This window comes from Marinobacter nauticus (assembly GCF_003634635.1).
Lineage (GTDB): Bacteria > Pseudomonadota > Gammaproteobacteria > Pseudomonadales > Oleiphilaceae > Marinobacter > Marinobacter nauticus.
In genome coordinates, this window is record NZ_RBJB01000003.1 from 1 (window position 1) to 115,343 (window position 115,343).

At 53.7% G+C, this 115,343-nt stretch carries 100 protein-coding genes (1 of these 100 running past the window's edge); 20 read left to right on the forward strand and 80 right to left on the reverse strand.

Translation table 11 applies throughout. The features are described 5' to 3' along the window. Positions 1–150: 150 nt before the first annotated feature. From C7436_RS05905 to C7436_RS05915, 3 genes are read right to left on the reverse strand one after another with little or no spacing between them, the layout of a single operon-like run. Positions 151–1,887, reverse strand: coding sequence for an alpha-amylase family glycosyl hydrolase (locus C7436_RS05905; protein ID WP_014422018.1), 1,737 nt, complete (start codon positions 1,885–1,887; stop codon positions 151–153). Continuing rightward, positions 1,884–3,107 carry a glycosyltransferase family protein gene (locus tag C7436_RS05910; protein WP_022992716.1) on the reverse strand — a complete coding sequence of 408 codons (1,224 nt, stop codon included), beginning with the start codon at positions 3,105–3,107 and terminating at the stop codon, positions 1,884–1,886. Before C7436_RS05910 ends, C7436_RS05905 begins: the two co-directional genes overlap by 4 nt. A gap of 36 nt (positions 3,108–3,143) precedes the next feature. Further along, positions 3,144–3,944, reverse strand: a complete 801-nt coding sequence (locus C7436_RS05915; protein ID WP_121207049.1) for an HAD-IIB family hydrolase — start codon at positions 3,942–3,944, stop codon at positions 3,144–3,146. A gap of 80 nt (positions 3,945–4,024) precedes the next feature. On the opposite strand from C7436_RS05915, the gene C7436_RS05920 reads away from it, so the two are divergent. After that, the gene (locus tag C7436_RS05920; RefSeq protein WP_121207050.1) at positions 4,025–5,479 is read left to right on the forward strand and encodes a protein adenylyltransferase SelO; all 1,455 of its coding nucleotides are present in this window, start codon (positions 4,025–4,027) and stop codon (positions 5,477–5,479) included. Positions 5,480–5,486: 7 nt separating this feature from the next. Here C7436_RS05920 and C7436_RS05925 read toward each other — a convergent pair whose 3' ends face one another. Next, positions 5,487–6,815, reverse strand: a complete 1,329-nt coding sequence (locus tag C7436_RS05925) for an AmpG family muropeptide MFS transporter (RefSeq protein ID WP_211329857.1) — start codon at positions 6,813–6,815, stop codon at positions 5,487–5,489. Positions 6,816–6,896: 81 nt separating this feature from the next. Beyond that, entirely contained in the window at positions 6,897–7,379 is a 483-nt protein-coding gene (locus C7436_RS05930; RefSeq protein WP_121207052.1) for a YajQ family cyclic di-GMP-binding protein, read from the reverse strand. Between the two features lie 134 nt (positions 7,380–7,513). Between C7436_RS05930 and C7436_RS05935 the strand changes: the two genes are divergently transcribed. After that, complete coding sequence (locus tag C7436_RS05935) at positions 7,514–8,485, forward strand: response regulator (RefSeq protein WP_023009000.1); 972 nt, start codon at positions 7,514–7,516, stop codon at positions 8,483–8,485. 226 nt (positions 8,486–8,711) lie between these two features. On the opposite strand, the gene C7436_RS05940 is transcribed toward C7436_RS05935, so the two are convergent. From C7436_RS05940 to C7436_RS06000, 13 genes are all read right to left on the reverse strand, one after another. After that, on the reverse strand, positions 8,712–9,725 hold the full coding sequence (locus tag C7436_RS05940; RefSeq protein ID WP_121207053.1) for an AraC family transcriptional regulator: 1,014 nt from the start codon (positions 9,723–9,725) through the stop codon (positions 8,712–8,714). A 90-nt stretch (positions 9,726–9,815) separates the two neighbouring features. Next, a complete protein-coding gene (locus C7436_RS05945) occupies positions 9,816–11,027 on the reverse strand; it encodes an argininosuccinate synthase (RefSeq protein WP_011786034.1) in 1,212 nt (403 codons plus the stop codon). Positions 11,028–11,160: 133 nt separating this feature from the next. Then, positions 11,161–11,565 carry a flagellar export chaperone FliS gene (fliS, locus tag C7436_RS05950; protein WP_011786035.1) on the reverse strand — a complete coding sequence of 135 codons (405 nt, stop codon included), beginning with the start codon at positions 11,563–11,565 and terminating at the stop codon, positions 11,161–11,163. A 33-nt stretch (positions 11,566–11,598) separates the two neighbouring features. Beyond that, positions 11,599–13,572: a flagellar filament capping protein FliD gene (gene fliD / locus C7436_RS05955; RefSeq protein WP_121207890.1), complete on the reverse strand. Its 1,974-nt coding sequence runs from the start codon at positions 13,570–13,572 to the stop codon at positions 11,599–11,601. Between the two features lie 216 nt (positions 13,573–13,788). Then, on the reverse strand, positions 13,789–14,223 hold the full coding sequence (locus tag C7436_RS05960) for a flagellar protein FlaG (protein ID WP_014422025.1): 435 nt from the start codon (positions 14,221–14,223) through the stop codon (positions 13,789–13,791). A 71-nt stretch (positions 14,224–14,294) separates the two neighbouring features. Next, on the reverse strand, positions 14,295–15,782 hold the full coding sequence (locus C7436_RS05965) for a flagellin N-terminal helical domain-containing protein (RefSeq protein WP_121207054.1): 1,488 nt from the start codon (positions 15,780–15,782) through the stop codon (positions 14,295–14,297). 150 nt (positions 15,783–15,932) lie between these two features. Beyond that, positions 15,933–19,556 (reverse strand): glycosyltransferase, encoded by a 3,624-nt coding sequence (locus tag C7436_RS05970; protein ID WP_121207055.1) that lies wholly within the window; start codon positions 19,554–19,556, stop codon positions 15,933–15,935. Further along, complete coding sequence (locus tag C7436_RS05975; RefSeq protein ID WP_121207056.1) at positions 19,553–20,608, reverse strand: class I SAM-dependent methyltransferase; 1,056 nt, start codon at positions 20,606–20,608, stop codon at positions 19,553–19,555. Before C7436_RS05975 ends, C7436_RS05970 begins: the two co-directional genes overlap by 4 nt. A gap of 28 nt (positions 20,609–20,636) precedes the next feature. Continuing rightward, positions 20,637–21,290 carry a DegT/DnrJ/EryC1/StrS family aminotransferase gene (locus C7436_RS05980; protein ID WP_121207057.1) on the reverse strand — a complete coding sequence of 218 codons (654 nt, stop codon included), beginning with the start codon at positions 21,288–21,290 and terminating at the stop codon, positions 20,637–20,639. Further along, positions 21,283–22,425 (reverse strand): DegT/DnrJ/EryC1/StrS family aminotransferase, encoded by a 1,143-nt coding sequence (locus C7436_RS05985; protein WP_121207058.1) that lies wholly within the window; start codon positions 22,423–22,425, stop codon positions 21,283–21,285. Before C7436_RS05985 ends, C7436_RS05980 begins: the two co-directional genes overlap by 8 nt. After that, entirely contained in the window at positions 22,425–23,117 is a 693-nt protein-coding gene (locus tag C7436_RS05990; RefSeq protein ID WP_121207059.1) for a class I SAM-dependent methyltransferase, read from the reverse strand. Before C7436_RS05990 ends, C7436_RS05985 begins: the two co-directional genes overlap by 1 nt. 9 nt (positions 23,118–23,126) lie before the next feature. Beyond that, a complete protein-coding gene (locus C7436_RS05995; RefSeq protein WP_014422032.1) occupies positions 23,127–23,846 on the reverse strand; it encodes a WbqC family protein in 720 nt (239 codons plus the stop codon). Further along, positions 23,843–24,976 (reverse strand): DegT/DnrJ/EryC1/StrS family aminotransferase, encoded by a 1,134-nt coding sequence (locus C7436_RS06000; protein ID WP_014422033.1) that lies wholly within the window; start codon positions 24,974–24,976, stop codon positions 23,843–23,845. Before C7436_RS06000 ends, C7436_RS05995 begins: the two co-directional genes overlap by 4 nt. A 327-nt stretch (positions 24,977–25,303) precedes the next feature. Here C7436_RS06000 and C7436_RS06005 point away from each other — a divergent pair, with 327 nt between their 5' ends. Further along, entirely contained in the window at positions 25,304–26,797 is a 1,494-nt protein-coding gene (locus C7436_RS06005) for a flagellin N-terminal helical domain-containing protein (RefSeq protein WP_121207060.1), read from the forward strand. Between the two features lie 66 nt (positions 26,798–26,863). Here the strand turns inward: C7436_RS06005 and rfbC are convergent, their stop codons facing one another. From rfbC to rfbB, 4 genes are read right to left on the reverse strand one after another with little or no spacing between them, the layout of a single operon-like run. Beyond that, positions 26,864–27,406 carry a dTDP-4-dehydrorhamnose 3,5-epimerase gene (gene rfbC, locus C7436_RS06010; RefSeq protein ID WP_121207061.1) on the reverse strand — a complete coding sequence of 181 codons (543 nt, stop codon included), beginning with the start codon at positions 27,404–27,406 and terminating at the stop codon, positions 26,864–26,866. A 17-nt stretch (positions 27,407–27,423) separates the two neighbouring features. Then, on the reverse strand, positions 27,424–28,287 hold the full coding sequence (gene rfbA, locus C7436_RS06015) for a glucose-1-phosphate thymidylyltransferase RfbA (RefSeq protein ID WP_121207062.1): 864 nt from the start codon (positions 28,285–28,287) through the stop codon (positions 27,424–27,426). Further along, positions 28,284–29,195: a dTDP-4-dehydrorhamnose reductase gene (gene rfbD / locus C7436_RS06020; protein ID WP_170155419.1), complete on the reverse strand. Its 912-nt coding sequence runs from the start codon at positions 29,193–29,195 to the stop codon at positions 28,284–28,286. The genes rfbA and rfbD overlap by 4 nt, the downstream gene beginning before the upstream one ends. Next, positions 29,195–30,262: a dTDP-glucose 4,6-dehydratase gene (gene rfbB, locus C7436_RS06025; RefSeq protein WP_121207891.1), complete on the reverse strand. Its 1,068-nt coding sequence runs from the start codon at positions 30,260–30,262 to the stop codon at positions 29,195–29,197. The genes rfbD and rfbB overlap by 1 nt, the downstream gene beginning before the upstream one ends. A gap of 215 nt (positions 30,263–30,477) precedes the next feature. Between rfbB and C7436_RS06030 the strand changes: the two genes are divergently transcribed. After that, positions 30,478–32,481, forward strand: a complete 2,004-nt coding sequence (locus tag C7436_RS06030; protein WP_121207064.1) for a tetratricopeptide repeat protein — start codon at positions 30,478–30,480, stop codon at positions 32,479–32,481. Positions 32,482–32,541: 60 nt separating this feature from the next. Here the strand turns inward: C7436_RS06030 and sbcB are convergent, their stop codons facing one another. Next, positions 32,542–33,990 (reverse strand): exodeoxyribonuclease I, encoded by a 1,449-nt coding sequence (sbcB, locus tag C7436_RS06035; protein WP_121207065.1) that lies wholly within the window; start codon positions 33,988–33,990, stop codon positions 32,542–32,544. Positions 33,991–34,035: 45 nt separating this feature from the next. Continuing rightward, positions 34,036–34,914, reverse strand: coding sequence for a DUF6160 family protein (locus C7436_RS06040; protein WP_228198071.1), 879 nt, complete (start codon positions 34,912–34,914; stop codon positions 34,036–34,038). Positions 34,915–35,266: 352 nt separating this feature from the next. On the opposite strand from C7436_RS06040, the gene C7436_RS06045 reads away from it, so the two are divergent. Then, positions 35,267–36,295, forward strand: coding sequence for a response regulator (locus tag C7436_RS06045; RefSeq protein ID WP_113880621.1), 1,029 nt, complete (start codon positions 35,267–35,269; stop codon positions 36,293–36,295). A gap of 2 nt (positions 36,296–36,297) precedes the next feature. Further along, positions 36,298–37,248, forward strand: a complete 951-nt coding sequence (locus tag C7436_RS06050) for a GGDEF domain-containing protein (RefSeq protein WP_121207067.1) — start codon at positions 36,298–36,300, stop codon at positions 37,246–37,248. 39 nt (positions 37,249–37,287) lie between these two features. On the opposite strand, the gene C7436_RS06055 is transcribed toward C7436_RS06050, so the two are convergent. From C7436_RS06055 to sodC, 38 genes are all read right to left on the reverse strand, one after another. Then, a complete protein-coding gene (locus C7436_RS06055) occupies positions 37,288–37,656 on the reverse strand; it encodes a histone-like nucleoid-structuring protein, MvaT/MvaU family (protein WP_113880620.1) in 369 nt (122 codons plus the stop codon). Between the two features lie 161 nt (positions 37,657–37,817). Beyond that, complete coding sequence (gene tviB / locus C7436_RS06060) at positions 37,818–39,080, reverse strand: Vi polysaccharide biosynthesis UDP-N-acetylglucosamine C-6 dehydrogenase TviB (RefSeq protein WP_121207068.1); 1,263 nt, start codon at positions 39,078–39,080, stop codon at positions 37,818–37,820. A 71-nt stretch (positions 39,081–39,151) separates the two neighbouring features. Beyond that, positions 39,152–40,573 carry an MBL fold metallo-hydrolase gene (locus tag C7436_RS06065; protein WP_121207069.1) on the reverse strand — a complete coding sequence of 474 codons (1,422 nt, stop codon included), beginning with the start codon at positions 40,571–40,573 and terminating at the stop codon, positions 39,152–39,154. A 44-nt stretch (positions 40,574–40,617) separates the two neighbouring features. Continuing rightward, a complete protein-coding gene (locus tag C7436_RS06070) occupies positions 40,618–42,567 on the reverse strand; it encodes a nucleoside-diphosphate sugar epimerase/dehydratase (protein WP_121207070.1) in 1,950 nt (649 codons plus the stop codon). Between the two features lie 3 nt (positions 42,568–42,570). Then, the gene (locus C7436_RS06075) at positions 42,571–43,128 is read right to left on the reverse strand and encodes a sugar transferase (RefSeq protein ID WP_121207071.1); all 558 of its coding nucleotides are present in this window, start codon (positions 43,126–43,128) and stop codon (positions 42,571–42,573) included. Beyond that, complete coding sequence (locus C7436_RS06080; RefSeq protein WP_121207072.1) at positions 43,125–44,081, reverse strand: NAD-dependent epimerase/dehydratase family protein; 957 nt, start codon at positions 44,079–44,081, stop codon at positions 43,125–43,127. The genes C7436_RS06075 and C7436_RS06080 overlap by 4 nt, the downstream gene beginning before the upstream one ends. A gap of 3 nt (positions 44,082–44,084) precedes the next feature. Then, entirely contained in the window at positions 44,085–45,032 is a 948-nt protein-coding gene (locus C7436_RS06085) for a UDP-glucuronic acid decarboxylase family protein (protein ID WP_121207073.1), read from the reverse strand. 1 nt (position 45,033) lies between these two features. Continuing rightward, a complete protein-coding gene (locus C7436_RS06090; protein WP_121207074.1) occupies positions 45,034–45,825 on the reverse strand; it encodes a glycosyltransferase family 2 protein in 792 nt (263 codons plus the stop codon). Continuing rightward, positions 45,822–47,378 carry a capsule biosynthesis protein gene (locus C7436_RS06095; RefSeq protein ID WP_121207075.1) on the reverse strand — a complete coding sequence of 519 codons (1,557 nt, stop codon included), beginning with the start codon at positions 47,376–47,378 and terminating at the stop codon, positions 45,822–45,824. The genes C7436_RS06090 and C7436_RS06095 overlap by 4 nt, the downstream gene beginning before the upstream one ends. After that, positions 47,375–48,637 (reverse strand): hypothetical protein, encoded by a 1,263-nt coding sequence (locus C7436_RS06100; RefSeq protein WP_121207076.1) that lies wholly within the window; start codon positions 48,635–48,637, stop codon positions 47,375–47,377. Before C7436_RS06100 ends, C7436_RS06095 begins: the two co-directional genes overlap by 4 nt. Before the next feature lie 24 nt (positions 48,638–48,661). Further along, a complete protein-coding gene (locus C7436_RS06105) occupies positions 48,662–49,399 on the reverse strand; it encodes a Wzz/FepE/Etk N-terminal domain-containing protein (RefSeq protein ID WP_121207077.1) in 738 nt (245 codons plus the stop codon). Between the two features lie 182 nt (positions 49,400–49,581). Beyond that, positions 49,582–50,640: a pseudaminic acid synthase gene (pseI, locus tag C7436_RS06110; RefSeq protein WP_014422057.1), complete on the reverse strand. Its 1,059-nt coding sequence runs from the start codon at positions 50,638–50,640 to the stop codon at positions 49,582–49,584. A gap of 11 nt (positions 50,641–50,651) precedes the next feature. Then, complete coding sequence (pseH, locus tag C7436_RS06115) at positions 50,652–51,158, reverse strand: UDP-4-amino-4,6-dideoxy-N-acetyl-beta-L-altrosamine N-acetyltransferase (RefSeq protein WP_322934337.1); 507 nt, start codon at positions 51,156–51,158, stop codon at positions 50,652–50,654. After that, on the reverse strand, positions 51,158–52,264 hold the full coding sequence (gene pseG / locus C7436_RS06120) for a UDP-2,4-diacetamido-2,4,6-trideoxy-beta-L-altropyranose hydrolase (RefSeq protein ID WP_211329858.1): 1,107 nt from the start codon (positions 52,262–52,264) through the stop codon (positions 51,158–51,160). Before pseG ends, pseH begins: the two co-directional genes overlap by 1 nt. Further along, entirely contained in the window at positions 52,264–52,965 is a 702-nt protein-coding gene (gene pseF, locus C7436_RS06125; protein WP_121207079.1) for a pseudaminic acid cytidylyltransferase, read from the reverse strand. Before pseF ends, pseG begins: the two co-directional genes overlap by 1 nt. A 2-nt stretch (positions 52,966–52,967) precedes the next feature. Further along, a complete protein-coding gene (gene pseC / locus C7436_RS06130; RefSeq protein WP_121207080.1) occupies positions 52,968–54,131 on the reverse strand; it encodes a UDP-4-amino-4,6-dideoxy-N-acetyl-beta-L-altrosamine transaminase in 1,164 nt (387 codons plus the stop codon). Between the two features lie 2 nt (positions 54,132–54,133). Continuing rightward, positions 54,134–55,132, reverse strand: coding sequence for a UDP-N-acetylglucosamine 4,6-dehydratase (inverting) (pseB, locus tag C7436_RS06135; protein WP_121207081.1), 999 nt, complete (start codon positions 55,130–55,132; stop codon positions 54,134–54,136). Positions 55,133–55,155: 23 nt separating this feature from the next. Continuing rightward, positions 55,156–56,427 (reverse strand): lipopolysaccharide biosynthesis protein, encoded by a 1,272-nt coding sequence (locus C7436_RS06140; protein WP_121207082.1) that lies wholly within the window; start codon positions 56,425–56,427, stop codon positions 55,156–55,158. A 33-nt stretch (positions 56,428–56,460) separates the two neighbouring features. Continuing rightward, positions 56,461–58,230 (reverse strand): SLC13 family permease, encoded by a 1,770-nt coding sequence (locus C7436_RS06145; RefSeq protein WP_121207083.1) that lies wholly within the window; start codon positions 58,228–58,230, stop codon positions 56,461–56,463. 14 nt (positions 58,231–58,244) lie between these two features. Further along, positions 58,245–58,844: an adenylyl-sulfate kinase gene (gene cysC / locus C7436_RS19105; RefSeq protein WP_011786068.1), complete on the reverse strand. Its 600-nt coding sequence runs from the start codon at positions 58,842–58,844 to the stop codon at positions 58,245–58,247. Next, positions 58,841–60,253 (reverse strand): sulfate adenylyltransferase subunit CysN, encoded by a 1,413-nt coding sequence (gene cysN / locus C7436_RS06155; RefSeq protein ID WP_121207084.1) that lies wholly within the window; start codon positions 60,251–60,253, stop codon positions 58,841–58,843. The genes cysC and cysN overlap by 4 nt, the downstream gene beginning before the upstream one ends. Continuing rightward, complete coding sequence (gene cysD, locus C7436_RS06160; protein ID WP_121207085.1) at positions 60,253–61,167, reverse strand: sulfate adenylyltransferase subunit CysD; 915 nt, start codon at positions 61,165–61,167, stop codon at positions 60,253–60,255. The genes cysN and cysD overlap by 1 nt, the downstream gene beginning before the upstream one ends. A gap of 165 nt (positions 61,168–61,332) precedes the next feature. Next, a complete protein-coding gene (locus C7436_RS06165) occupies positions 61,333–62,301 on the reverse strand; it encodes a hypothetical protein (protein ID WP_121207086.1) in 969 nt (322 codons plus the stop codon). Positions 62,302–62,352: 51 nt separating this feature from the next. Next, positions 62,353–64,341 carry a capsular polysaccharide biosynthesis protein gene (locus C7436_RS06170; protein ID WP_121207087.1) on the reverse strand — a complete coding sequence of 663 codons (1,989 nt, stop codon included), beginning with the start codon at positions 64,339–64,341 and terminating at the stop codon, positions 62,353–62,355. Between the two features lie 82 nt (positions 64,342–64,423). Next, the gene (locus tag C7436_RS18685) at positions 64,424–65,374 is read right to left on the reverse strand and encodes a hypothetical protein (RefSeq protein ID WP_147423429.1); all 951 of its coding nucleotides are present in this window, start codon (positions 65,372–65,374) and stop codon (positions 64,424–64,426) included. A 105-nt stretch (positions 65,375–65,479) separates the two neighbouring features. Beyond that, on the reverse strand, positions 65,480–68,989 hold the full coding sequence (locus tag C7436_RS06180) for a capsular polysaccharide export protein, LipB/KpsS family (RefSeq protein WP_121207089.1): 3,510 nt from the start codon (positions 68,987–68,989) through the stop codon (positions 65,480–65,482). 3 nt (positions 68,990–68,992) lie between these two features. Beyond that, positions 68,993–70,279, reverse strand: coding sequence for a glycosyltransferase family 4 protein (locus C7436_RS06185; protein WP_121207090.1), 1,287 nt, complete (start codon positions 70,277–70,279; stop codon positions 68,993–68,995). Then, positions 70,204–71,286, reverse strand: a complete 1,083-nt coding sequence (locus tag C7436_RS06190) for a capsular polysaccharide export protein, LipB/KpsS family (RefSeq protein WP_121207091.1) — start codon at positions 71,284–71,286, stop codon at positions 70,204–70,206. Before C7436_RS06190 ends, C7436_RS06185 begins: the two co-directional genes overlap by 76 nt. Next, on the reverse strand, positions 71,286–72,371 hold the full coding sequence (locus C7436_RS06195; protein ID WP_121207092.1) for a chain-length determining protein: 1,086 nt from the start codon (positions 72,369–72,371) through the stop codon (positions 71,286–71,288). Before C7436_RS06195 ends, C7436_RS06190 begins: the two co-directional genes overlap by 1 nt. Beyond that, entirely contained in the window at positions 72,368–73,030 is a 663-nt protein-coding gene (locus C7436_RS06200) for an ABC transporter ATP-binding protein (protein ID WP_121207093.1), read from the reverse strand. The genes C7436_RS06195 and C7436_RS06200 overlap by 4 nt, the downstream gene beginning before the upstream one ends. Continuing rightward, entirely contained in the window at positions 73,027–73,821 is a 795-nt protein-coding gene (locus tag C7436_RS06205; protein ID WP_121207094.1) for an ABC transporter permease, read from the reverse strand. The genes C7436_RS06200 and C7436_RS06205 overlap by 4 nt, the downstream gene beginning before the upstream one ends. Next, the gene (locus tag C7436_RS06210; RefSeq protein ID WP_121207095.1) at positions 73,821–75,566 is read right to left on the reverse strand and encodes a polysaccharide biosynthesis/export family protein; all 1,746 of its coding nucleotides are present in this window, start codon (positions 75,564–75,566) and stop codon (positions 73,821–73,823) included. The genes C7436_RS06205 and C7436_RS06210 overlap by 1 nt, the downstream gene beginning before the upstream one ends. Continuing rightward, the gene (locus tag C7436_RS06215; protein ID WP_121207096.1) at positions 75,563–75,994 is read right to left on the reverse strand and encodes a DVU3141 family protein; all 432 of its coding nucleotides are present in this window, start codon (positions 75,992–75,994) and stop codon (positions 75,563–75,565) included. The genes C7436_RS06210 and C7436_RS06215 overlap by 4 nt, the downstream gene beginning before the upstream one ends. Before the next feature lie 18 nt (positions 75,995–76,012). After that, entirely contained in the window at positions 76,013–77,230 is a 1,218-nt protein-coding gene (locus C7436_RS06220; protein WP_158595260.1) for a capsule assembly Wzi family protein, read from the reverse strand. 424 nt (positions 77,231–77,654) lie between these two features. Next, complete coding sequence (gene rfaH, locus C7436_RS06225) at positions 77,655–78,134, reverse strand: transcription/translation regulatory transformer protein RfaH (protein ID WP_014422074.1); 480 nt, start codon at positions 78,132–78,134, stop codon at positions 77,655–77,657. 3 nt (positions 78,135–78,137) lie between these two features. Continuing rightward, the gene (gene cysQ, locus C7436_RS06230; protein ID WP_121207098.1) at positions 78,138–78,905 is read right to left on the reverse strand and encodes a 3'(2'),5'-bisphosphate nucleotidase CysQ; all 768 of its coding nucleotides are present in this window, start codon (positions 78,903–78,905) and stop codon (positions 78,138–78,140) included. Further along, positions 78,905–80,266: an MBL fold metallo-hydrolase gene (locus C7436_RS06235; RefSeq protein WP_023009043.1), complete on the reverse strand. Its 1,362-nt coding sequence runs from the start codon at positions 80,264–80,266 to the stop codon at positions 78,905–78,907. Before C7436_RS06235 ends, cysQ begins: the two co-directional genes overlap by 1 nt. Before the next feature lie 124 nt (positions 80,267–80,390). Then, a complete protein-coding gene (sodC, locus tag C7436_RS06240; protein ID WP_121207099.1) occupies positions 80,391–80,939 on the reverse strand; it encodes a superoxide dismutase family protein in 549 nt (182 codons plus the stop codon). 231 nt (positions 80,940–81,170) lie between these two features. Between sodC and C7436_RS06245 the strand changes: the two genes are divergently transcribed. Continuing rightward, on the forward strand, positions 81,171–81,782 hold the full coding sequence (locus C7436_RS06245; protein ID WP_228198072.1) for a c-type cytochrome: 612 nt from the start codon (positions 81,171–81,173) through the stop codon (positions 81,780–81,782). 9 nt (positions 81,783–81,791) lie between these two features. Here C7436_RS06245 and C7436_RS06250 read toward each other — a convergent pair whose 3' ends face one another. The 3 genes from C7436_RS06250 to C7436_RS06260 form a co-directional block, all read right to left on the reverse strand. Further along, complete coding sequence (locus tag C7436_RS06250) at positions 81,792–82,241, reverse strand: pilin (protein WP_121207101.1); 450 nt, start codon at positions 82,239–82,241, stop codon at positions 81,792–81,794. A 75-nt stretch (positions 82,242–82,316) separates the two neighbouring features. Continuing rightward, positions 82,317–83,819, reverse strand: coding sequence for an O-antigen ligase family protein (locus tag C7436_RS06255; protein ID WP_121207102.1), 1,503 nt, complete (start codon positions 83,817–83,819; stop codon positions 82,317–82,319). Positions 83,820–83,922: 103 nt separating this feature from the next. Continuing rightward, on the reverse strand, positions 83,923–84,411 hold the full coding sequence (locus tag C7436_RS06260; protein WP_158595265.1) for a pilin: 489 nt from the start codon (positions 84,409–84,411) through the stop codon (positions 83,923–83,925). A 396-nt stretch (positions 84,412–84,807) separates the two neighbouring features. On the opposite strand from C7436_RS06260, the gene pilB reads away from it, so the two are divergent. The 12 genes from pilB (at position 84,808) to C7436_RS06320 (ending at position 98,754) form a co-directional block, all read left to right on the forward strand. Next, positions 84,808–86,526, forward strand: coding sequence for a type IV-A pilus assembly ATPase PilB (pilB, locus tag C7436_RS06265; RefSeq protein WP_121207104.1), 1,719 nt, complete (start codon positions 84,808–84,810; stop codon positions 86,524–86,526). 2 nt (positions 86,527–86,528) lie between these two features. Beyond that, complete coding sequence (locus C7436_RS06270; RefSeq protein ID WP_121207105.1) at positions 86,529–87,749, forward strand: type II secretion system F family protein; 1,221 nt, start codon at positions 86,529–86,531, stop codon at positions 87,747–87,749. A gap of 68 nt (positions 87,750–87,817) precedes the next feature. Continuing rightward, the gene (locus C7436_RS06275; RefSeq protein WP_121207106.1) at positions 87,818–88,693 is read left to right on the forward strand and encodes a prepilin peptidase; all 876 of its coding nucleotides are present in this window, start codon (positions 87,818–87,820) and stop codon (positions 88,691–88,693) included. After that, the gene (gene coaE / locus C7436_RS06280; RefSeq protein ID WP_121207107.1) at positions 88,694–89,311 is read left to right on the forward strand and encodes a dephospho-CoA kinase; all 618 of its coding nucleotides are present in this window, start codon (positions 88,694–88,696) and stop codon (positions 89,309–89,311) included. It begins immediately after the preceding gene. Between the two features lie 88 nt (positions 89,312–89,399). Continuing rightward, positions 89,400–90,389 carry a hypothetical protein gene (locus C7436_RS06285; protein ID WP_121207108.1) on the forward strand — a complete coding sequence of 330 codons (990 nt, stop codon included), beginning with the start codon at positions 89,400–89,402 and terminating at the stop codon, positions 90,387–90,389. Positions 90,390–90,397: 8 nt separating this feature from the next. After that, the gene (tsaA, locus tag C7436_RS06290) at positions 90,398–91,147 is read left to right on the forward strand and encodes a tRNA (N6-threonylcarbamoyladenosine(37)-N6)-methyltransferase TrmO (protein WP_121207109.1); all 750 of its coding nucleotides are present in this window, start codon (positions 90,398–90,400) and stop codon (positions 91,145–91,147) included. 44 nt (positions 91,148–91,191) lie between these two features. Further along, entirely contained in the window at positions 91,192–93,546 is a 2,355-nt protein-coding gene (locus tag C7436_RS06295) for a hybrid sensor histidine kinase/response regulator (RefSeq protein ID WP_121207110.1), read from the forward strand. Between the two features lie 33 nt (positions 93,547–93,579). After that, a complete protein-coding gene (yacG, locus tag C7436_RS06300; RefSeq protein WP_011786133.1) occupies positions 93,580–93,768 on the forward strand; it encodes a DNA gyrase inhibitor YacG in 189 nt (62 codons plus the stop codon). A gap of 142 nt (positions 93,769–93,910) precedes the next feature. Further along, entirely contained in the window at positions 93,911–94,471 is a 561-nt protein-coding gene (locus C7436_RS06305) for a YfaZ family outer membrane protein (protein ID WP_023009053.1), read from the forward strand. Positions 94,472–94,589: 118 nt separating this feature from the next. Next, on the forward strand, positions 94,590–96,821 hold the full coding sequence (locus tag C7436_RS06310) for a hypothetical protein (RefSeq protein ID WP_121207111.1): 2,232 nt from the start codon (positions 94,590–94,592) through the stop codon (positions 96,819–96,821). Positions 96,822–96,890: 69 nt separating this feature from the next. Continuing rightward, the gene (locus C7436_RS06315; protein WP_121207112.1) at positions 96,891–97,823 is read left to right on the forward strand and encodes a glucosaminidase domain-containing protein; all 933 of its coding nucleotides are present in this window, start codon (positions 96,891–96,893) and stop codon (positions 97,821–97,823) included. A 31-nt stretch (positions 97,824–97,854) separates the two neighbouring features. Next, entirely contained in the window at positions 97,855–98,754 is a 900-nt protein-coding gene (locus C7436_RS06320) for an acyltransferase (RefSeq protein WP_113880028.1), read from the forward strand. A gap of 26 nt (positions 98,755–98,780) precedes the next feature. On the opposite strand, the gene C7436_RS06325 is transcribed toward C7436_RS06320, so the two are convergent. The 5 genes from C7436_RS06325 to zapE all read right to left on the reverse strand — a co-directional run bounded on the left by C7436_RS06325 (position 98,781) and on the right by zapE (position 107,508). After that, positions 98,781–101,456 carry a LuxR C-terminal-related transcriptional regulator gene (locus C7436_RS06325; RefSeq protein ID WP_121207113.1) on the reverse strand — a complete coding sequence of 892 codons (2,676 nt, stop codon included), beginning with the start codon at positions 101,454–101,456 and terminating at the stop codon, positions 98,781–98,783. 270 nt (positions 101,457–101,726) lie between these two features. After that, on the reverse strand, positions 101,727–103,088 hold the full coding sequence (locus C7436_RS06330) for a DUF1329 domain-containing protein (RefSeq protein WP_121207114.1): 1,362 nt from the start codon (positions 103,086–103,088) through the stop codon (positions 101,727–101,729). A 33-nt stretch (positions 103,089–103,121) separates the two neighbouring features. Beyond that, positions 103,122–104,972: a DUF1302 domain-containing protein gene (locus tag C7436_RS06335; protein ID WP_121207115.1), complete on the reverse strand. Its 1,851-nt coding sequence runs from the start codon at positions 104,970–104,972 to the stop codon at positions 103,122–103,124. A gap of 218 nt (positions 104,973–105,190) precedes the next feature. Continuing rightward, positions 105,191–106,375, reverse strand: a complete 1,185-nt coding sequence (locus tag C7436_RS06340) for a thiolase family protein (RefSeq protein ID WP_014422096.1) — start codon at positions 106,373–106,375, stop codon at positions 105,191–105,193. A 35-nt stretch (positions 106,376–106,410) separates the two neighbouring features. After that, on the reverse strand, positions 106,411–107,508 hold the full coding sequence (gene zapE / locus C7436_RS06345; protein WP_031210185.1) for a cell division protein ZapE: 1,098 nt from the start codon (positions 107,506–107,508) through the stop codon (positions 106,411–106,413). Positions 107,509–107,744: 236 nt separating this feature from the next. Here zapE and C7436_RS06350 point away from each other — a divergent pair, with 236 nt between their 5' ends. Next, positions 107,745–108,182 carry a Z-ring associated ZapG family protein gene (locus tag C7436_RS06350; protein ID WP_011786143.1) on the forward strand — a complete coding sequence of 146 codons (438 nt, stop codon included), beginning with the start codon at positions 107,745–107,747 and terminating at the stop codon, positions 108,180–108,182. Positions 108,183–108,225: 43 nt separating this feature from the next. On the opposite strand, the gene C7436_RS06355 is transcribed toward C7436_RS06350, so the two are convergent. From C7436_RS06355 to mlaE, 10 genes are all read right to left on the reverse strand, one after another. Beyond that, entirely contained in the window at positions 108,226–108,969 is a 744-nt protein-coding gene (locus C7436_RS06355) for a Nif3-like dinuclear metal center hexameric protein (RefSeq protein WP_121207116.1), read from the reverse strand. 238 nt (positions 108,970–109,207) lie between these two features. Further along, entirely contained in the window at positions 109,208–110,269 is a 1,062-nt protein-coding gene (gene hisC / locus C7436_RS06360; RefSeq protein WP_121207117.1) for a histidinol-phosphate transaminase, read from the reverse strand. Then, positions 110,262–111,566 carry a histidinol dehydrogenase gene (gene hisD, locus C7436_RS06365; RefSeq protein ID WP_023011326.1) on the reverse strand — a complete coding sequence of 435 codons (1,305 nt, stop codon included), beginning with the start codon at positions 111,564–111,566 and terminating at the stop codon, positions 110,262–110,264. The genes hisC and hisD overlap by 8 nt, the downstream gene beginning before the upstream one ends. A gap of 26 nt (positions 111,567–111,592) precedes the next feature. Next, the gene (gene hisG, locus C7436_RS06370; RefSeq protein WP_011786147.1) at positions 111,593–112,237 is read right to left on the reverse strand and encodes an ATP phosphoribosyltransferase; all 645 of its coding nucleotides are present in this window, start codon (positions 112,235–112,237) and stop codon (positions 111,593–111,595) included. A gap of 29 nt (positions 112,238–112,266) precedes the next feature. Beyond that, positions 112,267–113,529 carry a UDP-N-acetylglucosamine 1-carboxyvinyltransferase gene (gene murA, locus C7436_RS06375; protein ID WP_011786148.1) on the reverse strand — a complete coding sequence of 421 codons (1,263 nt, stop codon included), beginning with the start codon at positions 113,527–113,529 and terminating at the stop codon, positions 112,267–112,269. Between the two features lie 19 nt (positions 113,530–113,548). Next, positions 113,549–113,797: a BolA family protein gene (locus C7436_RS06380; RefSeq protein ID WP_014422100.1), complete on the reverse strand. Its 249-nt coding sequence runs from the start codon at positions 113,795–113,797 to the stop codon at positions 113,549–113,551. Between the two features lie 60 nt (positions 113,798–113,857). Further along, positions 113,858–114,175, reverse strand: coding sequence for an STAS domain-containing protein (locus C7436_RS06385; RefSeq protein ID WP_121207118.1), 318 nt, complete (start codon positions 114,173–114,175; stop codon positions 113,858–113,860). Beyond that, a complete protein-coding gene (locus C7436_RS06390) occupies positions 114,172–114,825 on the reverse strand; it encodes an MlaC/ttg2D family ABC transporter substrate-binding protein (RefSeq protein ID WP_121207119.1) in 654 nt (217 codons plus the stop codon). The genes C7436_RS06385 and C7436_RS06390 overlap by 4 nt, the downstream gene beginning before the upstream one ends. A gap of 26 nt (positions 114,826–114,851) precedes the next feature. Then, positions 114,852–115,301, reverse strand: coding sequence for an outer membrane lipid asymmetry maintenance protein MlaD (gene mlaD, locus C7436_RS06395; protein ID WP_011786152.1), 450 nt, complete (start codon positions 115,299–115,301; stop codon positions 114,852–114,854). Between the two features lie 20 nt (positions 115,302–115,321). Then, positions 115,322–115,343, reverse strand: the 3' portion of a protein-coding gene (gene mlaE / locus C7436_RS06400) for a lipid asymmetry maintenance ABC transporter permease subunit MlaE (RefSeq protein WP_011786153.1). 761 nt of this gene lie beyond the right edge of the window; 22 of the gene's 783 nt are visible here — the last part of the coding sequence; its start codon lies beyond the right edge, outside the window; its stop codon occupies positions 115,322–115,324.

Genomic DNA, 115,343 nt, shown 5'->3' on the forward strand with positions numbered 1-115,343 from the left:
GCGGTGAACTGCAATCCGCTTGCCTGGGGCATGACTTCGATCCCTGAAGATTATGTTGAACTGACTCATCCTGAGCAGTCCCGATTATAACCACCGACTTGCAGAATACAAACCAACCATGCCTCATTCCTGAGGCATTGGCCTTAACGCTCAGCGTCTCTGCTGGTTGGACAACCACACACTCTGATACGGCTTCAGGGTGATTGACCCAGCCAGATCATCCACCTCCATTCCGGAGATCAAGTCTACCCAACGATCCGTTCCAATCAGATTAATATCACTGAGCGCCACCTGCTGCACCTCGGGACTGATGTTATGGATACAGAACACCGACTGCTCCCGGCGCATGCTCTGGCGCCAGAACCCGAACAACTGCAACCCCAGGTGTAAGGTGAACTGCGTGGCGTTCGGATGGAAAGCAGGTTGAGCACGGCGTATGGCAATCAAGCGCTTCAGCTCCCGGAATGCCTTGCTGTGGTGGGTCAGTGGATCTGCGAGGGTTTCCTCCAGTTGCGACAACTGCCATTGACTGCGGTTAATGGAGCGCAGGCGCCCGGTATGCTCCACCCGCGCCTGATCGTTCTCCGTGGCCAGCAAGCTGTGAATATAAAAGGCGGGAATGCCCTCGAGGGCCAGCATAATGGTATGCGCACACAGGAATCGCGCGAGCTGCCAGTGGTCAGCACCGCCTTCTGCGGTTCCTTTGAGGGCATCCCAGAGCGCAATGTTCATCTCATAGGGCTGATCCCGCCCGTCGGCCGTCCGGCGGTAGGACACCTTACCCCCAAACGACTCCATGGTGTTGATCAGGCGTTGCTTTTCATCTTCGGTCAGCAGGCCATCTGTGGGCCGCAGACCAACGCCGTCGTGGGAAGCGATAAAGTTCAGATAGGTGGTGCCCAGCTGCGCCGGGGGCATACTCATCAGCCAGGTTTTCAGATGTCGGCAATTGCCGGTCACCAGCGTGTTGATCAGCAGAGGCGGCAACGAAAAGTTATAGATGGCATGGGCTTCGTTGGCATTGCCAAAATAAGTCAGGTTCTCTCGATTGGGTACATTGGTTTCGGTGATCACTACCGCGTCCGGCGTGTGATGTTCAATCAGCAAGCGCAGGATCTTGATCAGCTCGTGGGTTTGCTGCAGATGAATACACGGCGTGCCCGGCTCTTTCCAGAGAAAGGCCACGGCATCCATACGGAAAATCATCACACCTCGTTCCAGGTATTGGCGGATGATACCCGCAAACTCCAACAGTACCTGCGGGTTGGCAAAGTTCAGGTCTACCTGATCTTCACTGAAGGTGCACCACACATAGCGCTCGCCGTCGTCGGTCTGCACCGGATTGAGCAGGGGCGACGTACGTGGCCTCACTACCTGGCTGAGGTCGTCTTTCGGGTTGCCTTCAAAGAAATAGTCCTTACCCGGGTCGATGCGCTTCTTATAGTTTTCGAACCACCGGCTGCGGGCCGACATGTGGTTGATCACAAGATCGGACATCAACTTGTAGTCCCGGGCAATGGCCTCAATCTCCGGCCAGCCACCGTGACTCTCATTCACCGCCAGGTAATCCATCACCGAAAAGCCATCATCAGAGCTGAAGGGAAAAAACGGCAGTATGTGCACCGCGGAAATGGAGTCCTTAAGGCTGTCATCCAGGAAGCGCTTGAGCGTCACCAGCGGCTTCTCGTCCGGTTGCTGAAGCGTGTCCGCGTAGGTAATCAGCAACACATCGGTTTCGTCCCAATGGTTCTGGTGGGCCGGTGGGGCGTCGGCATTGGGCGCCAGCCCCATGGTGGCCAGTAACTGCTCCGCCAGAAAGTCGCAATCTACCGAGGGATAGACGACCTCGAGCATACCTTGCAGCTTGCTCTTCAGTGGCTGAGTCATGGCCGATATTCCTGATTGTCCAGCTCAACAGCCTCCAGCAGTTGCTCACGAATGTCCGGAATGGCGCTGGTCACCCGGTTCCAGCTGGGGATAAAGGGGGTGTCCATGGGGTTGTCCAGGAAGTAGGCGCCGGCGCGCATCACATTCTGGGCAAACAATTCCACCGCCTTTTCTTCCTTGTGCCGATCAAAGCCGAGCCCGTTGATCACGGCGTCGTTCTGATAGGTTTCCACAAAATCCAGAGCAATACGGAAATAGGTCGCCTTGATGGTGCGGAACTTCTCATTGGAGAACACCTCGCCATTGGTGGCCAGCTTTCGGAACAGGGCCTTGGCGATGTCTACACTCATTTTGGACAGCCCTCGGCTGGCGTCCTCCGGCGAGAGATCCTGATGCTTGTGATCGTAGACATCAGCAATATCCACCTGGCACAGGCGATTAGTGGCGTAGTTTCGTTTCATCTCCGAGAGCACACCAATCTCCAGCCCCCAGTCACTGGGAATGCGCAGGTCATTGATGACATCCGTGCGGAACGAGAATTCTCCGGCCAGGGGATAACGGTAGCTGTCGAGGTAGTCGAGAAAATCGTTCGGGCCGCAGACTTTTTTCAGGGCACGGATCAGCGGGGTGACCAGCAGACGACTGACCCGGCCATTCATCTTGCTGTCGGCAACACGGGCGTAATAGCCCTTACAGAACATGTAGTTGAATCCAGGGTTGGCCACCGGGTAAATCAACCGTGCCAACAGGTCCCGCGAGTAGGTCAGGATATCGCAATCATGCAACGCCACCGATTTGCTCACCCCGGAGGCCAGCACATAACCGAAGCAATACCAGACATTCCGCCCCTTACCCATTTCAGTTGGGGCGAGGCCCTGCTCGCGAAGTTTGAGGTCGATGGCCCGCAAACGCGGCCCATCGTTCCACAGTACCTTGAACGGCTGAGGCAGCTCGGAGAAGTACTCCAATGCGTGCCGGTATTGTGCTTCATCGGCACGATCGAGCCCGATCACGATTTCTTCCAGGTAAGGCACCTTTGCCAGCTCCTGGACAATGTGTTTCAGGGCGGGGCCTTCCAGCTCTGAATACAGCGACGGCAACACCAGTGACATGGGCCGCGCTTTACGGAACTGAAGCAGATCGGCCTCGATGTCTTCTACCGGTCGTCGCACAAGATTGTGCAGGGTCGTTACTATGCCATTCTGGTAAAAGTCGCCCATGGCGCCTCTCCTATGCTTTTGGCCACGCCTGGCGGCCTAGTAGCCGTACTCGAAAAGAAGATTGAGTACGCATTCGTTCCAACCCTCCGGGCCGGGCTTCAGGGAGCGCATGGGGTGCTTCTGCGATGGCAACTGGACCTGATCGCTGTTTACCCCGCGAATCACCACCGGGATATCCGCAGCCTCCAGCATGCGCTGGTCGTTCGGGCTGTCGCCCAATGCGATGGTGACTATCGGCTCGCCCTGATAGTGCTCCCGGTATTGCTCCAGCAAAAAGCGGGCCCCCTCGGCTTTGTCGAACCGCCCCATGGCGTGCCAGAAGCGCCCACCCTGCACCAGACGGAGCCCCTCACGCTCCAGCGCCGCACTGAATTGGTCCAGCTCCGGGTCACTGCCTTGCCAGATCAGCGGCTCCGTACCCAGGCGCTGCCGGGCCCGAGAGGCCTCCACCTCATCCAGGCCCGCAACCTCCGCCAGTTCCGCATCCGCCATATCCGAAAAGCCCCGAAACTGTGCACCCGCCCTCCTCTGCACCATAAGCGTGCGAAGGACCTGCTGATGATCTGCTCCAAAATTCATCACCTGTTCTTCGGTGCGGTCCAGACAGCCCGCCGGGATAACCGCCGCCGCGCCGTTCTCGACGATAAAGGGGGCCCGTATGCCCATCGCGTTTTGCAGATGGCGCATCTCGGCGGCGGTTTTACTGGAGTTAAAAATCAAGGGGATACCGTTAGTGGCCAACTTTGCCATGGCCGGCGATGCGGCCCGCCAGCTGTAGCTGTGATGGTCCAGCAAGGTGCCGTCCAGGTCGGTGAAAACTATCAGGTGTGGTTGCATTTGGTTCACCTGCTCTGCAATCTGTTGTTAGGCTTCAACCCTATACATACGCAGTATTCATACCAAAGCCAGGTCGTTTTATGAGCAACAACAGCTTTCAGGTGGAACATCGCTACCTGGAATTACCGGACAGCTTCTACAGCCGGGTACAGCCATCCCCCCTTTCTGAACCGCGCATGGTTTGCTTTAACCAGGCCCTGGCCAGCGATATGGGATTTCTGGTGCGGGATGAAAATGACTGGGCGGCCATTGGTGCCGGCGCCGAACTCCTGGAGGGGATGGACCCGGTCGCCATGAAGTACACCGGGCATCAGTTCGGCATGTACAACCCGGAACTGGGCGATGGCCGCGGCCTCTTACTTTGGGAAACCGTGGGACCGGACGGTACACGTTGGGACTGGCACCTGAAAGGGGCAGGCACCACGCCCTACTCCCGCTTCGGCGATGGCCGGGCAGTACTCCGGTCAACCATTCGTGAGTATCTGTGCAGTGAGGCCATGCATGGCCTGCGAATTCCCACCACCCGGGCGTTGTTCATGATCAGCGCCAAAAACCCGGTGCGCCGGGAGTCCATCGAAACCGCCGCCGCTTTGATGCGGGCAGCGAAAAGCCACATCCGGTTTGGCCACTTCGAGTTTGCAGCCCACCATGAAGGGCCGGACGCCCTGAAAACCTTGCTAGAGCATGTAATTGCCCTGCACTTCCCTCACCTGATCAGCTTGCCGGAGGACCAACGCTACGCCCGCTGGTTTGAGGAAGTGGTGGAACGCACCGCCAGGCTAATCGCGAAATGGCAGGCCGTTGGTTTCTGCCATGGGGTGATGAACAGCGACAATATGTCGATTATCGGTGACACTTTTGACTATGGCCCCTTCGCGTTCCTGGACGATTTCGACGCCGGCTTCGTTTGCAATCACTCCGATCACGAAGGCCGCTATGCCTACAACCGCCAGCCCCAGGTAGGCTTTATCAACTGTCAGTACCTGGCCAATGCGTTGTTGCCGATCATGGAAGAGGATACCGTTCGCCGGGGACTTCGACGCTATGAAACCGCCTACAACGAGCATTTCAAACACCAGATGCTCGCCAAACTGGGGCTGGAGGAAGCGGATGGGGCAGATATGGGCCTGATCATGGACACCTTCAGCATGCTCCACGAACACCGCGTGGACTACACCCGGTTTTTCCGCGGCCTGTCCAACCTGCACGACCATGGTACCGCGCCGGTTCGTGATCTGTTCGCAGACCGCAGCGTGGCTGACGAATGGCTGGAACGTTACGAAGCCAGACTACAGAAGGAAACCCGTGGCCACGATGAACGGGAATACGCCATGCGCCGGGTAAACCCGAAGTACATTCTGCGCAACTACCTGGCCCAGCAAGTCATCCTGGAGGCGCAGAACGGCGACTATGAGCCAATGAAGGAACTGCTCAAGGTGTTGGAAAAGCCCTTTGATGAGCAACCCGAGTATGAGAAATACGCTGCCCTGCCGCCGGATTGGGGGAAACATCTGAACATCAGCTGCTCTTCCTGAACGGCCGCTATTTCACCAGGGCATCTTCCTCATGTTTGACTGGCGCCAGCGCATCCAGCCTGGCGCCGTGTCGCATCATAAACAGCACCAGAAGAATCGCAGGCACGCCCATCAACCCCGCAATCAGGAAGAACTCGGCGTAGCCAAAGTTCGCCACCACAATCCCGGAAAAGCCCCCCAGGAACTTGCCCGGCAGCGTCATCAGCGAGCTGAACAAGGCATACTGGGTGGCGGTGAACGAGGCACTGGTCATGCTGGACAGCCAGGCAATCAGCGCCACGTTGGCAATACCGCCACTGAGGTTATCGGCACTCACCACCAAGGCCAGCGCCGCGATATCCGGTGGTTGCTGGGCTAGCAGCACGAATAGAAGATTGGTTGCCGCCGTCATGACGGCACCTGCCAGCAGTATCCGGCGCACGCCATAGCGCACCACCAGCACCCCACCGACCATGGAGCCAACAATGGTCATGAAAAACCCGAACACCTTGGTGACATCGGCCACCTGGGTTTTACTGAAACCCATAAAATCCAGATAGAACGGATTGGCCATCACCCCCATGGCAATATCCGAAATGCGATACACCGCCACCAGCACCAGAATGGCCACCGCCAGCTCCCGATACCGACGGAAGAAGTCCAGAAACGGACCAGCCACGGCGGCATAGAACCAGCCAGTTAACCTGGCCAGGCGTTCCGGCAGGTGGCTTCGTTTCTCCACCTCTTCCTCAATTCGATGGGCAATGTCCTGCGCAGCCGCAAAATGATTTACTTCCGGCTCTTTCACAATCAGCACCGTCAGCGCACCCACACCCACCAGCGCTGCCATCACCTGGTACGACACTTCCCAGGACCAGAACTCCGCCACATACAGTGCACCGGCGCCAGCCACCAGCAACGCCAGCCGATAACCAAAGATGTATGTGGCCGCTAACGCCGCCTGCAGACGCTCCTGAGCAATCTCAATGCGATAGGCATCAATGGCGACATCCTGCGTGGCGGAGGAAAAAGCCACCAACAATCCGAACAGCGCCAGTGTCTCCGGAGCCGCCAGGGCGTCCGTCTGGGACATCAGGTACAACCCGGTGGCAATGCCCGCCTGAGCCAGCAGAATCCAGCTGCGGCGCTTGCCAAACAAGCGATCCAGCACCGGCAGTTTCAGCCGATCCACCACCGGTGCCCAGAACACCTTGATGGAATAGGTAATGCCAAGCCAGCTGAAAAAACCGATGGTGGCGGTCTCCACCCCAACGTCTGCCAGGCGGGCATTAAGGGTGGAAAACACCAGCAGAAAGGGCAGCCCCGCCGAGAACCCGAGAAACAACATGGCAATCACTTGCCAGCGGGTGTAGGTGTAGGCGGTATCCCGAATCAGGGCTGCAACGTTGGGAGGAAGATAAATAGGAGCCTCTCCGAATCAGTCGCGAAAGTTGTTGAACTGCAGCGGGATGTCCAGTTCTGCCTCACGCAACATGGCAATGGCTTCCTGCAGGTCGTCCCGTTTCTTGCCGGTAACCCGTACCTTGTCGCCCTGAATGCTGGCCTGCACTTTCATCTTCTGCTCTTTGATCAACTTCACGATCTTCTTGGCCATGTCCGTTTCAATACCCTGCTTCAGGGTGAAATGCTGCTTCACCAGCTTGCCCGCTTTGCTTTCACCATCTTCGGACAGGGCGCGGGTGTCGATGTTGCGCTTGGCAAAGGCCATTCGCATCATGTCCACCAACTGCTCCAGCTGGAACTCCTGCTCGGCGCTCAGCGTCAGGCGCTTGTCTTCCAGTTCGATGTCCGCCTCAACATTCTTGAAATCCCAGCGGTTACCCAGTTCACGCTTGGCCTGATCCACCGCGTTGGTGACTTCGTGCATCTCGATTTCTGAAACAATGTCAAAAGAAGGCATAGTCGTTATTCTCCAAAGGCCACGGAGGGGTATACTGTGGCGACAATTTGATTACGGATGTTCGAAACCGCCAAGAATACCAAGAGCTGTGGCGAACCGCATCTGACAATGGACTGGTAAGAAGTAGATAAATAATGCCAAACCTCGATCTTCCCATTCTCGTAGTAGACGACGCCAAATTCAGCAGTATGGTGGTGGGCCGTACGCTGCGAAATGCCGGATACCGCGACATACGCATCGCCAACAACGCACCGGCTGCCCTGAAACTCATGGAACAACGCCCGGTCAGCGTACTGATTGCAGACTGGCTGATGCCGGAAATGGACGGCCTGCAGCTGACCGACCAGGTTCGCCAGCAAGACGAGCAGAACAACCACTACACCTATGTGATTCTGCTCACCGCCCGCGAGAGCGTGGAAGCCTTGTCGGAAGCATTCGACCGGGGTGTGGATGACTTCATCTACAAATCAGACATGACCAAACAGCTCATCCCTCGCATCTTTGCGGCGGACCGCATGGCAGACCGGCAGAACACCCTGCTGCGCGCCAACGCGCTGCTGGTGGAGAACAACCGGGAACTGGAATCCAGCAACATCATTGATCTGGAAACCGGCCTGACCAACAATAAATACGCGCGCCAGCGCTTGCAGAAAACCCTGCGCCACGCCGAATCCCGGGGCGGGTCAACCGCCTACGTCATGTGCGGCATCCGTAACTGGCAAGAGCTGAAGCGCAAACATCCGCCCAGCGTGATGAGCGAACTGTCGATCGGCATCGCCCGGCGCCTGAGCACATTGATTCGCCCGATTGATGCCCTGTGTCGGGTGGGTGATAACCAGTTTGCGATTGTCTCCTACTTTCCCAACAGTGATCACTGCACCACCACCGCGTTCCGGCGCATTTTTGACGGCATCAACCACAAAGCCCTGAAAACCACCGCCGGCTTCATCTCTGTGGAGGCCGGTATGGCCCTGTGCAAAGCCGATGCCCAGGACGGCACGCCAACAGTGCAGGATTTGGAGCGCGCAGCCGTGCAAGGATTGGTAGATGCCTATGAAACCCGTCGTTTCACCGAAACCACCCCGGAGATACGGGAAGGTGTGTAGCGATCACAAACAGTAACACTGGGACACACTTCACAAACAGACAGGAAAGGCGATCAGGCTTATTCTGACATTGTGGAATCAAGCAGTATCCACCCATGGCGGAGGAGCCGAGTAGTACCTCCGCCGCCATATGGGTACCGCAGGTGGATTCCTCAGGATCAACGAATTTTTCAGGCACTTTCGTTCTTTCCGAATTTCTTAAGCCAGCTTTTATAAGCTGGCTTTTTTATTGCCTGCGAAAATCCCCCGGCGTCTTACCCGTCGCTGCCTTGAACTTTCGATGAAACGACGTGGTTTCGCTGTAGCCCAGGCGCAAGGCAATATCCGGAATACTCATGTCGGTATTCTGCAAATAGTCCTCCGCCATCTGCTGGCGCACCTCATCCAGCAACTTCTGATACGACACCCCTTCCTGGCTCAGCTTTCGCTGTAAGGTACGGCTGGTCATCCCCAGATCCTCGGCGACCATATCCTGACGGGTAATGCCCTCGGCGAGCTGTTTCTGGATGCTTTGCTTTACCTTGCTGGTCAGATCCGTGTCGGTGTCGAGCAACGCCAACTGAGACAATGCATGGGCTTCCAGGGTTTTTCGCAATAGCGGGTCTGGCTGACGCAGGCGGGTTGCGAGCAGTGCCTGAGCAAAGGTGACACTGTCCTCCTCTGCATCAAACTGTACAGGGCATTGCCAGCGCAAAGCATAGGCCTTCTCATGCTCCGGGCCGGGAGAAGGCCGCCTCAGGCGAACTTCCAGCGGCGTGGCGTCCGTGCTGTCTGCCAGCCATCGCGCATAGTTGATCCAGGAGGCAAAGACATTGTCCACCACCTGGGGCCACACCACAGAATCGGTAAAATTGCAGGTCCAGATCAGTGTCGCGCAATCGCCCTTCATCTTGAGGCGGGTGGTACCCATATCCCCCACCAGCTTCTCATAGGGCGCAATACGTGTAACCGCTTCCCCCAACGTGGCGCAGCTCATGGTGATGTAACCCAGTACACTGTAGGAACCGGGTTGCACATAGTCGCCGGTCTCCAATCCCAATACCGGGTTACCGGTATGTTCGGCCAGCAAGTGAATAAATGCCTGGAGCTGTTCGCCGTCGATTCGGCCCTCATCGGAATCCAGGATCTCGGGCTTCAAACCCGCCTTTTCAAACAGCGGATCAACCGCGATACCTTTGGCATCGGCGTAGCGAACATACTGCCGCAAAGCGGCGACGGAAGCTGTGCCCAACGCATTCATGGTGATGACTTTCGTTGTTGGAATTGTTTGAAAAGTATAAACAAAAACGCCCGGTTATGAACCGGGCGTTTTCAGGGCATCAACAAACCATCAAAGCTTGCGGCCTTTGCCAGCGGCAATCCGCAGGCGCAGCGCGTTCAGCTTGATAAAGCCTTCCGCATCTTTCTGATCGTAAGCACCCTGGTCTTCTTCAAAGGTGGCGATCTTCTCATCGAACAGAGAATCGTCAGACTTGCGGCCGACCACGTCTACATTGCCCTTGTACAGCTTCAGGCGAACGGTGCCGTTCACGTAATTCTGGGTCTGGTCGATCAGCGCCTGAAGAGCCTCACGCTCCGGAGACCACCAGTAACCGTTGTAGATCACCTCGGCATAGCGCGGCATCAGGCTGTCCTTCAGGTGTGCCACTTCACGGTCCAGAGTAATGGACTCGATGGCGCGGTGGGCGCGCAGCATGATGGTACCACCCGGAGTTTCGTAACAGCCGCGGGACTTCATGCCCACGTAGCGGTTCTCGACGATGTCCAGGCGGCCAATACCATTTTCACCGGCCAGCTTGTTCAGGGTTTCCAGCACCACGTGGGGCTTCATTTCCTGACCATCAACGGCAACGATGTCGCCTTTCCTGTAGGTGAGCTCCACGTAAGTGGGCTTGTCCGGCGCGGCTTCCGGAGATACGCTCCAACGCCACATGTCTTCCTCGGCTTCCGCCCAGGGGTCTTCCAGGTTGATGCCTTCGTAGGAGATGTGCAGCAGGTTGGCGTCCATGGAATACGGGCTCTTGCCCTTCTTCATTTCCACGGGGATGTTGCGCTCTTCACAATACTTGAGCAGCTTTTCGCGGGAGTTCAGATCCCACTCACGCCAGGGAGCGATCACCTTCACGCCCGGCTTCAGGGCATAGGCGCCAAGCTCAAAACGAACCTGGTCGTTACCTTTACCGGTAGCACCGTGAGAGATGGCGTCTGCACCCGTCTCGTTGGCAATGTCGATCAGGCGCTTGGCAATCAGCGGGCGGGCGATAGAGGTACCCAGCAGGTACTCGCCTTCGTAGATGGTATTGGCGCGGAACATCGGGAACACGTAATCGCGCACAAACTCCTCGCGCAGGTCCTCGATGTAGATTTCCTTAACGCCCAGCGCTTCGGCTTTCGCACGCGCCGGCTCCACTTCCTCGCCCTGGCCAATGTCGGCGGTAAAGGTTACCACCTCACAGTTATAGGTATCCTGCAACCACCGAACGATGACGGAAGTATCCAGGCCACCGGAATAGGCCAGCACCACCTTTTTAATATCAGACATGCCCTTGCTCCAGACTGAACAGAATGGATGTGTTGAAAAGAAGGGCAACATTGTACGGGATGGCGGGGGGAATGGCTATAAAGCCCCTACCCTGCCAAAGGATAGGGGCGCCATGGACGACAAAAGTACTGGTTTAGCCAGCGGCCTGGGAGTGCTGGGTTACCACTTCTTCGCGAATGCCATCCCAACCTTCTTTGATTGAACGCAAGAGCTCAGCGACCTCATCCAGTTTGGCGGGATCGTTTTTCACATTCGCCTCGAATAGAGTCCGCTCCATATAGTCGTATAGACCTTCCAGACGCTCTGCAAGATCGCCACCCTTCTCGAAATCAAGGAAGCTGCGCAAGCCGCCGATGATTTCAATGGCTTTGCTGATGAGCCGGCCTTTACCCTCAATGTCATTGGCCTGCATCCGGGCCTTGGCCATATTGATCCTTTCCAGGGCACCGCTGTATAGCAGTTGGATCAGCTTGTGAGGGTCAGCGTCAGTGATGCTGGTTTGAGCGTTTACCCGCTGATATGCCTGTAAACCGTTCATAATAAACCTCTTCGTTACCGGGACTTGCCCCGCTTATCGATTACTGTTGTTCTGCGGAGCCAGTGCCGCAAGCTGCTGTGTCAGGTAATCGCCTGTACTGTTGAGCTGGGAAATCAGGGAATCCGCCGCCGTGAACTGGCTGACCAGCCGCTCACGGTAGGAGGCAATCCTGTCTTCCAGCCGGATCCGTTCCTCCTGAATCCGCTCAAGATCACGGCTCAGGCTATCCGTTTTTGCGTCGAGAATGCCGTCGGCACCCACAATGTCGGTGACAAGATTAACGGCCTGTTCACCAATACCTTCGATGAAATTTACCCGCCCGAGATCGCCGTCCTTATAGCCGGCAACCTGAAGCTGCATGCCTTTGGCACCGCCCGCGCCAGTGACGGTCAGTACCCGGCCATCACCGGTCGCCTCCTGGCCATTGACCGTACCGGCAACGTCTTTGCCTAAGGTTCCGGTTTTGGCGGAAAGCCCGAGCGCCGCACCATTTTCCACGGACAGGATGCTGACATTTGAACTACTGCCGAATGCTCCAGAGGTAAACTGGAGTACGCCATTGCTGTCGAGCCCGACCCGCACAGACTGGCCGGCTGCATTCAAGGCCGAGTTGCTGTCGATCTGGCTCTGGATTTCGGCCACCAGGTCGGCCGCACTTGCGTAGGTTTGCTGGCTGAGCTGAATAGTAAAGTTGGTGGAACCGTCAACGGTGAACTCGATCTCGTCATTGGTACCATCAATCACCACGCCGTCGGCCAATGCCGAATCACCCAGCACGCCACCCTGAGTGGCAGCCTGGGTGATATTGATGGCGTAGTTTCCACGGGTTGTCCCGCTGCCAGAGCCAAGGAACTCAACGTCTGCGCTCGAGGTACGGCCCTGCTCGGCGAACAGCGCAGTCACGTCGTCCGGGTTCTTTTTCAGCTGCTCTTCAAACTTGGCACGATCAAAGCTCAAACCGCCGGTTTCATAGTCTGTGGTAATGCCGACATCAGCCAGGGTCCGAATACTGGCATTCTCAAGCCCTGGCACCACGCGGCCCAGAACATTGCGCAACTGCGCCTGGATTGAGCGGATGGTGGTATCACCCGAAAGAATACCGCCTTGCCCCGTCTCGGCATTAAAGCCGGACAACCCTTTGATGGTTGTCTGGAGGGCATTGAACTTTTCAACAAACGCTCCGACACGATCTGCTACCGCACCGAAATCCTGCTCGACTTTGATGGTGGAGGTCACACCTTCTGCTTTTGCCTCAAAACTCAGGCCATCAATAACATCCGTGAAGGAGTTGGTCGAACGGGTAATCTCAATACCGTTGATCTCGACCCTCGCGTCTTTGGCAGCGATGGTCTCCTGCATGTTCTGGGTGGTGTCGTTAAACACAAACTGGGACAGACCGGCAGCGTCGTCATTGTTACCATCATCATCGGTAACCGAAACGGAAATGGCATTTGCCTCGCCGGTTTCTTCGGACGACAGCACCAGCCGGAAGCCGCTACCCGTGTCGATAACGCCAGCCGATACGCCAATGCCCGCTTCGTTGATTTCGTCCGCCAGCCCCTGCAAGGTGTTGTTAGAACCATCGATGGTGAGCGTCGCCGATTTATCACCGGAAGAAATGGTGAACGATCCGGTACCGACCGACGTAGAGTCACGATCAGCAAACGTGGAAGACGCCAGGGACTGCGACTGCGCAAGGCTCAACACATTGACGTTGTAGGTGCCACGGCTGGCCTTGGTGCTGTCTACCGTAACCGATACATCCTCATTTGAAGACGTTGCCGAAAAGGCTTTCAGATTGTCGGGCGCGCTCAGCTGACGCATCGGCAGCCGAAGCTCCGTGATAGCGCTCTTCAAGGTGCCATAGGCAGAAATGAGCAACTCTGCCTTCTGGGTTCGGGTGTCGAGCCGATTCTCTTTAGGCGCACGCTCAGCTTCAACGAGCTGATCAACCAGATCAGAGTTCAGAACTCCCGAGCCGATACCTAATGCTGAAATATTTGCCATAACCATGCCTCCTCAAGGGGGCGCTTCGCTTACTTAGTCCTTTATCGGCTGCCAGCGGCAAAACTTTGCCTATATTTCGGCTAACCACTACACCAATTTGTAACACCCTGTAACGGACAGTCTAGCACCGTATAAAGCAGAACACCGCCGGACCCTGTCAGGGTGCGGCGGTGCTGAAATACCGTTGTCTGCCATCCGCGTAAAAGCGGCAAGCTTTCACACTTTGATGTTAAACAACGTCAGCGGTTCATCCTGCTGCAATTTTTCTGCCAACCTCATTGCCACTTCGTCCGGGATCTGACGGATGACTTCCTGGGTGCTCTGATCAACCACTTTAACAATGGTCTGCCCCATCTCGTTATCCACCTCAAACTGAAGATCCCGCTGCACATTCTGCACGAAATCATTCAATTGGCTCACCGCATCATTCAATTCATCCCGCTGCGCTTCCGAACGAGCCTGAAGCTTCTCGGCTCTGGATGTCTCAGTCGCGGCCTGCGGGCTCTGAATGGCTGAGCCACTCGAACCTGAAGCAGCAAGGTCAGGGGCTTTTCCGCCCTCGGCCTGAGATGACGACAGTGCCTTCCCCGGAGCCTGGGCGTTGGAACGCACCAGCTTGAGATCCGGGTTATTCAGGTTAACGTCATTCATAGCTTTACCTCGCTATTCCTCTAACGGCGTAAAGCCGGAACCCGAAGGTTCCGGCCGTTACCGCCAAGCCCTTACTGCAGCAGAGACAGAACCTGCTGAGGACGGGCGTTCGCCTGAGCCAGGACGGAGATACCGGCCTGCTGCAGCACCTGGGCCTTGGACAGCTTGGCTGTCTCAGCCGCGAAGTCCGCGTCCAGAATCCGGCTCTGAGCGGCGCTCAGGTTGGTGCTGGTGGACTCCAGGTTGGAGATGGTGCTTTCGAAGCGGCTCTGGATCGCACCAAACTTCGCACGCTGGGAGTTAATGGTGTTCAGCGCCGCGTCTACGGTCTTCAGGGCCTGGGTCGCGCTCTCGAAAGAGGAGATGTCCAGATCAGACACCTTGCGCAACTCAGAACCAGTGTCCGCGAAGGCATTAGAGCTTGTGACATCAACCGCGAAGGAGCGATCAGAATCCAGCTGCAGATAGCCACTGGTTGCCACATCTTCAGCGGTGGTGTCCGCAGTCAGGGTTGCCGCACCACCTGCATCCTGGAGCGCACCCTCGTCATCGCGGAACTGCTTGGTAATAGTCACGTTACCGGCGTTCTGTACCCCAGTGTCGCCAACCACGATATCCGCACCCGTTTCGTTGGTCAGGACGATGGAGGCACCATCCTCGGCAACTTCTGCGGTGATACCGGTCTTGGAAGACTGGTCATTGATCGCCGCTACCGCAGCAGACAGTGAATCCTGGCCACTGGTTGCGTCAATGGTGAAGGACACAGACTGAGCTTCGCTGTTGTCCGCAGTCAGATTCAGGGTATAGCTACCAGAAGCTGCAAAGGCCAGATCCACTTCGGTACGGGCCGTGGCGGTTACGCCAGTGTCTGCAGTCTTGGAGTTAATATCGGCCGCGATATCCTTGGATGTCGCGTTGGCCGCAACGCTGATGGTTTCTGAACCCAGGTAGCCGTTGATGGCCACAGAGCCGGAAGACACACCATTCACCGCGCCACCACCAGAAGCGGCTGTGCCAGCTGCTGCACCGCTCGCGATCACCTGGTTGTTACCGTACTTGTCGGTACGCAGGTTGGAGGTAGAGGCAGAAATAGTTTCGTTGGCGTTGGCACCAACCTGGAACTGGGCGGAGCCGAAAGTACCGTCGAAGAGCTTCTGGCCGTTGAAGTTGGTAGTTGTTGCAATACGATCCAACTCAGAAACCAACTGGTTTACTTCGTCCTGCAGAGCCTGACGATCAGAGGAAGAGTTGGAAGCGTTAGCAGACTGAACCGCCAGCTCACGAACACGCTGCAGGATGTTACCTGCCTCGCCCAAGGCACCTTCTGCGGTCTGCGCCAGAGAGATACCGTCGTTGGCGTTACGGGTTGCCTGGTTCAGACCACGGATCTGAGCTTCGAAGCGGTTGGAAATCGCCAGACCGGCCGCGTCGTCTTTGGCAGAGTTAATGCGCAGACCTGAGGACAAACGCTCCAGAGCCTGATTGGACTGGTTCTGGGATTTGTTCAGCTGGTTCTGAGCGGACAATGAAGCAACGTTAGTGTTAATACCGAGAGCCATAATGCTTCTCCTTCGACTGATGTCGTTTTCTCTTGAAACGGTCTGGCGCCCGATTCAAGTTTGGAGCGCCGCCCTGTTATTCCACTTAACGGCACGCTCAGACTCTCCTTTAGAAAAAATTTCGCTTCTTTTGTAAAAAAATGTAAGACATCAGAATTTAGTCCAGGCATTCAGCCAGAGCGTCAGATTGTCGCCTGACAGCATCCACTTTTCACGCACACTCTGCTTGAGCTTGTCACCCGCCCGGGCGGTCGCTTTCATATCCGAAAGATGCATTCGAATAGCATCGACCCAATCCTTGAAGCGGTTCTTTACGAGCGTGACCGGCAATCCGTGTGCCCGATACGGTTCGACATCGCTGCACACCACAGGATAACCACAGGCCCCGTACTCCAGCAGTCTCAGGTTACTCTTGCAACGATTGAACAGGTTGTCTTCCAGCGGCGCTATAGCCAGGTCCAGATTCAAACTGGCCAGCTTTCGCGGATACCGCGAAATCTCGATCCCCTCATGAACCTCTGCGACAAATGGACGAAGCTTGTCCGGGCACATGCCAAAGAACACCCACTCGACCTCATCAGCCAGTTCCTGCACAACCGCTTCAACCAGTTCGAGGTCACCGGTATGCCCCATACCGCCTGCCCAGCCCACCCTGGGCTTTTCGGACTGGCGCCTCAGGCTTTCCAGGTCTCCCCACCACGCCACTGGCAAACGGTTTTCAACCACCTGGATATCCGGGTGCAATCCGGAAAATGCCTCTGCCAGCGGGTAAGTTGAAACAACAAACCGATCCACATGCTTCAAGGAACGACGCAAGGACTTCAATATATCCTTTGGCATGTTTTCCCGGTACGCACTTTTGATCGGCAAATTCGGTAAATAGTCGTCGAGTTCGAAGACTGTCGGCTTCTTCAGTATCCGACGGGCTGATTGCATGTGCTCCACAGCCTGATCGGTGATCTGTCGCTGATACACCAGGACATCGGGATCCAACCGGGCCATTTCAGCAATGTTAAGCCAGTCAAAGTCCGCCATGCCGCCCGCGACGGCTTCTTCTTTCATGGCCCGTAACGGCTGCATGATCCGGTAGTGACCACAGCCCCAGGGATCCGCAGGGTGAGCAAGAATGGTGGAGAGTCCAAGGGCCTTCTGGGGCTGCCAGTTCAGCTCCACACGATGATCCACCTCAAATCCATTCGCTCTCAACGACAGGTTTCTGTTGAAAGCAGGGTCGTTGCCCATGTAGGGCAACCAGCGTTGAAACATCGCTTCCTGCTCTTTCTGGAAGCGACGAACCTTGTTCTCGTCGGCTGTTTTATCGACCGAGGTCTGACTGGCATTGGCAACATGCATCACCAGCGCATGGGGGGTCCAAACGCTCAGATAACCCGCCTGAGCCACCTTCAGACAGAAATCGATATCGTTGTAGGAGACGGCAAAGGCCTCCTCGTCCAATCCACCGACCTGCTCGTAAACTGATTTTCTGACCAGCATGCAGGCGCCAGTCACAGCCGAGTAATTCTGGTCGACCATGAGTCGGTTCATATAACCGGGGTCATTGGCCTCTGCATCAATACAAATGTGCTCAGCCGGCCCCCGCATGCCCACGACAACGCCAGCGTGTTGAACCTTGCCGTTGGGGAACAACAACTTGGCGCCAACAATGCCCACTTCCGGTCTTTGAGCATGGTTCATCAAGGCGTCGAGCCAGTCCTCTTTTATGATTCCTGTGTCGTTATTGAGCAGCAGAACGTAGTCTCCCTGGCTTTGCGTTACCGCAAAATTGTTGATTGCCGAGAAATTAAAGGGCTTCGGGTAACGAAGCACGCGAAGGTTGGGCAGTCCCATACTGTTGAGGCCATCAAGCCATGTGCGCGCTTCAGGCGTTTCGCTGTTGTTGTCCACCACCAGAATTTCGTAATTCGGGTAGGCGGTCTTTTCGAGAATAGATTCCACACAGGTTTGCAGCAGATGTAGCTGGTCCTTGGTAGGAATAATAATCGAGACAGGGGGCGCGCCGGCATGGGGATAGCGAACCCGCAGACTGCTTGAGGTCAAGCCCGGCTCAATTCCGGCACCAGCATACCCTCGGCGTTCCAGATGACTTCGGATCACTGGTACGTATGCAGCCAGGTCGAACGTCTGCGTACCCGCGTGCAGCAGAAACAGGGGCTCGTCGGTACGACCGATACAACCGAATCCCCGCTCTTCTATAAGGCGCAGGATGTAACCCAGCTCAAAAGCACTGTCATCGTTTTTGCTGAACCCACCAAGCTCGACCAGCGTTTCCCGGCGAAACAGCCAATGCCTGGACATATCGGCCGGTGAACTGAGCAACATATCGAGGTTCAGGCCTGGTCGGAAATAGCCGCTTTCGGTCTTGCCATTGTTTTCGACCAGTTCGTCACCATAAGCGGCATCCAGCGCTGCACCAGAAGACTCAAGCTCAGCCAACAACAACACCAGGCCCGCCGGGGTCAACTCGGAAGGCGTTCTGGCCACCACCAACCAGTCACTCTTGAGATCAGAGGCAGCCGCTCCGTTAAGCACCGAGATCAGGTCTGAACGGTCGTATTCGGCAAAGGAAACGTCCTGAAACAGCTCCTTCCGGTAGAACGACTCATCCGGGGTGAGCACCAGACACGACAGTGAGGGGCAGTAGTAGCGTGCGATCCTGAATGCCAGTACAGAAATATTAAGGTTGTAATTCTCCGGCTTTTCATCGATCAGAACCAGGCACAGGGATTGTCGTGCCGCGGTTGTCTCCAGACGTTTGGCCAGAGGAATGGACAACTCACGCTGCCCGTACCAGTTATCGAGACTTATCACGCCGCCTGGGCGACCACACTCTTCGGTACGTCGCTCGAGGTCGGAAAAGGACATCAAACCAGCGTCATCAATACCTCCGGCTTTTTGGTAAAAGCCCTTGAAATCGACTTTCTGGAAGTTGCTGTTTTGATCCCAAAGAGGTTTGGCCTGAACCTGCCCTTCCGGTTTGATCTCCCCGCCCAGCATTGCGTCCAACTGGGCCAGGAAGGCTTTGCGGCCATTTTCACCGAGTGTCTGAGCGCTTGCGTGGCGTTGATTCTGACCAGCGTGAATACGGAAACAGGATAAATGCTCCTGCACGTACCCAAGATCACCCACCATCAACAACCGGGCATAAACAGCCAGGTCGTTGACCGATGTGATCAGGCGATTGTTCAGGGCGCTCAAATGGGGATACGCGCCCAGCAGGTCTCTTCGGCGAACCATGATAGTGCTGGGCTCACCAATGAAATTGATTGGAAACACCCGGAAAAACTCGAGCACGTCTTTGCCAAGTAACCGTGCGTCTTCGCGGACCGGCATAAGGTTAAAGAGCCGATCCTGAAGCGCATTGCCGGAGTCATCAATCAGCTTCCGCCGTGAGGTGGCCAGAATAACGCCCGGCTGCTCCAGCGCCGACCTGAGTCTGACCACGCAGTTTTCCGCCAGCACGTCATCGTCGTTGAGGAACTTGATGTAGTGCCCACGGCTGAGGCGAACGCCGTAATCCATTCCGACAAGGCCACCCAACTGTGTTGCGGACTTGATGTAGCGGATGCGAGCGTCATCATAACCAGTGACGACATCAGCCACCGAGTTATCAGCACAGTCATCCATCACCAGGATTTCGAAGTCCTCAACGTCTTTCTGAGCGTAGATGGAATCAATGGCCTCTCGCAGAAACCTGGCCTTGAAAGCCGTGATGATAAAACTTACGGCCAGGGTTTCGTTTTGCTGATCTGTCATTGGTCACTCTTTTCGGGTTTGGTTACAACGTAAAGAACGCTTTCTTTTTTCAGGCCAAGCGACTGGTAAACGGCAGCACCAAAATACCCGACATCCAGCAGTTGCAACCTGAACCCCGCGTTCTGTACCCGGGAGACATAGCCCGCCCGGTTATACAGACGAACATGATCGCCCTGACCAAAGCGCCGCCACCTCTCGGCTTCCCGCTCCTCAGCCGGGTCCTCATCAATCTCGTCAAGGTCACAGATAATCGGCACCATCAACAGCGCACTGCAACCCGGCCTCAGAACGCGAAACAACTCTGACAATGCTTTGGCATCGTCCTGAACATGCTCCAGAACATGACTGCACACGAAAAAGTCCAGGCTGTTCGCATCAAAAGGCAGGTCCATCAGATCCACCCTGTGATCCACTCCCTGCATGGCGAAATCGGCCGTCTGGTAATCGGCGAAGCCAATCTGTTTTAACCAGCGAGAGAAACCCGGTTCCGGCGCGAAATGCATGACACTGGCATCACGGGACAATTCGCCTCGACATAAAAGGGCAGACAGCCAGTACGCATAAAGACGCTCCCGGTCCGACGCACCGCAAGACGCACAGGTATAGGAATCGTGGGCTGTCATTTCGCCCTGACCAAAATATTTGAAGCCATTGTCCTCGGCATGCTTCCGGTAGAACTCCGGAAGCGCACGGAAACCCTGGTTAACGGCATTACACAGGGGGCAATAGGTTTGAGATAGGTGACGCGCAATCACCTGCTCCGGCGGAATCACCGGTGCTTTAGCTCCGCCACGCTCCTTCATGACTTCAACCAGGTTGTCGAGGATCAGGCGAGACGTGTTTGCCTGCAACTCTGACGCTTCTCGGAACCTATTGATGGCTGATTCGAAGTCACCATGTTTGAACTGCGCCACCGCGATGTCATTTGACAACGCATCGTAGCTTCCGATGACCGACTCAACCTGCAAAAGAAGTTCTGCAGCGCGCTTATAGTTGCCAGCTCCGAACTCGCTGTAGGCGCTGGCCTTCAATTGTTCTATTTCAGCGCTCATGTCTTACCTCTAGTAATCTTTGGGGCGGCTATGACCAGCCAAGGGAATTTGCCAGATAATCCAGAACCGTTCCGGCCTGTGCTTCCGAATACCGACCGTTGCAAGTGACAAACACCGGTACCTGTTTGCGAACACCGTAACTGCTACGAACGTTGCGGGCTCTCTCCGCGAGCTCGTCAGAGTTAAACAGTAACACCGCGCCACCGTGCCTTGTTGGTAACTCCAGCAGGACTGGCTCAGGAAAGCCATCGGAAATCCCCTGTTCCGGGCGGGCGCTCGACCAGTCCGGATAATGGACGACAAGCTGTTGCTGGCCCTGACCAACCGATGCACAGTTCAAGCCGCGTTCCTCCCTGAGTGTCCGATACAGGACATCGGTGTCCTGAACAACACTGTCGGTAGTATCCAGAGCATGAACCGAAAGACCACTGAACGCCCCTACGTGTACCAGGCACGGATCTTCATCCCCGGGGTAATAGACCAGGCGTGAATGCTGCCTTGTTCGCAACGCAATCAGGGCCACCAGAAGTCCCAGCTCCAGGCTTCCGACCAACACCGCGTGTCGGGCTCCCATGTGTTCTTCCAGTGTCTGCTCCAGTGCACGGGCAAGAGGCCCATGGTTCGTAAAATAGCGGTTGGCCAGAATATCGGAAACCACTTTACGGGCATTGTATTCAGCCATCACAACTCCCGGGGACATCCGATAGTAGAGACTTGATCATGGCGACGACATGCGTCACATCCGCTTCAGAGACTCTGAAGCCACAGGGTAGATTGAGCAATGCCCGGGCAGCACGTTCGGTTGCGGGAAGGGGCTCCGGGCACAAAACCGGGTACTCATGGCTTTTGATATGGAGCGGCGGTGAATAGTGGGCCCGGGCCAGAACGCCAGCCTGATTCAGATTCCGCACAATGCGGTCTCTCTCTTCCCCGCTCACGCCTGGAACCTCAACAACAATATTTTTGAATGACGTTTGCTGAGCCTCATCAAACGCGACAAGCCGAATACCGCCAACCCCTTTGAGCTCTCTTTGATACGCCCGGTAAATCTTGCGGTTGTGGCGGACGTTTTCTTCTATTTCGTCCAGTCCGGCAAGGGCAAAAGCAGCATGGATATCGGGCATGTCCGAAGCGAGCCAGTGCCCGGGTTTCAGACGTCGGGCGTTACTGCTGTCGCGGGATCTGAAATCACGAAGCCTGCCTGCATAGGCGCTGTCGTTCACACACACGTAGCCCCCCTCCAGTCCATTGATCAGCTTGCTCGCGTGCAACGAGAACACCTCGGGCACATCAAAAGACCCTACGCGTTTTCCCTGCCAGGTTTCGTGAACGGACTCCACGGCATCGATGACCATTGGCACGGCATATTTCGCTGCAATCTCTGTCAGTCGCGAAACATCGCAACAATTCACGATGGGATGAACCGCAAGGATGGCTGCGGTGTTTGACCCAATAGCCCGCTCAACTGACTCGGGAGAGATAGCCAGCGTGGACTCATCAATGTCCACGAAACGGGGAACCTTACCGGCCCAGAACACAACATCGGCCAGCCGGCGGTAGGTAAACGACGGGATAATGACCTCTGGAGCATCAAGGGCACTTAACCGCAAGCTCGCCACCAATGACCAGAAACCCGTGGACATGGCCACGCAGTGTTCAGCCTGATGGTACTCACAGAGACGTTTCTCAAGTAACGACACTAACCAACCCGGACGACTCTCCCCACCGTTTTCAAGCCACTGATCTATATACCTTAGAATGCGCTCTTTCTCAGGCTCGTAAAGGTTGGATGTTGAGAGAAAGCCTGTCGAAGACATCAGACTGGCCTCGTCATAAGCACATCAAATCGGTAGCCGGCGCCGTAGAAATCATTCGGCATCGTCATGATGTCTACGTTAAAACCGCATGCTTCGCCCAGGGCAACGAACTCGTCCGCGCTCCACCAGACCCCAATCGGCGACTTCGGGTCGTCCAACCGGTAATCCGCGACATTGCGCCGCTGGAAGAAATCGGCCGCCTTCGTTTTATCCGGTACATTGCCGATAAAGATTCGCTCACAGGCGCTGTACTGACTCCAGATGGTCTTCAACAGCGTGCTCACTGAGTCAGCGGAAAGATAAGAGATCACGCCGTAGACGAGCACCCGCGTAATTCGGGAAGCCTCAGTAAACTCAAGGGTCGCCTCTACCGCATCCCCACAATAGAAATGCGTTTTGCCCGGTATCGAAAAAAACTCCCGGGCCACACCAACCAGGTACTCCGAAAAATCTACGCCATGGTATTCTGATATCGAATCAAACAGATAGCTGGCCAGCGCGGCGTTTCCACATCCCAGGTCCAGGAGAACCTCGCCTGGCCGAAACTGTAGTGCCCCCGATATCTGATCCACGATCATCCGAATATCCTGCTCACTGACAGGCTTGCCATTCACCGTCCGCTTGATCTGTTGCCAGAACGCGTCGCGATCAAACTGTTTCGGGTATTCCTTGTGCAGATAATCGTCACTCATCACTGACACTCAGGCTGGGTGGAGGGTGAAGTCGTTCAGCAATATGTCTTGCAGCGTCCCCTCATCACACCACATCAAGGCGTCGAGGATGGACAGGTTCGGAACGTAATCGTAGCCATTCTGAACGTACGGGCGAATAGTCGATTCCATAAAGGAGAGACCAATGCCCGCCTCACGGAACTGTGCAGGGTCAAACAGAGCCTGCCCCCCCATTGGGTTAATGTAGTGCTCCGCCCCCATGGCCTTGGCGATCTTGAGCGCCCACTCCCCGGAATGGGCGACCTGATCGATCCCCAGGTCCAGCTCAGAATACACCAGGATCTTTGTATTGATGCCAAGATGATCAGCCAGTACCCGGAGACTGTGGGTCAGAAATCTGGACAGGACAGCGTTGGGCGCCCCGATGGCTGATTCAAAAACCGACATGGTTTTCCGATAGTTCGGCGCGCGACGATAATGAACCAGCTTACCTGTGAGGCTTTTACGCCAGTCACTGCTGTCGTCAATCTCAATGTCATCAATGAAATCGAAACGCCCCCTTTTGCTCAGGGGTACGGTGATGTACTGCCACCCTTTCTCCGGATTGGGGTGCAAAACACGATTGCGATTGACCCACCCCTTGTTCACAAACTGGCAATGATCAAACACAACCCAGGTGTCCGCGTGCGCCATCAACTGAAAATAGCCCGGATACGGAAAGAAATAGGGTTGCATAACCGCCAGTTTCATTGCCCGCGTCCTGAAGCCCCATGATGGCCATTGGCGGCTTCACGGAGACAGCTTATGATTCGGCCAAAATCCTCATCATTGAGGTCGCTATAGATTGGCAGACAAAGAATTCGCTGGGCGGTATCTGCGGCATTTTCGAACACCGCCGAAGGGTCAAAGTACATTGGAAAATCGGAGACCAGCGGATAGAAATAGCGGCGTACCAGAATCCCCTGCTTTCGGAATTCAGAATAAAGGTCATCCCTGGACAGTGGGAAGCTCTCATTTACCAGAACCGGACAGTAGGAGTAATTCCACTCAGTGTCGACCGGCTCTTCCATCAGTTGCAGGCCTTCAATACCCATGAGTTCCTCACGATATTTCCGGTACACACTCTGCCGGGCCCGAATGTCGGAATCAATTTTCTCAAGCTGTAACAAGCCCAACGCTGCCTGGAACTCGTTCATCTTGCCGTTAATACCCGGGGCGACCACCGTGGTCTCGTTGGCAAAACCGAAGTTCTTCAGGTAATCGACCCGCTGCTTCGTTTTCTTGTCCTTGAGTATCAGCGCCCCACCCTCGAAGGTGTTGAACACCTTGGTGGCGTGAAAGCTGAGCACGGAAATATCACCAGCCTCCAGTAGGCTCCGGCCCCTGTATCTGACTGCAAACGCATGGGCCGCATCATAGATAACGTGCAACCCGTAGAGATCGGCGATTCGCTGGATTTCATCAATATTTGCAGGAGTCCCATAGCAGTGTACGGGGAGTATGGCTGTGGTCTCCGGGGTTATCGCGGCTTCAATTTTTGAGGCGTCGAGGTTAAAGCTATCCGGCTCGATATCCACGAAAACAGGCTTGAGCTTGTTCCATAACAAAGCATGGGGCGTCGCCGCGAAGGTATAGGGCGTGGTAATCACCTCCCCGGTAACGCGCATCGCCTGCAAAGCAGTAACCAGAGCAATCGTGCCGTTAGTGAACAGGGACAGATGTTCGACCCCCAGATACTCGCAAAGGCGGGCTTCCAGTTCCTCATGAAAGCGCCCACCGTTGGTTAACCGCCCGCTTTTCCAGATTTCCTCCAAAAGAGGCTGCAGCTTTTCAAGATCAGGAAGGCTGGGCCGGGTAACGGTAATCAGGTCATCAGCCACGTAGGCGTCCTCAAAAAGTCGTTATTGTTCATCTACTTCAATCCTAGCAGTAAACAGAACCCGGGCTCCAATGAGTTTCTTGTTCACCCATACCGGCAAATCCTTACCTCTCGGCCGGTCATTTTATTGACAACGCGGCAAGAAAACGAAACCGGGTCAGCACCATCCTTCCTTAAAATTATGTTATTAAAGTATTTTTTTAAACATGGCACGCGCCTGGCTTTGATCCCTGCAAACGGCAAATTAACGAATTCCAGCCGGCAAAGGTTCACCTTCTCGTTTTTCGACGAACCAGCCCCCGGCAAAAGCTGAGCAGGGAGAACAGACATGCCTCAGATCATCAACACCAACATCGCGTCGCTGAACGCTCAACGCAACCTGAACGCCTCTCAGCAGGACGCAAACACAACACTTCAGCGCTTGTCCTCAGGTTTGCGAATTAATTCAGCAAAAGACGATGCGGCCGGGCTGGCAATTGCGGAACGCTTTACCTCGCAAGTAAAAGGCCTGAACCAGGCGGTACGAAACTCCAATGACGGTGTCTCGCTCGCTCAAGTAGCTGAGGGCGCGCTGGGGGAATCTGGCAACATCCTTCAACGGATGAGAGAACTGGCCGTGCAGGCTGCGAACGCCACCAACTCTGCGTCAGACAGAAAAGCTCTGCAGGCCGAGGTGAATCAGCTCAAACAGGAGCTTGAGCGGATTGCAACCACCACAGAGTTCAACGGCCTTAAACTTCTCGACGGAACGTTCCAGGCTCAGAAATTCCAGGCCGGTGCCAACGAAAACCAGACCATTTCTGTGTCGATCACCGGTACCAGAATCGACACTTTGGCAAACAACACGGTCGAGACCATCGCCAGCGGTAGCTCCACGGGCTCTATCACCGTAGCCTCAGGTGGCACGGCACCCGCACTGAATGCGATACAGCCTCAGGATATTACGATTTCCAGTTCGCTTGATGAGCAGACGGTAAACATCACAGCGTCTGGTGCGACAGCAGAATCTATTGCAGCGGAAATCAACAAAGCCGCCGAAACAACCGGTGTCTCCGCGAGCGCCCGCACCAGCGTTGAGCTATCCAACCTGAGCGCAAGCGGCACCGTGACAATGAGCCTGTCGACTGGCGACGGCAACGATGCAACTATCTCCGCCCAGATATCCGACGTCAACGACCTTGAGCCATTAGCCCGCGAGATCAACGCCAGCAGTGGCAAAACCGGCATTACGGCCGAAGTGGATGGCGGAACCATCAAGCTCATCCAGGAAAGCGGTAAAGACGTTGTCATTGAAGGCTTTACCAGCAATGGAGCTGGCTCGCCGACCATGGATCTGACCGGCTCCTCCCAGGCGACAGCCCAGTTGGCCACAGGCGGTAACGACAGCGCCCGGATAGCTGGTGAGATAAACTTTGACTCCGCTTCCAGCTTTGCCGTTTCCTCTACGGTGGCCGGTGGTGCAGGCGGCATTTTCGCAACCACAGACACCTTTGGCTCCGACCCGGAAAAAGTAGCCGACATCGACATCAGTACTTTCGAGGGCGCCAGCAGTGCGATGAGAGTGCTCGACTCTGCATTGGAAACCATTAACGGAATCCGCGCAGACCTGGGTGCAGTGCAGAACCGGCTGGAATCGACCATCGCCAACCTGAGCACCACGTCAGAGAATCTCTCTGCAGCTCGCTCCCGGATCCAGGATGCCGACTTCGCGGCGGAGTCTGCGAACCTTGCCAGAACCCAGGTTCTCCAGCAGGCCGGCCTCTCAGTTCTGGCTCAGGCCAACGCCCGCCCCCAGCAGGTACTTCAGCTGCTGCAGGGCTAACACACCAAAACAAATGTCCCAACAAAAAAGCCAGGGCAACCTGGCTTTTTTGTTTCTGCTACAACACTAGGGAAATAATTCCCGGAAAGGCCGGCCCGCAGCGTCTTTCTCAGAAATGATCAACCGACTGGTTTCGACACTCCCCCAGTCGATACCCAGGTTTTCATCATCCCACCGAATACAGCGCTCATACTCCGGGGCGTAGAAGTCCGTGCACTTGTACTGGAAGTCCGCCTGCTCGCTCCTGACCAGAAAACCATGCGCAAACCCAGGAGGGATCCACATCATCCGATGATTGGTATCGGACAGCACTTCGGATACCCATTGCCCGAACGTCGTGGAATCCGGGCGAATATCCACGGCCACATCCAGCACCTCTCCCTGGCTCACCCAGACAAGCTTGCCTTGTGGTCGTTCGCACTGATAGTGCAGGCCCCGCAACGTGTTCCGGCAGGAGCGGCTGAAATTGTCCTGTACGAAGGACAGGTTCAGTCCCAGCTTTTCCAGCTGTCGCTGATTCCAGGTTTCCTTGAAGAACCCCCTGCTGTCCCCGAACACCCGGGGTACCAGCACTTTTACATCGGGTATCTTGGTTTCAATGATATCCATGGTCGCCTTGTTGTCTTCTATTGCGCGAGTCGTCTGAGGTAGTGGCCATAACTGTTTTTATCAAGCTTATCCGCCTGAGCCAGCAACTGATCACGGTCTATGTAACCCATTCGAAAAGCAACCTCCTCAAGACAGGCAATCTTCAGTCCCTGCCGCTTCTCAAGCGTTTCAATAAAACCGGACGCTTCATAAAGAGAGTCAAACGTTCCCGTATCTAACCAGGCAAAACCACGACCAAGGAGCTCCACGTTCAATTTCCCGGAAGCCAGATACGCCTGGTTTACCGCAGTGATCTCAAGCTCTCCACGCGCCGAAGGCGAAATGCTCCTGGCAATCGAAACCACATCGTTATCGTAAAAATACAGACCCGTGACCGCATAGTCGGACTTTGGCACCGCGGGCTTTTCCTCAATGGAAACCGCTCGCCCCTCCTCGTCGAATTCAACAACTCCAAACCGCTCGGGATCCTTCACCTGATAGCCGAAAATCGTAGCACCGGAGTCAAGCGAGGCCGCCCGCTGAAGTTTCTGGCTCAAGCCCTGGCCGTAATAGATGTTGTCCCCTAACACCAGGCACACGCTCTCCGCACCAATAAACGACGCACCAATAAGAAATGCCTGGGCGATACCCTCTGGCCTGGGTTGAACCGCGTACTCGATCTCGATGCCAAACTGGCTGCCATCGCCCAGCAGCCTTCGGAATGTGGAACTATCTTCAGGTGTGGTGATAATCAGGATTTCCCGAATACCCGCCAGCATCAGTATCGACAGCGGGTAATAGACCATGGGTTTGTCGTAAACCGGCAACAGTTGTTTAGACACGCCCTGAGTAATGGGGTACAGCCGGGTTCCGGATCCACCAGCCAACACGATACCTTTCACAGCTGCCTCCGTTTCTCGAAATAAAGCCCTTCGTCGACAACCCGAATCACGCCCGTGGTCCAATCCGGAAGCTCCAGATCAAAAGCCTTTTCAAGCCGGGATGTATTCAGGCAGGAATTCTTCGGTCGCAAAACCTCTGAGCCATAGACCGCAGCCGTTACCGGGACAATGGCCGCATCGTCAATCACCTGCCCGGCCGATCGCTCCCTTAACAGTTCTGCAATCAGACAGCTATAGCCGTACCAAGACGTTGCCCCACTCGCAGTCAAGTGATAAAGCCCACATAACGCACGATCTGGGTAGGTGCGGGCAACAGCATGAGCAGTCACGTCCGCCAGCAGCTCTGCCGAGGTCGGCGCACCCCGCTGATCATCAACCACCGTTAGCCGATCTCTCTCACGCAAGAGCTTCAGCATCGTTGTCAGGAAATTCTTGCCACGGACGGAGTAGACCCAACTGGTCCGGAAAATAAGGTAGTCGCAACCTGACGCCATAACTCGACGGTCACCGTCGAACTTGCTCTCACCATAGACATTCAAGGGCTGTGCAACGTCCGTCTCGGAATAGGCGTCATCAGACTGGCCGTCGTAAACGTAATCGGTTGAATAGTGAACCATCAAGGCACCACAGCGCGCCGCCTCCTGCGCCATGGCTTCAGGCGCCAGAGCATTGATGGCAAAAGCCCGCGCCCGTTCGTGCTCCGCTGCCGGCACATCGGTGTAAGCGGCGGCATTCACCACCACATCCGGACAATGGCGCCGAATGGTTTGCCTCAGGCCCTCCAGGTCACCTAAATCACCACCCTCTCCCGGCTTTCTGGCAGGTACCACTAGCTGCCCGAGAACCGACAACGCACGCCTCAACTCCCAGCCAACCTGGCCCTCACCACCAAACAGAAGAATGCGCATCAAACGCTCCCCGACCGATAACTGCCGTCGGCAATTCGCTCGCACCAGTTCTGGTTATCCAGATACCAATACACTGTTTTCCGAAGCCCGGATGTGAGGGTTTGTTTTGGTTCCCACTCCAGGTCACGGCGGATCCTGGAAGCATCGATAGCATAGTGCAAGTCGTGCCCGGGCCTGTCCTCAACGAAGGCGATCAGGTCTTCAAAACGCTGAACTCCTTGCGGTTTCTCGGGAACAACTTCCTCCAGTACATCACACAAAGCACGAACCAGATCAATATTCCTCATCTCGGCATTACCGCCAATGTTGTAGGCCTCGTTCGCACTGGCTTTCGTGAGCACTCGATAGAGAGCCTCAGCATGATCCTCAACGTAGAGCCAGTCCCGGATCTGACGCCCGTCACCGTATACCGGCAAAGGTTTACCTGCCAGCGCGTTGGTAATCATCAGCGGTATGATTTTTTCTGGAAACTGAAACGGCCCGTAATTGTTGGAGCAATTGGTAATAAGAATCGGCAAACCATAGGTTCGACTCCAGGCCCGGACCAGGTGATCCGAACTGGCCTTGCTTGCACTGTAGGGGCTGCTCGGGGAGTAAGGCGTTTGCTCGGTGAAGGCGGTTTGTCCTGTCCGTGAATCCGCCAGATCACCAAACACCTCATCGGTGCTGACATGATGGAACCGAAACATCTGGCGCTCACCTTCCTCGAGCCGGCCCCAGTATGCGCGGGCAGCCTCGAGCAGGGTATAGGTTCCAATGATGTTGGTCTCAATGAAAACCGCAGGCCCCTCAATAGATCTGTCTACATGGCTCTCGGCAGCCAGGTGCAGCACAGCAGAAGGCCGGTACCGTTCCAACAGACGATCCACCAGCTCACGGTCACAGATATCGCCCTTTTCAAACACAAAACGAGGATGGCCCTGGAGCCCGGCCAGATTGTCCAGATTGCCGCAATAGGTGAGCTTGTCCAGCACCACAACGCTATCGTCAGTACGCTCAATAATGAACCGTGCAACGGCTGAGCCAATAAACCCTGCCCCACCTGTTACGAGAATTGTTCTCGTCATGCTATTGCTTCCCGTCATAAGTTCCCGGCGTCTCTTTTCCTGGCATCGAGGCCCGAGTATAACCAAAACCTTCAACTCGTCGCTGTAAACAGACACGACTATGGACAAAACTGAAACTGGCACACCTTTCGCTACACCTCCCCCAGACCCCGGCAAACCGTCAAAAAACTGCAGACCTTTGCCGCATCGGATATTGGCTGGTAACGAGGTGTTCCATGCAAGTACAACATCATAACGCGCATCTTTCCCGCTCCGTTCAGGCTCAGGTCGCGCGCCTGGTGCTCCAGGCAAACCTGGCGTACGGCGAGTCCAACAGCAACGGGCTCTCCTACATTCAGCGGCTGAAAGCGCGCAATGAATGCCGGGAATACCTGAATCAGGCGCTGGCGCTGGAGGCCGATCACGCAGCGGCCCTTGGTCTGCTCGGGCGAGTGGAGATGGACGACGGCCAGCTTGAAAAGGCCCATGCCCTGTTCAATGCCAGTCTCAATCGGCAACCGGCGCAGGCCCAGCAATACTGCAACCTGGGCTATTGGGCACTGAAGAGCGAGCGCCCCGCCCTGGCGGAGGAGTATTTCCTGCAGGCACTGGAATGCGACCGGCAATCTGCCGCCGCTTTCTGCGGCGTTGCTCATGCCAAACGGCTGCAAGGCCAGTTTGATGTTGCCTATCTGCACTATCGCAAGCTACTCCAAAGCGGATCGGAATGGGATTCTGTCTATTCCGGCATGCTCTCCTGCGCGCAGCACCTTCAGGTTCACAAAGCCGACAGCGATCTGGCGCTGGACGCCATTGCCCTGCTTCGGCAAGAAGGTCTGCCACACCAGGAAATCGGCCACTTTGTCGGCGCAATCATCCAGCAGCAATACGACCTGGATAACCCTAACGCCGAAATCTTCCTGGATGCCGCGGCAGAAGATGAATTGCTGATCCTGGCGCTCCAGAAAACTCTGATGCCCAATGCCGCTGTGGAAGAACTGGTGGTGCTACTGCGCCGCGCCATCATGTCGGAGGTCGCTCAAACGGCCAGCCTGAGGGACGAACTGCAGCCCCTCTGCCTGGCCATCGCCGAATACGCCGACCGCACCGGCTTCGCGCTGGCCGCGGAAGACGATGAGGAACGCCTGGCGGCCACCATCAATGAAAGCATCATGGCGCAATTTGCCGTGGGCGAACCTCAAGAGGCCCTGATTGGCTCGCTGATGATCAGTGCAATGTATGGTGCGCTTTTCCACCAGAACTTTGCAGTTCAACTCGGCCAATGGAATCTGGTGGACTGGCCACTGGCCATGCAACCCATTATGGCAGCCAGCTACTACAACCGGGCAGAAGAAGAGGCCATCAAGCAGAATTTTGACGAAAAAGCCGAGGAACTCTGCCTGGAGAAAACCGATGTGCCCCAGGCATGGCCGGCCTGGAGCCAGTTGGCCTATCGGACGGAGACCAGCCTGAAAGCCGTGATGGCGCAGGAACTTGGCCTGAACACCGACAACCTCCCCGCCGCGTTGAGGATTATGGTGTGCGGCGCTCAGTCTGGCCAGCGAGCCATGGAGCTGGCGCAATACCTGAACGATGTCGAAGTGATTGCAGTTGATGAATCCCTGGCCAATATCGCCAAAGGCACCCGCATGGCCCAGAGCCTGAACATGGACAACATCGTGTTCTGGCCCTGGTCCATCGCACAGCGTTTTGTGGCCGATGGTCACAAGGTCCATTGGGTGGAAGTGGGCCGTGTGCCCTCACCGGCCATGACCGAGCTTTCTCTGGCCGCACTCATCAATACTGCCTCCAACACCGGTGCCATTGTGCACATGCACACGGCGCTGGCCGAGCAAACCCAGGGCGACAAACAGATTCGCCGCTTGGTCGCGGAGCACAATCTGCAGCCCACTCGTACCGCCTTGCGTCAACTTCGCAGGATGGTATTGGCCAACCGGCAAGATACCCTCTGGACAGAGCTGCTGAAGGACGAGGACTTCTACAGCCTGGGCGGCTGCCGCGATCGATGGTTCCGGCCGCAGGACGCCAACCAGCTCAAAGAGCTGCTGGCCCTGGTGAGCAATGAAGTAGAGTGGAAGCTGATTAAAGCCCGGGATGAAGATGGCCACAGCCTGGCCACCGGCCCGGTACAGCGCCAGATCCAGGCGGAAGCCCTGGGTAGTGAAGTTCAAAGCCTGATGGGGCAGAACCTGAGCGTGTATTTCCAGCGTCGGCGCTAATCGGCGCCACCCAGATACCGGGACAATCCTCACGCGAGGATGCCCGGGGTCTGCAATTCGCTACAGGTAGGGAATCAAAGATTCACCGTAAAGATGTAGATCTTCCAGAACCTGTTGCTTTTTGGGCGTCAGTTCAGGATCAGAGGCCAATCGCTGAAGTTCCCGACCGTAAGCCTCCAATGAACGCCACCCCTTTTTCGGCTGCATCAACCGTTCGGTACGAAACTGCTCCCAGCGCTCCATTTCCTCGCCAATCAGGGTATCCGGATAGTTGCGGGCACGGTAACGGAACAGCATCTCCGGCAGGCGCGCGTCTTCAAACCTCACTTCCTGCTCGGCCAGGGTATCCACGGGTTGGGTCAGCAACCAGTTGAGTTTCTCCCGGTCGGTTTTGCTGATAAATCTGCCCGCGTACAGTTGCTCGTCGGGATCGGTCAGGTCGCTGCCCTGAAAATCCTGTTCGAATGCCTGGGCAATACGAGCAGGAAGATCCGGAGCTTTGCGCAACTTGGCCAGATTTGCCCGAAGCACATCACCATCTAACTCCAGCTCGGCCAACCGCTCCTGTGACAGCGTGGAGAGCATGGTCGCTGGCGCCAGCACAGGGCACTTGTTCAATTGCACGCCTTTCAGTGGAAAGCGGCTAACACCCTCCCCCAGTTCCGCCTGAGACGTAAATACCCGCTCACGTATCTCCTCGACCGAGGCATTGATCAGCGCCTCCGGGTCTTCCCGAAGATCGTAAACGATCACCTGGTTTTTGTTGCTCAGGCTCTCTGCCAACGGTGCCACCAACGCACAACAACCTCTTGTAGCCGGATATTTGGCGGAAATATGAAACACCGGCTTCATGCTCGCCGTGTCCAGCATTTGCCGTGCAGAGTGTTTGTCTTTGTTGTTCAGAACGAAATCAAACAGTTTGGGCTGCTTTTCCTTGATCAGCTTTGCCACGGCAATGGTGGCCAGCACATCCGACATGGCATCGTGGGCAGCCTCATGAGCAATGCCATTGGCCACCGTCAGCTCTTCCAGCCTGAAACTCGGGCTGCCATCCTCTTTGCGGGGCCAATGGATACCCTCCGGCCGCAAAGCGTAGGTCAGCCGCACCATATCAATGATGTCCCAGCGAGAGTTCCCGTTCTGCCATTCCCTGGCGTAGGGATCCCGGAGATTGCGGTACAACGTGTGCCGGGTCACTTCATCATCAAACCGCAGGCTGTTGTAGCCCACGGCACAGGTACCGGGCTGGCTGAAAGCCTCATTAATCCGGGCGATAAACTCGGCTTCCGGAAATCCGTCCTCCAGCGCTTTCTGGGGAGTAATACCAGTAATCAGGCAGGCTTCGGGGGATGGCAGGTAATCGTCGGCTGGCTTGCAATAGATCACCAGCGGGTCTTCGATGATATTCAGATCCGCATCGGTGCGCACACCCGCAAACTGGGAGGGCCGGTCATGAACCGGGTCTACGCCAAAGGTTTCGTAATCGTGCCAGTAGAAAGAGCGGATCAAAGGAAGACTCCTGCGTGTTGGTTCAGAGGCAGGAGTCTAGCAAAATCAAAACAGCTTGGTACCCATATCCGTCTGATGGGTGCGCAGGCGGTCAATGCCATCCGGGCCAACAAGTTGGCTCAGATCCACGGTCATGTTGGTAGGCAGGTTAATAAATACCCCTTTCCCAACGCTGATGGTGTTGGCACCGTCCAGCGTTTGCCAGGCTACGCCATCATCGCGCTGAAAACCGACGAAAAACGCATCTGTAAACCCGATGGTGCCATCGGCACTGCCGTTATCCTCACCTACGGTCAGTGATTGCAGGTGGGTAAGTGGCGTGCAGTTAGCTCCGGAAACACAGGAGTTGGGATCAATACCAATGTGAGAGGCACGGTAGTTGGTGGCCGCGCCACCATCGCCATCAAACAGATAGGTATCGTAAACGGCACCGGTTGAATCCTGTACTTTCAGGCCGATGTCGCCGCTGAAGCTGGTGGTATGGGACGACACCGAGCCCCTTGCCTGCCCGAAACCCATGCGGAATCCGGCAAGGCCCGCGGCATCTTCCGCCAGTTCGATATAGGGCATGCGCGCTTCGAAAGGAATTTCATCCCCGGCATTGTAGGTCTTACCATTGAAGACCTCGCCGTCGTTACGGGCGATATGACCAAGGGCCAGGTGGGTGGCAGAGAAGTCCGTGCCGCCATTGATCTGACCGGCCTGAATATCGTCAATATTCACACGGGTCTCTACATCCATGGTCAGCGTCATGCGCGTGAACTCATGGTTCTGGCCGGGGATGTTTTCAATCTGCATAAAGGCCTGCCCGGTTACCTTGCCCATCGCATTATCTGAAATGGGCTCCAGTTCTGCCTGGGAAACGGGCGAAATACCCAGGCAGAGCATGGCAAGGGCAGCGCATCCGTACGCTTGCGTTGTCATAGATTGTGTCTCTGATTGTTTTAGTGAGTCAGTTTCGACACCCGACTCCATGCCTGCCCGCTGGTTTTATTATTTCGGTGCTGGCATGCGGCCCGTTATTCTTTGTAACAAACTGTTTCTTTTTGACCGCAACACGACTATATCCGACCGAGCCTCGTACATTGAGTGAGGTACATCACATTCATTCATTACCTGGCCGTCATTTGTTGTTCAAGCTTGATGTTCGTCACAGGACTAAACTAACTTAGGAACGAATATGTAGCTTAGCGAACTTGTAATGTAGCCCGCATATACACAACGCCTGAGATTGGTATACTTACGCCCTTTCGTTAAAGGCCCCAAACGGCACTCCATGACCACCAGAATATTGATCTGCGACGACTCTGCTCTGGCGCGCAAACAAATGGCCAAAGCTCTGCCACCCGGCCTGGCAGACGACATCCTCTTCGCCGGAGATGGCAAGGAGGCGCTAACCATACTGCGCGATCAGAAAGCCGAGCTGTTATTTCTGGACCTGAACATGCCGGAACTCGACGGCTACCAGGTGCTGGAACACATCCGCTCAGAGGATCTTCCGGTTCTGACCATCGTGGTCTCGGGCGACATTCAGCCGGAAGCCCGGGAACGTGTGCGCAAACTGGGTGCCATCGACTTCATCAAAAAGCCAACCGACACCGGCGTTGTTTCCCGACTGCTCGAAGAGTACGGTTTCTATCGCCCTTCCGAACTCGAAGACACTGCCCTTAACGACGCCAGCCTTCATACCCGGGAGGCAGCCAGTCCGGAAATATCGGTAAGCCTGAGTGATTACCTGCAGGAGATATCCAACGTCGCCATGGGGCGCTCCTCCGACTTGCTGGCCCGGCTGCTGAAGGTATTTGTCAAACAACCTATCCCCAAAGTTGCGTTTATCGCCAACTCCGAGCTGCACATGGCAATATCGGCTGCGCAGCGAGCAGAAGACTACTCAGCCGTTTGCCAGGGCTTTACCGGCGCCGGTATCGCAGGCGAGGCCCTCCTGCTGTTTGAAGACGCCAGTTTCCGGGAAATGGCCGAACTGCTTCACTATGACGTGCTGGAAGGCGAGTCCGTGAACGTGGAAGTGCTCATGGATATGTCGAGTATCTTGTTTGGCGCGTTTATCAACGGTATTGGCGATCAACTCGACCTGAAGCTGGGCCTGGGCCATCCGACCGTTCTCGGCCAGCACCGCCCGGTTAACGAACTGTTGGATCATCACAGCAAGCGGGAAGAACAGCTGCTGTGTATTGAGATCAGCTATGCTCTGGAAAACCGGGATATCCGCTGCAACATGCTGATCTTGCTAACCGAGGACTCCATCCCATTCCTTGAAAAACGCCTCGCGTATCTGGTGGATTGACTATGGCCTTTAATCAGGGCGCCAACGAATTCCATTGGCTGATGGACATGCTCGAATCCGTCGAGGTGGGGCTGGTCGTGCTGGACCTGGATTTCCACGTCCAGGCATGGAACGGCTTCATGGAACACCACAGTGGCATTACCGCCAGCCAGATTCAGGACAAGGTTTTGTTCGAAACCTTTCCGGACATCCCGGAAGCCTGGCTTACCCGAAAGGTAGACGCCGTCGCCATGCTGAACACCCGGGCTTTTACTTCCTGGGAACAGCGCCCTTACCTGTTCAAGTTCCGGAATACACGCCCGATCACAGGCACTGAAGAATACATGTTCCAGAACCTGACCATCAGCCCGATCACCGCTCCGAACGGTGAGGTGGAGAAGGTGTGCCTGCTGATCTACGACGTAACCGAATTCGCCAGCAGCAAACGGGCCCTGGAACGTGCAAACGAACAGCTGGCGAAACTCAGCATGACAGATCGGCTAACGGGGCTGCTGAACCGGGGCACCTGGGAAAACCTGGTGGATGCCGAATATGAACGTTTCCGGCGCTATGGCCAGGCCACAAGCCTGGTGATGTTCGATATCGACCACTTCAAACCGGTGAATGACACATACGGCCACCTGGCCGGAGACGAGGTGATTCGCCATACCGCCGAAGTCACTCGCAATAACATCCGGCAATCGGACAGCGCCGGCCGTTATGGCGGTGAAGAATTCGGCATTATTTTGCCAGAAACCGATGCCGAGAATGCCCGGGTCATTTGCGAGCGCATTCGTGAGGCGATTGAGAACAGCACGGTTAGCACAACCGCAGGCGATATTCGCTACACAGTGAGCATGGGCATCGCGCAATTAACTGAAACGCCAGAGAACTATATGCAGTGGATGCAAAAGGCAGATGAGGCTTTGTATAAAGCCAAGGAAAGCGGGCGGAACAAAGTCGTAGTCAGTTAATATCCCCCTCCCTCTATTGAGAGAGAGGGGAATGGGCAGTTAATCCTGCTGCCAGCTCTGTACCGCTTCCTTACCGTGCTTTTCACGCCACTCATTCAGAGTCTTGTGATTACCACCGCGGGTTTTTACCACTTCACCGGTGTGCGGGTTTTTATAGGTTTTCAGCGGACGCTTGGCACGGGTACCGGTTGAAGTCTCGGCCTTGGCGCCAGCGATAGAAGGATCAATAGCAGACAGAATCTGCAGAACGTCCTTCGGTGATTTGTCATACTCTTTCATCAAATCACGAACTTTGTTTTCGAATTCCAGTTCGCTTTTCAGTGCCTGGTCCTTTTCGAGCTTCTCCAGCTCGGCGGCCAGCTTTTCCATCAGCTGCTTCTTCTGGTAATAATCATTAATCTTTGCCATGGAAATAAAACCTTTTATCGTGGGGTTTTAAATACTGATTGAATATGACCGAAAGTCGAAACAAATAATAATAGAGAAACCGAAATGAGGCAAAATAAATTACTTAAATCCACTTAACAAAAAAGCCGGCACAATGGCCGGCTTTGTATTTCACCTAAAGATCAAAGGCGTAAATCCGCCTGCCCTAACGGCAACACACCCTTCAAATCAAATAAAACGCCGTTGCTATTGGTATAAGCACGCAATTGCTCCGCTGAAAGACCGGCATATTCGCGGTGCGGTACCGCAAGAAATACCGCATCATATTCACCGGCTTTCGGTTCGGGGACCAGAGAAATACCATACTCATGTTCGGCTTCTTCATTATTGGCCCAGCAATCGGTGACATCCACCTGACAACCAAAATCCTTTAACTCATTAACCACATCAATAACGCGGGTATTACGCAAATCCGGGCAGTTCTCCTTGAACGTTAGCCCCATGACCAATACACGCGAATTGGCAATGGTATGCCCCCTCTTGATCATCGCTTTGACCAGTTCAGCGGCTGCGTATGGCCCCATATTGTCGTTCACACGGCGGCCAGCAAGAATAATCTCAGGATGATAACCAATGGCCTGGGCCTTATGGGTGAGGTAATACGGATCAACACCAATACAATGCCCGCCAACCAATCCGGGTTTGAACGGCAGGAAATTCCATTTAGTACCAGCAGCGGCCAACACTTCATGGGTATCGATCCCAATGCGGGCAAAAATCATCGACAGCTCATTCATCAGCGCAATATTCAAATCCCGCTGAGTGTTTTCAATAACCTTTGCCGCTTCCGCTACCTTGATGGAACTGGCCTTATGGGTTCCCGCAGTAATGATGCCGGCGTAAAGATCATTTACCTCATCGGCAATCTCGGGCGTTGAGCCGGAGGTCACCTTCATAATGGTGGTAACGCGGTGTTCCTTATCGCCCGGGTTGATACGCTCCGGACTGTAACCGGCAAAGAAATCCTGATTGAACTTGAGGCCGGACATCTTTTCCAGAACCGGCACACAGACCTCTTCAGTCGCACCGGGGAACACCGTCGATTCATAAACAACGATATCACCCTTCTTGAGGACTTTACCCACACTCTCACTGGCCTTTACCAACGGGGTAAGGTCTGGCGATTTGTATTCGTCAATCGGGGTTGGCACGGTCACGATGTAGACCTGGCAATCGGCAATGCCATCCAGAGAATCCGTAAACGACAGTTTCGACGACGCCACCAGTTCATCCCGGCTCACCTCGCGCGTGAAATCAATGCCATCCTTCAGCTCGGCAATCCGTTTGGGGTTGATATCAAAGCCAACCACCTCGCGCTTTTCGCCGAATGCAGCCGCCAATGGTAAGCCCACGTAACCAAGGCCGATTACCGCAATCCTTTTCATATATTCTCCTGCCTTAAATAAGGTCTAAGCGCTTGGGCGAACGGTCGCACGATCAGCGCATGCTCACCCCGTTATCCTACTGGAATCAGAATATCAGAATCCGGCGCCATTGCCTCCAACGCCAGCTTAAAAGCGCGCTTGGCACCCGAATCGCCATGGACAACGCGAATCTCGGCGGGCGTCTCAGGAATACCTGCAATGAACCGAAGCAAATCATCCTGCCCGGCGTGAGCAGAATAACCACCGACTGAGTGAACACGAGCCGAAATGCCATATCGTTCTCCGTCCAGCTCCACCCATCCACCACGCGGCCCGTAAGTCAGAATATCCCGCCCTGGCGTTCCAGCCGCCTGATACCCCACAAAAACCACATCATTTCGGGCATCGCCCAGCATCGCCTTGAGGTAATTCACCACCCTTCCACCAGCGCACATACCAGACCCCGCAATAACCACGCAGGGACGATGAGTACGAGCCAAATACTCAACCGCATTCAAATGGTCCTCGTGGGAATTGATTACCGTGAGCTGCTCAAACGACAGAGGATGCCGGCCGGCACTGACAAGTTCCCGGGCCTCGTCATCCCAAAATGGCTTGAGATCCCGATAGATTCGGGTGAATTCAGCGGCCAGCGGCGAATCCACAACAATTTCCAGGTTCTGCCATCGGAGTGGTCCAGAGGAGCCTTCTGCACTCGACTGCGAAATCTCAGTCTCCCCAAACTCGGCAATCAGTGCTTCGATCTCATAAAGCAGATCCTGAGTGCGCCCGATACTGAATGCCGGAATCAGCACCGTACCGCCGTCTTCCAGGGCATGCTCAAGAACCGATTTCAATCGATAGCGGCGGCTCTCCCGGTCTTCGTGGTTCTTATCGCCGTATGTGCTTTCGATGATCAGGCGATCAGCCTTCTCAGGTGATAACGGCTCGGGCAGGAGTGGCGCGTGACTCGCGCCAAGATCCCCGCTGAAAACGATACGTTCGTTGCGATGGCCATCGTGGAGCTCGCATTCCACATAGGCAGAACCGAGAATATGCCCGGCCCTCTGCAACCTGATTCTCAGCGCAGCATCGCCCTCAGAGACCAGCTCATGCCACTGGCCATAGGGCAGCGGCACCAGTTGGCTGCGTATACGGTCCAAAACCCGGGTAATCAAAGCCCGATCCCGCGTAAAGCCGATCTTCAGCGCGTCTTCGAGGATTTCCGGCAGCATAATGGCTGAGGGTTCAGAGCAGACAATGGGCCCCTCAAATCCGGCTGCCAGAAGATAGGGAATCCGCCCGACATGATCAATATGGACGTGAGTGACCACAAGGGCGCGGATATGATCAATGGGGAAGTCTATCGCCAGCTCCGTGGCGGAAGAGGCCGCACCTTTCTCCTGCCCCTGGAAAAGACCGCAATCAATCAGAATACCAAAGTCCGAGACCTGGAGCTCATGGCAGGAGCCAGTGACGCCATTCACAGCACCGTGGTGCTTTATCTCAATCATTCAACATTCCTTGTTGATGTCCCTGGCGGAACGCTTCCAGGCAGTCAGCTCAAGCGAAGGACTTTGCCATCTCTATCGTGATGTTCAGGACTTGCCGCCCCGGTTTTACACCAAACCAGATCAGCCACATCACCGTTAGGCGCATAGGCCGTTCGGGCCTCTATCAAAATATTCAATGCGGCTTTACAGTCAAAGCTCTGGCTCGCTCTTGTGAGTCGCCCCAGATACTCCTCAACTTCATCCCATGTCAATGACACTTCGCGCGCCATCAATATTCTTGGGTGAGCCGTACCCTGGGGGTTATCGCCTATCAGCAATTCCTCGAAAAGCTTTTCCCCCGGCCGTAACCCGGTATAGACAATTTCGATATCGCCGCCCGGGGATTCTGAAGTTTTCTCTTCAAGCCCCATCAAGTGGATCATCTTACGGGCAAGGTCGGCTATTCTTACGGGCTCTCCCATATCCAACACGTAAACCTCTCCCCCCTGTCCCATGCTGCCGGCCTGCAGCACCAACTGGCTGGCTTCCGGAATCGTCATGAAGTAGCGGATGATATCCGGATGCGTAACGGTGACAGGCCCACCATCACGAATCTGGTCTCGAAAAAGAGGTACCACAGACCCAGAAGACCCCAGCACGTTCCCGAAACGAACCATAGAAAAAACAGTCTGGCTCTGGCGTTGCGACAAGCCCTGCAGCACAAGCTCTGCCATACGCTTGGTCGCACCCATCACATTGGTTGGGCGAACGGCCTTATCTGTTGAGATCAACACAAATCGCTCGACACCTGCTGCTATGGCCGCTTCGGCCGTATGCCAGGTACCAAACACATTATTCTGTATGCCTTCGATGACGTTATGCTCTACCAAAGGCACGTGCTTGTATGCAGCCGCATGATAGACCGCTTGCACACCAAACGCCTTCAAAACGGCCTCACACCGCCTTCTATGGGTCACACTACCGAGAACTGCATGTACAGTGACATCCAGGCTTTCAACCTGGCTAATGGAGCGAAGTTCTCGTTCGATCGAGTACAGGGAAAATTCGGACTGCTCAAACAACACCAACACCTTGGGCTTGTGTCGAATGATCTGCCGGCATAGTTCAGAGCCGATGGACCCGCCAGCTCCGGTAACCATGACGGACTTTCCATAGAGACTTTCAGAGACAGTCGCGGCATCGGGCCGAACGGGATCACGCCCCAACAAATCCTCAATCTCCAGATCCCGGATATCATTAATGCGAGCCTGGCCCGCCACAAGCTCAGACATCGACGGCACAGTCTGGACCGGAATGGAGAGCTTCTCCAGGGACGAGAGCAGCTGCTTTCTGTTCACCGGTACCGCATCTTCCAACGCCAGCAACGCCCGGGAAGCATCCAGCTCTCTCACCGCTTTTTCCAGATGCTCAACCGAGTAGACCGGCAAGCCACCAATAACCGAACGATGATTGCTGCTTAACAGCGAGACAAAACCTACCGGGCGATACTCAACGCCTTGTGACAGGGCCGATGCCAATTGCAGACCTTTGGGGCCAGCCCCAACAATAAGCACGCTATTTTTGGCCTTCTCCCTGGGCCGTTGGACAATAGCGCGAACCGTAAAGCGTGTTCCGGCAACGAGAAGAAACGCAAAGGCGCCGTAAATGACTGGCACGGAACGCGGTACCAGGGCCTGAAACAGAAAACCGAAAACGATAAGAGCAACGCTCGAAAACGCCACCCCCACAATAATGGCCAGAAACGCATGCTCACTGAGATAGCGTATAACAGCTCGATACAGACCTAGCTTGATGAATGCGCCAATCGTCACTAGAACCGCCGCCAAACAAACAATCAATTGCTTGCTGTCCGGCATCCAGCTGACGGTTTCGAACCTTAACGCAAACGCCCCCCAAACCGCGACGGAAAGCAGCAGAAAGTCTGCAAGTACCGAGATGAATCGTTTTAGAGGCCTGGACCATCCCAGAATAGAATTGATAACGCTGGCTACCATCGTCTACTCCCGCGATTTAACGCGATCCCCCGCCCCTTTGCCTGTCACCGTCTGCAGGATATATCGGAAATAATGCTTCAAATCCAAGGAACTAAGCATCACCGCATCGGTTTCTGCAAGCAGTTGAGGGGTGGACATATCAATATCATTCACTTGCGCCAGCCCGGTAATACCTGGCCGGGCATCGAGTACTCCGCGACTCTCCCGTTCCTGAATGAGCTCGACCTGGTTAAACAAACACGGCCGGGGGCCCACCAGGCTCATATCGCCCTTGAGCACATTCCAGAGTTGCGGCAGTTCATCCAGCTTGGTTCGCCGGAGAAATCGGCCAAAACGAGTTATGTCATCAACATTAGCCAAATGCGTAGCAACAGAAGTGGCCGTCTTTCTCATAGTCCGAAACTTAACGAGCCTAAAGGGCTTTCCGTGCCGTCCGACCCGCTCCTGAACAAAAATTGGGGACCCGGTATCAAACAAGCTTACCAAATACAAAAGCACCATGACTGGAAAGCCAACAATTAGCCCGACGAAAGCGATCCAAATATCCAAAAGCCTTATCACAAGAACCCCTCCTCACGCCCAAGCTTTTTTACCTCGTCAAGTGTATTTGACACATTTCGCCACCCTAATTCTCGAACGGCTTTACCAGCGTCTACAACAAGATCGCCAAAAAGTTGTTGATATAATGAGCGCTTTCCTAATAAAAAAAACGTTGATCGTGCTAGAGTCCTTGGAAAAGGGAAAACCCCCGGCCTTTTATTCATCCCCGATCTGATGGATACAATCAGATCCTTTGTAGAAACAGGGTATTTATCGGCCGCAACATATACTTGGTTCTTGGCCGCCTTTTGTTCCATACAAAGAACAATAAGATCAATGAGGCTGTTAACGGAGACAAAACTTCTACGATTAGTTGCCATTCCCAACGGCAACATAACTGGACTGCGACATGCCTTGATCAATCGCGCAAAGTTACCTGGAGCATTCACTCCATATACCAAGGTCGGCCTAATGATTGCGTAGCTCGTTTCCTGGTCCGCCAAAGCATCTTGAAGTACCTGCTCGGCCAATACCTTAGACTCAGCGTAATTGGCGTGTGGCTTCAGCTCTCTGTCCTCTCTAAGAGGCTGTCCTTCGCTTTTGTCTCCATGCACCCCGATAGAACTCAACAGCACAAACCGACAAGCTTTTGCCGTCGCCGCAGCCTCAGCCAAAGCGCGTGTCGGATCAACATTACTTTTCACAAATGACTGAAGGGTCTGCTCAGCTTTGCCACCTTTGCCATGAGCTCGACCAGCAAGATGAACCACGTAGCAAACATCCCGAACCAAGTCTTGTACATCTGTCCGTCTTTCCAGATCTAGTGCCACATAGGACACGCCTTGCACTGGCTCATCGCCACCTGGACGAATGACAGCACGAACTGAAAACCCTTGATCCACTAGTCGCTTACACAACGCTCGACCAATAAACCCTGATGCACCAGTGACCAAGACTCTTTTTGGCGCCCCCATATATCAGTCAAGGTCCGCTATTTTTAAAAGCTCATCAAAATAAGATATGGTTTTGGTAAGTCCTTCGTCCAACTCAATAGTCGGGGACCACTTGAGCCGATCTTTTGCCAAGGAAATATCAGGTTGCCTCTGCTTGGGGTCGTCCTCTGGCAGGGGCTTAAAAATGAGCGTCGAGGAAGACCCTGTTAACTCTATGACTCGCTCTGCAAGTTCCCGTATCGTAAACTCATTCGGATTTCCAAGATTAACCGGCCCAGTCAAATCTTCCGGCGCATTCATGAGCCTGACAAATCCCTCAATCAAGTCGTCAACATAGCAGAAACTACGGGTTTGCTGACCTTCACCATAGATCGTTATGTTTTCTCCACGCAATGCTTGAACAACAAAGTTGCTGACAACCCGGCCATCGTTCGGATGCATTCGCGGACCATACGTATTAAATATGCGAGCAACTTTGATTGAGAGGTTGTGCTGACGGTAGTAGTCGAAGAACAACGTTTCAGCACAGCGCTTCCCCTCGTCATAACAAGAACGGATTCCTATCGGGTTTACCTTACCCCAGTACCCTTCCGATTGCGGATGTACCTCAGGATCCCCGTAAACTTCGCTTGTAGAGGCCTGAAAAATTCTCGCACCCAACCGCTTGGCAAGACCAAGCATGTTGATGGCCCCATGGACGCTCGTTTTCGTGGTCTGAACCGGATCATGCTGGTAGTGAACGGGAGAAGCTGGGCACGCAAGGTTGTAGATCTGATCAACCTCAACGTACAACGGAAAGGTGACGTCGTGGCGCATCACCTCAAAATACGGATTGCTCATCAAATGAGCGATATTGCGTTTTCGTCCTGTGAAAAAATTGTCAACACACAAGACATCATGCCCTTCGGAGAGCAGCCGCTCGCAAAGGTGGGAGCCGAGGAAACCCGCACCACCAGTTACCAGAATCCGCATATTACATACCCTTCTTTAAAAAACGGAAGTAAAGACCACCCAGAACGTGCGTAAAAGTGAAGACCAACGCAGCAATGTGAGAGCGCCCAGGGTACTCTCGATGAACCATCAAAACCTTTTTCATCATCATCAGCTTGGAGCCAGAAATCTGACCCTCGCTCCTTCGGTAATAGAGCAATGGAGCCTGAAGTTTTACGCAGGAACCTACCATTTGCAGCAGCTGTAACCAACAATGATAGTCCTCAACCGCTTTGTAATCCGGGTCTTCCCTGAACGGAGCTCGCATCAACAACGCTTTAGACGCAATTACACTCGAAGTGGGAATCTGAGCTCTGACAGTCTGTCTCCAATAGGTCACCTTGGTCTGCTCAACATTATCGATGGAGGCAAATGAAAGACGACCCTCATCAACAAAATCTGTCATTGCCGTGCAGACAAATGCGGCCTCAGTATTATTGATCACCTCAAGCTGAAGCCTTAGTTTTTCTGGATGCCAAATATCATCTGAGTCCAGAAATGCGACTAGCTCAGCACGAGCCGCCTTGACCCCGACATTCCGTGGTCCTGCCGGGCCACCGAAGTTCTTATCCAGAGCAATCAGTCGAATACGAGAGTCTTCGTTAGATAGGGCCGTCACAACCTCTCGGGTGCTATCTGTTGAGCAATCATCAACAACAATCAACTCCCAATCTTCAACGGATTGTCCCAACACTGATTGAATCGTCTCGGCAATGAAAGCACTGGCGTTATAGGCCGGCATCACGACAGACACTCGTGGTTGAATACTAATCATTGCGCTCGGTCTCCTCTGGCGAACTTTGCCCTCAAGCTGTCAATCCAGCGAAAACCCGGGCGTCTTTTAATAGATAGCGGTTCCCCCGGCTCAACTGGAACCGGGTAATCAGCCAGCTTTCCCCAATCTGCCTGTTCCATTGCCTGAACTACCTCATTCTCACCAACATCCGATTCGGCAAACTGCGGATCGTCTGGTTCGATTCTTCCCCGCTTGAACATTTCGATGATCACAGACGCATCCGCACCCTTGAAATATCGGTATTTAGTGGTTTCAATGGCCTTAACAAATGGCACGAACTGCGGAAACCTATGAGATCGAACATATAAAAATCTCAATGTCTTACGACGAATCAACTCGGGATCCAGATCAAGCTGGGAGTTGCCGTTGAACAGCTCGTTTCTCGAGCGAAAAACGTGAACGAAACCGGCATCCTGATATGTTGATGGCCCGAGACAAACCACCTGTTTGCCACAAGCACCGGCCTCGACAGAAGAGCTTCCACCATTTAGAACAACGATGTCTGCCTGTTGAATCAAGTCGTAGGTATTTGCCTTCTCCTCACTTCGAATACAATAGATCCCTCTTTTTTTGGCCCATCGGGTATAAAGACTGAGAGATCGATCACCATCCACATTGCCGATCTTTTCTCCCCAGTTGGGATGGCAACGGAGAACAACTTGACCAGCCCGTATCCCGAAAGCATCAAAGAAATCGTCCAGTGCCTCGGTATTATCTTTCCACTCGGTAAGCCACTCATCATGACCAGCAAACTCATTCTTGCTACTTGGGAGCACCAACACCCTTTTGCCGTCAGACCTCAATGGCCAAGGGGCCGGCTCAGGGTTCTTATTGTAAAGTCTCCACTCAAGCGAGTTTCTCTGTAAGAATCTGGAACCGATGAGTTTTCCGGCGTAAGCCGCCTGAGAAGCAGTCAGCGGCTTATCGTCAAATTCCCTTACCAATTCTCCGAGTGCTCTTAACGACAAGCAGTTCCCATTGGGAATCAACTGAATCCCATCCCCAAACCAGGTCCTTTCATGCGTAATAAAAGGCACGCCCATACTTTCGCAGGCATAGGTCACCGCGCGGGGCAGGTCCATTCTGCCGTTAAAACAAATAACCCCTTCGATCTGTTCGTCCTTGATCCATTTTCTCGCGCTCTGGTAGACCTGCTTGATGGGGCCTGCCAGCCTCGCCCGAATTTCGCGAACCTCCGGCTCGCCCCATTCCAGCTCGGACTCTGTTCTCGTCAGAGTTGCCGAACTGGACAAGGCCAGGCGGTCAACTTCAGAATCCGTCAATACACCCTGACCTTTGCCCACCGAAGTCACACCTGCTGCACGGTAACTGCGGACACCACCGGCAATACACTGCGCGCATTCCCGGAGGCGGGATCGATTGCGGAGCTCTCGGATATAACAGGTTTCAACCGCAGAGTCGCAAGTAAAGAAGACGACCTCATGACCAGCCTCCTCCAGCAATTGGGCCAAGAACTCCAAATGCTCAACATGCGGCCTGAACGAGAAAAGATTGGTAAGACCTATTTTCATGAAAACCTTGTAGTAACCAATTGTTTCAGCGTACCTGCCACCAGAAAGACTCCGCCTAAAAACAAGCCAAGTAAGACCGCCAGAAGAAGGCCCGGCAAGTTTAGCGGGAGAATCAAGAATGATAACAGCCAGAGTGCAATCAGGAACACGGTAGAATACACCGCGAATCCCATACTCCCCACCCTTAAATGCTGGACACTACCCGCAGACAGCGCTCCCAAAGCAGCAGAAACGCTCAACATGCCGAGAATGCCAAAATCACTCGTCAGAGTTCCTGCTGCAGGAATCCAGTATCCCTCAAAGGCAGACTGCGGGGCATCGAATCCAAGGCGTGAGAAAAAGACAGCAAAAAGCCCTTGCGGTGTGACCACGCTTTCAGGGTAGTATGACGAGATAACCGATTCACTGAACCATACACCATGCGTTCCGTATAGCATGATGAGATGGAAATAATTTGAGATTTCTTTCCAGGGCCCAGAAGCAACACCAAAATCACAGACAAGCTCCGTACCCTTCGTAAGATGCCCACATATATTCAGATAATATGAATAGGAGTCTCCACTCCCAAATGCGACACTTCGGAACCAAAAAAACACCCCGAACGTCAATAGCGCTACGCCGCCAACAACAAGTAGCCTCAGAGGAGTGAAGAAGGAAGGTCGATAACTCTTACCCAGGAAATGCCGTGTAACGAAGCTCGCCAAACCCACCATGAGGGTTAACAGGATTGCGGTTCGCCCGCCCATTAAATAAGAAACCGCCGCTAATTCAAAAAACACCAATAAAAAAATGAAAAACAGGGTTTTAGGCTGTCGTTCTTCCCATTGAATAATTGAGCGGATTAAGGGGAAAAGATAGGAATAAAGAAAGAAGTTGCCAAACACACTATAAACTGTGCTGGCGTGATTTCCTTCGTTCAGCAAAGACCGACTTTTCGCAATACCAACCGAAAAGTAATCAATTCCTCTTAAATAGTAGCGATCGTAAAACAAAGCGGCAATTGCAAGGACCCCCAACAAGAGGGTGAACAAGTCCCACCTGATACTTACAGGCGTTGGCCAACGAGTCTCGCGATGCGGATAATGTGGCAAGACCTGCACGGTAAAGCCGAAACCCACAATAAAGGCCATCCCCCAGGCCAACATGAGACCGAGATAGCCCCAATGATAATCTTCAAACACCCAACCCGTGTATCCGAAAGCGCCCCAAACGGCAACCATCGGGAACACTAGCCAAGCCAGCCCGTACCGGAACGTCATGCCACACACCCAACGGACTGGAGGTTAAGGATTATTCTCATCCTTAACTAACTCAGCAACTTGGCGCACGAAATAGTACGCAAGCACAACCATCACGGATGCGACCAGTGAGAAAAACACCACCAGTCCTAATCTAACCCGCAACCCGAGTCCCAGCGGCTCATCTTTCCGCTGCGCTATCACCCTGACGTCTGCAGCGCGCAAGCCAGCGAGTTTCCCCTCAAGTGAGATCAGAGTCTCAATAAGATCAGTACCGGGCGACGATGCGGACTCCGGTGCCTCTGGCGCCTCGAGCGCCCTTTTTGCAAGGGTAATCTGCGATTCGAGTTTTGTTCGGGCTCTTAGCTCCAGCTCAGCCTGACGTTCAGTTAACTTGCTTGTAACATTTGAGTGGAACCACTTTACCTCTTCTTCGGTGCGCTCTTTACCATACGAAGAGAGCAACACGTACCCCCCATCAATAACATCCACACTTAAACCAAAGCCCGGAGGGTGGCCCCATTCATTCCGAAATTCTCTACGGATTTCGGGGAGCCACTCATTGTCCATGAAAGATACAATTGCCGGACCGGGCTGAAGCAAAGTACCCTCGCCGTCTTGCGCTACCTCCACAAGGGTGACGAATTTATATGTCGGCGCAGAAAAGAGTTGATACCCGCCTCCCAAGCCAAGCAGCGCTAACAGGCTAATGCAGAATATTCTTCTTTTCCTGACTAAAGCCGCAGTCAGCTCTACGAGGAAAAATCGCTCAGAAGTTGACATCAAAATCCCTAGTTAGGATGTAATTACCGCCGAGATTGCAAAAACACGCTAACTTCGGCAGAGATCGATCGACGGGAGATCATTTTACGGCAAGATGTCGTGGTTTTCAGTAACGAAAATGTAAGAACCCCCGAAGGAGCTCGGGGGTTCTTACACGACAACCGCACATCCCTACCAGTGCGTCAGGTATCCGAAAGCAGCTCAAACGAAACTGGCGAATTACAGGTCACATCCACCTTCAAGCGCTTTCCAATAACCTCATCCATATACTTCGGCGCAACGCCGTAGCCAGGTCTTACGCTTCTGATTGCGGCAACGTCGACAACATCTCCTGCCTTCAGATCTTTTACAAAATACAGTGAACGTCGAAACTGCGCATTACCCTGCTCACTGGATTTCCGGCCATAATCTACCTCACCAAGAGCTTTCCAGGCAGTTTTGCTATCTCGACATAATGCAGTCAAATCCTCAGGTTCGAGGGAGAAGCTATCATCCGGCCCTCCGCCATTCCGATCGAGTGTGAAGTGCTTTTCAATAATCGAGGCACCCAAAACGACACTTGCAATCGCAGTAGTATTGTCCAGCGTATGATCCGATAACCCTGTTACCAACCCGAAGCGCTCGATCATGTCTGGAATCGTACGCAGATTATAGTCCTCGGCTGGCGCAGGATAGCCGCTCACGCAGTGGAGAATCGCTAATTCCTTGCACCCACCCTCTCGAGCCGCTTCGATAGCCTCCTGAATTTCCTCTGCATCGGCCATGCCGGTCGAGATGATCATGGGTTTACCGGTACTGGCGACATACCGAATGAGCGGAAGATCTACAGCCTCAAACGATGCAATCTTGTAGGCCGGCGCATTGAGATTTTCCAGCAAATCCACCGCTGAAGTATCAAAAGGGGAACTGAAAATAGGGATACCGAGTTCTCTGGCGCGCTTGAACAGAGGTTCATGCCACTCCCAGGGCATGTGGGCTTCCTCATATAACTCATAAAGAGTGCGGCCATCCCACAATCCACCCTTAATTCGAAAATCTTCAGCAGTGGAATCCAGAGTAATAGTGTCTGGACGGTATGTTTGCAGCTTCACCGCATCAGCTCCGGCTCGAGCCGCTTCCTCAATAATCTGCAAAGCCGTTTCGAGCCGTCCGTTATGGTTCGCCGAGAGTTCCGCAATGATATAGGGCGAATGATTACGTGAAATCTGTCGACCTGCGATCGAGATTACCGGATTACTCATCTTTGAATTCCTTAAATGTTTGCCTGCCACTCGTGCTCCAGCAACCCGAAGCACACGACATCATGATAAACGGCACCGTCATAATGCTGCTCTCTCAGCACACCTTCCTGCCTGAAGCCCAGCCGACGGTGGAAGGCAATCGATTTTTCGTTAAACGAAAGCGCCTGACCGCAGAGCTTATGCAGACGCAAATCACCAAACGCAAACGATAATGCTGCGCTCCCCAGCAATTTCCCCATACCTTTGGGAGCGTCCGGAGACATATAAAATCCCCAATCGGCTACTGAATCACACCGACCTTGAGTGATGTTTACGAACCCAAGATCTCGCCCATCATGCTCATAGATCATCAGGTGCACGGCCGGGTTTTCTCTCGCTTTGGCATACCATGCAGAATGCTCCTTGAGCTCAATCTCATGAGTCGTATACATGTAGCGGCGGACGCTGGGGTGATTTCTCCATGCAAGCACCAACTCGAGATCTGAGGCCTGCATTTTTCTGAGCCTATCGCTCTCCACTAGTGTTCCTCCGAGCAGAGCATCATTTTTTCAAGCACCGATTCAACGCCGTTGCCTTCTGTGACTGACGAGGCCATTTGCCCAATCTCAGAAAGCTCATGAGAACCCAAAAGCCGGTCAACGACGCTCCCCAACGCGTCAAGGCTTTCACCTTCGCGCCGGACCACAATTGCCGCACCCACATCGCCGAGAGCCTTGGCTCCCCCCTCCTGATTCTCTGCCAAAACCAGCAGGACTGTCGGTAAACCAAGACAACAGCGCTCCCAAGACGTGCCTCCAGCAGCTCCTATACAAAGGTCCGCCAGACACATACGTTCGGCCATGTCGCTCACGTTCACGCTCACCGTCGCCCTGAACGGGAGTTTGCTTGCCTGAACTCGAACAGAGTCCAGACCGGGAGCAGATGCGCCCATCACAATGTCCAACTCGGTTTCCGGAGGCAAACGGCTGCGAGACAGTACTCTCAGTACTTCACCAGTAACGTTCTCCCGATCTACCCCCCCAAGAGTAATCAGGATTCGCCTTACTTCTGGCGATCTCCTTCTCTCAAGACTGAGCTTCCGCATAGCCGCGAACTCGGGCCGCAGAAGCGCATAGCGTGGGCCACAGAGCCGGATACAGTCAGGCTTGGTCAGACCATCATAATCTTCTGGTTGCCGACCAAGATTCTGATCCAGCAATAAACGGCAGTGGTGGTTTCTGTCGGCCAGATCATCAATAACCATAACCTTCGGTCCCACCCGGGATACTTCCTGTTCCCAGCGAGCATCGAGAGCATAGTGATCTACAACGACCCAATCAACCTGCCTTCCGCCCACAATATTCCGGGTTTGGTCTGCATCAAAATGCCAGGGAACGCCCAGCCAATCCGAATGAGCCGGCACGCTTTCCTGCTCGGGGATTAGCGCATCGGAGCGTCCTGGCGCCAACAAGTGAACTTCAAATCCCTTCTGCCGAATCAATGCTTCAAGGTTACCGGGGTGATCGCGACCGATGAACAGACACTCATGCCCCCTGGTGCGCAGAGCTTCCGCCAGCGTCAGACAACGCATAACGTGACCGGTACCAATATCAATTGAAGCATCCGCACGAAACGCAATACGCATCAACTTGCACCTTGCTCCCGCATAGCGCGGAACAACCATTCTGCTCGATCCCAGTCTTCCGGCGTATCAATATCCTGAACCCGATGCCTGGGTAAGATGACCGGTACAGCGTCTTCTGAAAAAATCGGCCGACCATCCCTCCATGCCTCAGCCGTACCCCAATAGAACTGGCCCGCATCATGCCAGGCCTCTTCCAAATCCTGAGATCGAGTTTGAAAGTGCTCGGGGCTGAACATCGCTATTCGACCATCATCCTTGATTCGAATGGCCCGCTGGATAGGAAATGCGTAACTGGTTACCGAGAACGCATAGCTGCAACCCTCACCAACCAGTAACTCCTGCCCCCGTATGAGATCATCTGAGCTCACAAATGGAGCCGTAGCGTACAGGCAGCAAACCCGAGACACCGGAACTCCAGTGGACGCCAGCCATGCGACAGCATGCTGAATCACCGGGATCGTGCCGGTATAGTCATCGGAAAGATCTGCTGGACGCATGAAAGGCGTTTCTGCACCGTATTCCCTTGCAACCGCAGCGATTTCTTCGTCATCGGTTGAAACGATGATTCGTTCGAAACACCCGCTCTTCAGCGCAGCCTCAATCGACCAGGCAATCATTGGCTTACCGAAGAAAGCTTTGACGTTTTTCCGGGGTATACGTTTGCTGCCACCTCGGGCGGGTATGATCGCTACTGACGTCATGATCACTCTCCCGCCAGAGCCACTCGGAGTGCCTCAACTACTTCGTCTTGCTGATCATCGGTTAATCCCTGAAACATAGGGAGGCTGATCGCTTCGCGGTAGTAAGCCATTGATTGAGGAAACGCTTCAGCCTCAAAGCCCATGGACTCATAAAATGGCTGCGTATGTACCGGAATGTAGTGCAGATTGACCCCAATTCCCTGTTCCCGCAAAGACTCGAACACCTCCCGGTGAGTTCGGGAAATGACATCCAGCTTTAGGCGGACAACGTAGAGGTGAAGTCCAGAATAGCTGTCTGGATGCTGCCAGGGCAATACAACAGGCAAATCGCTCAACAGTCTATCGTATCTTTTTGCCAACTGATGCCGGCGGGCCACAAAAGCATCAAGCCGGTCCATTTGGCTAACGCCGAGCGCCGCCTGTAGCTCGGTCATCCGGTAGTTGAAACCCAAGTCCACCTGCTGGTAGTACCAGGGGCCGTCTGGCTCACGCGTCATCAAGGCGGGGTCTCGGGTAACACCATGACTACGGAGCAGGTTCATTTTTTCCGCCAGCTCTGCGCTATTGGTTATGGCCATACCACCTTCAGCCGTAGTCACGATCTTCACCGGATGGAAACTGAAGACGGTTATATCGCTATACCGACAACTGCCAATGAATTCGCCCTGATACTTACCGCCAATTGCATGGGAGGCGTCTTCGATCAGCTTGAAACCATACTCTTTCGCCAAGCCGTCGATCGCTTGCATATCGCAAGGTTGGCCGCACAAATGAACGGCCACTACCACTTTGGGCAATCGGTTTGACTGCTTTGCCGACTCAAGCTTCGCCTTCAACGCCTCTGGACAAAGGTTGTAGGTTTTGGGATCGATGTCGACAAAATCCACATTTGCGCCGCAATACAAACCGCAGTTAGCAGACGCCACGAAAGTCACGGGGGTCGTCCATAGCCAGTCGCCTTTACCAAGGCCCAATGCCAGGCAGGCGATGTGCAACGCGGACGTCGCACTATTCACCGCCAGAGCGTGGCTGGCGCCGACGTGGCTTGCCACGGCCTGCTCAAACCTGGGTACCATTGGGCCCTGAGTCAGAAAGTCTGACTCCAAAACGCCCAAAACCGCATCAATATCGGCTTGGCTAATATCCTGTTTTCCGTAGGGAATCATGATCAAATCTTGCCAATTTCGCTGTTATGACGGTCGATCCAAGCTTGCAGCTCAGCATCACTCATCCACTCATCATTATTGTCACTGGCGTAGACAAACCCTTCCGGAACACGCTTACCGTCTTTAATCCGGTCTTTGCAGTTTCCCCAATCATTAATGTTGGGCAGAATTTTGAAGTGTTCGGGATACTCGTAAGTAAAATAAGAGTCTTCCGCGCCAATCATCTGCTCATGCAGTTTTTCACCCGGCCGAATACCTACCACTTCCTGCTTGGCTTCTGGTGCAACAACGCGAGCCAGGTCGGTCACCTTCATGGAAGGAATCTTCTTCACATAAATCTCGCCACCAACCATATCTTCAAAGGCATGCCAAACCAGCTCAACGCCCTGCTCCAAGCTGATCATGAAACGCGTCATACGTGGGTCTGTAATCGGCAGAACCCCTTTATCTTTGATGGACATAAAGAACGGGATAACCGATCCCCGCGAGCCCATAACATTACCGTAGCGCACGACTGAGAACTTGGTTTGATGGCCACCAGCGTATGAATTCCCCGCCACAAACAATTTGTCTGAGGCCAGCTTGGTGGCACCATACAGGTTGATCGGGCTGCTTGCCTTATCCGTCGAGAGCGCCACAACGCCTTTGATACCCTTATCAATGGCAGCATCAATCAAATTCATGGCGCCATGGATATTGGTCTTTACACACTCGAACGGATTGTACTCTGCGGTGGGAACAATCTTCGTGGCGGCCGCATGCACTACGTAATCGACTCCATCCAAAGCCCTGTAAAGACGATCTCTGTCACGGACATCACCAATAAAGAACCGAAGACGATCGTCACCCTGGAACAGCTTGGCCATCTCCCACTGTTTCATCTCGTCTCGGGAGAAGACAATGATTTTCTTCGGGTTATACTTTTCCAGAGTCATCGGAATGAACTTGTGGCCAAATGACCCAGTGCCGCCAGTGACCAGAATAGTTTTACCTTGCAACATAAGCTTTCAATATCCTCAATTGATCAACTTAGAGTATGAGTGATTCCCATCGCTCGGAATACCCGGGCGCATGAAACCTGTTTAATTATCCCAATTGCCAGCGATGCGCCTCCGAACGCCAGGATCACAGCCCATTCCGGACTTGTCTGGCCAAGAACCAACACCAGCAAAACAAACACCAAGAGCCCAATAAGATGGGCTGCAATGATGGGTTTATCGCGGGAAACCGCGTAGAGGCCGTAATGAGGGATCATCCCCACTACAAAAAGCCCCATGGAGACCAAAACCCCGACGAACATTGGCCAATGGTCAAAATAGATTGCGTTGGGCAGAAAACTAAACAGAACGGGCCCTGCCACTGACCCGCCGAGCACCAAAACCATCGACCAGACCAACGTGTGTTTCTTCAGAGTCGCCCTCGCTGACAGAAACCCAGACCGGTCTTCGCTATTGTGAGCTGTGATCATACGTGGATAGAGGAACGCGAATACGCCGGCATCCATAAACGCCAACACGGCCCCCGCCATGCCCATGAACAGGCTGTATACGCCAAGAAGATCCGGCCCATTCAATGCCTCAAAGGCAAATCGATCTACCGTCATGATGCCTCGCAAGGCAAGCGTGGCAATCAGCAACGGCAACGCAACGAGCACGCCTTTTTTCAACCACGCCCACTCAACGCCGAGATTGCGCCAGTTGATAGAACGCAACAGCAGCCCACCCATCAGCACACTCAACACCGAACCTGCAGCCCAAAAGGGCATTAAAACAGCCAAAGATCGATAGGATTCGGAGTAAACCAGGCAGACCATAAACAGCAAAGCCCAGATACCCTGCCTGAAAAACACCATGAGTGAAGCAAATACTGGACGCCCCATGGCAATGGCCAGGCGCGATACTTCCTGAGCCAGATGCTCGGAGACAATCAGCAGCATTACCCACCCCGCCAGCCACCAGGGAAGCAAGCCAAAAACGAATAAGAGAAGAGATACCGGCAGCATCAGGGCGTACAGTCCACCAAAAAACACACCCTGTGAAAACAACAACCGCCCCCACTGATCGGCTGGTCGATTCAGCAGATCTCGCGTACTGAAGGTGTAGAAATCAAAACCAACAAAATACAGGGCATAGCTGACCGTGACCACGATCAAACCGTACAAGCCAACTTCAGACGGCGGGAGATAGATCGCGAGAATAAAGATCAAGCCAAACCGTATGGCCAGCGTGACCGCGCGGATTGCGACGTTCAATAGTTTAGGATTGGAGAACACAGAAATCCCGGTAACAAATGCCAACTAGGTTTATCTTCTGAGCTACCAAAAACAGGATCAAGTAAATGGCCAAATCATTGGAATGATAGTATTCGCAACTAGACCTACCATAAAGCTCAGTGGAACACCAACCCGGACGTAGTCGGTAAATCGATACCGACCCGGACCATAAACCATCAGGTTTGTCTGATAACCAAGTGGGGTAATAAAAGATGCAGACGCAGAAAACATAACGGCCACTATTAAGGGGAGGGGGCTAACTCCTAGTTGCTCCGATACCGCCAAGGCTATCGGAAACATCAAGACTGCAGCGGCGTTGTTTGTAATCACCTCTGTAAACATGGCCGTCAAGACGTACACCATCACCAACGCCAACCAAGGCGTCAGAGGTGCCCACCCCAAAAGCAACCCAGCGACCCATTGTGCAGCACCGGTATCTGTCATCGCAGCGCCCAAGGCAAACGACGCCGAAATCACCACCAATACCGGTAAATCTACGCTGCGCCTCGCACGGCTAGCCGTAAGGCAGCCACTCACAATCATCGCGCCGGCCGCGATAAACGCCGCCTCCAGAATCGACAACAATCCAGACGCACTCAACAGCACCATCAAGGCCAGGATACCCAGTGCCCTGGGCGCCTTGCGAAAATCCGGTGGTGTCGAATCGTTCAGAGCGCTTACCAGCAGAAAGTCCCGCCGGAACCGGTACTGCTCAACAAACTGGTGGCTGGCCTCAAGTAATAGGGTGTCACCCATCCGGAAAGTAATGTCCCCAAGCTTGCCAGGCACCCGTTTGCCCTCCCGGGATACGGATAGAATCACTGCATTGAAGCGTGTCCGGAAGCGGCTATCCCGAATGGTCTTGTTCAGTGCAGGAAACTCCGGCCCCAAAACCACTTCCACCAGACAGCGCTGATGGTTTTCCATTTCCAGTTTGTGAACGCTACCGTGTGCTGGCTTCAAGCCCTGGATTCGACGAAGCTCACTGGCACATTCCGGCGCGCCCACGAAATAGAGCTTATCGCCGGCCAGCAACGTCCGGTCCGGCTCTACTGCCGTTATCAGCCGGCCATCCCGATCAATTTCGGTGAGGTAACCGTAGGTCAGCGCTCGTAGCCCTGCCTGAGCGATGGTTTTTCCCACCAGGGGGCCTGGGCTCTCCACCTCTACCTCTACCCCATACTCACGAACCTGATCCAGCTCTTCGCTGAGCCCGCCTCGGTCTGGCAACAAACGGTGACCAACCAACACCAGAAAAGCACCGCCCACCACCAAAAGCGGAACGCCCACCCAGGCCAACTCAAACAACCCAAGGTTAATACCCAGCCGGCTCTGGAGCATGCCGTCCACCACCAGATTGGTACTGGTGCCGATCAGCGTACAAGTGCCGCCCAGAATGGCCGCATAACTCAATGGAAGCAGTAGCTTAGAGGCGGGAATCCCCAAGCGCTGAGCCCAGTCCTGAATGGCGGGAATAAACATGGCCACCACCGCCGTATTGTTCATAAAACCGCTCAGCACCCCGGTTGGCGCAATCATCCGAAGTTGCGCACCACGCTGGGTTTTGGGGTGGCCCAGCAACAGGCGGGCAATCCACTGCACCGCCCCGGTCTCTTTCAACCCGGCAGCCACAACATACAGGGTTGCGATAGTAATAACCCCCGGGTTTGCAAAACCGGCCAGCGCCTCGATGGGTGCCAAAACGCCAAACACCAGCAGCAGAGCCAGCGCAGACATCAGCACCAGGTCTGCAGAAACACGCGTGAGTGCCAGCGTGCCCAGCACCCCAGCCAGCGTCATCAGTGTAAAAACCGCCTGCCACTCCATGCGCCCAGTAATCCTCAGTTGCTTTTGATTAGCTCACGCTCTTGCAGGTAAGCAATCAAAGAATCCACACACTCATCCACGGTGCTTTGTGAGGTGTCCAGGCGAATCTCAGGGTGTGAGGGTACTTCGTAGGGCGAATCAATGCCGGTGAAATGCTTAATCTCGCCAGCACGGGCTTTCTTGTAAAGGCCTTTCGGATCTCGGGATTCGCAGGTTTCCAGCGGAGCATCCATGAACACCTCAATGAATTCTCCTGCCGGAAACAGCTTACGCACCATACGGCGATCACTGGTGAACGGAGAGATAAAGGCACTCATCACGATGAGGCCTGCATCCGCAAAGAGTTTGCACACCTCACCAACCCGGCGAATATTCTCCACCCGGTCGTCATCGGAAAAGCCCAGATCGCTACACAAGCCATGGCGTACGTTGTCGCCGTCCAGAAGGAAGGTATGGTAACCCCGCTCGTGCAAGGCCACGTCCAACGCATTGGCAATAGTGGATTTACCGCTGCCACTCAGCCCGGTAAACCAGAGCAGGCAAGGCTTCTGGTTCTTGTTGGCGGAACGCTCGGCGCGGGTAACTTTATGATCGTGCCATACTATGTTGCTCATACCGCTTTACAGCCCCATTCCGGATAATTCTCGCGGATAAACCGGTTCAGGTTCCGCTCGGCTTCAGTATATTCCCGCTTAGGTGCCTCACCAGCCCCATCCAATGCCTGCGCCACCATACCTGCAGCCACCGTCACGTTCGTCAGGCGGTCAATCAGAATGAAGGCACCTGTCCCCGGATGCGCCTGGTAATCCTCAACCACCACAGGCTCAGACAGTTCTACATCGCACAGACCAATGGCGTTCAATTCCAGGCCGCTGGCTACGTTGGTATTCCGCGCCAAGGTGTTCACATCCACCTCTTCCAGCACCTTATTCACAAAGCAGCCAGTCACTTTGGTGCCGATTTTAATGCCGTATTCGCGGCCAGGTACCAACGCCTTCTCATTCATCCAAACCACATGGGCAGCAAACCGCTGGCCCATCTCCGGTTTCTGGTTGGCGTGCACCAGCAGGTCGCCCCGGGAAATATCGATTTCGTCTTCCAAGGTAAGGGTCACCGCATCACCAGGCCATGCGCGGGGAATCTCGCCCTCATAAGTGTGGATACCCTTCACCCGAGACGTTTTGCCAGACGGCAGCACCGCCAGCTCGTCACCCTTGTGCACCACACCACTGGCGACCGTGCCACAGTACCCACGAAAATCCAGGTTCGGGCGGTTTACAAACTGCACGGGGAAACGAAAGTCTTCCACATTCTGGTCTTTGCGTAGCTCGACCTGCTCCAGAATGGTCATCAGAGTCTCGCCGTGGTACCAGGGTGTGCGCTCACTTCGGTTCACCACGTTATCGCCATTCAGGGCGGAAATCGGCACATAGTAAACGTCTTGCAGCCCCAGCTGATCGGCCAGCTTCTGGTATTCGGCGCGGATCTCGTTAAATCGCTCTTCGCTGAATTCCACCAAATCCATCTTGTTAATCGCCACGACGACATGCTTCAGGCCCAGCAAGCTGACAATAAAGCTGTGACGGCGGGACTGGGTGAGCACGCCTTTACGAGCGTCGATCATCACCACGGCGAGATCACAGGTAGACGCCCCGGTGGCCATGTTGCGGGTGTACTGCTCATGGCCCGGGCAATCCGCGATGATGAACTTGCGTTTGTCGGTACTGAAGTACCGGTACGCCACATCAATGGTAATGCCCTGCTCTCGCTCCGAAGCCAGGCCATCAACCAGCAGCGCCAAATCCAGAGCTTCTCCCGCATTGCCCTGACGCTCATTATCCTTATGCAACGCCGCCAGGTGGTCCTCAAAAATCAGCTTGGAATCGAACAGCAAGCGGCCAATCAGGGTGGATTTTCCGTCGTCCACACTGCCACAGGTTAAAAACCGCAAAAGGTCTTTGTTTTCGTGCTGATCCAGGTACGCGAGGATGTCTTTCTCAATCAAAACCGATGCGTGCGACATTAGAAATACCCCTCCCGCTTCTTCTGCTCCATGGATGCTGCACCGTCGTGATCAATCACGCGGCCCTGGCGTTCCGAGGTAGTGGTCAACAGCATTTCCTGAATAATGTCCGGCAAGGTCGCCGCCTCAGATTCCACCGCACCGGTCAGCGGGTAGCAGCCTAGAGTACGGAAACGCACCATCTTCATCATCGGCTGCTCGCCCGGCTCCAGCGGCATGCGGTCGTCATCGACCATGATCAATGTGCCATCACGTTCCACCACCGGGCGCTCCGCCGCATAGTACAGAGGCACAATGTCAATATTTTCCAGATAGATGTACTGCCAGATATCCAGTTCCGTCCAGTTGGAGAGCGGGAACACGCGAATGCTTTCCCCCTTGTTCACCTTGCCGTTATACAAATTCCACAATTCCGGACGCTGATTCTTCGGATCCCAGCGGTGGAACTTGTCGCGGAAGGAATACACCCGTTCCTTCGCCCTGGACTTCTCCTCATCCCGGCGGGCACCGCCAAAAGCAGCATCAAAACCGAATTTGTCTAACGCCTGCTTCAACGCTTGGGTCTTCATTACATCGGTGTGCTTGGCACTGCCATGGGTAAACGGCCCGATGCCCTGCTCCACACCTTCCTGGTTGGTATGGACAACCAGCTTCATACCTAATCTCTCGGCCACCTTGTCCCGGAAATCGATCATCTCTTTGAACTTCCAGGTGGTATCGACATGCATTAGCGGGAACGGCGGCTTGCCAGGGGCAAAGGCCTTCATCGCTAAATGCAGCATCACCGCAGAATCTTTACCAATGGAATACAGCATAACCGGGTTATCGAATTCCGCTGCGACTTCTCGAATGATGTGAATAGATTCCTCCTCAAGCTGCTTGAGGTGGGTTTTCTTCGGAGGTGTCAGAGTCATGGTCGCCTTCTGTTACGAACGCCAATGGAGAAAAATTCCAAGACAAAAATAAAAAAGCCGAGAAAAACTAACTGAAGTCACGATCAGGGCAAAATGGACTTCGATCCTGGAAATGTCGATAAAAAGTGATTAGATTAAGAAATCCCAAAAAAGGCAGCGCTTAAATCAAAATCCAATATCGCGAACATAATAACCTAAACAGCTTGAGCCGAAGCAGTCGTCATGATCCAGATCACTTAAAATATAACGATTAAATAGAGTCACATTATCATCCCGGCAATACTTCAACATCAATCTTTTATTAAAACTATCAAAATACCGCGCGCGACCATATTTTGAGCTAGAGAATGTTGAAAAAACAAATCGAATAAAACTTTTTTTTTCAGAAGGATCCGCAATCAGCGGCAGAGCCTTAAGCGCAATGTCTACACCTTCAGCTGAAATACTATGGTTAGAGCTCTCTTTACAGATAAAATCCGAACCCACATTTCCACCACCCAACAATAGATTCAAACATTTCTCAATAAACTTCTTCGTTCCTAACGTTTTAATAGCCTCAAATGGAATCACAGAAAAATTATCGCGACCAACGGAATTCGACAATATTTCAGCAATATAAAGCCAGGATATTTTAGAGGGCTTTATCTCATCAACAAAACTCACAAAATCTATAGACCTTTGCTCTTTGACCTGCTGAAGATAGCATGACTCTATAAAGTCGTCTTGCCTTCTAACCACCAAAAGAATCCGAAAAAAATAATCACCAAATATATACTTGATAGACTTGGAAACCACGTCAATCTTAGTGTAAAAGCCATTGTAAAGATCTAATCCCGAATGGCCCAAAAACCCCTCCCAAGAAAATACAACGTTAGGTTCTTGGTGCTGCGAAAGCAGCTTAATCATGGATTCTCTAGCCGCCGATAGTGACCGAAGATAAGAGTCCTCCTGATCAAGCTCACCGATGGAAATCGATCTAAAGTGGCGCCCCAACGCAGACTTCGCAATTTCCGACGGAGATATATATGCCACACCAGAGTCTTTAAGCTTATCTTTATTAAAAGCTAAATTCTGCTGGATCGTCGTCGAAGCACTTTTATGCGCCCCAATATGAACATAGATTTTTTTACTCATAGATAATCCAACAAACGCAAGCAAACAATAGATTTAAAATGGTGTCGATCATCAAAATTTCCAAAATCGCCTTAAATATCTAGAGACCAACTTTAATATGGACACTTCTGCCCTTTTACTTAATCTCCGCATTTCTATTTCACGAATAACGGTCTCTACGGTTGTAAACCTTCGAGTAGCGACACTGATATACGTCGGATAAAAGATCAGCGCCGCCGCAACTAATTCTTCCAGACTCCTACGACGAGTTCGCCTAGAGCAGGGGTGGACATCATTTGTTAACCCCCACCCACCATAAAAAGGCTGACCATAGCACGTTACTTTTACGCCTCGAAGAAGTGCCTCAAACCCGGTGAGCGAGGTAATAGTATGTACCTCATCGACTCTTTCCAAAAGATACGACATGTCTTGATCAAAAACTAACTCATCACAAAATTTTTCTAATTCGTGATAATCGTTTCCATTTTTTCTAAGCCCTGCCACCACGTCCGGATGAGGTTTATAAAGTATATAAGCACCGGGGCAGTTTCTTCGAACCGCCTTTAACAAATCCAAATTTCTCTTAACTACGGGCGATCCATATCTAATAGAGGCGTCACTTTCAACTTGTCCTGGAACCAACACCACATTCGAGCAGCCAAGAGGAGCCTGCCACGTCCTAAGCCCTGTGTTATATTTAGTGATTCCCTTTGACTTAATGGTGTCTATTAATTTATCTGCGCGCTTTAAGGTTTGGGGAACAAATACTCCAAACTGCAACATCAGCTCAAGCCTAGATGGACGGGAAGAGTCATAATACATGCCGGAACTGTCTATAATCCAAGACTGAGGCTGAACCAGATCCGCCCCCAAGCCAACCGAACGAATGAATCCATCCTCTACACAAATCGTCCCATCATCCGCTGCGGACCTTCCCCATACGACCCGTTTAACGCCCGATGGAGCTTCCTTCTTCCCTTTCTCAACGAGGCTGCTCCCCGCAAAAAAAGCATTGAACGAGCTCCGCTTCCATCGAGGAATATGCTCGATGTAGAGTGTGCCGGGAAAGCGTTCGATCTGCTCACGCTGAAAACCAAGCCAGGATATAGCACGCTCAGCAGTGCACCGATCCGCTGTTTCAGGGTCAACGTAGCGGGGGTAATCAACAAGTGAGCGGTACACCAAAGAAAAGAGGCTTATGGGCTTACGGAAGGAGGGAGGAGCCGTATAGTCATTCGTCAGCCCCCTACCCGCGTAAAATGGCATACCGAACACGTGGACTTCCTTTCCCCATATTAGCGCTTCAAAACCTATTTGCGACGTTACACAAAAAACCGCATCAGCTTTCTCTATTAAAGATGGAGGATGAACAGGTTCTGAAATCAACTTGATTCTTGGAGACTCACCCAACCGCGGATTAGTCAAATAGCCGGACTTTCTACCGTGAATTACATCAGGGTGTGTCTTAATCACCACTTGATGGTCTGGAAAACGCTCCAATGCGCAATCCAACATCCGCTGGAAACTATGCGAGTTGGCGCCACCAAAAGTTACCGAGGCATCACCGTAGGTCTGATCTATCACCAGCACAAAAGGCTTAAGGTATGAAAAGTCGCTTTCCCGACCATTGTTATATTTAGAAATCCTTGCATCGCGCCATAGCTTTATAATATTAGAGGCCCGCGAAACCTCAATATCGTCAAGGTCTCTATCCAATAACAAATCAAGTCTAGACGGTTTACTCGCGTCATAGTAAATACCTACATCATCCCGGACTAACGAAAGTGGTGAATCAGATCCTGACGAAACTGACCTAATAAAACCATCTTCCAGACGAAGTACGGGAATTCCAAGTTCGGCTGCTTTCCGATCGGCCTTCAGAGAAGAGGCCTTTCTACCCCACGCTAACATGGCTTCGGCACGTGAAGCAGATACTGCCTTACAATATCGTTTTACATTTGCCCCCAAAAAGACTTCAAGATTTGGCAATGAATAGAGCGCGCGAGATGTTGTAATATAATACATACTTTTCTTTTCCCGAGACATCTCAAACTCACGCACCAACGCACCCCCATTCTCCACGTTGACGACAATGAAGATAGTTTAACAAAGCAAAATTCCTGAAACTAACTATGACGACGCATTAATCAAACCAATACATTCTCAAATCTTCCAACTCAAAGCCGCATAGATCAGATGATCTTCTAAGATACGTATCAAATAAATCAGCATTGTGGGAGCGAAGATATTTCAAAATCAATGCGCGCTCAAACTGACCGAAAAAACGAGCTTTTCCATACTTTTCCGACGGAAATTCGCTTGCAAATATATTTCTCAATGTATTCCTAGATTTAACCGAAACCTTCGAAACCACTTCTTTATGAAGTCCTACTGCATAAGCAGACATACTCGCATTAGCCTTCTCGACAACCGTCATTTTCGAGACTTCAATTTCATTAAGGTTTAACCCGCGAAAAAAGAAATCCAAAAAATCCTTAGATTTACCATAAATTTTAAGCAACTCGAACGGCATAACACAAAAGTCATCATCAAAAATTTCAGAAAAACTATCGAGCATCGGATTCCATCTTAGCTTTTCCGGATCTATCGCGTTCTTAAAATCCGAAAACTCTAATACACGCCCTTCCTTTATCTGCTGTAGATAACACGATTCAACAAATTCGTCCTGACGCCGTAATACGAATATAATCCTAATATTGCTACCCGAGAAAATTTCTTTAACTGATTCCGCTATCCTTCTTGGATTTCTATATATCCCTCCATATACATCGAGCGAGCTTCCGCCACAGAAACCCTCGTAAGAAATCAATATTTTTGGTTCGTCAATCGATGCACATAAATCAAGCCAGAACCGTTTTGCTCTGCCAAGTGACTCTAAATACTCAGATTCTGAAAGAGAGTCTCTTCTTGCCAGATTTCTGAAGTGCTCCCCTATCGGCTCTTTATGGAGATCAGCACTACCCAAAAAGCGAATACCAGAGGATACGAGATACTGCTGACTTCTTCTTAAGCTTCTTTGAATGGTAGTTGAAGCAGATTTATGAGCACCAAAATGTAGATAGACGTCTTTCACTTAACACCAACCTTAAGTCGTCCCTGTTGCAACGGAAGAGAGCTACAAAGCAAGCAATCACTTCCACAAGAACCAACGGCTACCCAATGAAATAATTCAACGCCATTATTCTTCGCAAACATGTTGAACACCGATTCTACTATCAACAAAAGAGGCAAGCCTCGCGGATATTTCTTCCACCAAGAGCAATTTATTACCCTTCTGTTCAACGTCAACTATAGTCACTGAACTGTGCCAAACATCTTTTCCTTTAGAGTCTTTCTTTCTCCAATCAATCTCCGAAGAGTTAGAAAACAGCCAAGTATTTATACCCAGTGCGCCGGCTAACTCTACAACTGTCGTCGCTGGGCTAATCACAAGATCAAGACAAGACATTAATGCTGAAACGCCGTCAAAATCATTATACTGGTCCAAATCATCAAAATTCAGAAGACGACCTGGACAATGCTTTTCTGCCCACGCTAACTCTTCGTCGCAATCATCATATTGCAAGTTAACAAACTGAACATTCTCGATGCTAAAGAGCTTCGATATTTCCTCAATACTCAAATAGTGTTCGTTTCGCCCAGTCGTAGATAAGCTACTGCGCCAACTAACCCCAACCAACATTTTTTCGGCAGGCAAACGCTCTCTAAATCTAGAAGTAGAGTCTCTATCAGCAATTAAATAGCTATTTCCAGGGAAATCATCATACGATTTTCTGTAGCTAGCCAAGAAGTCCGTTAGCATTGATACACGATCACTTCGCGAAATTTCACTCACGGCCAAATCATTGATGAATCCTACCAGATCGGAACCCGGAACATCTTTATATTCGCTGTAGTCGATAGGATCACTAAAGCGAGGTCGCGGTGTCTCTATGAATCGGATATTTGGAAATGAACGCTCAAACAAAGGCCTAAGTCTAGGAGTTACAGTCAAAGACAGCCTTCTTTCCGCCCCCATAGACTGAAGAAGATCGTTATATATGGATGCAAATCTGATTTCATCACCGGGGCCAAAAATCGCGACTAGCAACAAGCTATTGATATCGTCGGGAATAATGGCTTTCATTGAGCCAGGCTCATAGTATTTTGAGCTATAATACTTAACGAGTGTTTCTTTTACTCTAATTTCTCGGAAGGTTAGAAACGCCTCCTCAATCATTCTATTTCCGAAATACAACTTCCTCTTATGCATATCGCCCACGGAGACACCTTTGGATAATGCATAATTAAAGACCTGCATACTTCGCTTGTAGTTGCAGTTCAGGATATATAACCGAAGAACCTCAGAAACATTGCTCTTAGTTGGATAATCCATTACAACTGGAAGCATCAAGTCTAGGGCTTCCGCTACTCGTCCTTGATATGAAAGTATCTGCGAAGCCAGAATCCTTGTATTCTCAGAATGGTCACCTGAAAGTACTAATAAGCTAACTAGCTTATTTGCTTTATCAAACAACCCAAGCTCAACATAATGTTTAACCTTACGAAAACTGAGTTCATAGTCAAGCCTACAAATAGACACCAAATATGAAAAATAGGTTTCCACTTCGGCTTGATTTAGAACACTACTTGCCGCAAATTTTGCACTCACAATTTGATCGGGCTTTAGGACGACAAGCCTGCTAAGCCAGTCAATTCCCAAAAGATCAGGGTCTGCAATCGCTTTACGAGCTTTTAGTTCTGCCTGTATCGAAAACCGATTAGCATAATATGGATCAATACCAAACAATAGTTGAGAGATAAGTAGTACTGAACGAAACTGAAAATTAAGCTCACATATAGTAGAAAGATTTCTTAGGATGCCTGGTGCGTTAACGCCTTCAAGAAGAAGAAGTTCAGCCTGCCTTTGGGCTTCTGGCAAATCGCGTAGCTGGATTAGCAGGTCGAGCCTTTCTTCCAAGATTGAAATATTAGGTCGATCTGATTCTTCATTATCGTTAACGGCAGTGCTTTTTGCGTTATCCGGGCTCCACCTACCTTCAAAAAATTTTTTGTTAAAGGCGACCGTATCCACGTTAACGATAAGCCAATCTATGTGTCGGTCAATGATTTCTGAAGGGAGCCAATTCTTACAGGTTAAAATAATTCGGTTAAAGACAAAAGGATCAATTTGGTCTCGCAGCTTTTTAAGAAACACATCGCACAGAACTTCGTTACGCAGCTGGCCTAAGCAAAAAAACGCAAAAACTCTAATACCAGCTTCTTCGATATTCTTTGGCAAAACACCCGCTATGTTGAGACCTTTGAGGAACTTGTTACCAAATACCAAGTTTCCTTGACCTTTGCATAGTGCTCTTGGCCATAAAGGAGTTTCCACTAGCTCTATAAGATCATCCTCTTTCCCAGCTTTGTTGTTTTCGAACAGCAGCAGCTCTTGGTCAACACGTATTCTGTGACAGGCCGCGATAAAGCCGTTAAATGGATCGCTGAGATCAGCAAGGTATTTAGGGTAAAGAAGATAGGCGCCTGCGAACAGCTCATCAATACTTAGCGTTCGTTTACGGTTTGGCGTATCTACTCGATCGTCCGTCAATCCCCATCCAGCATAGAAGGGCACACCAACTAGCGTAACTTTTTTTCCACGAATAAGCGCTTCAAAACCGCTTAAAGACGAAATCGTGTAGCAATGATCTATCGTTTCAATAAAGTCAACAAATGAGGTTGTCGGGTCAGAAATAGTTGCGATTTTTTCGAACGATTTTCTTTTTAGTTTGCTTTTTTGAAAACCACGGAATACTTCAGGGTGTGGTCTATAAACTATTTCGGCTCCTGGATTTTCTGAGTACGCAAGTTTAATAAGGTCTAAGAAAGACCAACCTCTTGGGTTCCCATACTTTATAGACGCATCCGAGTCCACCTGACCTAAAATAGCAACCCTCTTTCGGATTTTTATATTATGGGATCGCTTGACTCTCGGCGGGTTATATTTTGAAAGTTTGTTTTCAATTATAATACTACGTGCAACAGAAGATCTTTCTAAAAGTTCAACATTCTCTCCAAACTCATAATCATTAAGAATCTTTTCTAAATCAGAATTCGACGCTGGATCATAATATATTCCAGATCTATCAATAGCTAAAGAGTACGGAGTCGAATGCGCAGCACCGAGCTCTGCCGAACGTATGAATCCATCTTCAATTCTCCAAATTGATATACTATTTCGTTTTAGATATCGTCGAAATATATTATTCTCTGTGTAACCCCATATCGCTACTGCGTCAACCTTTTTCCTAAACTTTGCTATCATTCGTATGGCAGTGAAACTTCCAATTTTTCTTGGCGCAAACGCCACTCTGTACTCGGGAAAGTACTCTGCCAGAAAGCCGTACTTCCAGTCATTACAGCCGAAAATCGGCAAGATTGGCGCTTCTGGGTTATTCTCCCAGTTATCTCCGATCAAATATAAATCATCTAGATAGCCGGCATCTGGAGCAACTAAATCTCTAATTTCTTCCACATATGGATATGAATGCTTAAGAGAAGAAGAGTATCGTTTCTTTTCTCTACTTTCGACATTATTAGCATTTTTCAATTCGGGAGTTCTTAGGTGGTTGACCGCACGTTTCAACCGTTCCCGCGTTCTCTTCCCTCTGAATCGAGTCAGCTTTTTAAAAAAGTTCAAACTCATTATCTACACACCTGTAAACTTAGTCTCTTCATGACTCATATTTCTTGATTCTTTTGAAGAATTAATATTGATACTACCAATAATCTTTTGATTCACTTTAACTACATCGAATTCAGCTTCCGCCAACGCCCTGCTACATTCGCCAAACTCGAGTATTGCTTTTGGATTTTTCAGAAACCACTCCATTGACTGACTCAGGGCTTTAGCACTGTGCGGTTTTACTAATATACCATTTAGGCCCTGCCTCACGGTTGCCCTGCACCCAGGTGTATCGGTTGTAATAATCGCCCGCCCCATAGCCAGTGCCTCCTGAGTGCTTCTAGGAACGCCCTCTCGATAGTAGCTTGGTAAAACAAACACGCTACTTCTCGCGAGCCAAGGCCTCACATCTTTAACCGGCCCGGGGTAGGTGACAACTCCCTCGTTAACAAGCTGCTGAATATCCTGCTTAGTTATCGCGCCGCGATTATTATCAACCGCTCCTAAAATGACAAACTCAGTACTAGGGTACAGTGGCTTTATTAACTTGGCGGCGTCAACAAAGTACTCAATTCCTTTTTCTTTGAGCAATCGACCAACAAAGATAAATCGTACGGGGTCACAACTAGGCTTCGTATAACGGTAAAGGTTTAGGTCCACACCTATACCATTTATAACTAAAGGCTCGGGTTTTCGGACGCCAAAACTAATCAAAGAACGTTTGTCGTCCTCATTTAGTACTATAATGTGGTTCGCTAAAGGTAGGGCCAGCCTAAACAGGTTCTTCATTACCCAAGCAATAATCTTTTTCTTCAAGCTTTGTCCATTGGGGCCAATGGTAAAAACACGGCCTAGCCCCTCAATTTTTGCTACCCTTGTAGGGACCTTAGCAATAAAGGCTGCAATTGTTCCGTAGACAGCAGGCTTGGAAAAATAGCAATAGCTCAGATCGATGCGGTGGGCTTGAAGCAATCGATACAGCTGGTAAATGGAAGCTAGTTCCCGGAACGGATTAAGGCTGAATTGCCCCATGCGGTATGCGACTGGCGTCGCACCGATCTCCCTGATCTGTTGGGCAGTCTGTTCAGTGTAGTCTGTTGAAAAGGCAAAAACTTGATGACCTTGTTTAACAAAGTCTTTGATGAGTTCGCCCCGAAACCCAAGCATTGTATCTGCCAGTGTACCGACGATCGCAATACGTTTAGACTTTGGCGCCGCCCTGAATTGTGCAATGCCTATGGGGCTCTCCTTATTATTCCAATAGCCCGTCTCGCGTTCCGCTTCAACAACCGTCTCCAGCCTTGCACCCATGATCGTTCCCTCACCTTCTGTCGCTGAATTTCATTCAACACTTGCTCAGGTGTTATGGGCATACCTGATTCCAGGCTTACGTAGAATGGATACTGAATCAGGACTGCGTGCGCCAATTCTGATAAATGTAGTTCGCGATTTCGCCGGCTGCTTACCTTATCCTCAGTAAGCCCCCAGCCTGCATAAAAGGGTAAACCGTAACAGGTTACCGGTTTGTGTCTGATTAACGCTTCGAAGCCGGCCAACGAGGTGAGGGTGTGCACTTCATCAACCTGTTCCAACATTGGTCCGATGGCGGCGCTTATGACAATCTCATTGGCGTAATCAGACGCTGCCGCTTCGCCTTCTCCAACACGTCTGGCACCGGCCACGACATCCGGGTGGGGTTTATAAACAATCCAAGCAGTTGGATTTTGTTTCCGTACTTGCTGCAGAAGGCCGAGGTTAGTTCGAATTTCCCCGCAACCATATTCAATTGAGGCGTCTGTCTCTACCTGACCCGGCACGAGGATAACCTTCTCTTTTCCCACTGGCGCTCGCCAATCGTCCCCGTTGAGATTATATTTGCTAATGTTCCTGTTTCGGATGTCCAGTAGCAGCCGTTCGGCACGAGCTCTTTCACTATCCGTAAATTGATGGGAGGCAAGGAGTGTTTCCAGCCTTGATTCGCCTCGTGCACTGAAGTAAAGGTGCTCAAAGTCGGCGACCCAGGACAAAGGCTGCTGAAACTCCGCGCCGAGCCCTACGGATCTAAGAAACCCGTCTTCCAACCGCACCAACGTGATGTTCTGGCCCTCGCCAGGCCTCAGACGCTGCCCCCAAACAACGGCGACCTGGCGGTCTGGGACTTTCTCTACCCGATTAACGTGGGTGATACTGGCCCCTTGCAGGAACCGGTGAAGCGCCGGCCGCCAGTGCCAATTAAAACCCACCGCGTAGACGTGGTTCGGGATATTGTATGCTTGGCAGAAATCTTTCCAGGTAAATGGAGTTTGTTCAGGGGGCATCAATCTCGGTGGTCCCTGATCACCGCAATCACAAGCTGCCCTATCGCAGCAAATAGAAGGGCAAAAATCGTTACCACAGTTATGTTGTATATTCGTTCGGGCTTTTCAGGATACTGAGCCAGGGTCGGGTACTCTAGAATTGAGACCTGCTTGAGTTTACGGGCCGCTTCCACCCTCGTGCTTTCTAGGGAGGTTAGTGCGGTTGAATAGAGATCCAGGGCAAATTTTGCTTTCAACTGAAGAGTTTCATACTCTGCAGAAACCCGGTTAAGAGCGTTTCCTCCAGTCGTAGCCAGCTTTGCTTTTTCGATTTCAATCTGTTGTGCCAGGGCGTCCGCCTCGGACTGCATTCGCCTAACGGTAGGTGATTGAATACTTTGGTAGGTTTTCTGTGACTTGATTTGTGCCCTCAACACCGCCAACTCGGCTTCCAAGCGCGAAACCGTTGAGAATATAGCTTCAACCGTCTGGGTGGGGGCTACCAGTCCTTTTTCATTCTGATAGTGCAGCAAAGCTTCCCTTGCGGAAAGCAAACGTTCTTCAAGAGTCTGCACTTGTTTATCAATGAAGGCGACCTGCTCCTGCGCCAATCGCTGGCCCATCAGGTTCATGTGTCGCTCCCCCTCGTCAAGAAGGGCCTGTGTTATTGCTTGGGCAGTTTCTGGATCGTAAGCCTGAACCTCAATCCGCAACACTTTCGAATAATCATCGAACGTGATAGCCACGCGCTTATTCATATAGTCGTGAAAAGCTTCAATTGGCACATCCGCAGACTCCAACCGGGACCAACGATCAATCTCAGGATTCGAGTAATGCTCTCTTAGATTCAGACTTCCTTGCAGTTTTTGTAGCATCGAGACCGACTGCAAATGCTCCCTCAGAAGCAATAAATCCCCCGATCCCGATGTTCCAGACAAAATGGAAGATACATTAAGGCCGCTGGGAATAATCTCAGGGCTCTGCAACACGATGTGGGCTCTTGATACATAGCGGTCTGAGGCCAGGAACCCCCAATAGACAACGACAGTAAGAATAACCAAACCAGCAACAATCCAAGTCGGATTGCGTTTCAGGAATCGACTCATTTACCAATGCTCTTGTGATAGCTTTTGATGGCATCATGTACGTCGTCAAACCAGACGGCTTCACCATCATTAATCCATATCCCGGCCTGACAAAGGTCTTTTAAAATACCGGTTTGATGAGAGACCATGATAAGGCTGGACTGACCTACCCGATCGCGGAAAGCTTTCTTGGCTTTTGCCTTGAAGGAAGCATCACCAACTGCCGTCGCCTCATCAGATATGTAAACATCAAAATCGAAGGCGAAGGATAGCCCAAACGCTAACCGACTTCTCATGCCTGAAGAGTAAGTCTTAACCGGTTGATCAAAAGCCTTTCCAATCTCAGCAAAATCTTGCACCAATTGAATTATCTCCGGTATACGGTGCCCCCCTCCCTGTATACGCGCCACAAACTTCACGTTTTGGCGGCCAGTCATCGAGCCCTGAAGACCTCCACCAAGACCTATCGGCCACGATACCCTGCAGTCTTTTCTCACCAAACCTCTGTCCGGAACATCCATCCCACCTATGATACGCAGCAGCGTTGATTTTCCGGCACCGTTCTTTCCTACGAGACCTACGCTCACATTTCGCGGAATGGTAAAATTAACGTTCCGAAGAACCCAATCTCCTCCAAACGGACCATGGTATCTCTTGTAAAGATTCTGAACTTCAATCATTTCGCTACTAAGCGTGTGCTAAAGCGCATCTGCAAAAGAAAGCCTAGAGTCAGACTAACGGTCGTCCACAAAAGCAGATAGGTATAGCTGATACCATCCACAACCCGATAGTACTCAAAATAACCAAGCCTAATTAGCTCAACTCCATGTAATACGGGGTTATATAGTAAGTATTCTTGCAGCTCACGAGGAAAGTATTTAACCGGAATCATAATGCCAGAGAGGAAATACAATGGAAACATTGCCATCCTTATAAACTTGGATAGCTCCTGAGCTATGGTTACAGCTGTAGACAAGATCAGAGCAACACCAAGTCCGAAGCACAGCACAGTTACCCAGATCAGTAGAGATCCAAGAGGTCTGTGGGGAGTCATATCATAGCCGACCGCACTAAAACCAAACAGCATTAAAACAACAACCACTGAACTTAAAAGGCCCTCCAATCCACACCGTATTAACACAGTGTCTACCGGCAGAACCTGGCGATAAGCAAATAGTGACTTGTTTGCATTAATTGCCTCCATACCGCGGTTCAATTGGTTGCGAAACATGATAAATAGGGTTATGCCAACGACGAGCCACGGAATGAAATCAGCTCCCGGAATTATTTTTATTCGTCCCATGATAGTTCTGAGCCATACCAACAAGGCTACATGAGCAATTGGCTCTGCAACTAACCAAATCCAGGCAATACGGTCTGCACTCAATCGGGCCACTGCTTCTCTCAGGAACAGCCCTTCCCACACATTCCACGTAACTTGTAATGGTGTTCGAGTACCAAGGGTCTTCATTACAGATCCAGCGCCACTTTTGTTGCTACAGCAATCTGATAAAGAATTTGCGTAACGGTGGTGGCAATCTGAAGACTCTTGGTCTCTACCTTTGGTAGAACCAGTATCTGATCCCCCGGCAGGAGCTGCACCTCACCCGCGTCCCTTACTTCACCATTCTGGCGGGCAATCAGAATATGGTCCGGGTTGGCATGCTGGCTGAAGCCGCCAGCTGCATCAATGTAATCGCGAGCGCTGCGGCCCGGGATATACACCAGGGATTGCGGAATATAAACCTCACCGGACACGAGGATGGCATCCGTGCGCTGTGGTAGCGTGATGGTGTCGCCATCCTGCAGCCGCACATCTACCAGCTTCCCTTGGTGGGCCACCACCAGGCGCCCATTGGGCTCTACCTTGCGGGCTTCTTCCACGAAGCGAGAGATCAATTCCGCCTCCTGTACCCGGATGGCAGATTCTTCTGCAGTGGATGATGAGGCACCAAGGTAGGTGGTCTCCAGCCGGCGCAGGCTGTCGTTCAGAGCTTCCTTCTGGCGTTCAGCCACGGTTTCCCGGCGCAGCGAGATGCTTTCCCAGGCGGTTTCTTCCGGGTTGATGGCAATTTCGTTCAGCAATTCGTGAAGCGATGTGCCTTTGGGTACCACATAGTAAGATTTGCCCAGGTAGGCGCCCTCTAACTGAACCACAAGTTTCTGGGAGCGCTGATCAGCCAGAAACAGGACTTCATCGCCGTTGGCGAGTTCAGCAGATTCAAAACGCTCAAGAGGTAAATATTCGGAATAAGGCGCAGTACCACGCTTTCCACGAATCAGGGCGTGGGAAACGCCGGGGCGCAATGGCGCGAGCTCACTAAGCATGGAGCCTATGAGAGGGCCTGGGGATAGTTCGAAAAGATAGGGTTTGCTGACATCCCCCAACGCGGTGATGGCGGGGCCGCGCTTTTCAACCAGCAGGGTGTCGCCTTCCTGCAACTGAGGGTGGTTCAGCGTGCCTTGAAGTAGAAAATCGTATAGATCGATCCGGGCGATAACTTCGCCATTTCTGCTCAGTTTGATGTCCCGATAGCTACCCAGCTCCTCATCTATACCAGAGGCCTGATCCAGCAGGTAGAGGATAGAATCACTAGGCACCCCCACATACCGACCCGGTTTGTTGACGTAGCCAGTCACGAATACCGAGACGGGCTGAACGCCCTGCAAGTTGGTGTAAACATTCACATTGTCCGGATAGACACGGCGCACAGCACTTTTCACGACGGAATCCAGCTGGCTATGGCTGACTCCCTCGACCTGAACGGGGCCGACCGCAGGAATGAATATGTTGCCTTGTGCGTCTACCGGGAGCACTCGATCCATCTCGACAGCGCCCCAAAGGCGAAGCGTTACCTGGTCGCCCGGCAGAACGCGGTAGTCTGGATTGAGCCCGTCTGAACGTAAGCCACGAAAGCCACCGGCGAACAGCTCCGCACCGAAAGGCTGGAGCTCCTCTTGCTGTTGTTCCGTCAGTATCGGGCCGTAAGTACCCGTAGACCTCAGGGTTCTAGCCTGGCGTTCCTGGTCTGCGGTATCTGCTTCGGAAGGGCCACTGCCCGCGTTTTCCGTTGCCGCCTGGATTTGAGGCATCAGGCGCTCACGCTGACTTGCGGGTATATCACCGATGCTTTGAGCGCTCACACCCACACTCACTATGGAAGTGACTACAAATAACAACGCCGTCACCACGGAGGCAAAATGACGAGTGATCATTGCACACCTCCGATTTCCTGGTCTTGAACCGCCTTTTGTTCTGCAGTGTAAGATCGGGTTACCCCCCAGTTGCCTTCAGGGTACTCGCATACCGTTGCGGGCAGATTCCCTTCCGAACCTACGATGCTGGTAATAAAGCAGGATTTACCCGTAGCAGAGAAGTACCGCTCGCCGACCCGTAGCTGTGCATTCTCGCCCCACGGCGAAGCTCCCAGCTTTACGGTCTCTCCGGTTCTGGCGTTATCGATCTGCTGAGAATGCTGGTCTGAAAGGAAGGTTACAGTGTTTTTGGTGTTTAACCACTGCGGAACTGGAATCGTTTTAGCCGTGTTGATCTGCCCACTGCTCGCACAACCGGCTAATACAGCAACGAAGGCCATCAGCGGAGCGGTCTTCACTGCGGCTTTCGCTTGGTGATGTCTATTCATTCAATCTTGCCTGAATTATCAGAATCCATAAGACCACCGCGCAGAGAGAGACCACTGGTCCAACTCTCGCGAGCGTACTGCAATTTTATCTTCCGCGATCTGGCCAGAGAGCCTGACCTTACCGTATTCCGTCCCAAACTCCCAAAAACCGCCGAACAACATGACAGCCTGATCTCTTGAGGAATAGAAGTACGTTACGTCCGAATCTGGCACAGTAACTCTGGACGGAGGGTTGCCAGTAAAATCAACATAACTGACAGAAGCGCCGATGGTATTGCCATCCGACAGAAAATCGAAATAGCCCAGAGTGAGAATCTGGCTGTCGGCGTCTATGCTTGCGGCGAGGTTACGACCCTTGTAGCGGTAGCCCGTGCGATAAACCCGGTGTTCGTACGCTATGTCCTCCATCGGCGTACCAAACAAGTTATCAGCCAGCGTGTCTGCTCCCTCCAGGTACCAACGCTGCTCCCTGCCCCACAAGCTGGTGGTTGCATCTGCGCCTAATAGCCAGGATTTCCGGGACGGAAAGCCGCCCGCCTCGTCTTCGCCCATCATCTGGCCGTAAATCGAGGCGGTTTGCTCGCCTATTTCAAAGCCGTATCTAACGTCCACTGCCCCGAGCTGATTGCTCGGGTCCTCGGCCGCATCCCTTGGGTTGTCATTACCAGCAAAGGCATCCCAGAACGTAGAGAAAGAGGCAGACCGGCCATCCCCGCCAAAAATAAATGTGCGTGTAAGACCGATATCCAGCCCTTCGATCGGTCTGAATGTTCCGCGAAATCCAACCAGGAGTGGATCGGCCACTTCACGCTCACCTTCAAGCTGGCTCACGGTGGCGGTGATTTGCCAGGGACCGAGCCAGGATAGCCAGGGCGTTTCAAATGGCGTTTCCCGATGGCGGCTTAACCAAACGCCAGGTGCAGGCCGAGCATTATTCGAAAGAATCAGACTGTTCTGCCAACCTGGTCCCCACCATCTTTCCACGGCGCCTGCCCCCAGGACCCAGTTGCCCGGAAACAGAGCCAGGTAACTGCCATCGAGGCGTGCTGCATCGTCGTCGCTTGGATTGGCAACCAGTTGCGCATTGATTCCTGCAGCCCACCAGTTACCATCATACTCCGCCCTGGCTGCAAGCATGCCTTCCTGAGACTCCGCGCTGGCGTAGTCGGTAATAAACTCGTTCTCTGTGCTGCCCGAGATCGCCAAACCAGCAGACAGGCCGTTATTGCGAGCCATGCCAACAGAGCCTTTCATAACTGGCCAGGTCGTAACGGTATGGTTCAAAGAACCTGAATCCGCTCGTTTCTGGAGTTGATGGCGCTCATAAGCATCGCCAACGGTGGTCCACGGTGCAGCATCGACTGTGCTAACGCTAAGGCACGCTACCGCCCCACCGACCAGAGCCCAGTGTTTTGAGGTCATAGGATTTGATTTTCTGAGGACAAGGATAGAACGGCTACAACGGGAGAGACGTTCCCAACAGCTTCCTTGTCAGGGAATGAATGAAGTATTTCAAAAGCGTGACGATTCTACGGCATGGGGTATGACACGCAAGTGACAAAAAGTCTGACACTTCAACAATCAGGGCGTTATGGCAGTAAACATTTGTTAAATATTAGAAAGTGCAGCTAATCAGGTCACATTTTCGCCATCAGGCTTTTCAGGATCTGATGACGGAAACAGGCACCTTTACTTGCTGCTGCTTCTGCATAAACGAAATCAGCACAATCGCGCGCTCTTCACCATCATAGGCCTGAAAAATTGCGCTAATACCTTTAAACGGCCCATCATCCAGCTCTATGGGCTGGCCCGGCTTGATGCCGCCCTGCTCTGCCACCTTATCCATACTGCTTTTAATGTGGGCGATCACTTCATCGTCAATCGGTGCTGGCCGGTTGGCAAAGCTGACAATGCGCAACACTCCCCGGGTGGACCGGAGCTTTGCCCACATCGGGTCGGTTTGCTCCAGGTTCACAAATACGTACCCCGGAAACAGGGGCTCCAGTTTTCTGGTGCGTTTACCTGCCTTGATCTTCTCCACCTCGATTTTCGGGTAGAAGCAGGCGATATCCTGATTCTGCAGGTGCTGGACCGCCCGGTCGCCCTGGGCCGGCTTGTGTTGTAGTGCGTACCAGGTCATGGGTTAGAAATACCAGTTTCCCGCGGCAATGAAATTAGGGTTCAGGATGTTTTCTTTTCCGTAAACCAAGGGCTGGCCCTCCGGCGTTTGCACCTTCCCCCCTGCGGCGACGAGCACCGCGTGGGCGGCTGCGGTATCCCACTCGCTGGTCGGGCCCATTCGCGGATAAATATCAGCATGACCCTCGGCAATTCGGCAGAATTTCAGGGAGCTGCCAGCCTGGACGGTTTCGTGCGATCCCAGGGCCTCAATAAAGGCACGGGTTTCTTCATTCAGGTGGTTTTTGCTGGCGACCACCCGCAACGTGTCTTTGGGTTCTGCCACCCGTATGCGGTGCACCCGGCCGGTGCGGTCCCGCATGTGAGCGCCTTCACCCTTGATGCCCCAGAAAGCTTCTTTCAAGGCTGGAGCGGTGACCACGCCCATCACGGGCTCGCCATCTTCAATCATGGCGATGTTGACGGTGAATTCCCCCGTGCGCTGGGTAAAATCCTTGGTGCCGTCGATGGGGTCAATCAGCCAGAACCGGCGCCATTTTTTCCGCTCTTCCCAGGGAATCTCCGCGCCCTCTTCCGAGAGTATGGGAATGTCCCGGCTGATTTGGCGCAGGCCCTTGACAATGATGTCGTGGCTGGCGATGTCCGCAGCGGTGATGGGTGAGTGATCTTCCTTATAATTCACTTTGAAATCAGACTGGTAGATATGCAGCACTTTTTCGCTGGCTTCATCAGCGATTTTGATCACATCTGGCAGTATGGAACTGTAGTGCATCAGATCTCTACCTCTTCAAACAAATCCGGTACCTCGGCATCCCATCCGAACTTTTCCGAGATGCGCTTGCGCATGGTATCACTGGCTACCGCTTCGCCGTGAGTCACATACACCTTTTCGGGCTTCAGAGTACCTTGCTCCAGCCAGTGCAGGATTTCCCGATAGTCGCCATGAGCACTCATGGAATCCATGTTATGGATCTCTGCCTTCACCGGCCAGTACTCACCGTGAATCTTGACCGACTCGGCACCATGCACCAAGACATCGCCGCGTGTACCAGGTGCCTGGAAGCCGGCAAAGACAACGCTGTTTCTGGGATTTGGCAGCAGGGTTTTAAGGTGGTGCAACACCCGGCCGCCCGAGGCCATTCCACTGGCCGAGATGATCACGCAGGGATACCTCACGGCGTCCAGCTCAATGGATTCCTCGACGGTGCGAACGAACTCTGTTTTGTCGTCGATCAGCTCGCACTGGGCGCCGTTAAGCTTGTGCTCTTTGTGATGTTTGCAGAAAATTTCCGTGGCTTTGATGGCCATGGGGCTGTTGAGATACACCGGCAGTTTGGGAATTCGCCCCTGCCCCATCAGTTTGTGCACAACGTACAACAACATCTGGGCCCGACCAACGGCGAAAGCGGGCATCAATACGATCCCGCCGCGGCCCGCAGTTTTGGTTATGATCTCCTCCAGGTCCTTTTCTGGATCGGTTTCACCATGGGTACGGTCGCCGTAAGTGGATTCACACACCAAAACATCGGCATGACTGATCGGCTCTGGTGGGCGCATGATGATGTCGTCCTGGCGCCCGACATCGCCACTGAACACCACGGTGCGGGATGAACTCTTGTGCGTAACGTGCACGCAGGAGGAGCCCAGGATATGCCCGGCCGGGGTGAACTGAACCTCAAAACCCTTCACCGGCTCGAACTTCTCGTGGTAGTGCAACGATTCAAAGTGTTTCAGAGCTTCCCAGGCGTCTTTCTCGGTAAACAGTGGTTCCGGTTTTTCGTGCTTTGAGAACTTTTTCCGGAAGGCGTACTTGGCATCCTCTTCCTGCAGGAACCCGGCATCGGGCAGCAGCACTTTGCAGAGCTCATGAGTGGCTTTGGTGCAGTAGATCTTGCCTTTAAACCCGTTCTTGACCAACGCAGGAAGGTAGCCGGAATGGTCAATGTGCGCGTGGGTAAGCACCACCGCATCGATGGTGGAAGGATCTACCGGAAATTTGGCCCAGTTTCGGCGGCGCAGGGTTTTCACGCCCTGGTACATGCCACAATCCACCAGCATGCGGTGATTGTCGTCGGAAAGCAGATAACGGGAGCCGGTGACGGTGCCCGTGCCACCGAGGAAGCGGAGTTTCATAGGCGCGTAAGTCCTTGTCTGGTTGGCGATAGACAAAGCTTAACGTAATTTTCCGGTGAAGGGAGTGCTGTGGAGAGAGGAATTGACCCCGGTCAGCGGTAATCACCGGGGCCTGATGAAGGTTTTAACCCGCAACAACACCACAGGCTACTCGGGCACCGCCACCCCCAAGAGGCTGGGGTGAATCCGAGTAATTATCTCCCCCACCGTGAATCACCAGGGCCCGGCCTTTAAAATCGTTCAGCTGCAGTCGCGGCGCAATATTGGTCTGGGCATTTTTACCCTCCTGGCCAACGTGCAACCTCGGCAGGTCACCAAGATGCCCGGATTTATCAAACGGGCCTTTGTGCTTCCCGGTGTTTTTTGGATCGTAATGCCCACCTGCGGCCCCTGCAGGCGTTGTTTTTCCGTCTTTTTCTACTGGGCTGCAGTCCGCGCTTTCATGAAGGTGAAAGCCGTGAACTCCGGGCGAGAGACCAGTGAGATCAGACTCAATAAGTACGCCCTGATCGTAAGCGGTGAGTGTAACCGTGCCTATGGAATCCCCGCGGCCTTCCACGCCGGCTTCAAACATTTCCACCTCAAGCTTTGACTCTGCGACTACCTGTGAAGCCGCCAGAATCAAAGCAGCGGACGTTGTGACAAGGGATAATCCCTGTTTTTTGCTATGCATACTGTTCTCCTTATCCATTGCTGTTTAAGAAGATAGCGATGCTCCGCATGGTGAGCGCCTGCCAAAAAGCGTAGTCACGATCTCGCTTGTTTTAAACATTTGACGATGCGAATGCCCTGAATTCCGAATTTTTGATCTTTGGCAAGACCACCACCCGAGCAGCCGACTATTCTTTGGCCTTTCCGAAGAAGTAGGTGGCTTATGTTGGGTAGTTCGCATTTGAGGAAACTGATGATCGTCGTCGGCCTGGCGGCCTCTCCCATGGTTTCAGCCAGCTCTGCCGACGATGCAATGTCACGACTGAACACCATCATGGCCGATGACGCCAAGCGCCAGGCGAGCTACGAAGCCGGTCACGAACGCATCCGCTTCTGCGGCTATTGCCACGGCGAGGACGGCAACAGCAAGCGCGAATACATACCCAACCTGGCCGCCCAACACCCGCTCTACCTGTTCAACCAGTTCGAGAGATTCCGCGACGGTACCCGCGAGGACTATGTGATGTCCAAGCTGGCGAAAACACTGTCATTGGAGGAGCGGATTAATATTGCGGTTTATTACAGCCAGCAAACGGCTAAGCCCCGCACCGGCAGCGACCCCACCAAGGCTGAGGCTGGCGAGAAGCTGTTTGCTGTGCGCTGTGCCGGTTGCCACGGTGACAAAGCACAAGGTTTCAGGGATATGCCCCGCCTGGCCGGGCAACCGACTGAATACCTTGGGATTGCGTTAAAACGGTTCAAGGAGATGGACCCCACCAAACACAGTACGCCGATGATTGGGGTGGCTGGGGTTTTGTCGGAGGGGCAGATCGAGGCATTAATCTCTTACCTGACCCGCCAATAAGCCGCTCTATCAGATTTCGGTGCATCCGGGCGGCAGCAGGCGAGACTGCCAGTTTGGCGCGGCGGTTCTGTCTATAAAGCAAGTCCAGGCACCACCAATGCTCCGCTCGTATCGAATCACGATGCCCGCCAAATTTGGGTGAGCATTGCCGCCCATGGTCACCTCGATATGCCCAGAACCGTCAGGGTTGACCGTTGCAATCTCAATCGCGGAGCTTCCAACCGTCATAGCGGATGGAGAGTAACCCAAGGTTTCATTGTTGATCGGCGTGGAAGCAGAGAGGTTCGCCTCAAACGCTGATCGGTACGACGCAAGCTCCGCCGCAGCACGATTGATTTGGGATTTCATGGTGTTAGCCTGAAGAAAAGGCAGCGACACAGCCGCAAGAATGCCAATAACGGCTACAACAATCATCAATTCTATCAGGGTAAAACCGTCGCTATTCCGAACCATGACCATGCCTCACTCTATGCATTTTGGCATTTAGTAAGGCAAAAAACAGGCCATCAGCGTCAACTCCACAGGGCGACAATTTCAACTTCCCATGTCATTGCGCGGGAAATAGCCATGCAACCAGAATCGGGGAAGAGCTCGCTCCCTCAAGACTTGGTAATAATAGGACTCGTCCTCTCTCATATCGAGATAATACTTCCTCACTTCACCCCCCCAGGCGCCCCAGAGCAAAAAGACAAGCGTGGCGATTACGGCCCCCTGAAGAGCTTTTCTCACGGGGCGCGAGGCATTGTTCTTACATCTCTCCCCCTTAAGGATATTCGGAACGATAAACCCAAAGAAAACGGGCAGAATCAACAGCCCCACTAGCATCGAGCCTGGCGCGATAAATACCGCTGATACGCCCGCATGAATTAAGGCCCCGACAATAGAAGCCAACAGAGCCGCAAGAACAATCGCCTCGGTTGAACTCTCACTCACCTTTATGACTTTGCAGCGAGCATAGAGAAACGAAGCAACCTGAAAAGCCACCCAGAGCAATGTCAGAACAAGCAGCCACCCATACTCAGCCGCCCACATGAGGTACATGTTGTGTGGGTGCCCAAACTTGTTACTCTCAGCATAAGACGTCGTCAATAAATCGTGGGTTAACCATGACTGGGGGCCCATTCCGAGAGGAAACCTCTGGAGGCTCATCTCCCACGCTTCGATAAACAACGGCGCTCTGCCCGAGCTCCCCTGACTAATGGTACGCAATTCCAGCTCCCCGAAAACCAGAATTGGCACAAGCAGCGACAAGACAAACCAAAAGAAGCCACCAAGCACAAGGTAGGCCAGGAATTGCTTCAACCATGGCCAACACTGGCGACCAATGATTACGCTCGCGACAACGACACCCACGGCCACACCCAGCACAGATCCACGAGATGCCGACAGGAAGACAATCCACCACCATAGCCCCGCACCAACGGCAACAAGCACTCGCCAAAGCCGATGATTTGCAAAAGGCCCCATCAACACAGCTAAGGGCAAGACAGGAAGAAGCCACGTCGCCACATGGCTCCAATAGCGAATATTGACAAACCCCCAGGGAATCAGATCAGAGAGCTCGGAATGACCGCCCTCCAGGGCAAACAGGTAAACATTCAGCGACATTGCGCCGTAGAGAAAACAGGCAGCAGCCGTTATAACGACAAGTACCTCAAGGCACTTCATGGTGATATCTGATTTGGCCAGAGCGATACCGCCCAGAATGACGGCGGCAAAATAGAATGAATATAGGCCTGGCTCGACATAGGCGTAGGGCTGTCGGATATATGCCAGCGAAAGCACTGGAAACCCAACAACAAGCAAAATAAACGGCAAGGCCTGCACAACGGCTCGCCTGGACAAGACACCTCTTGAGATCAAAAAATAGGTAGAGACAACCGTAATGCCCCCCAGCCAGGCCACCAAAAGAAATCTCTGGTCCGCGTAGGACCCTGCCGAGGTTGGTAGAAAATCCGCAAAAAGAACCGCCAGTAAGGTGATCGCGACGAAGGAAGCTGCGGTGGCTATCCCCACCCGGCTTGTTTTCAATATCATCTGGCCTCCCAACAAAAAAGCCCAAAGCGTCTGCTTTGGGCTTTCAGTCTACCGCGTTGACAACTGTTGATCGTCGCGGCGTCTCAGCTATGCGATTTTCGCATTAGGAAGCCGGGCAACCTGCAGGTGCGTAGCTGTCTTTCCAACCGTTGTTGGTGGTCGGAGGAGTGATTTCGCAAGTGTACGCGCCGTTAGCAGTGCGGGACACAGTGATGGTGGCACCACGAACCGCTGCAGAAGCGTCAGTGCCCATTTCAACGTTCCAGGACATAGTTGCCAGAGCGCCATCAACAATGTTCAGACCGAAGTTCGGACCAGTGTTTGCACCAACAACCAGGTTGGAACCAGTCCAGCCAATACCGATAGTGCGAGGGTTGGTTGTCAGGTCGTCTTCATTGCCAATCTGGCCACCGTTGTTGAAGATGCTCTCAGCGTTGGATTTCAGAGCATTTACTTCACCAACTACACGAGAAACCTGGGTACGAGCGGTGTAGTCCTGGTACTGGGGAATAGCAACAGCTGCCAGGATACCGATGATCGCTACAACGATCATCAGTTCGATCAGGGTAAAACCCTTCTGAGCGTGATTCATTTTGATTTCTTGCATGTTATCGACCTCTAGAGTTGTCGTTTTGCGTGTTACAGCTCCGGGGGCTGTGGAGCAAGGCCCCGCATCCGCTTTGAGCTGATTCTGGAAAAGCATACGGCGTGCCAATTGTCATATAATGCAAAAAAGTCACTCTCGCTCAGCGTGTTATGAGCTTATGTGAACCAGGTCACGCACTCGCAGGTGCGCCGCGCTCAGTCCAGGTGTGACGTTTTTTGTCACCCGAAAGCAAATTCTAGACACGCACCCTATTACTACATGTCCTCCCCCCTGTTGCGCCTACTCTTCTGACGGAACCTTTCCAAACCATTCCGGTACATCTAAACTCTCCATCGATGAATACGACATTCAGTCACTTAGACGATTCTTCTCAGAGCATTTATGGCGACCAATAACAGAAACGTGACACTGACAGGACTTGCACGCCGCTTCGTAGACGACGGCCTGCTGGATGAAGAAACAGCAAAGGACGCATTTCTCCAGGCCTCCCAGAACCGCATTCCACTGATCACCTATCTGACACAGAATCAGCTGGCTGACAGTTCCAAGCTCGCCTTCTCAGCGGCGATGGAATTTGGCGTTTCCGTAATGGATCTTGATTCGTTTCTGCCTGAGATGATGCCTGAGAAGGTTGTCGACGAAAAACTACTCCGCAAACACAACGCCTTGCCGCTCTACAAACGCGGGAATCGCCTGTTCATTGCGGTGTCGGATCCCACGAACATTCAGGCCCTGGACGAGATCAAGTTCAACACCGGCCTGAGCACCGATGCCATCCTCGTAGACGACGCCAAACTAAGGGCTGCCATTGATCGCTATCTTGAATCCCATGATTCCACCATGGGCGACCTGGAAGATGCAGACCTTGAGGGAGTCGAGACGGAAGGCGGCGATCACGAAGATGACGACGGTTCCGTATCGACAACCGAAGTTGACGATGCCCCGATCGTTAAGTATGTGAACAAAATGCTGCTGGACGCTATCCGTGGTGGCGCCTCCGATATTCACTTCGAGCCTTATGAAAAAGCGTACCGGGTTCGATACCGCACAGACGGCATTCTTAAAGAAGTGTCCCGCCCTTCTATCAAGCTGGCACCGAAGATTTCAGCGCGGGTGAAGATCATGGCGCAACTGGATATTTCTGAGCGCCGAGTTCCCCAAGACGGCAGGATAAAGCTTAAGCTGTCGAAAACCAAAGCCATCGACTTCCGGGTGAACACCCTCCCGACCCTGTGGGGAGAGAAGATTGTTCTGCGTATTCTGGATCCCAGCCAGGCCCAGCTCGGGATTGACGTACTGGGCTACGAAGAAGACCAGAAGGAGATGTACCTTGAAGCGCTCGAACAGCCTCAGGGCATGATCCTGGTAACTGGCCCGACAGGGTCTGGTAAGACCGTATCACTCTATACCGGCCTCAATATTCTGAACACCACCGAGCGAAATATATCGACGGCCGAGGATCCGGCGGAGATCAACCTTGAAGGTATCAACCAGGTAAACGTCAACACCAAGGTCGGCCTTGGATTTGCCGAGGCCTTGCGGGCATTTCTACGTCAGGATCCGGACGTCATCATGGTGGGTGAGATCCGGGACCTTGAAACTGCAAACATCGCCATCAAAGCCGCACAGACCGGTCACCTGGTTCTATCTACACTGCACACCAACAGCGCCGCCGAGACGCTCACTCGAATGATGAACATGGGCGTGCCTGCCTTTAACATCGCGACGTCGGTTAGCCTGATCATCGCCCAACGACTTGGCCGAAGACTGTGCAGCGCCTGCAAACAACCCTCAGACGTCCCTCAGGACGTGCTTTTGAAGGAAGGGTTCACACAAGAACAAATTGATACAGGCTTCACGTTGTACCGCCCCAAGGGCTGTGATAAATGCAATGGTGGATATAAGGGCCGCGTTGGTATTTACGAGGTGGTCCGCATTACCGATGAACTGGCAAACATGATTATGGAAGAAGCCAGCTCCATTAAAATTGCAAAGCAGGCTCAGGCAGAAGGCTTCCGAAATCTCAGGCAGTCGGCTCTTATGAAGGTGATTCAGGGAGTGACCAGCCTTGAGGAAGCCAATCGCGTGACGAAGGATTAAGCATGGCAGAAAAAGCGCAGAAGCTGGAATCGTATGTTTGGGAAGGCAAAGACCGCAAAGGCAATAAAGCCAAGGGCGAACTGACCGGATCTAACCTGGCCCTGGTTAAGGCCCAGTTGAGAAAGCAGGGCATTATTCCGGACAAGGTCAAGAAAAAGCCCAAACCACTCTTTGGTGGCAAAAAGAAAATCACACCGTTCGACATTGCGATGCTGACCCGCCAGCTCGCAACGATGATGAAAGCTGGCGTTCCTCTGGTTCAGAGCTTCGACATCGTTGCCGACGGCCTTGAGAACAAGGGTCTGCAAGAACTGGTGATGAGCATTCGCAACGACATTTCGTCTGGTACGGGTTTCGCTTCTGCGCTGCGCAAACACCCAAGACACTTTGACGATCTCTACTGCAACTTGGTCGAGTCCGGCGAGAAAGCAGGTGCGCTGGAGCAGATGCTTGACCGAATAGCTACGTACCTTGAAAAAACCGAGCTGCTCAAAAAGAAAGTTAAAAAAGCAATGACCTACCCCATTGCTGTTGTTGTAGTTGCGATCATCGTAACTGCCATTCTACTGGTAAAAGTCGTACCCCAATTCGAAAGCCTGTTCCAGGGTTTTGGCGCCGAGCTACCGGTATTTACACAAATGGTGGTTCGGCTTTCGGAGTGGATGCAATCCTGGTGGTTTGTGGTCTTGCTTGGGATAGTAGGCGTTATCTTTACGTTTAAAGAGGCAAAACGCCGCTCGCCAAAGTTTTCAGATTTTGTCGACAAGTACACACTCAAGTTGCCCATTGTGGGTGAAATTCTCGATAAATCCGCCGTCGCGAAGTTTGGCCGGGTGCTTTCCACTACGTTTGCTGCAGGTGTCCCCCTTGTTGATGCGCTGGATTCGGTAGCCGGTGCGACGGGCAATGCGGTATATCGCGATGCAGTTATGCGCATCAAAAATGATGTTTCAAGCGGCACCCAACTCCAGGCATCAATGCGACAGCAAGACGTCTTCCCCGTTATGGCCGTTCAGCTGACAGCCATCGGCGAAGAGTCCGGTAACCTGGACGAAATGCTTGGCAAGGTTGCGGAGCATTACGAAGCCGTTGTTGACGATATGGTGGACAACCTCACCGCCTTGATGGAACCCATGATCATGTCGGTTCTCGGCGTGTTGGTTGGCGGTCTCATCGTCGCGATGTACCTCCCCATCTTCCAGATGGGCCAGGTCGTCGGCTGATTTCCACCGGCATCCCCCCTCTCCTGCAGGGAGAGGGGGGCAAAAAAACGATAAACCAGAGTCTCTGAATGCTCCCCCTAGAAACCATCCTGTCCACTCCCTGGCTTCTCTATCTGGTCGTCATTTTTGTCTCTCTCTGCGTCGGTAGTTTTCTGAACGTTGTCATCCTTCGCCTGCCCAAAATGATGAAGCAGGAATGGCGCTGCCAGTGCGAGGAGTTTCTGGAAGTGCCGGAGGGCGACCGCAAGTCAGATGAGCGGATAACGCTTTCAAAGCCGGCCTCCACCTGCCCGTCCTGCGGCCACAAAATTCGTGCCTGGGAGAACATTCCGGTCATCAGCTGGCTAATGCTTGGTGGCCAATGCTCTTCGTGCAAAACACGTATTTCCCCGCGTTACCCCATCGTTGAAGCACTGACTGCGGGTTTTTCCGTCGTAACGGTTTATCTGCTGGGGCCATCTGAGACCGCGCTCTGGGCACTGCTGATGGTCTGGGCTCTGGTGGCGCTGACCATGATCGATTTCGACACACAACTCCTGCCAGACGGCATCACCCTGCCCCTGATGTGGCTTGGCCTGGTGCTTAACTACTTTGGTGTGCTGACGGATTTTGGCAGTGCTTTCTGGGGCGCCGTGGCAGGTTACCTCTCGCTCTGGAGCGTGTACTGGTTGTTCAAGCTGGCCACCGGCAAAGAAGGCATGGGGCACGGGGACTTCAAGCTGTTAGCGGCGCTGGGGGCCTGGCTGGGCTGGCAACTGCTGCCTGCGGTGATTCTGCTCTCCTCTCTGGTGGGCGCGATTGTGGGCATCAGTCTGATGGTATTCCGCAAACACGGGCGTGAAGTGCCGATTCCTTTCGGCCCTTACCTGGCCGCTGCAGGCTTACTCTCGTTGTGGTTTGGGACTGAAATCCAGGCCATATGGTTCGGGTACCTAGGAGTCTGAATGTCCCGCTATTCGGTTATCGGCCTCACCGGAGGTATTGGCTCCGGAAAATCCACAGTTGCCCGCATGTTTGGCGCTCTTGGCGTGCATTGGGTGGACGCTGACGATGTCGCCCGACAGGTCGTAGAACCAGGCACACAAGCCCTCAGAGCCATCGCTGATCACTTCGGCGAAAGTATTCTTCAGGATAACGGCGAACTGGATCGTGCTGCCCTGCGCCAAAAAGTGTTTGAGGACCCTGAACAACGACGCTGGCTGGAGGGATTGTTGCACCCCATCATCCGCCAGGAACTGATCCGCCAGTTATCACCCGAGGATTACAATCTGCCCTACGTGATGCTGGTCTCTCCCCTGCTTCTGGAGACCAACCAGCACGAACTGGTGGAGCGGATTGTTGTGGTGGATGTACCGGAAGAAACTCAGATTAATCGCACCATGACGAGAGACAGGAATAGCCGCGAACAGGTGGAGCGGATACTCGCTGCCCAAATGTCCAGAGCCGCGCGCCGCGAAAAATCCGATGCGATTATCGACAATGCCCAGCCGCTGGAGCGTGTGGAAACTTCAGTACGCGCTCTGCACCAACGTTTTCTGGCGGATTTCAGCCAAGGAGCATAGTCTGATCCGCCCCGCACTTATTCTTACTGCACTTGTCACCGGTCTCCTCGCTTGTTCCTCCACAAAAGCGGCAGAACCGGTCATCACCATGCGTGACATCTCGGTGCCCGCCCTTCTGGCGCCGGAGCGCCTGCCGATCTCGTTCTATACCTTCGAACCCGATGAGTTCTGGGCAGAGCCCAGGGATTCTTGGTGGCTGGGAGTCAGCGACTGGGTTATTCGGCAGGAACGTCAGCATGGCCCAACAGTGCAGTCCCTGGGTGCATGGGCGGATCGAACACTGTCCGGCTCTTCCCAGGCGCTGCCAAATAACGAAAGCTACCTGAGATTGGGGTTTGCAGCAGAATCAGAGTACAGCGACCTGGCCCAGTTCGAACCGGAGGTGCGTTTTCGTCTTGATGTACCCACCGCTGAGGAGAAACTGCGACTGGTAGTAGAGAGTGAAAGCGAGGAACTGATCCCACTGGCGGAGCGTGAGCGGGACAGGCAACTGACAGAGCCAGAGCGAACCGACACTGAAACAACCGGCGCCCTGAGATTTCTGACCGATGTCGGTGATGCCATCAACCTCTCGACCGATATTGGTGGCCGACTGAGGCTGCCACCCGAACTCTTCTGGCGTATGAAAGCGCGCAAGGGCTGGAAAATCGACAACGATTGGGCACTCAATGCCCAGCAACGTTTTTACTATTATCATACCGAAGGCTGGGGGGCCCGCAGTTGGGTTGGTTTAAACCGCTCACTGGGTAACGGCTGGCATTACTACAACTCATCCGAGCTGGAATGGATTCATTCTGACCGCGAATTTGTCGGGGCCCATGTTCACAGCGTGCAGAAACGTCTGAATACCCGGTCGGTGATCACCCCTCGTATTGGCGTGCTTGGCGAGAGCCAGCCAACCTGGCGCACCACAAGCTACTTTACAGATATCACATGGCGCTACCGGGTGTATGACAATTGGCTGTTCGCGGAGCTGATTCCGGCCCTGGAGTATCGGCGCGATGACGGGTTTGACGACCAGGCCTCTATCGTATTCCGAATCGAAATGTACTTTGCAGGCACCATTGACCGGGAGTGACATCAGAAATGAGCAGACCACTGCATAAAAGCCGGCCCGCCGAGGAAGCTCTGACACTCACACCGATTGCCATCACTCGCTCCTGCTTTCAGGACAAGTTCGGCGTTCCCCGGCAACCCGGCCTTACCCGCCATGCCCACGCGGAACTGGTTATACAAAGTCCCTTTGATCGTGAAGACGCTTTCCGGGGCCTTGAGTCAGCGAGCCATATCTGGCTTACCTTCCAGTTTCATGAAGCCGTTCGCGCCGAATGGCGCCCGGTGGTTCGGCCCCCGAGGCTTGGGGGTAACAAAAAAATCGGTGTGTTTGCCAGCCGTTCGCCTTTTCGCCCGAACAGTCTCGGCCTTTCCGTCGTCAGGAACGAAGGGCTCACACGCAAAAATGGCGAACTGGTCCTGAAGATCAGTAATCACGACCTGATTGAAGGCACACCGATTCTCGACATCAAGCCCTACCTGCCGTTTTCGGATTCTGTCCCGGAAGCATCACTGGGCTGGGCAGACAGCGCGCCGACCGACAGATTGGAGGTGACCTTTGCACCGGAAGCCTCTGACCAGCTAAGCCAGCTTCCGGAGGCCGACTATCCGGATTTCCGCGCCCTGATTGAGGACGTCGTCAGTTACGACCCGCGCCCGTCATTCCGCCGAGGACGGGATGAACAACGAATCTATGGAGCCAACCTGTTCGACAAGAATGTTCGGTTTCGATTTGTGAACGAAGATTCAATCATGCGTGTGGAAGTGATATCCGTCTGTTAAGATGCACCTTGGTGATTTTGTAGTCGACACAGGGAACTTGTGCCTTGCCTTCAAACCAGTTCTTCAAGCGTTTGGGTTTGCGCCCACTGGCACTGCGATTGCTTGGGTGGGTGCTGCTGTACAGCCTGATATTGTCACTGGTGGCAACGGGTGTTCAGATGATTGGCGAATTCGAACGCCAGAAATCGGAATTGCAGAGCAGTCAGGAGCGCGCCGCTGAACTTATCGCTGGCGGCATGAGCACCAACCTGTGGGTGATGAATTTCAGCGAAGTAGCCAATAGCCTGGACGACATGCGTTCCATGCCTTTTATTGGCTATGCACGGGTAATCACGACCACCGGCGAAGAATTCAGTACCGGCTCCTACCCTGAAGGCCGGGTAATTACCCAGACATTCCCCCTTGAATTCAACCGTTCCAGTTTTGACCGTCCGCAACGAGTGGGGGAACTGACCATTGTTTCGTCTATTGAACAGGTATACCAGGACATCCTCGATCGCGCCCTGCTGAATCTCCTGTTCCAGTCCATTGTGGTGATGCTGGGCACATTGGGATTGCTGTTGATTGTACGGGTAGCACTGTCCCGCCACCTGGAAACCATGGCGGACTATGCGGCCAAGCTGAATCTGGATGCGCTTGTTGAACCTCTCAAGCTGCGCCGGCGCAACCCTTCCCGGCCCGATGAGCTTTCAGAACTGGAACAGGCACTGAATAAAATGCGGTTGCAGATTCTCGAGGACACCCGCTCATTAAGGCAGACCACCATCCAGACTCAGGGCGAACGGGACGAAGCCATCCGGGCCAATCACGCCAAGAATCAGTTCCTGGCCAATGTCAGCCACGAGCTGCGTATTCCGCTTCAGTCTGTCCTCGGTTACGCCAATTTGCTGACCGACACGCCTCTGGACCAGGAGCAACGGGAGTATGTGAATACCCTGCTCAATGCCTCGGAAAGCCTGTCTTCCATCATCAATGACCTGCTGGATATCTCCAGCATGGAAGCCGGCAAGCTGGAGCTTGAAGCTATTCCTTTTGACCTGCGGGAAACCCTGAACGATCTGATTCACATGCTTGGCTCCCGGGCCCGGGAAAAAGGTCTGGCCCTGGAAGTACGGGTGGATGAAAACCTGCCCTGGGCGCTGACGGGAGACCCGGTACGTATTCGCCAGGTGTTGCTGAACCTGTTATCCAATGCCATTAAATTCACAGATTCCGGCCACGTGCTGATCAGCATTGAGGTTCTTGGCAGAAAAGAGGGCAAAGTGCGCCTTCGGTTGGCGGTTGAGGATACCGGGGTTGGTATAAATCCAGAGGATATACCTCTGGTATACGAGCCCTATGTTCAACTTGGTCAACGCTTCCAGCGTCAGTTACCTGGTGCGGGGCTCGGGCTCACCATCTGCCGTCAACTGGTCGATCTGATGGGCGGCTCGATGGATCTGGAGAGTCGCCCGGGTGAGGGCTCGACTTTCTGGGTGGAACTGTCACTCCAGGAGGCGACCGATGGCTCTGCCAAGGTGCGGCCGGATTCTCGGCAGGTGCAGGGCCGGCGGGTACTGGTCGTTGATTCCTACGAGCTGTCACGCAAGATTACACTGGAGATGCTATCCCGCTACGATGTTCACATTGATGCCGTGCGGTCAGCCGGGGAAGCACTGACCGCCCTGCGACAAGCCTTTGATGCAGGCATACCCTACGACGCTACAATTCTGGACGGCTTCGTGCCCGACATGGATGCGGATTTACTGTGCCGCCAGGTACGGAGCAACCCGCAATGGGCCGAAATGAGGCTTCTGATCCTGTCCTCCAACCCCCAGCGAGGGGACGCCGAGCATTTTCGCCAGGCCGGTGCTGATGCCTTCTTGAGCAAGTCTCTCCGGGAATCCTACCTGATTCCGATCCTGAACCAGCTGTTTACCCATGACACTCAACAGGAACGCCGGTTTCTTACCCGCTTTTCTCTGAAGACCATGGCGGATGCCGGAAGTCGCCAGCGGGAAATCCCTTGCGGTCGGATGCGGGTGCTGCTGGTGGAAGACAATCCCGTAAACCGCACCCTTACCCGGCGATTGCTGGAAAAACTGGGCTGCGAAGTCATGACGGCAAACGACGGGCAGGCCGCATCCTCTTTGTGGCAATGGCACCAGTTTGATGTGGTTTTCATGGACTGCGTTATGCCCCGGATGGACGGCTACGAAGCGACACGCCAGCTCCGGGCCTGGGAAACCAACCATGGTCGCAGCCGGGTACCGGTTGTGGCACTGACGGCCAGCGCCATGGAAGAAGACGAGGAACGTTGCCGCGAAGCGGGCATGGATTCCTTTGTGGCTAAACCTGTCAACCTTGAAATGCTACGGGCAGTGCTGGAACAATATTGTCAGGCTTCTGCAACATCCTGATGAAGCCGCAAGTCACCTGCCCGGAATCATGCCATGAATGTAGAGTGTCCCACCTGTAAGAAATCCGTGGAATGGAGCGAGACCAACCCCTGGCGCCCCTTCTGCTCTGAGCGCTGCAAACTGATCGATTTGGGTGCCTGGGCCAATGAGGAGTATCGGGTGCCGGCCGAAAACGCCTCTCCCGATGATCTCGACCAGGGCGGCGAGGTTACCCGTCACTAACGTGTTGGTTGCGAGCCACTTACGGGCTTTTAAGTTGTTAACCACCCGGCAGATGTTTAACATCCGTTGACGTTGAAACTATCGCATATACCGGCAGTTGCGCCGGCCACGCTCTCATAACGACAGCAATAAAGGTGTACACATGAAGATTACCCGCATCTCAGCACTGGCACTTTCTCTTGCCGCCGCTCCGGTTCTGGCCAGTGACCTGGATCTGAGTCTGACCAACGATTCGGTCAAGGGTCAGGTTAACTTCTTCGGCAGCCAGGAAGAGCTGCAAATGGGTGCTGGATACACCTACCATGAAGGTAGTCGCCACATTATCAACGCCGATTTTCATGCCCAGGGCCGCACCGCCCTTGGGAATCTGCCAACAACTGCCGGCATCGGCATGCGTGGCGTCGGCTGGGATGACGACGATGTTGATGGCGGTGCCATCGGCCTTGGCGGTTTTGCCACGGTGAACATTCCGACCGTGCCCGGTCTGTCGTTTGGCGGCAGCCTGCACTACGCTCCAAGCATTCTGTCGTTCGGAGATTCCGACGACATGACCAGCGTAGAACTTCGGGGCAGCTACCGTGTTATCCGTAATGCGGAAGTGTTTGCCGGTTACCGTTACCTGAATACAGAACTGGATTTTGCCGGTTCTCCAGATGTGAATCTGGATGAGGGCGTGTTGGCCGGTATCAAGATCTTCTTCTGACCCCTTCGCCTCGGTTACCCGGCGCCTTGCCGGGTGACCGATTCGTGCAGCCATTCACGCCCTGCCCTCCTGATTACTGCTAGTCTGTCCGGACATTTGCAAACCGGACTGCGCTTTCATGAGACTGACAATCCCTTCCATACTGGCTACTTCCCTGTTGCTTTCCGCCTGTGGGGGCGGAGATAGTGCGATTGACGGCGCCAAAGACATTCCCAACCGGTTTGGCAACACTCAGAACGCGCTGGATGATTTCAGTTCCGGCAGTACCGGGGATTCCAGCAACGCCCGGGGCCTGAAGCCAAATCAGGTACGGGTTACCATGGAACTACCCGTTAATCTGGCACCTGAGGGTGAGCAAACACGGCGAAACCTTCGTATTGTGGTTCCCGACCAGGTCCGTGTGTACCGCACCAACAACAGCGCACAAAAATTTGATGATGTGCGCTATTCCACCGAAAAAGGAACTGACGGCCACTTTATTCTGACCTTTGACAATGGCGTTCCCGTTGGTCCGGATGTGATTATTGAGGCCCGATATGGCACCGCCACGATGACCGCTCTGGCAGCAGACGCCGACCGGGATATAAAGGTGAACCCCTTTTCCCATTACCTGGTTACCGAGGTGCTCTGGCGCCGGTACTCCACCTATGATTTTCAGACCGTGTTGGACTGTGTGGATAACGCGTCTTGCCTGAACAAGTATGTATGGGGAACTCTGGCCGACCAGGTACACGATTTTGAGATCGATATTCCGGAGAACGCTAACGTTACCCAAGCGACCTCTACCCTGGCTGACAGGGCTGATTTTGCCAGCTATGTAGCAGATATGGCGGACTACGCGCTGCTCGGCCAGGCATCCTCAGACCGGATTTCCGCCAGTGCGGCGGATTACAACTCCGTGTTTTTCGGCCTGGAGTTGGGCCAGACGTTTCGCGAATCCAATGTAGCGGGAGCCGGCCAGTGGGGCGTACGCATGGCTCAGGTAGAACGGCTGACCGAGGATAACCGCGCCTTTTTGTATCCCGCACTGACGCTCACGTCGTTCGATGCCTTCAACCTGAATATCACGTCTCTGGCCACGGACATACCTTACGACCGCCAAACGCAGATTCACGGTTTTTTCGAGCGGAATAATTCCGGTATTCCAGAGCAGCTCTTTTTTGAGCGCGGGACCGAAACCTGGGAACGAAACAGCCATTCCAGCGCCCCGGGCGCTGCCACACTGACCACCGAAACACCGGCCCGCTTGCTGGCGGGAAGAGCCCTGTACCAAACCATCACCAAACGAAACAGCAGCCTGATCAATGGCTGGACCAGAAACCCGTACTATCTGGATGCCTTTACTTCCGAACCGGTGAGTGACCAGAGCGGGCCAGACCGGGTACTGACCAACTATTTCACCGGCGGCAAAGCGATCGCGCTGGAAGATGATAACGGCAAGCTCAAACGCCGGAACATTCTCGAAAACCACTACCTGAGCGTATTCGAGCTACACCTTCAACGTGCGGAGGCATTCCAGATCTCCGATATGGCCGGACAGGCCTATAACGTGACCTACCTCGCCACCCGCTTCGCCGATGGGGCGCCTGCGACATTCGAAACCGGGCATGGTCAATGGGTATTCGGCTCAGCGAACGATCAGACCCTGAACGGCACCGCCAATGTGGATCAGTTCACCCTGGCCCGCGACGCCTCCGGTGGCGTAGCCACACCCGATACCGGCAACGACACCTGGAATCTGATTAACCGGCGTTCCCGCCTGAGCTCGGGCGATATTTATATGGGGCGGCTGGGGTTGTTCCGCAACGAGATCGACGAACGAACCAACTTCAACGACCCCAACTTTGGCATCCCCGACATGGGCCTGGGAGCGGCAACCCCAAATCAGGATCTGATGGCCTTTAACCTCAATGATGGCACGTTGGGCAGTGGCCTCCTGGTGGCAGGAAAAACGCTCACAGACGGAGCACTGACAGAAGGCACCTATCGGTTACAGGGCGCCATCGTTGGCGTGACCCAGGAGCAAAACCGGCTCTACCACGTGAACAATGCACAGCTGACCCTGGCGAACAGTTCTGCCAGCTTCGAGGGCACAACCATGATGGTGAACCACCTTATCGAAGACAACGAGGTGGTGGCCCCTGAAGAACTGCCGATGCAATTTAATGGCAGCTTCACAACAACATTGGAAGGGGGCATTTCGATTACCAGCGCCGGAGAATACGAGATGCGCGGCTTCTATACCGCGGCCGGCAACCAGGTCTTCCTGGTTATCAGCGACGATACCGGCCCGGAAATGAAAACCGGGCTATTGCTCGCAACGCTTGTTGAGGAATCCTCTGCGCCTTAAAACCTGAACCGCGGACAGTCCCGTATAACCTGTTATAATTCCTGCCATATCGATAGTAACGAGGGGTTTATGACTGCAGTTAACCGGGCACTGATGCTGTTGATGCCGTTGTTTGCGTTTGCTGTTGCGGGTGCCATCTACACACCGACCGCAAGTCAGAACACCCTGCCAGGAGAAGGGGAAGGCGAAGTTAGCCTGTCTTCTCTGCCCCCGCTTCCAAATTGGGCGAATGAGGGTCTTCCGGACTTCTCAAGCTATCAGGACACCACTGAAAAGAAAGTCGCGTTCTTCTCTTACCTCTATCCCAGGATAGTGCTTGCCAATTCCCGTATCCTGCTGGAGCGGGAATACCTTGCCACGCTTGAGGGAAAGGAAGCTCTGACTAGAGATGAACTCGCATGGCTAACAAGCCAGGGAGATCGACTGCGCATTGAGGCCGAGGCCGGAACTGACCAGCAATTCGCCCTGCTTCGGAAACGCCTCGATGTCATTCCTCCGTCTCTGATCCTGGCTCAGGCGGCGAATGAATCCGCCTGGGGGACCTCCCGGTTTGCGACCGAAGGCAACAATCTCTTTGGTCAATGGTGCTTCTCCCGGGGCTGCGGGCTGGTTCCGCAGAGTCGAATCGAGGGTGCCAATCACGAAGTGGCAAAATTCCCGTCACCTTATTACTCCGTACGCTCCTACATTCAGAACCTGAACCGTCATCCCACCTACCAAACGGTTCGGGATATTCGACTCGCTGATCGCAAAGCCCAGAAACCCCTGTCTGGGTGGGAGCTTGCAGAAGGCCTGCTTGGCTATTCCGAGCGTGGTGAAGAGTATATAAAAGAAATTCGCGCCATGATCCGTTACAACAATCTGGAGTTCTACGACGAGGAGTTCAGAACCCTGCTGGGCGACCGGACCCCTGCGCAGTTTGAACGGCTGGCATCCGCCATTCCGGACACCACGCTCCTGCCCGGTGGATCCGGTGGCCAACTGAGCCCGTTTGAAGGCTAATCCCTGAACCTGACAGATTCGAGATTCTCCGATGCTTGATTTCTTGCCCGCGCCGCTAAAAGGCATCCTTGCGGTGCTGTTGATACTGATCAACACCCTGTTGTTCCTTCCGCTACTGTTGCTGGTAGCACTGGCCAAACTCATTGTTCCAGTCCTGCCATTTCGTAAGGCGTGCACTATCGTGCTGAATGCCATTGCCTGGTACTGGATCGGCTTCAACAACACCCTGATGAATCTGCTCCACCGGGTGGAATGGGATGTCCGTGGTGCGGAAGAACTCAGCAAGGAGCACTGGTATTTTGTCACCTGCAACCATCAGAGCTGGGCGGATATCCCCGCTATTCAGTATGTCCTGAACAGCAAAATCCCGCTGCTGAAGTTCTTCCTGAAAAAGCAGCTGATCTGGGTGCCTTTATTAGGGGTGGCCTGGTGGGCTCTGGATTTCCCGTTTATGCACAGACATACCAAGGAACAGATCGCCAAACGCCCGGAACTGAAGGGCAAGGACATTGAAGCGACAAAAGCCGCCTGTGAAAAATTCCGATACACACCAGTGACCATTTTCAATTTTATGGAAGGCACCCGTTTCACCCCGGAAAAACACCAGCGCCAGAACTCACCCTATAAGCATCTGCTGAAACCCAGAGCGGGCGGCACGGCCTTTGTGTTTGGTGCCATGGGCGAGATGATTCATACCATGCTGGATGTCACTATCGTGTATCCCGGTGGTCGACCCGGCATCTGGGACTACCTGTGCGGACGGGTGCGCAAGATCGTTATCGATATTCGCACCCGCGAAGTGCCGGAGCGTTTTCTTGGGATGGATTACGAAAACAACCGGGAGGTCAGGGTCGACTTCCAGCGATGGGTAAGTGAGATCTGGGCGGAGAAAGACCAGCGAATTGAAACACTGTTGGCCGAGAACAGCTAACGAATAATCCCTGCGGGGCTGCGGTATTACAGCAGCCCCAGCTCCCGGGCCCGGACAATTGCCTGTGTCCGTGATTTAACATCCAGCTTGGCGTTTATCCTTCTGGCGTGGGTTTTCACGGTATGAAGCGAAATGTGCAATTTGTCGGCGATTTCCTGGTTTGATAGCCCCTGGGCGATCAATTCCAGAACGCCCTGCTCTCGATCACTGATAGGCTCGGCCAGGGGGTCTGCCGCCGTTGCCACGGGCTCACAACCAAACAGCCGCCCAAGCGCTGCGGTGAAGTCCCCGTTATCAAGATGGCGATAACATTTGTCCATCAACGGGCCAAGCTCTTTCATAAGCTCTGCAAAGGGGCTTATAAAATGCTCCCGACTCGCCTGGGCAACGATGCTCTCCAGCCTCTTCCGGGCGGCAGGAAGGCCTTTCTCGGCTTCCAGCAGAACAGCATCCAGCAAACCCGCATGCAGCTGCAGCCCCCAAGGCATGCCGCCCTCGTATTTCTCTGAGACAGCATCCAGATGTTCGCGGGCTCTCACCAGGTCGCCATTGGCCATATCAGCCCGCACCTGCAAGCAATCCAGCAGGCCTGGCATCATCGGGAAAAGCTCTGGTACACATCCACCTTTACGGTAAGGTTCCAGTTTGGCGATCGCCTGCGTCGCACTGTCGTGTTGGCCTTGGACCAGCCAACAGCTGGCTTTTAACGCTTCCAGCACCGGTACGTACAGGCTCTCATCCACCTGCCAGGTATGCATGGTGCGCTCTGCCCGACCCACCCAGACGAAGGCATCATCCATCCGGCCCTGGGCGCGACACATCAGTACCCTCAACGCCATGGCGAGCAGCAACCCGAGATCACGGGTCTGTTCGGCATGACGGGCACAGTTGACCAGCAGTCGATCGGCTTCCGTCAGACGGCCCTGATGCCAGAGCACCAGGACCAGATTCAGTTGCAGGCGGGTTTCCCCGATTCGTGCCGGCCGGCTGAGCTCCTGCATGGCCGTATCCAGCCCGGTTCGCAAAAGTTGCTCCGCGTGGCGCAGTGCCCCCTTACCCAGTTCAATGCGGGCGTGGGCGTACACCGCCAGGGCCTCGGACCCCGAATCGCCAGCTTCGCGGGCCAGCTTGGAAGCAACACGATTTGCATCCCGAGCCTCCTGAAAAGACCCGGCCGCACAAAGCGCGCTCGAACGAACAATTTGAGTCACCAGCTGCGCCTGGGTCGACATACTACCCATCGCCAGCGCCTTGTCAGCCATGGCCAACGCGGGCTGCACAAAGCCCTCACCGCGCAATATAAACGCCTTCAAAGCGTAGATGCGGCCCTCATGCTCTTTCCGGTCCCGGTCGTTGAAGCCATCAAGAAGTTGCTTTGCCTGCTGGAACTGACCACCAATGGCATGTACCCAGCCGTAAACAATACGCAGCCGGGCGCTTCGCTCCAGCAATTCTGCAGGCAGGTTTTTTCTCAAGCTCAACAAAGAGGCAGTATCCTGGCCCAGCAACAGCGCCTCGGTACTCTCGGAGGCAATGCGCACAACCTCATCGCTATCGCCGGCCAGGACCGCATACTTTAATGCTTCCGGGAACTGCTGGCGCTGCTCGAACCATCGGCTGGCCATCAACATTCGGGTGATGTACCCCCCCATCACCGGGGTTTGCAGCCAGGCCTGTAACAATGGATTCAGGCGATACCACCGGCCCCGGCCAGGGACCGGCTTCAAGGGCAGCCCGCGGTCAGCGGCCTCAGACGGTGGCATCCCCGACTCTGACACGGAAGGCTCAATAGCGAAAAACAACTCATCCGAACAGCTGTCCAGCTCGGCAATTGCCCGCATTGATTTCAACTGAGCGGGCCCCAGCTGGGCCGCAATACAGTCTTTCAGGAACCGCTCTACCGAAGGGGTTTCATGCAGGGCCCTACGCTCCCCGCCCTGTTTCAGCTCCCGCCGATACAGTGCCAGTGGCGTTGGCCAACCTTCAGTCAGCCCGAATAAATGATCAATCGCGACGCTGGTAATCAGGCTGTCGGAGCGTGCTTTCGCAAAAAACTCAAAGGTTTCAGACCGTGAAAACTCCAGGAGATCTGGCCCCAGCCTGGTGTAGTTGCCATTCAATTCCAGTGTGTGGCTCTCAAATGGCACCGGAAGCCGAGAAGCCATAGCAACTGAAAGACCCGAAGGCAGATGGGTAACCAACTGGTGCAATAAGCCGCTGACCGCCGGGTTGGTAAGATGATGGACATTATCCAGAACCAGTACTTCTCTGACCTCGCGGGCCTGCCGATCCCGATTGACCAGAAGCATCGTCAGATGGTCTTCAAAGGTTCCACCATTCGGCGGCAGTACCTCTGCCAATCCCAATGCCATCGCAAGTATGGAAAGAAAACGGGAGGGAGCGTTGTCCCCGGCGTTCAGGGAGATCCAGCGAACATTCACGTCCGGTGCACTGGCCAGCGCACTGACCAGGGTGTGAGTCTTGCCGTAACCTCCGGGTGCTTCTAGCTGTAGCAGTCTACCCGCTTGCAAGGCCTGGCATATCATTCGATCCAGATTCGGCCTCGCCAGGGCATCGTCTGGTACAGATGGCACCCTCAGCCGGTGCTCCATAAGATCCCGCACCAGCTCACCGCTCTGTAGACTGGAGTTCGCGGTCTGGAACTCGTCGTTGGCTGCACAGCCTTCTTTAAAGGATTTCACGCACTGCCCCGTTTGAAACCGGCCGGACGAACGCCCAAACCGGAAAATAAGAGTCTTGCTTAGGCCGAAAACGGCATGGCGTCCTGCATGGGGTACGCCTTTAGTATGAGTCTTGAGGGAGAGGTTAAACCAAAGCAGGTGCTTGCTGCAAAAAATTGACGGGGAAAAAAGAGGTTAGAGGCGATTTTTTAACGCGGAGACACTTACCAACGGCCAAAAAAAAGCGAGCCGTAAAGGCTCGCTTTTCCTGACAGCGGTGAAACGCTGTTATTAACGGGTTCCAGCGCGACGCAGAGCCGCCGGCGTGTAATCCCGCGACTGACGCTCGACACCGAAGGTGTACGGCTGGTTCTCTTCGTTGGTCAGGCCAAGAGCCAGGTAACGACCGGAGAGCAGATCGTACAGTACTTCGATCGCGTACCAGGGAACGTTCTGATCGTAGAACTGCATTCCGTGGGCTTCCGCGACACGCCAGAGCTCGCCACGGCCATCGTAGTGATCGATAACCGCTGCCTGCCAGGAGTCCTCATCAATGTAGAAGTCACGCTGGGCGTATACATGCCGCTCACCGTCCTTCAGGGTTGCACGCACGTGCCACACACGGTGCAGCTCGTAACGGGTCAGATCCTGATTGATGTGTCCGGCTTTGATGATTTCATCGTAGCTCAGGCCGCGATCCACCAGCTTGTAGGAGTTGTACGGAATGTACATTTCCTTCTTGCCCAGCAGTTCCCAGTTGTAGCGATCGGGAGCGCCGTTGTACATGTCGAAGTTGTCAGAGGTACGCATGCCATCAGCCGCAGTACCCGGACCATCGTAGGCAACCTGCGGAGCACGACGAACCCGACGCTGACCGGCGTTGTAGATCCACGCCCGGCGCGGTTCTTTCACCTGATCAATCGTTTCATGTACCAGCAGTACGTTACCCGCCAGACGCGCTGGCGCAGTAATAGCCTGCTTGAAGTAGAACAGAACGTTGTCGTCTTCACCTGGCTGATAATCGTTCAGGTAAGTACGCCATGTCAGTTCGTCCTGGAACTTGACCACTGAGTAGTCGCCACCAGCTGTAGGAGTGACCTGGCCAACGTTCCGCTGCACCGAACCACCGCGATACCGGGTAATGTGGTTCCAGATAGCTTCGAGGCCGTTCTGGGGAATCGGGAACGGCGTTGCACTCTCGTAATTGCCCAGCCCGTTACCGTCCTGAATCAACTCCACCTTGGTGGCGTTCTCAACGGTCTCATCCATCACTTCTTTCGGGTAAGCCGCCGTACGATGGGTCGGATAGACCGGAATCTTGTAATCGGCGTACTGGCGAATCATCGCCACCTGGCCCGGAGACAGCTTGTCGGCATATTGATCAACATTGCTCTGATCAATGACAAACTCGGGCTGCTCATTCGGGAACGGATTTACATAGATACCGTCGCCCTTGTAGCCCGCCGGCGGAGTTGTTAACCCGCCGGTCCATGCCGGGATGGCACCGCCATTACCAGACTTCTCTGCACCCATCGGGGTCAGAGTATCGCCCAGCTTGGCCGCTTCTTCTGCAGAAACCGCGCCCCAGGCCTGACCGGTAAAGAGACTTGCAGCCAGTACACCTGTGGCCAGTAGTTTCTTGTTTAATTTCATCTAAATTACCTCGTTGAACGAATTCGGTCCGGTTCAGAATGAGTAGGAAACACTCGCACTCACGAAATCACGGTCGGTCAACTCGTTATACGGTTTGCCACCGAAAAAGTTTGTGTAGCCGATGTTGCCTGTGATCTTGTTCTGATAAACCGCCTGAACGGACAGACCAAGCGCCTTGCTTCCTTCGTTGAAGGCACCACCCGGCTGCGGGGAATAACCTTCTACGTCGTGGCTCCAGGCCAACTGCGGCGACAGATTTACGCCTGCAAATACGTTCGGGTAGTCCCAAACCAGACGGGTGCGGTAACCCCAGGAGAAATCAGTGGTAAAGCCGTCGTTTTCACAGTAGTCAGTATTCAGGTTAAGCGGCGCGCCACCTATAACTGGCTGAGAACAGGCATCACCCTGAGAGGTCGGCACTGGGCCAATGCCGAAGGTACCGGAGCGGCCATAACGTGCCTCGTCATAACCGGGCAGATCGTGGACCCAGGTCATGCCCACTTCATTGATCAGGGACAGACGGCTGGCGCCCATAACCTGATCGAAGAACTTGACCAGAGTGAACTGGAACTGGGATACGTTAAAGCGATCGTTACCAGACGCCCTCAGACCATTAATATTGGTTGTGCCCAGCTCTTCCTGGCGCTGACGTTGCAGAAGACTCACTGGGCCATCGGGCCCCGGCAACTGCAGACCTGCGTAGATCAGCTCGAAAGCGTTCCACTGGATAGGCACATCCTCGCGGAAGCTGTACTCGGCACCCAGTGACCAGCCGCCGGGCGTGGTTGTGTTGATACTGATACCGTAGAGGTCAATGTTCTCCGGGTACTCCATAAAGTACTCAGGGAACCCACCCGCCTGGGGCCCAGGACCGTCGTTCAGCACACCGCTTACGTACGGCAGGCGGCTGTTGTACTTGATGTAATAGAAGCCCAACTCAGAATCATTCAGTTCAGGCACATACCAACGAACAGCCACACCGAACTGGTCCTTGGAGTCTGCCTCTACATCGGCAAGGCGATTAATGGCGTAGCCGCCAAGGCCCAATGCATCTGTTGCATCAAGCAGCTGGCTTTGTGCTTCGCTCACTGCACCTGACGGCCAGATAGGGCCGCAGCCATCGGCGACAAAATCAATGGTAGAGAAGAAGGTTCCACAATCGTCCGGGCGCACCGGCTCCCATTTGGCCTGAACGAAGGCTTCAACGGAGACGTTTTCAGTGACACCGGCAGACATGTAGAACATCTCAACCGGCAGCAACGCATCCTTCAATTCGGAGCCTGGAGCACGGAACGCCTGAACGTCTACCGGGTTGATGGTGTTGATACCACCCTGGATAAAAGTACTCTCACCCCAGCTCACTACCTGCTTACCATAGCGCAGGCTCACAGGGATGTTGCCGAAGTACCAGTCAGAAAACACGTAGGCATCGAGGATTTCGCCGCCTGAGGCATTATCCTTTGCTTTCTCGTTGAGCTCTACGTAACGGCGATTCTCGTCTTTGAGCTCGAAGTCATACCAATAGCGGCCACGAACAAAACCACCTACGCGGGTCAGATACTGACTGTCGACTGCATAATCCAGGAACAGCTCACTGTTACCCTTGACGATCTTGGAGATGGTATCGCCTTTGTCGAAATTGCGGTTACCGTCGTCATAGTTGTTGGTGGAAGCAGTACCCCGCCCATCATGCGGAGCCAGAAGACGCTTGTCAGCTTCTTCTACTCGCCAGGAAGCACCGGCAGATAACGTGGTATTGAACTGAGCCTCAACATCACCCATGTAGAACGAGTATGCTGCTGCCTGGCCGGACACGCCGGCGGCTATGGCTACGGCAAGTGGTAACTTGGTCCAACGCTGCCACGGTTGAGTTTTTCTTGTCATTGGAAGGCTACTCCGTTGTTGTTCTGAGTCGCTGCTCGATTGTTCTGGTGTTAGGTGTCCTGACGGCTGTACACACAGTGCCGTGATGATTGCACTATAGCTAAGCCTTTCGGGGGCTTTGATCAGTCAAAAGTATGATTTTGCTGTCACTCTCTGTTCAGCCGGGTCTCGCACTCCCTCACTATAGACAAGATTCAGGAGTGCAACCACCTGTCGTCTTACAGCATTTCGATCGCCATTGCGGTGGCTTCACCACCACCGATGCAGAGCGCGGCAACACCCTTCTTTTTGCCATAGCGCTTGAGGGCATGCATCAGGGTAACCAGAAGACGGGAACCGGTAGACCCAACCGGATGCCCCTGGGCACAGGCGCCACCGTGAATATTCACCTTGTCCGGATCCAGGCCCAGCTCTTTGATAGGCATCATGGCCACCATGGCGAAGGCTTCGTTGATCTCGTAAAGGTCAACATCGTCCTTGGTCCAGCCGGTTTTCTGGAAAAGTGTCTGGATCGCGCCCACTGGCGCACAGGTGAACTCGCTGGGATGCTGGGACTGAGTGCTATGGGCAACGATCCGCGCCAGGGGCTTGAGGCCACGTTTTTCGGCTTCGGATTCACGCATCAGCACCAGTGCTGAGGAGCCGTCAGAAATGGAAGACGCGTTTGCCGCAGTCACGGTACCGTCTTTGGCAAACGCCGGGCGCAGTGTCGGAATCTTCTCAATGTTGGCGTTGTGGGGCTGCTCATCATCCTCTACTACCACCTCTCCCTTACGGGTCTTGACGGTAACGGGGATGATCTCTTCTTTGAGCAGGCCTTCTTCAATCGCTTTCTTGGCACGATTCAGGGAGGAAATCGCGTAGTCGTCCATTTCTTCCCGGGTATAGCCTTTCTTGTCCGCCATTTCCTGGGCGAAAGATCCCATCAAACGGCCAGTCTCGGCGTCTTCGAGGCCATCCAGGAACATATGGTCCTGGGGCGCCTGCCCAGGCCCCATGCGGTAGCCCTGGCGGGCGCCCAGCAAAATGTGAGGCGCGTTGGACATACTCTCCATGCCACCGGCAACCATGATGTCGTTTGAGCCGGCTTTGATCAGGTCATGGGCGAACATGGTGGCTTTCATGCCGGAGCCACAAAGTTTGTTAATGGTGGTGGCGCCAGTACTGTCTGGCAGTCCCGCCTTGCGCATGGCCTGGCGAGCGGGCCCCTGTTTCAGGCCAGCCGGCAGCACATTACCCATAATGACTTCCTGAATATCGGCAGGCTGCAGTCCGGCGCGCTTCACCGCCTCAGCGATGGCAATTGCGCCCAGTTCCGGCGCGGAAACCGGGGCAAGACTACCCATAAAACCACCCATGGGGGTGCGAACACCGCTCACGATGACAACGTTGTCCTGACTCATGCTGTGACCTCTCTGTTGGTTCTTTATGATTCTGGTTATGGTTTGTGGGGCGCTTCGAGATACTCCTGGGATTGCATTTCCAGCAACCGGGATTCCGTGCGCTCGAATTCAAAGCTCAGGCGCCCGCCCGAATAGAGCTCAGTGATGGGCGCCGCAGCAGAGATAATGACCTTGACGTTGCGGTCGTAGAACTCATCGATCATGTTGATAAAACGGCGCGCCTGGTCGTCCTTGTCGCCACCAAGCACCGGTACATTGCTGACGATAATGGCGTGGAACTGGCGCGCCATTTCGATGTAATCGTTCTGACTCCGGGGGCCGTCACACACGTCTTTGAAGTCAAACCAGACCACATCGTCTGCGTGGGCCTGGGCCGGAATCTTGCGACCGTTAATTTCCATGGTTTTACTGTGCTTCGCCGCTTCGACCGCCAGGGCGTCGAAACTGTTCCGCAAGCTGATATCCGCCTCATCATCCAGCGGACAGTGATAAAGCTCTGCCTGCTCCAGGGTACGCAGGCGATAGTCCACGCCGCCATCCACATTCACCACATCGGTATACTTCTTTACCAGCTCAATGGCAGGCAGGAACCGCGCGCGCTGGAGGCCATCTTTATAGAGGCCATCGGGGACGATATTGGACGTACACACCAAGGTAACCCCACGACCAAAAAGTCCATCCATCAGCGTGGCAAGGATCATGGCATCGCCAATATCGGAAACAAAGAACTCGTCGAAACAGATGACACGGGTCTCGTCCGCAAACTTTTTAGCCACCATCTCAAGAGGGTTTTTCTCCCCTTTCAAAGCTTTCAATTCGTTGTGAACGCGCTGCATAAAACGGTGGAAGTGCACCCGCATCTTGCGCTCGAATGGCAGCGACTCAAAAAAGGTGTCCATCAGATAGGTTTTACCCCGGCCAACGCCGCCCCAGAAATACAGGCCTTTAACCGGCTCTTCCCGGCCCTTCTTGAGTTTGCGGCGCAGTTTGGCCAACCCTTTGTTGCGCTCGTTTTCAGCAGCCACCAATTTATCGTACAGTGCCTGCAGGCGTTGGACTGCATCTACCTGGGCGGGGTCCTTGTGAAAATCCGGGCGTTCAAGATCCTTTTGGTAACGCTCCCAAGGGGTCAGGTTCGCAACGGTATCGGAGGACGTAGCTGCAGTCATCAGGCTTCCTGAATAGTTGAGTCGAGTGAAAAATCGGCGCGATATTGTCGCCTATTTCGCGTTTTTTCGCCACGCCGGGCGGCTCTCGGGGCAATACGACGATTGGCTCAGTGTTTCAGCATGGGCTCAATCGGTTTGGGGCGTTATACTCCGTTTACGGGGATTGGCTCACTTCCAGGCAATATAAGGACGATTTTCATATGACAAACCTGATTCTGGCGGCAGTTGCCGCGTTGGTAGTTGGCATTGTCATCGGGATTCTGGTTGGCCGTTCCGGCCAGGGAGCAACGTTGCGGCAGCGCCGGGCGGAGCAGCAGATTGAAGAGCTGCGCAGCGAGTTTACGCGCTATCAGGCCCAGGTGAACGAACACTTTATGGAATCCGCGCACTTGTTGCGCCGGTTCAACGACGCCTACCGGGATGTGAACCAGCATATGGCTCGCGGCGCCAACCGTCTGTGCAATGACGAAGACTGGATGGAAGAGCTGGACCAGAAATCCAAAGGCAGACTGGAGCATGGCAGTGATGGCGAGCCTTCAGAACCACCCAGGGATTATGCACCCAAGGCCGACCCTGAGGCCAAAGGCACGCTTGCCGAGGACTACGGCCTGGACAAGGGCGAGAAGCGCCCGGCTTGATTCGAAATCAGAGGCTGCGCCACGCGCAGCCTGACAACGATCTTCATACCGGATTATCACAATCGATGAAACGGTGTGTAACACCAAACGCCTCAGCAATCGCCGCCCCTAACGCCTGCACTCCATAACGCTCTGTCGCGTGATGGCCCGCCGCAAAGTAATGAATGCCGCATTCCCGGGCGGTATGAGTTGTCGGCTCCGAGATTTCACCACTGATGTAGGCGTCTACGCCCGCCTCCAAAGCAACGTTGATAAAGCCCTGAGCGGCGCCCGTACACCAGGCGACGGTTTTGATTTTGTCTGCCCCTGCACCAACGTGCAACGGCTGCCTGTGCAGAGCCCGAGCCATCTCTAACTCAAACTTTTCTACTGACAAGGGCTCCGGCAACTCACCCTGCCAGACCAGCCCCCCCAGCGGCCTCGGATTCTGGATTCCGAGCACTTCCGCCAGTTGCCGGTTGTTGCCATACTCTGGATGATCGTCCAGTGGCAGATGGTAGGCGACGAGGTTGATGTCGTTATCCAGCAACTGCTTGATCCGGTTTTTCTTCATACCACGAATAGTCTGGTCTTCACCTTTCCAGAAGTAGCCGTGGTGGACAAGGATCATGTCTGCGTTTTGTGCGACTGCTGCGTCGATCAGTGCCTGGCTGGCCGTTACACCGGTCACAAGGGTCATAACCTGCTCGTTACCTTCAACCTGGAGGCCATTCGGGCAGTAATCCTGGAAGGTATCCGGCTGAAGCCATTGATTTATCTTGGCTATAATCTCGTTTCTGCTCGCCATTAAACACCTCGAACACATTTCGGTTTCTGGACGCATGGCAGCTGGCGTGCACAACGTTTGAAAGCAAGGGTCAGCAGGGGTTTCCGGAAATGTCGGAGGCCATGGATGGCCGGAGAGAAGCGCACATGGATGTGCTTGTAGCGGTTTCCGGAAACCCCTGCTGACCCTTGCGGCACCTCGAAGCTGAAACGCCAGCGTAACTCGGCGCGCCGATTCCTCGTTCTACTTCGACATTAGACTACAGCGCATCCAGGCCTTTTATCAGGGCATTGTTCTGGTCACTGGTACCAATCGTGATGCGCAGAAAATCGCTGATTCTTGGCTTATTGAAATGCCGGACAATAATGCCCTGCTCCCGAAGCTTCGCCGCAATCCCAGCGCCTTCATGGCCGGGATGGCGGGCAAAAACAAAGTTTGCCTTGGATGGCAGCACCTCAAAACCAAGCGTTTCCAACTCCCTGGTCACCCGCTCGCGCTCGCGGATCACGCCACTGCAGGAATCCTCGAACCACTGCTTGTCCTCAAACGCAGCCACGGCACCAGCCAGAGCCAGACGGTCCAGCGGATAGGAATTGAAGCTGTCTTTGACACGGTTGAGAGCCTCGATCAGATCTTCATTACCAACCGCAAAACCAACTCTCAAGCCGGCCAAGGACCTGGCCTTGGATAGAGTTTGGCAAACCAACAGGTTTGGGTATTGATTTACCAAGCGAATCGCCGTCTCGCCGCCGAAATCCACATAGGCTTCATCAACCACCACCACGCTATCCGGGTTGGCCTGCAGGATATCCTCTACGTGCCCTAGCCCGAGGTAGCGTCCCGTCGGCGCATTCGGGTTCGGGAAGATAATGCCGCCGTTGTCACGCTTGTAGTCGTTCGGATCGATCTCGAAGCTGTCGGTCAACGGAATAACCGCACTCTCGATCTGGAACAAGCCGCAATACACCGGGTAAAAGCTATAGCTGATGTCCGGAAACAGGATCGGCTTGTCGTGTTTCAGAAGCCCCTGAAAGATATGCGCCAGCACTTCATCGGAACCGTTGCCAACAAACACCTGTTTGGGATTGATTCCAAAATCCACGTGGTATTCGGCAATGGCATCTTTCAGGGCCTGGCCTTCCGGGTCCGGATACAGACGCAGGCTGTCATTCAGTTCTCTCTGAATGGCTTCAATCACTTTTGGCGATGGGCCGAACGGGTTTTCATTGGTGTTCAGCTTCACCAGATTGGCCATTTTCGGCTGTTCACCCGGCACGTAAGGCTTGAGTTCACTGACCAGGTCGCTCCAGTACTTACTCATTGATCCGGTACTCCGCTGAACGTGCGTGTGCAGTCAGACCTTCGCCACGAGCCAGAACCGATGCCACCCGCCCCATACGATCGGCGCCCTGAGCGGTAAAGCCAATAAGGGAAGAGCGCTTCTGGAAATCGTACACACCCAGAGGTGAACTGAATCGTGCGGTGCCGCTGGTTGGCAAAACGTGATTCGGGCCTGCGCAATAGTCACCCAGGGCTTCGGCCGTGTGCCTGCCCATGAAAATCGCGCCGGCGTGGCGGATGTCGTCGAGCATGGCCTGCGGGTCTTCCACTGAGAGCTCCAGGTGCTCCGGCGCAATCCGATTACTCACTTCTGCGGCTTCTTTCAGATCTGCCACCTGAATCAGTGCACCCCGTCCCAGCATGGAGGTGCGGATAATTTCTTCTCGCTCCATGGTCGGCAGCAGCTTGTTGATACTGGCTTCCACCGCATCCAGGAAGTCTGCGTCCGGGCTGACCAGAATGCTCTGGGCCTGCTCGTCGTGTTCCGCCTGGGAAAACAGGTCCATGGCGATCCAGTCCGGGTCGGTCTTGCCGTCACAGATCACCAGTATCTCCGAAGGGCCGGCAATCATGTCGATACCGACAACTCCGAATACTTCGCGCTTGGCGGTGGCCACGAAGATGTTACCGGGGCCGACGATCTTGTCGACAGAGGGTACGGTGTCCGTGCCATACGCCAGCGCAGCCACGGCCTGGGCGCCACCGATAGTAAATACGCGGTCTACCCCGGCAATGGCAGCCGCTGCCAGCACCATGTCATTCACCACACCATCCGGGGTCGGCACCACCATGATGACTTCAGATACACCAGCGACTTTGGCCGGAATCGCATTCATCAGTACCGACGAAGGATAGGCCGCCTTGCCACCCGGCACGTACAGACCGGCGCGATCCAGCGGCGTTACCTTCTGGCCCAGCACGGTTCCGTCTTCGTCCTGGTATTGCCAGGATTGCTGATTCTGGCGTTCGTGGTAGTCACGGATGCGTTCCGCCGCTTTTTCCAGACCCTCACGCTGATCCTGGGGAATTCGGTCCAAAGCCGCCTGCAAACGGCTTTTATCCATTTCCAGCTCAGCCATGGAGCCAACGTCCAGGCGATCAAACTTGGCCGTAAACTCCAGCACTGCCGCATCGCCCCGGGTCTTCACCTCGTGCAGGATATGCCGAACCGACTCATTCACCTGATGATCCACACTGTCGTCCCAGGCCAGCAGTTGGGCCAGCGCACTGTCAAAGTCGCTCTGGGTGGTGTTCAGTCTGGTGATTCTGTCGGTCATTTTTCAGATCCTGTCTTGGAGTAACACTACGAATCGCGGCGTCGTTCAACGGCCGCGGACATCTTCTCGATTATGGGGTTTATCTGGCCGTGTTTCATCTTCATGGAGGCCCGGTTAACCACCAGTCGGCTACTGATGTGGTCAATCAGTTCTCTTGGCTCCAGCCCGTTGGCCTTGAGGGTATTGCCGGTATCCACGATATCAACAATCTCATCGGCCAGATTCAGGATCGGTGCCAGTTCCATTGCCCCGTAGAGCTTGATGATATCGGCCTGCCGGCCCTGAGCCGCATAATAGCGCCGGGCCAGGTTGACGAATTTGGTGGCAACACGAATCCTGCCTGCCGGTGGCTGCTCGCCTTTTTTGCCTGCGGTCATCAACCGGCAACGGGAGATGTTCAGATCAAGCGGTTCGTAGAGGCCGTCGCCACCGTGCTCCATCAGAACATCCTTACCAGTAACGCCCAGATCCGCGCCACCATATTGAACATAGGTGGGCACATCGGTCGCCCGGATGATCAGAATCCGCACGTTCGGGTCGGTGGTGGGAAACACCAGTTTGCGGGACTTTTTCACGTCGTCGACAAGCTCAATGCCCGCTTCCGCCAGCAGCGGCAAGGTTTCTTCCAGAATGCGACCCTTCGACAAGGCGATGGTGATGGAATCTGTCATGTATCCTTCCGGGTTCCCGTTGGTCAAATTCAGGCTGGCAGACGGCGGATGCTGGCACCCAACAGCTGCAATTTCTCTTCAATGCATTCGTAACCGCGGTCAATGTGGTAAATGCGGTCGACAATGGTATCGCCGTCTGCCATCAGACCGGCGATCACGAGGCTGGCTGAGGCCCGCAGATCGGTTGCCATCACCGGAGCACCGGTCAGGTGTTCAACGCCCTTGATGATGGCCGCATTACCTTCAAGGGTAATGTCTGCACCCATCCGGATCAGTTCCTGCAAGTGCATGAAGCGGTTTTCAAATACGGTTTCGACGATGGTTCCGGAACCCTCGGCGACCGCATTCATGGCCGCAAACTGAGCCTGCATATCCGTTGGGAACGCCGGATACGGCGCGGTCCGCAGGCTGACAGCCTTGGGCCGCTTGCCTTTCATGTCCAGTTCAATCCAGTCCGGGCCGGTCGTGATGTGCGCCCCCGCCTCTTCCAGCTTGAGCAGCACCGCTTCCAGGATATCTTCCCGGGTATCTTTTACTTTCACCCGACCACCGGTCGCAGCCGCCGCCACCAGGTAGGTTCCGGTCTCGATCCGGTCCGGCAACACGTTGTAGTGGCATCCGTGCAGGCGCTCCACACCATTGATTTCAATGGTCGCGGTACCGTGGCCTTTGATATCGGCACCCATGGCGATCAGGCACTCGGCCAGATCCACCACTTCCGGCTCACGGGCCGCGTTTTCGAGGATGGTTTTACCCTCGGCGAGCGCAGCTGCCATCATCAGGTTTTCGGTACCCGTTACGGTGACCGTATCCAGGAAAATGTGGGCGCCCTTCAGCCGGCCATTGGTCTTGGCCTTGATGTAGCCATTCTCCACCTTTATGTCGGCACCCATCATTTCCAGACCGTGGATGTGCAGGTTAACCGGTCGGGTACCGATGGCACAGCCACCCGGCAGGGAGACTTCGGCTTCGCCAAAATGTGCCACCAGCGGGCCAAGCACCAGTATGGAGGCGCGCATGGTCTTTACCAGCTCGTACGGTGCATGGAAGTGCTTGATGGTGTTGGCGTGCACTTCAACACTCATCTTTTCGTCAATGAGCAGCTCCACCCCCATGCGACCGAGCAGCTCGATCATGGTGGTAATATCGTTCAGGTGCGGCAGGTTGCCGACGGTAACCGGCTCATCCGCCAGCAGTGTCGCCGCCAGAATGGGCAGGGCCGCGTTCTTGGCACCGGAAATGCGAATTTCGCCATCCAGGGGCTTTCGACCCCTGATCAATAGTTTGTCCACGGTAATTATCCTGTTCGGTTCAGGCGCCGGCCTGCTGATCGGCCCACTCGCTCGGGGTAAAGGCTTTCGGGTGAAGGGCGTGAATGGTGCCGTCCATGACATGCTGGAATAGCACCTTGTTGATCATTTGCTGCCGTTTGATGGTGGGCAGTCCCTCAAATACGTCACCCACCACCACAACAAGATAGTGGTTGCCATCAACCTGTACCTGAACCTCGCAACCGGGCAGGGCTTCTTTGACAAGTTCGGTAACCTGGGCGGCGTCCATAAGGATTCCTCGACTAAGTTGAAATCAGGGGCGGAATTGTAACCAATTCCCGGGCGCCGGTCAGCTGTGCTCGGCAAATCCGGGAATCTGATCCTGAAGATTACTGAGTGCGGCCAGAGAACGAAGTCGCTCACTGGCGCCTGTGAAGGAGAGATGGCAATGTCGGCTTAGCGCCAGACGCTGCCAACACAAAAGCATCGAAAGCACCACACTGTGCGCGGTGCCAAGCCCGGACAGATCAACCTCAAGCGTCCCATCGGCCTGCTGTATTTCCTGTTCGCCCTGCTTGCGCAGCGCCAGGACCGTGTCGGCATCGACATCGCCGGTTACGCAAAGAGTTTTGCCGTTCCGGACCATGCCCGGCAACCGATCACTCATGAACGATCCACCTGCTCGTCCAGATTCAGGGCCTCAACCGCGTCACCCCAGCCGTCAATGACCGCCTGAACCTGGCCGCGATTCTCTTCCATTTCCTGAGCAAAGCGATCCCGGAAGGCAAGGCCGATGTTTACGCCCTCTACGATGACGTTTTCCATCATCCAGCGGTCGTCACCTGTCCGGTACATTGAGTAAGTGACCGGATAACGGTTGCCGGAGGCACTGATCAACTCCATTTCTACCGAAGCGCGATCCTCATTCTGAGGAAGGATGGTGGCTTCCTTGACGATGATCTCGAAATCTTCCGCAGAAACCAGGGCCTGGGCATAACTATCAAACAGGCTGCGCTTGAACTTCTCGACAAAAGCATCCCGCTGCTCTGGCGTGGTCTGGCGGGCATATCGACCCATCACCCGGGCAGCAATCCGGCGAAAATCGACAAACTCCTGAAGGGTTTCATCCATGCTGGTATAAAACGCCTCAGGATCCTTTTCGTACAACCCTTTCTCGGCATTGAGCTTCTGCACCAGCTTCTGGGTATTCTCGTCCACGTAACGCTTCAGATCCTCCTCCGGGCCGGCCCAGACCTGGCCCACCATCAGGGCGACCATGGCAATCATCAACGTCAAACGGTGTTTAAGGACACTCATTAGTTTCTCCTGTGCATGGCTCTGGCTCAGCGGCCGGAGGCAAAGTTACTGATCAGCCGTTCCAGATTCATGGCGGACTGGGTGGAATAAAAGGTATCCCCCGCGTTCAGCGACTCCAGGTCCCCGCCAATCGATATATCAATGTACTGCTCACCCAGCAGTCCGGATGTACGTATTACTGCTGCACTGTCGGCCGGGATGTTATCAACCTCAGCATGGATAGACATGGTTACGCGCGCCTGGAAAGTGTCCCTGTCCAGGGTAATGGATTCGATGGTACCGACAGTGACACCAGCCATGGAAACCTTGCCTCGGGGCGTCAAGCCACCGGTATCGTTGAAATTGGCATACAGCGTATAGGTCTGCTCCGCGGATTTCGGCGACAGGCCACTCACCTGCAGCGCCAGAAACATGAGCGCGGCCAAACCGGCAATCATGAACAGCCCAACAATGATTTCTGTGCTTCTTTGTGCCATGAAAGGCTCCCTGAATCCTGTTAAAAATCACCGAACATGACG

What these genes read in the sequence shown, in the direction of transcription:
- C7436_RS06250 (WP_121207101.1), bottom strand. Translation starts at nt 82,241, where the DNA reads ATGGTCATGGTTCGGAATAGCGACGGTTTTACCCTGATAGAATTGATG.
- C7436_RS06260 (WP_158595265.1), bottom strand. Translation starts at nt 84,411, where the DNA reads ATGAATCACGCTCAGAAGGGTTTTACCCTGATCGAACTGATGATCGTT.
- C7436_RS06255 (WP_121207102.1), bottom strand. Translation starts at nt 83,819, where the DNA reads ATGATATTGAAAACAAGCCGGGTGGGGATAGCCACCGCAGCTTCCTTC.
- rfbB (WP_121207891.1), bottom strand. Translation starts at nt 30,262, where the DNA reads ATGACGAGAACAATTCTCGTAACAGGTGGGGCAGGGTTTATTGGCTCA.
- C7436_RS06045 (WP_113880621.1), top strand. Translation starts at nt 35,267, where the DNA reads ATGACCACCAGAATATTGATCTGCGACGACTCTGCTCTGGCGCGCAAA.
- C7436_RS06245 (WP_228198072.1), top strand. Translation starts at nt 81,171, where the DNA reads ATGATCGTCGTCGGCCTGGCGGCCTCTCCCATGGTTTCAGCCAGCTCT.
- yacG (WP_011786133.1), top strand. Translation starts at nt 93,580, where the DNA reads ATGAATGTAGAGTGTCCCACCTGTAAGAAATCCGTGGAATGGAGCGAG.
- C7436_RS06165 (WP_121207086.1), bottom strand. Translation starts at nt 62,301, where the DNA reads ATGAGTAAAAAAATCTATGTTCATATTGGGGCGCATAAAAGTGCTTCG.
- C7436_RS06055 (WP_113880620.1), bottom strand. Translation starts at nt 37,656, where the DNA reads ATGGCAAAGATTAATGATTATTACCAGAAGAAGCAGCTGATGGAAAAG.
- C7436_RS05945 (WP_011786034.1), bottom strand. Translation starts at nt 11,027, where the DNA reads ATGTCTGATATTAAAAAGGTGGTGCTGGCCTATTCCGGTGGCCTGGAT.
- C7436_RS06275 (WP_121207106.1), top strand. Translation starts at nt 87,818, where the DNA reads ATGCTCCCCCTAGAAACCATCCTGTCCACTCCCTGGCTTCTCTATCTG.
- C7436_RS05970 (WP_121207055.1), bottom strand. Translation starts at nt 19,556, where the DNA reads ATGACAGATCAGCAAAACGAAACCCTGGCCGTAAGTTTTATCATCACG.
- C7436_RS05935 (WP_023009000.1), top strand. Translation starts at nt 7,514, where the DNA reads ATGCCAAACCTCGATCTTCCCATTCTCGTAGTAGACGACGCCAAATTC.
- tsaA (WP_121207109.1), top strand. Translation starts at nt 90,398, where the DNA reads ATGAGCAGACCACTGCATAAAAGCCGGCCCGCCGAGGAAGCTCTGACA.
- C7436_RS06320 (WP_113880028.1), top strand. Translation starts at nt 97,855, where the DNA reads ATGCTTGATTTCTTGCCCGCGCCGCTAAAAGGCATCCTTGCGGTGCTG.
- fliD (WP_121207890.1), bottom strand. Translation starts at nt 13,572, where the DNA reads ATGGCAAATATTTCAGCATTAGGTATCGGCTCGGGAGTTCTGAACTCT.
- C7436_RS06235 (WP_023009043.1), bottom strand. Translation starts at nt 80,266, where the DNA reads ATGAAACTCCGCTTCCTCGGTGGCACGGGCACCGTCACCGGCTCCCGT.
- C7436_RS06315 (WP_121207112.1), top strand. Translation starts at nt 96,891, where the DNA reads ATGACTGCAGTTAACCGGGCACTGATGCTGTTGATGCCGTTGTTTGCG.
- C7436_RS05920 (WP_121207050.1), top strand. Translation starts at nt 4,025, where the DNA reads ATGAGCAACAACAGCTTTCAGGTGGAACATCGCTACCTGGAATTACCG.
- C7436_RS06145 (WP_121207083.1), bottom strand. Translation starts at nt 58,230, where the DNA reads ATGGAGTGGCAGGCGGTTTTTACACTGATGACGCTGGCTGGGGTGCTG.
- C7436_RS06310 (WP_121207111.1), top strand. Translation starts at nt 94,590, where the DNA reads ATGAGACTGACAATCCCTTCCATACTGGCTACTTCCCTGTTGCTTTCC.
- C7436_RS06385 (WP_121207118.1), bottom strand. Translation starts at nt 114,175, where the DNA reads ATGAGTGATCGGTTGCCGGGCATGGTCCGGAACGGCAAAACTCTTTGC.
- C7436_RS06005 (WP_121207060.1), top strand. Translation starts at nt 25,304, where the DNA reads ATGCCTCAGATCATCAACACCAACATCGCGTCGCTGAACGCTCAACGC.
- C7436_RS06050 (WP_121207067.1), top strand. Translation starts at nt 36,298, where the DNA reads ATGGCCTTTAATCAGGGCGCCAACGAATTCCATTGGCTGATGGACATG.
- C7436_RS06065 (WP_121207069.1), bottom strand. Translation starts at nt 40,573, where the DNA reads ATGATTGAGATAAAGCACCACGGTGCTGTGAATGGCGTCACTGGCTCC.
- C7436_RS06070 (WP_121207070.1), bottom strand. Translation starts at nt 42,567, where the DNA reads ATGGTAGCCAGCGTTATCAATTCTATTCTGGGATGGTCCAGGCCTCTA.
- C7436_RS05930 (WP_121207052.1), bottom strand. Translation starts at nt 7,379, where the DNA reads ATGCCTTCTTTTGACATTGTTTCAGAAATCGAGATGCACGAAGTCACC.
- C7436_RS06190 (WP_121207091.1), bottom strand. Translation starts at nt 71,286, where the DNA reads ATGCCCCCTGAACAAACTCCATTTACCTGGAAAGATTTCTGCCAAGCA.
- C7436_RS06305 (WP_023009053.1), top strand. Translation starts at nt 93,911, where the DNA reads ATGAAGATTACCCGCATCTCAGCACTGGCACTTTCTCTTGCCGCCGCT.
- C7436_RS05995 (WP_014422032.1), bottom strand. Translation starts at nt 23,846, where the DNA reads ATGAAACTGGCGGTTATGCAACCCTATTTCTTTCCGTATCCGGGCTAT.
- cysQ (WP_121207098.1), bottom strand. Translation starts at nt 78,905, where the DNA reads ATGCACTACAGTTCCATACTGCCAGATGTGATCAAAATCGCTGATGAA.
- cysN (WP_121207084.1), bottom strand. Translation starts at nt 60,253, where the DNA reads ATGTCGCACGCATCGGTTTTGATTGAGAAAGACATCCTCGCGTACCTG.
- C7436_RS06180 (WP_121207089.1), bottom strand. Translation starts at nt 68,989, where the DNA reads ATGAGTTTGAACTTTTTTAAAAAGCTGACTCGATTCAGAGGGAAGAGA.
- pseI (WP_014422057.1), bottom strand. Translation starts at nt 50,640, where the DNA reads ATGAGTAATCCGGTAATCTCGATCGCAGGTCGACAGATTTCACGTAAT.
- C7436_RS05965 (WP_121207054.1), bottom strand. Translation starts at nt 15,782, where the DNA reads ATGGCTCTCGGTATTAACACTAACGTTGCTTCATTGTCCGCTCAGAAC.
- C7436_RS06270 (WP_121207105.1), top strand. Translation starts at nt 86,529, where the DNA reads ATGGCAGAAAAAGCGCAGAAGCTGGAATCGTATGTTTGGGAAGGCAAA.
- C7436_RS05990 (WP_121207059.1), bottom strand. Translation starts at nt 23,117, where the DNA reads ATGAGTGACGATTATCTGCACAAGGAATACCCGAAACAGTTTGATCGC.
- pseG (WP_211329858.1), bottom strand. Translation starts at nt 52,264, where the DNA reads ATGCGTATTGCGTTTCGTGCGGATGCTTCAATTGATATTGGTACCGGT.
- C7436_RS05960 (WP_014422025.1), bottom strand. Translation starts at nt 14,223, where the DNA reads ATGAATGACGTTAACCTGAATAACCCGGATCTCAAGCTGGTGCGTTCC.
- hisG (WP_011786147.1), bottom strand. Translation starts at nt 112,237, where the DNA reads ATGACAGATTCCATCACCATCGCCTTGTCGAAGGGTCGCATTCTGGAA.
- C7436_RS06215 (WP_121207096.1), bottom strand. Translation starts at nt 75,994, where the DNA reads ATGAATAGACATCACCAAGCGAAAGCCGCAGTGAAGACCGCTCCGCTG.
- tviB (WP_121207068.1), bottom strand. Translation starts at nt 39,080, where the DNA reads ATGAAAAGGATTGCGGTAATCGGCCTTGGTTACGTGGGCTTACCATTG.
- C7436_RS06080 (WP_121207072.1), bottom strand. Translation starts at nt 44,081, where the DNA reads ATGGGGGCGCCAAAAAGAGTCTTGGTCACTGGTGCATCAGGGTTTATT.
- C7436_RS05975 (WP_121207056.1), bottom strand. Translation starts at nt 20,608, where the DNA reads ATGAGCGCTGAAATAGAACAATTGAAGGCCAGCGCCTACAGCGAGTTC.
- C7436_RS05910 (WP_022992716.1), bottom strand. Translation starts at nt 3,107, where the DNA reads ATGGGCGACTTTTACCAGAATGGCATAGTAACGACCCTGCACAATCTT.
- C7436_RS06340 (WP_014422096.1), bottom strand. Translation starts at nt 106,375, where the DNA reads ATGAGTCAGGACAACGTTGTCATCGTGAGCGGTGTTCGCACCCCCATG.
- C7436_RS06030 (WP_121207064.1), top strand. Translation starts at nt 30,478, where the DNA reads ATGCAAGTACAACATCATAACGCGCATCTTTCCCGCTCCGTTCAGGCT.
- C7436_RS06200 (WP_121207093.1), bottom strand. Translation starts at nt 73,030, where the DNA reads ATGATTGAAGTTCAGAATCTTTACAAGAGATACCATGGTCCGTTTGGA.
- sodC (WP_121207099.1), bottom strand. Translation starts at nt 80,939, where the DNA reads ATGCATAGCAAAAAACAGGGATTATCCCTTGTCACAACGTCCGCTGCT.
- C7436_RS06185 (WP_121207090.1), bottom strand. Translation starts at nt 70,279, where the DNA reads ATGGGTGCAAGGCTGGAGACGGTTGTTGAAGCGGAACGCGAGACGGGC.
- C7436_RS06195 (WP_121207092.1), bottom strand. Translation starts at nt 72,371, where the DNA reads ATGAGTCGATTCCTGAAACGCAATCCGACTTGGATTGTTGCTGGTTTG.
- C7436_RS06285 (WP_121207108.1), top strand. Translation starts at nt 89,400, where the DNA reads ATGCGTGACATCTCGGTGCCCGCCCTTCTGGCGCCGGAGCGCCTGCCG.
- pseB (WP_121207081.1), bottom strand. Translation starts at nt 55,132, where the DNA reads ATGTTGCAAGGTAAAACTATTCTGGTCACTGGCGGCACTGGGTCATTT.
- C7436_RS06085 (WP_121207073.1), bottom strand. Translation starts at nt 45,032, where the DNA reads ATGCGGATTCTGGTAACTGGTGGTGCGGGTTTCCTCGGCTCCCACCTT.
- C7436_RS05940 (WP_121207053.1), bottom strand. Translation starts at nt 9,725, where the DNA reads ATGAATGCGTTGGGCACAGCTTCCGTCGCCGCTTTGCGGCAGTATGTT.
- hisC (WP_121207117.1), bottom strand. Translation starts at nt 110,269, where the DNA reads ATGAGTAAGTACTGGAGCGACCTGGTCAGTGAACTCAAGCCTTACGTG.
- mlaD (WP_011786152.1), bottom strand. Translation starts at nt 115,301, where the DNA reads ATGGCACAAAGAAGCACAGAAATCATTGTTGGGCTGTTCATGATTGCC.
- pseF (WP_121207079.1), bottom strand. Translation starts at nt 52,965, where the DNA reads ATGACGTCAGTAGCGATCATACCCGCCCGAGGTGGCAGCAAACGTATA.
- C7436_RS06095 (WP_121207075.1), bottom strand. Translation starts at nt 47,378, where the DNA reads ATGAAAATAGGTCTTACCAATCTTTTCTCGTTCAGGCCGCATGTTGAG.
- C7436_RS06105 (WP_121207077.1), bottom strand. Translation starts at nt 49,399, where the DNA reads ATGTCAACTTCTGAGCGATTTTTCCTCGTAGAGCTGACTGCGGCTTTA.
- rfbC (WP_121207061.1), bottom strand. Translation starts at nt 27,406, where the DNA reads ATGGATATCATTGAAACCAAGATACCCGATGTAAAAGTGCTGGTACCC.
- C7436_RS06380 (WP_014422100.1), bottom strand. Translation starts at nt 113,797, where the DNA reads ATGGACGCCGCCCAGGTTACCGAACTTGTCAAAGAAGCCCTGCCCGGT.
- C7436_RS06210 (WP_121207095.1), bottom strand. Translation starts at nt 75,566, where the DNA reads ATGATCACTCGTCATTTTGCCTCCGTGGTGACGGCGTTGTTATTTGTA.
- hisD (WP_023011326.1), bottom strand. Translation starts at nt 111,566, where the DNA reads ATGACCGACAGAATCACCAGACTGAACACCACCCAGAGCGACTTTGAC.
- cysC (WP_011786068.1), bottom strand. Translation starts at nt 58,844, where the DNA reads ATGAGCAACATAGTATGGCACGATCATAAAGTTACCCGCGCCGAGCGT.
- rfaH (WP_014422074.1), bottom strand. Translation starts at nt 78,134, where the DNA reads ATGACCTGGTACGCACTACAACACAAGCCGGCCCAGGGCGACCGGGCG.
- C7436_RS05985 (WP_121207058.1), bottom strand. Translation starts at nt 22,425, where the DNA reads ATGTCTTCGACAGGCTTTCTCTCAACATCCAACCTTTACGAGCCTGAG.
- C7436_RS06040 (WP_228198071.1), bottom strand. Translation starts at nt 34,914, where the DNA reads ATGACAACGCAAGCGTACGGATGCGCTGCCCTTGCCATGCTCTGCCTG.
- C7436_RS05980 (WP_121207057.1), bottom strand. Translation starts at nt 21,290, where the DNA reads ATGGCTGAATACAATGCCCGTAAAGTGGTTTCCGATATTCTGGCCAAC.
- C7436_RS06100 (WP_121207076.1), bottom strand. Translation starts at nt 48,637, where the DNA reads ATGACGTTCCGGTACGGGCTGGCTTGGCTAGTGTTCCCGATGGTTGCC.
- C7436_RS05905 (WP_014422018.1), bottom strand. Translation starts at nt 1,887, where the DNA reads ATGACTCAGCCACTGAAGAGCAAGCTGCAAGGTATGCTCGAGGTCGTC.
- C7436_RS06090 (WP_121207074.1), bottom strand. Translation starts at nt 45,825, where the DNA reads ATGATTAGTATTCAACCACGAGTGTCTGTCGTGATGCCGGCCTATAAC.
- C7436_RS06220 (WP_158595260.1), bottom strand. Translation starts at nt 77,230, where the DNA reads ATGGCTCGCAATAACGGCCTGTCTGCTGGTTTGGCGATCTCGGGCAGC.
- rfbD (WP_170155419.1), bottom strand. Translation starts at nt 29,195, where the DNA reads ATGCGCATTCTTCTGTTTGGTGGTGAGGGCCAGGTTGGCTGGGAGTTG.
- C7436_RS06205 (WP_121207094.1), bottom strand. Translation starts at nt 73,821, where the DNA reads ATGAAGACCCTTGGTACTCGAACACCATTACAAGTTACGTGGAATGTG.
- C7436_RS06350 (WP_011786143.1), top strand. Translation starts at nt 107,745, where the DNA reads ATGACAAACCTGATTCTGGCGGCAGTTGCCGCGTTGGTAGTTGGCATT.
- C7436_RS06335 (WP_121207115.1), bottom strand. Translation starts at nt 104,972, where the DNA reads ATGACAAGAAAAACTCAACCGTGGCAGCGTTGGACCAAGTTACCACTT.
- cysD (WP_121207085.1), bottom strand. Translation starts at nt 61,167, where the DNA reads ATGACTCTGACACCTCCGAAGAAAACCCACCTCAAGCAGCTTGAGGAG.
- C7436_RS05915 (WP_121207049.1), bottom strand. Translation starts at nt 3,944, where the DNA reads ATGCAACCACACCTGATAGTTTTCACCGACCTGGACGGCACCTTGCTG.
- pseC (WP_121207080.1), bottom strand. Translation starts at nt 54,131, where the DNA reads ATGATTCCCTACGGAAAACAGGATATTAGCCAAGCCGATATTGATGCG.
- C7436_RS06330 (WP_121207114.1), bottom strand. Translation starts at nt 103,088, where the DNA reads ATGAAATTAAACAAGAAACTACTGGCCACAGGTGTACTGGCTGCAAGT.
- C7436_RS06390 (WP_121207119.1), bottom strand. Translation starts at nt 114,825, where the DNA reads ATGAGTGTCCTTAAACACCGTTTGACGTTGATGATTGCCATGGTCGCC.
- coaE (WP_121207107.1), top strand. Translation starts at nt 88,694, where the DNA reads ATGTCCCGCTATTCGGTTATCGGCCTCACCGGAGGTATTGGCTCCGGA.
- fliS (WP_011786035.1), bottom strand. Translation starts at nt 11,565, where the DNA reads ATGAACGGTTTACAGGCATATCAGCGGGTAAACGCTCAAACCAGCATC.
- pilB (WP_121207104.1), top strand. Translation starts at nt 84,808, where the DNA reads ATGGCGACCAATAACAGAAACGTGACACTGACAGGACTTGCACGCCGC.
- C7436_RS06355 (WP_121207116.1), bottom strand. Translation starts at nt 108,969, where the DNA reads ATGGCGAGCAGAAACGAGATTATAGCCAAGATAAATCAATGGCTTCAG.